Consider the following 111,818-nt stretch of genomic DNA (forward strand, 5'->3'; position numbering starts at 1 on the left):
GTTGGGATGGAAGTTCGTCGAGAACACCACCAGGGTATCGAAGGGGACCTCGAACTTCTCGCCCGATTGCAGCGCCAGGATGTCGTATCCCATCTCCATCGGGACGATCCAGCGGTTGATGATCTTCTGCGGTGGCTCCGCCTGGCGACCGAGGTCGTCAACGATGAACACGCCGCCCGACGACTTCAGCTGCAGCGATGCCTGATAGGTCCGCGCGACGGAATTGTAGTTGAGGTCGAGCATGTCCAGCGACAGCTCGCCCCCCGTCATCACCGTCGGCCGCTGGCAGAGCAGATACCGCTGATCGACGCGGTGGTTGACCTTGCGAAGCCCCGTCATGTCCTGCGGCAGCTCGATCCTCGTGTGGACGATGGGATCGTAGAGCGTGATGACCTGCCCCGCGTATTCGATGGCATGGGGGATCCAGATGTTGTCGCCGAGCGCCGCGCGGATGCCTTCGGCAATCGACGACTTTCCGTTCCCCGGAGGGCCGTAAAGGAGGACCGATCGTCCCGACCCCACGGCGGGCCCCAGTTGATCCAGCAGCCCCTTGGGCAGGATCAGATGCCCCATCGACTGGACGAGCCGTTGCCGCGTGATCGAGATGTTCCTGACCGACTGCGCCTTGACCTGCTGCTTGTAGCGGTCGAGCGGGACGGGCATCGGCCCGTAATACTCCGACTGCGACAGGGCGTCGATGGCGCGCGCCTTGCCCTGTTCGGTCAGTTGAAACCCCATCTCGCCCGACGACCCGGCATGCATGGTGCCCGTCGCCTGCATCAACCCTGCTTCCCGCGCCTGGTCGATCAGTTGCTGGGTCAGGCCGGTGGTCAGGCAGATCGCGGCGGAAATCTCGCGCGTGGTCTCGACCGACTTGCGGAACATGGTCTTGAGCAGGATATCCCGCAGCATGACGTTCGTCAGGCCGGTTTCGGCCAGACTGCGCGGCTGTTCGGGGGCGGGAACCCCCATCTCGGCGGGGTCGGGGCGCATGTTCATCGGGCGGTCCTCTGGATCTGGCCGGGCAGGGTGCGGCGGGCGAGGTCAGCCTGCCATGGCACCGAGGTAGAAATATGTCGAAACGGTCGGTGCCAGCGCCAGGCCGAAGGGGACGTATCCCTTCCTGTCGTCCTCGAACCAGATCCAGCCTGGCGCCGCGGTCCGCAGCGCCGAACTGCGCCGCGCGGTCATCATCCCGACCAGCAGGACGATGGACCAGAAGGCATAGATCACCGCGATGGCCCGCAGGTCGCCCAACGCCACCAGGGGTGCGACAGCGGCGATGAACTTGGAATCGCCCGCCCCCATGCCGATCGTCATCGTCAGTCCGAAGCAGACCGTCAGCGCGACGACGAAATGCACGTACCTCCAGGCATATTCCCCGAGCGGCATCACAAAGGCCCCCGCAACCACGAAGACGGCCAGCAACGTCAGCACCGCCTCGTTGCGGATCTTCATCCGGGCCACGTCCGTATAGACGACCCACAGGCAGATCGGCAGCGTCAGCAGGCCGAAAACGATGGCCTGCGTCTGCGTGATGGCAAGGTCGGTGAACATGGGGCGCGGTCTCCGTCGGGTCAGCCGTTCAGGGCTTCGAGCGCGCGCACGGCGGCCTCGAAGTGGCGGGGGTGGGTGTTGATGGCATCGTCCAGAAGGTTGCGCCCGACGTCGACGTCGCCCTGCTTGACCGCAGCGAGCGCGGCCGTGTGCAGAAGCTGGGCGCGTTCCTCCTGGGACATCTTGATCAGCGGCAGGGCATAGACACGGCGGCCGGCCCGGGCGAGCACCAGGTTGTTCTTGGCGGTGAACATCCCGCTGTCGTAGGTGATGGCCTCGGTGAACAGCCGCTCGGCCGCCTGGTTGTCCCCGCGCGTGAGCTTGGAATAGCCCCAGTTGTTCAGGACGCCTGCCGGCTTGGTCGTCAGGCCGACGGCGGTCTCGTAGAAGCTGTCGGCCTTGGGCCAGTCGCGGTTGCTGTCCGCCACCATCGCCTCCAGGCGATAGCGCTCGAACGTCTCGTGCGTCGGCGGTATGCTGTCGAGGACCACCTTCGCCGCTGCCCAGTCCGACGTGCGGATCAGCGCGTCGGCCAGTTCGACCCGGTCGGCGGGGCCGCTGCCCGGGTGATCGACGGTCTTGCGCCAGGCCAGCACCGCTTCGGACTGTCGTCCACCGCGCACCAGACTGCGGGCCAGACCGCGATGGTTGTCAATATCCTCGGGCTCCATCTCGATCTGGCGCTGGAAATAGGGCACCGCCTCGCGCGGCTCAGCCACCGTCAGCATGATCTGGCGGATGCTGTCGGCCTCCGCCTCGGCCGCGTTGCTGACCGCGCGAGAGACGTCGGTCCGGCCCATCTGCCCGCAGGCGGACAGAGAGATGGTTCCCCCGAGGAGGAGGGCGAGAAAGACAGGGTGGCGCATGTCGCGTCCTTTGCTGCTCGGTGCCTTCGGTTTGTTATGGGTACTGCTCGGGCGAGGTCAGGTCGAAGACACCATTGTCCCGCCGCGTCAGTGTGAAGGCGCTATCCGTGGCATCAATGTACGGAGAATCTGTCATTTTTGCATCTGAAACGCGGAGATTTTCAAGAATCTCGGGCGATGGTTGCAAGGCGAACGCAGTCTTGAACGTCCGGTTCGCCTCGCCCGTCCTGCCCCGCTCCAGAAGGACGACGCCCAGATTGTTCCAGGCCGCGGCGTTCCGCGGCTCGACCTCCACCACCTCACGCAGCAGGTTCTCCGCCTGGTTCAGCCGGCCGAGCGACAGGTTGGCGCTCGCCATCGCGGCCTTGATGTCGGGGGTAAGCCCCTGCGGGCCGGTCGCCGCCCGGACATAGCTGTCGAGGGCCAGTTCCGCCTCGCCCGCCGCCAGCAGCCGGTCGCCGACGATCAGGGGATCGACCGCGTTCGACCCGCGCACGAACCCCGGCGCGGTCAGCGGATCGTCGGCGACAGCACTTCGTCCGGCGACGACCGATCCGCAGGCGGACAGCAGCGTCATCGCCGCCACGCAGAGAACCATGACCCGCATCAGAAGCCTCCCTGGCCGCTCAGCGCCTGCGCGATACCATGCAGGGAAGGGCCGATCAGAATGATGAGAAGGGGCGGCACGCAGAACATCATCGTCCCCACCGTCAGTTTCGTCGGCAGCACGTTCGCTTTTTCCTCGGCCCGCATCACGCGCTTGTCGCGCATTTCGGCGGCATAGACGCGCAGGGCGTCCGCAACCGACGTGCCGAAGGTCGCCGACTGGATGAGGACGGTGACGAAACTGGTGATATCCTTGATATCGCACCGGTCCGCCATGGCGCGCAGCACCTCGGGCTTGTCCTTGCCCGCCTTCATCTCCTGCGCGACCATGATGAACTCACCGGCCAGGGCCGGATAGGACGGCTCGATCTCGGTCGCCATGCGGATGATGGACTGGTCGAGCGATTGCCCTGCCTCGACGCAGACCAGGAGCAGGTCGAGCGCGTCGGGAAAGCCGTCCTGGATCTCGCCCTGGCGCTTCGCCACGCGCTTTCCGATCCAGTACTTCGGCGCATAGTAGCCAAGCGCGCCCGGGATCAGCATGTAGCCGATCTTCTGATAGAACGGCATGTCGCCCGCCAGCGCCAGCGCATAGATCGCGCCCAGCACGAGAAGGCCCGCGCCCAGCAGCATCTGCGCGGCGGCCAGCGTGCGGACCGCGTCCTTGTGGGGATAGCCCGCGCGGATCAGCATGGTGCGGGTCTTGGACATCTCGTCCTCGTCCTGCGGTTCGAGATACTGGGCGTATTTCGCCAGATGCTCGTTTCGGGCGCCATGACGGGACAGCCGCTTGCCGCGGTCGTCATCGTCGAGTACGATGCCCTTCCGCTCCCGCGCGATACGGTCCATCGGATCGACCTTGCGCGTCAGCAGGAACGGCATGGCAATGAGCACCAGCACCAGGCCGGCGGCCCCCGCGATATAGGTCCATCCGTCGGGGCCCAGCGTGTCGGTCACGAGCGTTGTGAGCATATCCAGCATCGTCCAGACCTCAGACCTTGATGTTGACCATCATGCGCATGAAAATCACGTTCACGATCAGGAACACGATCACCACGCATGCGGCAGGGATGAAATAGGCCGTCTCGGAGACTTCCGAGTAGTAGTCGGGCTTCATCACGTTGATTGCGATGGCTGCCAGCACCGGGAAGGCCGACAGGAAGATCCCCGACCAGCGCGCTTCGGCGGTGATGGCCTTGACCTTGCGGAACAGCTTGAACCGTGCGCGGATCACCTTTGACAGACCCTCCAGGATCTCGGCCAGGTTGCCGCCCGACTTCTGCTGGATCGCCACGGCGACCGCCAGGAACCGCAGATCCTGCAGGTCGACCCGCTCGGCGAGCGCGCGCAGTGCCTCGGGCACGTCGCGGCCATAGGCGGCCTCGTCCGCGATAAATCCCATCTCGGAGCCGAGCGGATCCGCGATCTCCTTGGCGACGATGCCGATGGCGGAATTCAGGGGATGGCCCACGCGCAGCGATCGCACGATCAGCTCGACCGCGTCGGGCAACTGCTCCTCCATCAGCGCCAGGCGCTTTTTGGCCTTGTTGTTCACCCAAGTATAGACGCCGCCGATGCCGATGCCGAAGGACAGCAGCAATCGGATGGGAAGTGCGGCCCCGGTCAGCACCGTCATCAGCAGGAACGACATCACCACCATCAGGACCATCACGCCGATCAGCATGCCGGGCGTGAAGGCAAGATTGGCCTTCTGCGCCTTTTCGGCCAGCAGCGAATAGAGCGGGATCTGCTTGGCGCGGTCGTGCTGCGACATCTCCTTGCGAAGCTGGGCCATCACCTCGTCACGGGTCTGACCCTTCTCAAGAAGGGCCAGGCGACGGTTGACGCGGTTGTTGAGCTTGATCGAATTGCCGAAGACGAGGCCGTAGATGGCCCCGATCGACAGGAATACCGCGCCGAATACGGCGATGTAGATGAGCGGCTCGATCGACAGTTCCATTTCAGCGGCTCCCTGCCGGTTCGTAGATGCTCGACGGCAGGTCGTAGCCCCAGGCCTTGAAGCGGTCGGAGTAATGGCTGCGGATGCCGGTGCCGGTAAAGCGACCCAAGATCTTGCCGTCCCCCTCGAGTCCCAACCGTTCGTAGCGGAAGATTTCCTGCATCGTGATGACCTCCCCCTCCATGCCGGTCACCTCGGTGATCGACACCATGCGGCGCGAGCCGTCCTGCAGGCGCGACGCCTGCACGATCAGGTTCACGGCGGAGGAAATCTGCGCCCGCACGGCCTTGAGCGGCATCTCGATGCCCGCCATCGCGATCATGTTCTCCAGCCGGCTGACTGCGTCGCGCGAGTTGTTGGCGTGGATCGTCGTCATCGACCCGTCGTGGCCGGTGTTCATCGCCTGCAGCATGTCGATGACCTCCTCGCCGCGGGTCTCGCCCACGATGATCCGGTCGGGGCGCATCCGCAGCGCGTTGCGCAGGCAGTCGCGCTGCGTCACCGCGCCCTTGCCCTCGACGTTCGGCGGGCGGCTTTCCATCCGGCCCACATGGTCCTGCTGCAACTGCAGTTCGGCCGTGTCCTCGATCGTCAGCACCCGCTCGGTCTGGCCGATGAAGGACGACAGCGCATTCAGCGTCGTTGTCTTGCCCGAGCCTGTCCCGCCGGAGACGATGACGTTCAGACGGCAGGCGACCGCCGCCTGGAGATAGGTCGCCATCTCCTCGGTGAAGGCGCCGAAGGTGATCAGGTCGTCGATCGCCAGCTTTTCCTTCTTGAACTTGCGGATCGACACCAACGACCCGTCGACGGCCACGGGCGGCACCATCGCGTTGAAGCGCGAGCCGTCCTTGAGGCGGGCGTCGACATAGGGGTTCGATTCGTCGACGCGGCGACCCACGGCCGACACGATCTTGTCGATGATCCGCATCAGGTGCTTTTCGTCCTTGAAGCGGATTTCCGACTTCTGAAGCTTGCCTGCGCGTTCGATGTAGATGTTGTGGGGCCCGTTCACGAGGATGTCGTTGACCGACTCGTCCTTCAGCAGCGGCTCCAGCGGGCCGAGGCCCATCACTTCGTCGAACAGCTCGGAATTCAGGATGTCGCGATCGTCGCGGCCCAGCACCACGCCCATTTCGGACAGTTCGTCGGTCGTGATCGACACGATCTCGGATCGCAGCGCGGCGGGGTCGGCCTTCTCGATGGCCGACAGGTTCAGGTTGTCGAGCAACCTGTGATGCATTTCGGTCTTCAGCTCCTCGATCCGTTCGCGCCGCTTGACGTCCTTGTCGACGGGGGCGGGAGCGGCCGGTGCGGGGGGCTTCATCCTGGTCGTGGGAGCCGCCTCGGGCGGCGGGGCGGCGGGTGCGGGGGCGGCTGCGATGGGTTTCGCGCCGTCGATCTGCGGTTTCTTGTAGCGTGAGAACATGGATCGTTTCCCTCCGGGGGGCTCAGCCGAACTTGAGGCCGAAGATCGCCTTCTTGGCGGGTTTCCTGGCGCGGGACATGTCCTGACCCGACTCGATGGCCTCGCGCGCCTCATGCAGCTCGCAGGCCAGTTTCTGGATCTCGCGGGCCAGCGCGTTGCGGGGCGCCAGCGTGCTCAGCGGCGCGGCCTGATCGTTGACCTCCGTCACCTGTTTGCCACCGTCGGGCAGCACCGCGTGGAACTTGATGCCGAGCAACTCGGCCATCTTGTCGATGCGCCCCCGGCCCGACATGTCCATCTTGCCCGGCGCGCGGTTCAGGACGAAGGCGAGCTTCTCGACCGGCAGTCCCTCGGCCTGCAGAAGCCTCTGGAAACGCATCGCGTTCTGCGCCGACCGAACCTCCCGCCCGCAGACGACGAAATACAGGTCGGCCTGCCCGAAGACCGCGTCCGTCCAGCCGGTCACGGCAATCGGCATGTCCACGATGACGACATCGAAACAGGTGCGCGCCAGGCTCAGCAGGCCCACGACATCATCGGGGCCGATCAGGTCCAGCGGCAGGATGTCGGTTGGCGCCGTGAAGACCGACAGGCGGTCCTTGTAGGTGCCGAGCGCCTGACGGAACGCCTGTTCGTCCATGGAGGCGACGTCGGACAGCACCTCGTAGATCATCGGCTTGCGCGGCAGGTCCAGATAGGTTGCGACCGATCCGAACTGCAGCCCGAGGTCGATGACGCAGACCCGCGGCGCGGCATTCTTCGATATCGTGGCCAGTTCCCAGGCCAGGTTGACGGCGAGCGTCGTGGCGCCGTCGCCCCCAGCCGCAGACTGGACGGCGAAGACGGCGCCCTGTCCGCGGGGGCCGCCGCCGGTGGTGGTCGCGGGAACCGCCGCGGCCGGATGCGCCATCTCGGCATCGACGGTCTCCGCGCCGGCCCGGCGCAGCATCTCGATGCTTTCGGCGCCGCCCGTGGTCAGGATGCGGGCGACGGCCTCCGAAAGGGCGTTCTCGGGCAGGGGATAGGGCGCGAAATCGTCCGCGCCCGCGCGCAGCAGATCGTGGAGCGCCATCGGCCCCAATCCGTCCGCCACCAGGATGACCCGCAGACCGGTCTGTTTGGCCTGACGGATGACATCGGCGATCTGTGCCAGACGCCCCTCGTCCTCCTTGTCGACGGCGAGCACTATGAAGTCGAGTTTCCGTGCCTCCTCCTGTCGCAGAAAGGCAATGGCCTCCGAAAAGTTGAGATCGCCCCAGGCTTCGCCGAGTTCGGCTTCCATGTCCTCAATCAGAAGATCGAACTCCTGAACGTCGCGGGACACCGTGACCGCGCGGAGCGGTTCGGGCTCGGGAAGCAGGGCAAGGTTGCTCGCCATCGGAATCACCATCTTCTGTCGGCGCCCCGGGGGGGGCAGGTAGATCACCGGTCCGCGGCCGAAAATCCGGCGATCCGATGCGGGGGATTTTCCCCTTTCGCCAAGTCTTGACCGTGAATTCAGGCAACAATTGGACCCGAAGTGTGAAATTATCGGAAATGCGGGGGGCAAACTGCCACAGACAAGACTGTTGGAAATACGATGGTTTTTAATGAAAAGACCCCGCCTGCGAATTGCGGGCGGGGCCTTCGGCATTGGGACGTGCGGGCGATCAGCCCCCTGGAACGGGGCGACCGGCGCTGCCGCCTTCGCCCGCCGGGGCCGCCGCCGCCGCGGCGACGGCCGCCGCGACGCCTGGGCCGGCCGCGCTGCCGACATAGCGGCGATAGACGATCTGGCCGTACTTGCCGTCGAGCACCATCGGATGGTCCGCGACGAAGCCGGCGACCTCGGTCACGGTCCGGCGGTTCGCCCGTTCGGCCGACTGGGTGGGCACCAGGGGCCGCGTTTCGCCGTAGCTGACGAGCGCCTGCAGGCGGCTTGTCGACACCCCGCGCGACGCCAGATAGGCGACCGCCGCGCGGGCCCGTGCCAGCCCCAGCTGCTTGTTGTAGGCGTTCGACCCGACCTTGTCGGTGTGGCCGTAGACGCTGAACCGCACCTCGGGGAACGACCGGATGAACGCCGCCTGCTGGTCGAGGACCGCCCGCGCCGTCGCGTCGAGCGCGGCCGAGTTGAAGGCGAAGTTGATCGTCGTCGGCACCTGCGCGGCGAAGCGGCTGCCCATGTGGGCCAAGGCCGGGGCCTCGCCGGTCATGACCAGCATGTTCTGCCTGGTCGGGTTGCCGAAGCCGCCCTCGTCGATCGAGGCTCCGGCGACAGTGTTGAACCGGGTGCCGGTGCATCCTGCGAGCGTTGCGAGCGACAGGCCACCAATCAGGAAACGTCGGGTGATGTTGTTCTCTTTCATCGTCTTATTCCATCACATAGCCATAGTTTCCGGAAAAGTCCTGCGCGGCCACGGCGCTGCCGCCGGTGGATGCGCGGGTGTTCGTCGTCGCGCCGGACAGGTGGCCATAGAGAAACAGTTCGTTCTCGGTCGGCGGCCGGATGCGGTCGGTCGGCAGCGCCAGCGCCTCGCCTCTCGTCGGCTGCACCAGATGGGCCGTGACGATGATGACCAGTTCGGTCTGGCGGCGCTGGTAATCGGCCGACCGGAACAGCGCGCCGAGCACCGGCAGATCGCCCAGGAACGGCACCTGACGCGCGTTGTCCTGGAAATCGTCTTGCAGGATGCCCGCGATGGCGAAGCTTTGGCCGTCGCGCAATTCGACCGTGCTGTTGGCCCGGCGTACGTTCAGCGAGGGGATCACCGCGCCGTTGCCGACCGACGTGCCGTCGCCCGGATCGATGGACGACACCTCGCTGTTCAGCACGAGGTTGATGATGTCGCCGTCCACGACCGTCGGCGTGAAGTCCAGCGTGACGCCGAAGGGCTTGAACTCGACGCCCACGTTGCCTTCGGTATCGATCTGGGGGATCGGAAATTCACCGCCGGCGAGGAAACTGGCGGTCTGGCCCGAAAGGGCGGTCAGGTTCGGTTCGGACAGGGTGCGGACGACGCCCTTCTCCTCCAGCGCCTCGAGCAGCAGGTTCAGGTTGAGGGAACTCGTGCCGACGTTGATCTGCAGCGCGCCCGCGGCGCCCGCGACGCCCGTCGTGCCGGTGAATCCGCCGGGGGCGGCGATGCCGGGGGTGTTCAGGTCGGTGCCAGAGATGCCGAGCGACGCACCCAGTTCCTTGCTGACCGTGCGGCGCATCTCGGCGAAACGCACCTTGAGCTGCACCTGCTGCGTGCCACCGACACCCATCAGGTTCAGCACCCGTTCGGGCGCATAGCGTTCCGCGATCTCCAGCGCCTGGTCCAGCTTGGCGACCGACGACACGGTGCCCGACAGGACGATGCCGTCGTTGGCGGTGCGGACCTCGATCCGCTCGGAGGGCAGCAGCTCGCGCAGACGCTCCTTGAACTCGGCGATGTCGGGGGTGACATGCACCTCGACGTTGGTCATCAGCCGCCCGTCCGGTCCCAGCAGGGTCAGCGTCGTGCGGCCGGGCAGCTTGCCCAGCACATAGACGGTGCGATCCGACAGGGTGGCGATATCCGCGATCAGCGGGTTGGCGATCGACGATTCCGCGAAGGCCGCGTCGGATTCCAGGACGATGGCGCGGTTCAGCGGGACGCGCAGTGCGCCCTGCGTGCGGCCTTCGCTTATCCTCAGCGTCTGGGCGTGGGCCTGGGCGAGCGGGGCGCCTGCGACCAGGGCCCCCAGCATCGCTGCCCGAAGGAGTGTGCGAAATTTCATGGTGACCCTTCCTCTATGATCACTGTGCCCGAAAACGGATCTTCTGCCCGCTTTGACTGAAGCATGCCCAATAGGCGGTTTATTGCAACGAAGGTTGCCGAAACGGTTGTCGAACGTCGTCCTTGGGGACACACGTCGCCCCCTTTGGGCCACATTCGGCGCTGAAACGGCTCCGAATTGCGGTCGAGGTCGGTCCGGGGCCATGCCGTTGCGGCGGATGCGCGGCCCCGGATGCGGTCGGCTCAAGCCGACGAATTCAAGCCTCAGCCCTCGGTGGGGCAGGGGATCTCGATCTGGATCATCTCGGCGCCCTTGCGGGTCCGGACGGTGCAGATCTGGCGCCGTTCTATCACTTCCCTCGGCCCGAGGATCTCCTCCAGCGTCGCCTCGACCTGGTCGGATTCGCTGTCGTCGCGCACGCCGACCAGTGCCAGCGTCAGCCGCCCCGTGGCCTGCGCCTGGGCCAGCTTGGCGACCACGCCGGGCGTCACTTCGACCGTGACGTTGCGCGCGATGCTGGGATTGTTGCGCTCCTCGTCGGTCTGCTGGTCCACGGCGATCAGCGGCAGGTTGGCGTGGATCAGGCGGGTGATGCCGCCCTGCTGCCCGCCGCCGCCGGTCCAGTAGACGTCCACCCGGTCACCCGGACGCAGAAAGCCGGAGACGCCCGAATTGACATCGACCTGCAGGGTGAAGGCCCGCATCCCCGGCGTCAGCGCGGCGGCCAGCCCCGCGTCGGCGCCCGGCTGGGTGACCTTGACCATGAGCAGGGGCTCGTCGCGCTCCATCACGCGCAGCACGGTCCGCAGCTTCTTGTCGCCCTCGGGAAAGATCGCCTCCATCGTGTCGAAGGTGCCGGCAGGCAGGGCGTCCTCGGGCCAGGCCACGGCGCGCACGTCCTCGGGGCGCAGCGTATCGCCATAGCGCATCTGCCGCGACACGACATAGACGTCCTTGACCGGGATGATCGCATTCTGACTTTGCGCCAGGGCGTTCTGATACTGGGTGAACCGCCCCTGCGCGGTGTGGATGGCGAAACCGGCGAGCCCCAGGCCCGCCAGCAGCAGTAGTGCGAAGATGAGGCGCATCATCGTGTTTTCCTCGTAGCGTTCGGTGGCCCGGAGCGGATCGCGGGCGATCGTTTCCGTATTGGCGCCGGAATGCGGCAACAGGATGGTGCGGGCGGGGTCATCGCGTGGAGGTCATGGGGCGCACCGCGCGGAACGGAAAAGACGCCCCGGATGGCTCCGGGGCGTCTTTAGAGTTGTGAATTATATTAGGTACGCGCGATTAACCACCCGTACCCGTACCCGTACCCGTACCCGTGCCCGTACCCGTGCCCGTACCGCTGCCCGTTTTCTTACCCGCGTCAAAGGCATCTGCCGAAACCTCGAGCTGGTTTTTCCCAAGTTCAGTCTCGATGCCGCCGGTGACTTTGCCGATCCCCGTCGACACGACGCCCATGACGGCGAGGCCCAGGCCCACGAGGGCGGCGGTCAGGACGACCCAGTCGACGGTGACGGCACCGGCTTCGTCGTTCTTGAAGGTCTTGATGGCGTTCAGCATTGGTTTGTTCCCTTGTGCTTCGGTCTGGTTTCGCATCGTCGGGCTGTGCCGCCCTTTCGATGGGTCCGTTCTGACCCCGGATCGCGGCGGGAATGAGACGCGATGGGGGCCTTGGCGCGAAATGTTAAGGGTCAAACCGGGGCCCCATTTTCCCAACCCATTGATTCCAAACGAACCGGCCGAAAAACCGCTCGGTCTTTCGCCATGGTTGGTTAACGCCTTGGCCACCGATGCCGGGCGCAGGGCGATGAAGCGGGGGTCGTGCCTGCCAGCACGACCCCCTGTCCCTCGGTATCCTTACCGATGGAAGATGTGACGCGTCCCTCTTGCTCCGCTCCGCCTGCCAACGGTTCGGTAGGAACTGCTCGATCGCCACGTTTCCTGCCCGGGTTTTCCGGTGCTTGTTGATCGACGGTCCGGGGCGGTCTGCCATCGCCCGCTTCCGCCGATGACCCCGTTCTGCCGGGCAAATACGGCGAGATCGTGTCGAACTCCGTTCAATTTGCAGACAATCGCCTTTTCAACGGGTTTTATGCACCGATCGGCAACAACGCGCTCCGAATCCGCATCTTTCGCGGCCCCGCCGCCGCTCCCGCGCGGCATTTGTCACAGGTGACGCACGCTCTGGCCCTCCGACGATGACAGGCGCGCCGCCGCCGTGGCATCGTGGCGTCAACGATTACGGACCCGAGCAGTCTGACATGACCAAACTCCTCCATGCCGCCCTCGTGGCCGGCCTGTCGCTTTCCCTGCCCGCAGGGCCCGCGACGGCCGACTTCACGTTCAAGCGGTCCCCCGCGCCGCAGCCCGGCACCACCGCCCGAATCGACATCCAGGTGGATGAGGAGGCATTCCGCGCCCAGACCGCCCCCCGCCCCCTGCGCCCCCGCCTGCCGCAGGTCGCCGCGCTGTCCGCCGACACCCCGGCCGGCCCCGCCAAGGCCGCCACCGGCCAGCAGGACTGGTTCTGGACGACCGTCTCGCCGGGGATCGAGCCCGTGGCGGGCCGCTTCCTCCAGGCCGCCGAACTCGCCGCGCGACCGCCGCAGGGCAGCGGCATCGCCGCGCCCACCCTCAACCAGCTTCAGGGAATCGCCCGCGTCCACGGGCGCGAGATCCTCGCGCGCTCCGTCGGCACGCGCGTCTCGCCCGCGCTGGTGCTGGCGCTCATTTCGGTCGAATCGGGGGGCCGGGTGACGGCGGTGTCCAACAAGGGCGCCACCGGCCTGATGCAGATCATCCCCGCGACGGCGGAACGCTTCGGCATCACCGATTCGAACGATCCCGCGCAGAACATCCGCGCGGGCGTGGCCTATCTCGACTGGCTGATGGGCGAATTCGGCAACGACCCGGTTCTGGCGCTTGCCGGCTACAATGCGGGCGAGGGGGCGGTGCACCGCAACGGCGGCGTCCCCCCCTATGCCGAGACGCGCGCCTATGTCCCGAAGGTCATGGCCGCCTGGAACGTCGCGCGCCTGATGTGCCGCACGCCGCCCCAGCTTCCCGGCGACGGCTGCGTCTTCGACCCCTCGCTGGTGGACAGCTAGGGGCCGAAGCCCGACTCAGACCAGCGTGGCCTCGGTCTTGGACCGCAGTTCCTCCTCGGTCACGCCCTCGGCCAGCTCCACGATCTTCAGCCCGCCTTCGACCACGTCCAGCACGCCCAGGTTGGTGATGATCCGGTCCACCACGCCCTTGCCGGTTAGCGGCAGGGTGCATTCCTTCAACACCTTCGATTCGCCGTGCTTGTTGGCGTGGTCCATCACCACGACCACCCGGCGCACGCCCGCGACCAGATCCATCGCGCCGCCCATTCCCTTGACCAGCTTCTTCGGGATCATCCAGTTCGCCAGGTCGCCGTTCTCGGCCACCTCCATCGCGCCCAGGATCGCCATGGCTATCTTGCCGCCCCGGATCATGCCGAAGGACATGGCGCTGTCGAAATAGGCGGTCTTGGGCAGTTCCGTGATCGTCTGCTTGCCCGCGTTGATAAGGTCCGCATCCTCGCTTCCCTCGACCGGGAAGGGGCCCATGCCCAGCATTCCGTTCTCGGATTGCAGCGTGACCTCGATCCCCTCGGGAATGTAGTTGCTCACCAGCGTCGGGATCCCGATCCCGAGGTTGACGTACCAGCCGTCCTGCAACTCCTGCGCCGCGCGGGCGGCCATCTGGTTGCGGTCCCAGCCCTTGATCGTGTCGGCCATCACATCGCCTCCTTCTTCGCGCGGACGGTCCGCTGTTCGATCCGCTTCTCGTGCTCGCCCTGGATGATGCGGTGGACATAGATGCCCGGCAGGTGGATGCCGTCGGGGTCGAGCGTGCCGGTCTCGACGATCTCCTCCACCTCGGCCACGCAGACGCGGCCGCACATCGCGGCGGGCGGGTTGAAGTTGCGCGCGGTCTTGCGGAACACGAGGTTGCCCGTCGCATCGCCCTTCCACGCCTTCACCACGGCCAGGTCCGCGACGATCCCGCGCTCCATGATATAGGTCTCGGGTTCGCCGTCAGGACCCGTGGGGAAGTCCTTGTGCTCCTTGCCCTCGGCGATCACGGTGCCCACGCCGGTCTTGGTGTAGAACCCCGGAATTCCGCAACCCCCTGCGCGCATCCGCTCCGCCAGCGTGCCCTGCGGATTGAACTCCAGCTCGAGCTCGCCCGAAAGATACTGGCGCATGAACTCGGCGTTCTCGCCCACATAGCTGGAAATCATCTTCTTGACCTGCTTCGTCTGCAGCAGGATCCCGATGCCGAAATCGTCCACGCCCGCGTTGTTGGACGCGAAGGTCAGGTCCTTCGTCCCCGCCTCCTTGATGGCCTCCAGCAGAAGCTCGGGGATGCCGCACAGTCCGAAGCCCCCCGCCGCGATGAACATGCCGTCATGCAGAAGCCCGTCCAGAGCCTCCGCCGCCGAAGAATAGACCTTCTTCATCCCATCCATCCCTCTCGTGGTGTGATCGCGGGCGACCTTCGCGCGCGGGGGGCAGGGTGTCAATTCGCGCGCGGCCCGGGTCAATCGCCCCCTACGGTCCAGGCCACACCCTGTTCGGGGATGCGGTACGTCAGGCCCAACCGGTCGCCCGTCTTCAATTCCTCCAGCATGACGTCCTGCGCCAGCGGCCCCTCGGTCAGCAGGTATTTCGTGTGGCTGACGATCACCTCCAGCCCCCGCAGCGCCTCCGCGCCCGCCAGCCCCGCCAGCACGTCCATCTCCTCATGGATCAGCGCAGGCGTCAGATGCCCGAACAGCGCGTCGTCGGGCCGGTCGCTGGGATAGCTGCTCTCGATGATGACGGCCTTGAGCGCCCCCGATGCGGCCAGCGGCGCCACGGCCTGCCACAACGCGCGCAGCTTTGCCCCGCCCTCCACCCGGTCGGGCCCCGTGTCGCCCAGGCACAGCACCGCATCGCCGCCCGCTTCGAACAGAAAGGCCGTCGATTCGACCGGCCCATGATCCAGCGGATAGGCCGTGGCCGTCATCGCCGTCCCCTCGACCGCGATGGCCTCGCCGGGCACCAGCGGCACATAGGCGTATTTCCCCAGATGCGGCTCCACCCCCGACGGTCCGAAGTTGGGCCAGGCCGTCCAGTTGAAATAGGTGGCCTCGATGGCCTCCAGCACCGAAGGCAGGGCATGGATCGGTTTCGCGCTGTCGTCGGGCGAGGCGATGACCAAGCCCGCCACATGGTCCAGATGCGCGTGGCTGATGAAATAGCCCCGGATCACGTCGGTCAGGACGTGGCCGACGCGGGTCATCCCGCTGTCTTCCGGCACCGCGATGCCGTCGAAGACGCCCGCCTCCCCCGCCGCGCGCAATCCGCTGACCAGCGATCCCGCGTCGCAGGTCACGCCCCTGGGGTCGCCCGCCGGGTGGATCAGGAAGGCGCTCAGGTTGCCGTCCTCGATCCCGCCGCGCGCGCCGAGCGTGACGATGGTGAACCCTTCGGCCCAGGCGCCCAGGGGCAGCGGGGCCAGCGTGGCGGCAATGGCGGTTCTCATGGTCTCTCTCCCGATCGTGTCATTGCAGCGCTTCGGCCATCGCGGCAATGCGCGCCGACGCGAAGCCCTCGAACTCCGCCCCCGGCTGCCGGCGCGCGAAGGTCTCGGCAAAGGGGTCGGGCGCCTGCGTCCGCGATCCCGCCAGCGTGGCGATGACGCCATGACCGCAGAACGGCACATAGACCTCGGAATACCCCCCCTCATGCGCCAGGATCAGCCGTCCGCCGCAGACATCGGCCGCCAGATCCATCACCTGCCGCGTCATGGCGGTGAAGGTTCCGGCCGTGGCCATCATCCGCCCCAGCGGGTCCGGCGTGGCCGCGTCGAACCCGCAGGCGACGATCAGGGCGTCGGGGGCAAAGGCGCGCAGGCGGGGCAGGGCCAGCCGCTCCATCGCCTCAAGATACGTCGCATGGCCGCACCCCGGCGGCAGCGGGACGTTCAGGTTCGTCCCCGCAGGCCCCCGCACCTCGAACCCGCCGGTATCCAACGGATAGTTCCGCTCCTGATGCAGCGACACGGTCAGGACGTCCGGGTCGTCCAGAAAGATCGCCTCCGTCCCGTTGCCGTGGTGCACGTCCCAGTCCAGCACCGCAAAGCGCCGCGCCAGCCCCCGCGCCTGCGCCCGCCGGATCGCCAGCGCGATATTGGCCAGCAGGCAGAACCCGTTGGGCCGGTCGGGCAGCGCGTGATGCCCCGGCGGGCGCGACAGGGCATAGGCGTTGTCCAGATCGCCCCCCAGCACGGCCTCCACCGCATCGGCCACCAGCCCGGCCGACAGCGCGGCGATGTCGTAGCCACCGGGACCGAAAGGCGCGCGCGGCCCCAACTCGCCCCCGCCAGCCTCGGACAGGCGCGCGAACTCGTCCAGATATGCCGCCGGATGCACCCGCAGCAGATCCTCGCGCGTCAGCGGTGCCGCGGACCGGACGTCCAGCTCCCCCATGAGGCCCGTGACCCGCATCAGGTTGACCAGCCGCCGTTTGGTCTCCGGCTCCTCCGGCAGGCCGCCGCCGCCCGCGATGGGCTGCACCAGCCCGCCCACCGGCGCCATCTGGGCATAGTTGCCGCCGCCATGCCAAAGGCACCGCTCGTCGTGAAAGAACCCCGTCGCCATGCCGCTCTCCCCGCTGCCGCGAACCATGGTCGCGCCAGCGCCCGCCGCGGTCAATCGGAAGCGCGGCCCCTACAGACCCGGATAGATCGGGAACCGGTCGCAGAGCGCCTGCACGCGTTCGCGCACCGACGCCTCGATGTCCGCGTTGCCATCCGCGCCGTTCGCGGCCAGCCCGTCCACCACCTCGACGATCAGGTCGCCGATCTGCCGGAACTCCGCCTCCGCAAAGCCGCGCGTGGTGCCCGCTGGCGATCCCAGCCGGATGCCCGAGGTGACGGTCGGCTTCTCGTCGTCGAAGGGGATGCCGTTCTTGTTGCAGGTGATATGCGCGCGGCCCAGCGCCGCCTCGGTCTCGTTGCCCTTGACCCCCTTGGGGCGCAGGTCGACCAGCAGCAGATGCGTGTCCGTCCCGCCCGTGACGATGTCGAGCCCGCCCTCGATCAACCGCTCCGACAGCGCCTGCGCGTTGGCGATCACCTGCCGCTGATAGTCCTCGAACCCCGGCCGCAGCGCCTCGCCGAAGGCCACGGCCTTTGCGGCGATCACATGCATCAGCGGCCCGCCCTGGATGCCGGGGAAGATGGCCGAATTGACCTTCTTCGCGATGGCATCGTCGTCGGTCAGGATCATCCCGCCGCGCGGGCCGCGCAACGTCTTGTGCGTCGTCGTCGTGGCCACATGCGCATGGGGGAAGGGCGACGGATAAAGGCCCGCCGCCACCAGACCCGCGAAATGCGCCATGTCCACCAGAAGGATGGCCCCTACCGTGTCGGCGATCTGCCGCATCCGGGCGAAGTCGATGATGCGCGGAATGGCCGATCCGCCGGCGATGATCATCTTCGGGCGATGTTCCGTCGCCAGCGCCTCGACCTGCTCGTAATCCAGCAGCAGGTCGTCGCGCCGCACGCCGTATTGCACCGCGTCGAACCATTTGCCCGACTGGTTGGGCCGCGTCCCGTGCGTCAGGTGCCCACCCGCGTCGAGCGACATGCCCAGGATCGTGTCGCCCGGCGTCAGCAGCGCGGTGAACACGCCCTGGTTGGCCTGGCTGCCGGAATTGGGCTGCACGTTGGCGAAGGCGCAGCCGAACAATTCCTTCGCGCGGTCGATGGCCAGATTCTCGGCCACGTCCACGAACTGGCAGCCGCCGTAATAGCGCCGGCCCGGATAGCCTTCGGCGTACTTGTTGGTCATCACGCCGCCCTGCGCTTCCATCACGGCGCGGCTGACGATGTTCTCCGACGCGATCAGCTCGATCTCGTCGCGCTGGCGACCCAGCTCGTCGCGCGTGGCACGGGCGATCTCGGAGTCGGTCTCGGCCAGCGAGCGGGTGAAGAAGCCGTCATCTCGGTGCGGGGCATTCATGGCGCGGTCTCCGTGGAAAGGGATGGCGCCTCATACCCGCGACCCGTCTCGGGATAAAGCGCCGCGGGTTGCCTTTCCTTCGCGCGCTGGGCAAGCCTTGGCCGAAACCACGGGACGGGACATGCCGCGCGCCAGGGACATCGCCTTTCTCGCCTCCGACACGCCGGAGGCGCAGGCCGCGCTGGCCCGCCTCACCGGGCGGTACGGCCAGACCCCGCTCGAAGACGCGGCGATCATCGTGGCGCTGGGGGGCGACGGCTTCATGCTGGAAACCCTGCACGGCACCATGCACATCGACGCGCCGGTCTACGGCATGAACCGGGGCACCGTCGGCTTCCTGATGAACGACTACCGCGAGACGGGGCTGACCGGACGCCTCGCCCGTGCCGAGGAAGCCGTCATCAACCCCCTCCGCATGACCGCGACGCGGGCCAACGGCGAGGTCGTGGGCGGTCTCGCCATCAACGAGGTGTCGCTCCTGCGCGCCGGCCCCCAGGCCGCCCGCCTGCGGATCAGCGTGGACGGCCGCGTGCGGATGGAGGAACTGGCCTGCGACGGCGCGCTGGTGGCCACGCCCGCGGGTTCCACCGCCTACAACTACTCGGCGCATGGGCCGATCCTGCCCATCGGGTCGGACGTGCTGGCGGTGACGGCAGTGGCCGCGTTCCGCCCCCGGCGCTGGCGCGGGGCGCTGCTGCCCAAATCGGCGCGGGTGCGCTTCGACGTGCTGACCCCCGAAAAGCGCCCGATGATGGCCGAGGCGGACGGCCATTCCGTCCGCGATGTCGTCTCGGTCGAGGTGGTCAGCGAACCCTCCGTCTGCCACCGCCTGCTGTTCGACCCCGGCCACGGGCTCGAGGAACGGCTCCTGCGCGAGCAGTTCACCTGACGGCACGCCCGCCCCACTGGCATCGCCCCCGCGCATCCGGTAATGCGGCGGCCTGACACTGCCGACAGGACCCCCCCGAATGCCCCGCACGCTCATCACCTCCGCGCTTCCCTACATCAACGGCATCAAGCATCTGGGCAACCTCGTGGGCAGCCAGCTTCCCGCCGATCTTTATGCCCGCTACTGCCGCGCGCGGGGGCACGAGGTGATGTTCGTCTGCGCCACCGACGAACACGGCACGCCCGCCGAACTCGCCGCACGCAAGGCGGGACAGCCGGTGGCCGAATACTGCGCCGAGATGTGGCAGGTGCAGAAGGACCTGGCCGACGGCTTCGGCCTGTCCTTCGACCACTTCGGCCGCTCCTCCTCGCCCCAGAACCACCGCCTGACGCAGCACTTCGCCGCCCGGCTCGACGACGAGGGGCTGATCGAGCAGCGCGCCTCGCGGCAAGTCTATTCCCACGCCGACGGCCGCTTCCTGCCCGACCGCTACGTCGAGGGCACCTGCCCCAACTGCGGCTATGACCGCGCGCGCGGCGACCAGTGCGAGAACTGCACCAAGCAGCTCGACCCCACCGACCTCATCGACCCCCGCTCCGCCATCTCGGGCAGCACCGACCTCGAGGTGCGCGAGACGCGGCACCTCTACCTGCTCCAGTCGAAGCTGCGCGACCGGCTCGACCGCTGGATCGACGAGCAGAAGGACTGGCCGATCCTCACCACCTCCATCGCGAAGAAATGGCTCCACGACGGCGACGGGTTGCAGGACCGGGGCATCACCCGCGATCTCGACTGGGGCATCCCGGTGATGAAGAGCGACGTTCCCTGGCCGGGGATGGAGGGCAAGGTCTTCTACGTCTGGTTCGACGCCCCCATCGAATACATCGCCGGCACCGCCGAATGGGCCGACGCCACGGGCGGCGACTGGGAACGCTGGTGGCGCACCGACAAGGGTGCCGACGACGTCCGCTACGTGCAGTTCATGGGCAAGGACAACGTGCCCTTCCACGCGCTGTCCTTCCCCGCCACGCTGCTTGGGTCGAACGAGCCATGGAAGACGGTCGATTACCTCAAGTCCTTCAACTACCTCAACTACGACGGCGGCCAGTTCTCGACCTCGCAGGGGCGGGGGGTCTTCATGGACCAGGCGCTGTCGATCCTGCCGTCGGACTACTGGCGGTGGTGGCTGCTCAGCCACGTGCCCGAAAGCTCGGACACCGAGTTCACCTGGGACAATTTCGCCTCCTCGGTGAACAAGGACCTGGCCGACGTGCTGGGCAACTTCGTCAGCCGCGTGACCAAGTTCTGCCGCTCCCGCTTCGGCGAGGCGGTGCCCGACGGCGGTACCTGGGGCGCGGCCGAGGAGGCGCTGGTCCAGACCCTCGCCACCCGTCTCGCCGCCTATCAGGCGCATATGGACGCCATCGAGATCCGCAAGGCCGCGGCCGAGCTTCGCGCCATCTGGGTCGCGGGAAACGAATACCTGCAGGACGCCGCCCCCTGGGCCACCTTCAAGGACGACCCCGACCGCGCCGCCGCGCAGATCCGCATGGGGCTGAACCTCATCCGCCTCTATGCCGTGCTGTCGCGCCCCTTCATCCCCGCTGCCTCCGACGCGATGCTGGCCGCGATGGGCACCGGCGACGACGCCTGGCCGGACGACATGCGCGCGGCCCTTATGGCCCTGCCGCCGGGCCACGCCTTCACCGTGCCCGACGTCCTGTTCGCCAAGATCACCGACGATCAGCGCGACGACTGGGCCGCGCGCTTCTCGGGCACGCGCGACTGACGGGCGTCCGGGGAACAGGTCGGCCACCTGGAACGTTGGGGGAACATCAAACAGGAGTTTCCCCATGGCCGACCCCACCCCGACCCCCAAGCAGGACGCCCCCGGCAATGCCGCCAAGAACCCCGACGACTGGACGACGGGCGACGAGGCGATGACCGGCGCGCAGGCGAGCTATCTCAAGACCCTCTGCGAGGAGGCGGGCGAGGACTTCGACCCGAAGCTGTCCAAGGCCGAGGCCAGCAAGCGCATCGACGCGCTTCAGGAAAAGACCGGCCGCGGCGCTTAACGTTTCGTTCATTGCTCGGCCCCAGAACGATCCCCGCTGCAGCATGACGACACCAGAACGACCGATGGCCCCACGCCGTGGCACGTGTGGGGACCGAAGGTCGGGCCCGATCTTCCCAGACCCCCGGTTCACGCCCGGGGGCCCCCTCGCAGGTCGTTCGCCCCTGGCAGGCGCGCGCCTCCGTTCACATCCCCGAGACGTCGCTCAGACCCCGCAAGGCACCCCTTGAACGGGCCGAAACGCGTTCCCAGATTCCCCCTGCCGGATGCCGCCACAGGGTCCGGCGATGGAAGACCCGGCCCCTGTCCGGTCGTGGAAGGGGCCATGTGACGTATCGCTTGAGACAAGGATGCAAACCATGCGAACCTATGATTTCACCCCCCTCTACCGTGCCTCCGTCGGCTTCGACCGGATGGCGAACCTGCTCGACCGGGCGATGACCGCAGACACGGCGACGACCTATCCTCCCTACAACATCGAGAAGACGGGCGAGAACGACTATCGCATCTCGATCGCCGTCGCGGGCTTCACCGCCGACGAGCTGTCGATCGAGGCGCGCGAGAACGCCCTGATCGTGACCGCCCGCAAGGCCGAGTCGGAGGACAAGCGGACCTATCTGCACCGCGGCATCGCCACCCGTGCCTTCGAGAAGTCGTTCCAGCTGGCCGATCACGTTCAGGTGACGGGCGCGTCGCACGCCGACGGGATGCTCCACATCGACCTGGAGCGGCAGGTGCCCGAGGCGCTGAAGCCGCGCCGGATCGAGATCGCTCCCGCCCGCCGGTCGGACGACAAGGCGATCGAAGGAACCTCCGAGACCGTCGAGGCTTAAGCCCCCCAAGACTGTGCCTCCGGCCTGCGGAGTGGCGCGCGTCCCCCGTCGGGGGCGCGCGTTTTCGTGTCATCACGACAGCTTTCATCGCGCGTGAGGTCGTCTGCGCGCAGGATGGTCCGCGAAAGGCGGCCCCCATGTCACAATCCCATCTCTCCCGACGCGACCTTCTCGCCACCGGAACGCTTGCCGCCGCGAGCCTGGCCGCACCCCGGACAGCCCGCGCCGAGGCGCCTGACGGCGCCTTCGCCTTCGAGGTCGCGCGCCCCGACGCCGAATGGCGTGCGATGCTGACGTCCGGGGAATACGACGTCATGCGCCAGGGCGCGACCGAGGCGCCCCGCTCGAGCGGCCTGTGGGACAAGGCGGAGCCCGGAACCTACGCCTGCCGGGGGTGCGACCTCCCGGTCTATGAGGCGCGCTGGAAGGTGCTGCTGGACAAGGGCTGGCTGTTCTTCCGCCACTCCCGGCCCGATACCGTGCTGACCTCCATCGACCGCTCGATCTACGGCCGTTTCTCGCGCGGCGGCGGCAGCCCGACCATGATGGCGGAGCCCATCGACGAGGCGTCGCTGACGCAGGAGGAGCGCGACCTTCTAGACCCGCTTCTGTCGATGGAGGTGCATTGCCGCCGCTGCGGCTCGCACTTCGGGCACATCCTTCACGTGGAGAACAAGCTGCTGCACTGCGTCAACGGCATCGCCCTGACCTTCGCGCCCGAGACGGCCTGACCCCTCAGAACCATTGCCCCGGCTCCATCAGGCCGAGGTCGAGCAACTGCTGCGCCTGCCACTCGAACCGGATCGACCCGTTCCAGCGGAACCCCCGGATGGCCGCGCGCGACCCGGGGTTGGTGGCGAGCGCCTTGGCTACCCGGAAGGACGCGACGCAGGCGGTCATGGAATGGTGCCAGGGGCAGGCATAGGTGTTCATCTCCGGCTCCGACATCGTCAGGTCCGGCAGAAGGCGCAGGCCGGGCCTCGCACGGAACAGCGACACGCGGTCGATGCGGCGGCGGGTCCAGGGGATGTGTTCCTCGAACCGCCAGCGCAGCCCGCCGAAGAAGTCGAGCTGCCGGTCCAGCGGGCCGTCCTCGCCCCATCGGGCCAGCGCGAAATATCCCGCCTCGTCCATCCAGGCGTCGTCGCGGTCCACCCCGTCCGACCCCGGCGCCAGTTCGCCGGCATAGAGGTCGATCACGAAGGTCAGCACCGCGTCGCGCCGCTCCTCCGCGCAGAAGGCCAGCGCCTCGCCGATGCGGCGGGTTTCGGCGAAGGGGTGGAACAGGTATTCGGCGTTGTGGACGTATCCCGTCCAGGCCCCCGCCGGGCGGGCCGCGATGAAGGCGTTGACGCAGGTGGCCGCCATGTCGTCCGGCTGCCTGTCGAGCGTCAGGCGATGCACCCCCTCGGGCAGCACGGGGGGCAGGGCGACCCCCGGCGGGGTGGCGACGACGATGTGGCGGAACCCCGCATCGACGTGGTGGCGCAGGGTGCTTTCCACCTCCCGTCCGTCCTCGGCCAGGATCATCAGCGCGGGCCCCTTGCCGAGGCGGGACGCTCTGGCGCGCAAATCGTCGAGGGATGTGAAATCCATGCCTGCCCGTCCGTCGTTCGCGCGCACCTTCCCCGAAACGCCGGGCTCCCGCAACGCCCCGCGTTGCGGGTGGGACCGCTCTGCGGTATTGCCGCTCCTCGTGATCCCCCCGGAGGGCCCCGCATGACCGCGCCGAAGAAGCTGCACATCAAGACCTACGGCTGTCAGATGAACGTCTACGACAGCGAGCGCATGGCCGAGGCCATGGGCGCGGAGGGCTATGTCGTGACGGAGGTGCCGGAGGATGCGGACCTGATCCTGCTCAACACCTGCCACATCCGGGAAAAGGCCGCCGAGAAGGTCTATTCCGACCTTGGCCGCCTGCGCCCGCTGCGGGACGCGCGCCCCGACCTGAAGATCGGCGTGGCGGGCTGCGTGGCGCAGGCGGAGGGTGCCGAGATCATGGCGCGGCAGCCGCTGGTCGATCTGGTCGTCGGCCCCCAGACCTATCACCGCCTGCCCGAGATGATGCGCCGGGTGGAGGCGGGGGAAAAGGCGCTCGACACCGAGATGCCGCCCGAGGACAAGTTCGACCACCTTCCCCGCCTTCGCACGCCGGTGGCGAAACCGTCGGCGTTCCTGACGGTGCAGGAAGGTTGCGACAAGTTCTGCGCCTTCTGCGTCGTGCCCTATACCCGCGGGGCCGAGGTCAGCCGGCCGCCCGCGCGCCTGCTCGACGAGGCGCGCGCGCTGGTGGACCGGGGCGTGCGCGAGATCACGCTGCTGGGCCAGAACGTCAACGCCTATCACGGCGCGGGGCCGGACGGGCGCACATGGTCCCTGGCCGACCTGATCGGCGCGATGGGCGATCTGGAGGGACTGGCGCGCATCCGCTTCACCACCTCGCACCCCAATGACATGACCGACGACCTGATCGCCGCGCACGGCGAGATGCCCAAGCTGATGCCCTATCTCCACCTGCCGGTGCAGTCGGGCAGCGACCGCATCCTGAAGGCGATGAACCGCAAGCACACCGCCGAGAGCTATGTCGCGCTGATCGACCGGCTGCGCGCGGCCCGGCCCGACCTGGCGCTGTCGGGGGATTTCATCGTGGGATTTCCCGGCGAGACCGAGGCGGATTTCGAGGATACGATGACGCTGGTGCGGCGCGTGGGCTATGCCGCCGCCTACAGCTTCCGATATTCCGCGCGGCCCGGCACCCCCGCGGCCGAGAAACCGGACGTGCCGCAGGACGTGGCGGTCGACCGGCTGCACCGGCTTCAGGCCCTTCTGACCGAGCAGCAGCGCGCGGCGCAGGACGCGATGGTCGGGCACGAGACCTCCGTCCTGTTCGAGAAGGCCGGCCGCCAGCCGGGGCAGCTCATCGGCAAGTCGGAGCATCTGATGGCCGTCCATGCCGAAGCGCCCGACTCGCTTCTCGGACAGGTCGTGCAGGTGCGTGTGACGGAATCCAAGACGAATTCGTTGGCCGCGAAGCTGATCTGACGGCGACAGTCCGCCGAATGCTGCCCCTACGTCAATGTTATTCCGCCGAGCCGGACATTGTCTGGCCCGTCAATCCCTTATGACGCTTTTCCTTCAAGATCGCTGCGTTAGACCGAATAGTTACCAAGTCTTAACGACTCGGTGGCGTCGGCGATTGGCGCCGGAGTCCGATCATGCCCTTGGGGAAGCTTATGACATTCAATATTTCCAGAATCCTGCCCGCGACAGCCTTGGTGCTGTCGGCGTCGGCCATCTCCGTTTCGGCGGCGCAGCCCGGTCAAGGCCAGCAGCGGGTCACGGTCGAATGCGCCCGCTACATCAGCAACGCGGTGATCTGGGACCGGCCGATGCCCGTCTTCATCGATGACCTCGTGGCCTACGGCTATACCCTGGACGAGGCGCAATCCATCGCATCCCGCGTCTGCCTCGACGAGGCGGGCGTCCGCAATCCGACGGCGATGGGCCGGATCGCGGTCACCGTCCTGCAGGCCAACCCGCCCGCCGGCCGCAGCCGCTGAGGCATCGCGCGACGTCACGAAGGGGGCCTTGGCGGTGACGCCGGGGCCCCGTCGCATTTCTGTGCCTTAAGGGCGGCGCGGGGGTGAAATTCGCGGACGCGTTCCTACCTTGACTTGCGGCCGGACGTCCGGCGCGGCACCCTTGCCCGAGACCGTTTCAAGGAATGTTGATTGGCCCTGATTCTCGCACCCGACGAAAAGACCGCGATCCAGCTGGATTTTCCCGACAACCGCCTGATGATCGACCTCGTCGGCCCCCACGGCGCCCATCTGGCGCAGGTGGAGCAGATCATGGGCGTCCAGATCGTGCATCGCGGCAACACCCTGATCGTCAGCGGCGAGACCGCGCAGGAGGCCGAAAGGGTGCTGAATGCGCTCTATGCCCGGCTGGAGGACGGCCGGCAGGTGGACATGGGCGCCATCGACGGCCTGATCCGCCTGCGCGCCGATGAGGATGCGGAGGGCGCGCGCGACGGCGACCAGACCGAGATGTTCGCCGGCCCCGCGCTGGAGATCCGCACCCGCAAGAAGACGATGGAGCCGCGGACCGAGGCGCAGAAGGCTTATACCCGCGCGCTGCTGGAAAACGAGCTGACCTTCGGCATCGGACCGGCGGGCACCGGCAAGACCTATATCGCCGTGGCCGTCGCCGTGTCGAAGTTCATCGCGGGCGAAGTCGACCGCATCATCCTGACGCGCCCCGCGGTCGAGGCGGGCGAGAAGCTGGGCTTCCTGCCCGGCACGCAGGACGACAAGATCGACCCCTACATGCAGCCGCTCTACGATGCGTTGAACGATTTCCTGCCGGGCAAGCAGCTTGCCAAGCTGCGCGAGGAGAAGCGGGTCGAGATCGCGCCTTTGGCCTTCATGCGCGGGCGCACCCTGTCCAATGCTTTCGTCATCCTCGACGAGGCGCAGAACGCCACGACGATGCAGATGAAGATGTTCCTGACCCGCCTGGGGCAGGGGTCGCGCATGGCGATCACCGGCGACCGGACGCAGGTCGACCTGCCGCGCGGGGTGTATTCCGGGCTGCGCGACGCGGAGCGGATCCTGGCCGGGGTGCCGGGGATCAGCTTCAACTACTTCACCGCGTCCGACGTGGTGCGGCATCCGCTGGTGGCGAAGATCATCACCGCCTACGAGGCCGAGGACACCCGCCGCGAGGTGGTCCGTGAACGCGAGACGCAGGCGTGACCTTCGACTACGCCGCGCAGAAGGCCGAGACCGAGCGCCTGTGGGCCGAGATGTCGGCGGCGCACGACCTGCCGGCCGAAGGCAGGCTCGACCTGCATTTCTTCCCCGACGGGGCGGATGCGGATGCCACCGAGTTCATGGGCTGGCTGGAGGACAACGGCTTCGAGGTGGAGCATTACCCCGCCGACGACGACCCCGAGGAGGGTGACGACGGGCGCGAGACGATCGAGGCGCAGACGGGCGTGATGCCCCTGTCGCCCGCCACCATCCATGCGGAGGAGCGGCGGACGACCGAGGCGGCATTGCGCTTCGGCTTTCGCCCCGACGGCTGGGGGTTCATGGGCGCATGAGCGTCGAGATCGTGCTGGAGGACGCCCGCTGGACCGCGCTGGACCGGCTGGCCCAGGTCGCCGTTCCCGCCGCGCTGGCTCATCTGCCGGCAGGGTGGGAAGTGGTGGTGATGGGCTGCGACGACGCGCGCATCGCCGATCTGAACGCAGGGTTCCGCGGCAAGGCGCAGCCCACCAACGTCCTGTCCTGGCCATCGGAGGACCGCGATCCGGATCTGCCGCCGCGGGACATGGAACTGGGCGACATCGCCATCAGTTTCGATACATGCGCCCGCGAGGCCGCCGAACAGGGCAAGGCGTTCGACGCCCATGTGATCCACCTTCTGGTGCACGCGACGCTGCATCTTCTGGGCCACGACCACCTGGACGACGGCGAAGCGGCGCGCATGGAACAGCTGGAGGTGGCGATCCTGGGCCGATTGGGTTTCCCCGATCCCTATGCATCTGCTACATGAATCGCGCCGGACCCAGATCCGGCCATGACAGGAGGGCCACCGGGTCCGATGGACAACGACGGATCGTCTAGCGCCGCGCAGGGCGCGCAGGACGGAAATTCATACGACGGCGGGCCGATCGGCCCGCGCCCCGGCTTCATCGCCCGCGTCTTCGGCGGGCTTCTGACCGACCCCGACAGCGGCGACGGCGCCCCCGCGCAGGCCGGTGCGCGGACGATGCCGGGCTTGCTGAACCTGCGGCTCAAGCGGTTGGACGACGTGCTGATCCCGCGGGCCGAGGTGGTGGCGGTGCCCATCGACATCTCCCTGCCCGATCTGGTCGCCCGCTTCCGCGAAACGGGCATGACCCGCATCCCCGTGTTCGAGGGCACGCTGGACGAGCCCCTGGGCATGATCCACCTGAAAGACCTGGCGCTGAACCACGGGTTCAACGGCGACCGGGACAAACTGTTCGAATTGCGGCCGCTATTGCGGAACCTGATCTATGCGCCGCCGTCCATGCCCATCGGCGTGCTGCTGGCCAAGATGCAGACGCAGCGCACGCATATGGCGCTGGTCATCGACGAATACGGCGGCGTGGACGGGTTGGTCACGCTGGAGGATCTGATCGAACAGGTCATCGGCGAGATCGAGGACGAGCACGATCAGGAGGAAGGCAAGTTCTGGCGGCAGGAGAAATCCGGCTGCTATCTTGCCTTGGCCCGCACCCCCATCGACGACTTCCAGGAGGAGATCGGGTTCCGACTGGTCGACGAGGAGGACGAGGAGGAGATCGACACGCTGGGCGGTCTGGTCTTCATGCTGGCCGGTCGCATTCCGGCGCGGGGCGAGGTGATCCCCCACCCCTCGGGCGCCGAGATCGAGGTGGTCGACGCCGACCCCCGCCGGATTAAGCGCCTGCGCCTGCGGATGCCGCAGCAGGCCGCCTGACTTGCACCGCCTGTCGTTTCTGGTGCCCATCGCGGCGGGGCTGGCCGCGGCCATGGGGCAGGCGCCCTGGGGCTGGTGGTGGCTGGCGTTGCCGGCGTTCGCACTGGGCATCTGGTCGATCGCGGGCGCGCGGCGGCCGTTCGTCGCGGGCTTGCTGTTCGGGACGGCGCATTTCGCGCTGGCGCTGCACTGGATCGTCGAGCCGTTCCTGATCGACCCTGCCGTGACGGGTTGGCTGGCGCCCGTCGCGTTGCTCGGCATGGCGGCCGGGTTCGGGCTGTTCTGGGCGGTCGCGGGGTGGGCCGGGATGCGCCTGTTCCGGGGGCCCTTGGGCGTGGCATTGGCGCTGGCGGGGGTGGAGCTTCTGCGGTCCTACCTGTTCACGGGCTTTCCCTGGGCCTTGCCGGGGCACGTCCTGATCGCATCGCCCGCGCTGCCGGCGGCATCGCTGGCGGGGGCGCACGGGCTGGGGCTGGCGGTGTTGCTGGGGGCGGGGTTGGTCGCGGGGCGGACGGTGCCGCGTGTGGCGGGGGGCGTCCTGCTCTGGCTGCTGCCGCTCGCCCTGGGGGCGGCGCTGCCGCCCGCGCCGCTTGCCCGGGCCGATGCGCCGGTGCTGCGGCTGATCCAGCCCAATGCGCCGCAGCACCTGAAGTGGGACCCGGAGTTCAGCTATGGCTTCTTCCGGCGGGGGCTGGAGGAGACGGCCGCGCCGCCCACGGGTCGCGCCCCCGACGCGGTGATCTGGCCCGAGACGGCCCTGCCGGAGCTTCTGCGGTTCTCGGACGACCTGCGTCCGGTCCTGTCGGCGGCGGCGGGCGGCGTGCCGGTGGTGATCGGGGCGCAACGCTATGGCGACGACGGACGGCCGCGCAATTCGCTGGTGATGCTGACCGGGGACGGCGGGGCCATCGCCACCGTCCACGACAAGTACCGGCTCGTCCCCTTCGGAGAGTTCCTGCCCATGCCCGGCCTGTTCGAGGCCATCGGCATCGGCCCCCTGGCCGCGCAGCTGGCGGGCGGTTACGCAGCAGGCGACGGCCCCGTCCTGATCGACGTGCCGGGGGTGGGCGACGTGTTGCCGCTGATCTGCTATGAGGCGATCTTCCCGCAGGAGGTCCGCCGCACCGGGCGGCCGCGTGCGATCCTTCATCTGACCAACGATGCTTGGTTCGGCACCGATGCCGGGCCGCAGCAGCATCTGGCGCTGGCGCAACTGCGCGCGGCGGAATCCGGCCTGCCGCTGTTTCGCGCGGCGAACACGGGCGTATCGGCGGCCATCGACGCGCGCGGCCGGGTACTGTCGTTCCTGCCCCTGGGAGAGGCGGGACACCTGGATGCGGCGCTGCCACCCGCGCTGCCGGTGACGCCATATGTGATCACAGGCGACTGGGCGGTGCTGGCGCTGCTCCTGGCGCTGGCGGCGGGTCTGTTCATGCGGGGGCGGTCGAATCCGGTTGTGCCCCGTGCCGAACGCCCCTAGCCATTGGCCCGACCGCCCCAACGGCTTCCTGAAGGGGCGGGAAACACGCATCGGAGCATCCCCATGAGCAGTCGCGAGAGTTATTCCTTCACCTCGGAATCGGTGTCCGAGGGGCATCCGGACAAGCTGTGCGACCGCATCTCGGATGCCGTTCTCGACGCGCTGATCGCAGAGGAGCCGGAGGCCCGCGTCGCCTGCGAGACCTTCGCGACCACCAACCGCGTCCTCATCGGCGGCGAGATCAAGCTGTCGTCGGCGGAGCGTCTGGCGGACTGCATGGGCCGCGTCGAGGGGATCGCGCGGGAGTGCATCCGCGACATCGGCTATGAGCAGGAGAAGTTCCACCACGAGACGGTCGAGGTGACGAACCTGCTGCACAGCCAGTCGAACCACATCGGACAGGGCGTGGACGCGAGCGGCGACAAGCCCGAGGGCGCGGGCGACCAGGGCATCATGTTCGGCTATGCCTGCACCGAGACGGAGGCGCTGATGCCGGCCCCGATCCTGTTCGCCCATGCCGTCCTGCGCCGGCTGGCCGAGGCGCGGAAATCCGGGGCGGAGCCGACGCTGTTGCCCGACGCCAAGTCGCAACTGACGGTGCGCTATGAAAAGGGCGTGCCGGTCGCGGTGGATTCCATCGTCCTGTCGCACCAGCACTGCGACGAGACCCAGACGCAGACCGACATCCGCGCCATCGTCGAGCCCTACATCCGCGAGGTGCTGCCCGATGGATGGCTGCACGACGACACGGTCTGGCACGTCAACCCGACCGGCATCTTCGTCATCGGCGGGCCGGACGGCGACGCGGGGCTGACGGGGCGCAAGATCATCGTCGACACCTATGGCGGCGCCGCACCCCATGGCGGCGGGGCATTTTCCGGCAAGGACCCGACCAAGGTGGACCGGTCGGCCGCCTATGCCGCGCGTTACCTGGCGAAAAACGTGGTGGCGGCGGGGCTGGCCACGCGCTGCACGCTGCAACTGTCCTATGCGATCGGGGTGGCGGAGCCGCTGTCGCTCTATGTCAACACGCACGACACCGGGGCGGCGGACGAGGAAGCGATTGAGGTCGCGCTGCGCCGGGTCATGGACCTGACGCCGCGCGGCATCCGCACGCATCTGGGGCTGAACCGGCCGATCTATCAGCGCACGGCGGCCTATGGCCATTTCGGACGCGCGCCCGACGCGGATGGCGGGTTTTCCTGGGAGAAGACCGACCTGGCGGAGGCCATCGCCGCCGCCGTCTGACGATCAGGCGCGCTCCCACCGGTGCAGGACGTCGGGACCGAGACGCAGGACGTCGCGGAGGTGCAGGCGGGGTGCCTCGGCCAACGGGCCGACACCCATGGCGCCCAATGCAGGCGTGCCTTCGGCCCCGATCAGCAGCCCGGCGGTATAGCAGTCGAGCCGGTCCACCAGCCCGGCCGAGAGCAGCGATGCGGCGAGCGTGCCGCCGCCTTCGCAGTAGATACGCGTAAGTCCCCGCTGACCGAGTTGCGCCAGCGCATCGACAAGGTCGATCTGGCCGACCGCATCGATGGCGCAGGGGATCAGGGTGACGCCTTTGGCCATCAGGGCATCGCGCTGAAGCTGCGGCGCGGAGTCGGAGTGAAGCATCCATACGGGCGGGCCACCCGAGGTCAGCGCGGCCTCCACCGGCAGGCGAAGGTGGCGCGAGATCACGATGCGAAGCGGTTGCGGCCCCCGGGCATGGGCCGCCCCCATGCCGCGGACCGTGAGGCGGGGGTCGTCGGCCCGCGCGGTACCGGCACCGATGAGGATGGCGTCGTGGCACGCGCGCTCGGCATGGACATGGGCGCGGGCGGCAGGGCCGGTGATCCACTGGCTTTCGCCGCTGGCCGTGGCGATACGCCCGTCGAGCGTCTGGGCGAGCTTCAGCGTCACCATGGGGCGGCCATGGCGCACAAGGGTCAGGAACCCCTGTTGCAGGCGGGCGGCTGCATCGGCCATCACGCCTTCCACGACCTCGACCCCGGCGGCGCGGAGCCGCGCGATGCCGCCGCCGTCGACGCGGGGGTCGGGGTCGCGCAGGGCCACGACGACACGGGCAAGCCCCGCCGCGATCAGCGCATCGGCGCAGGGCGGGGTGCCGCCGTGGTGGGCGCAGGGTTCCAGCGTGACATGCGCCGTCGCCCCCCGCGCCGCCGCGCCGGCCTGCGCCAGCGCCTGCGGTTCGGCGTGGGGCCTGCCGCCGTCGGCGGTGCGCGCGCGGCCCAGCACGATGCCGTCGCGTTCGATGACGCAGCCCACGGCGGGGTTCGGCCAGGTGCGGCCCAGACCCCGCGCGGCCAGCGCCAGCGCATGGGCAATGAAGCGCGGGTCGGTCACGGGATCAGCCGTCGGCCGGAGGCGGGCGCAACTCGTGGACGAAATCCTCGAAATCGTCGGCGGCCTGGAAGTTCTTGTAGACGCTGGCGAAGCGGACGTAGGCCACGGTGTCGATGCGGGCGAGGCTCTCCATCACGATCTCGCCGATCTGCTTGGACTGGATGTCGGTGTCGCCCATGGATTCGAGCCGCCGCACGATGCCGGAAATCATCTGGTCGATGCGCTCCGGGTCGATGGGACGCTTCTGCATCGAGATGCGGATAGAGCGTTCGAGCTTGTCGCGGTCGAAATCCTCGCGCTTGCCGGAGGACTTGATGACCACCAGATCGCGCAGCTGTACCCGTTCGTAGGTCGTGAACCGGCCCCCGCAGGACGGACAGAAGCGCCGCCGCCGGATCGCCACATGGTCCTCGGCCGGGCGGGAATCCTTGACCTGCGTGTCGACGTTTCCGCAGAAGGGGCAGCGCATGGGCGGTCTCCGGTGTTTGCCCGCCAGATTTCGCCGCCGGGTCCAGTGCTTGACGCGGCGCCACTGTGCCCCCCCATGGATGGGGTGGCAAGACCTCAGCCGAAGTGCGCCGCGACCTGCCGCCGGTGGGGGCCGTCGCGGTGTTCCACGAGGTAGACGCCCTGCCATGTGCCGAGCGCCATGCGCCCGTCCGTCACCGGGATGCCGAGCGAGGTGGGCAGGAGCATCGCCTTGATATGGCCGGGCATGTCGTCGGGCCCCTCGTAGGTGTGGGTGAGGTAAGACATCGACGGATCGGTGGTCGGCGGCACGAGGCGGCGCAGGAAGGCGGCGAGGTCGGTCTGCACGTCCCCGTCGGCGTTCTCCTGGATGAGCAGGCTCGCCGAGGTGTGGCGTACGAAGAGCGTGAGGAGGCCGGAGCGGGGGGGCAGCCAGGCGGCGACGCGGTCGGTGATCTCGGTCAGGCCGGGACCTCTGGTGTCGATGGCGAAGGTCGTCTGCATCGGCCGCATCTAGGCGGGATCGGACCGGCGGCAACGGGGCGGTTGACGCGAGGGCGGTGCGCGCCGCAGGCTGGCGGCGTCTGCAACAGGGAGGGACATGACATGAGCATCGCCCGCGTGACCGAGATTTCCGCCACTTCGTCCAAGAGCTTCGACGACGCCGTCGCTCAGGGCGTCAAGCGCGCCAACGAGACGCTTCGCAACGTCCAGAGTGCCTGGGTCAAGGAGCAGTATGTCCGGGTGTCGGACGGCAACATCGACCATTATCAGGTCAATATGATGGTGACGTTCATCCTCGAGGACTGACACCGGACGGGGCGGGGAACCGCGGCCCCCGGTGGCGGCGTTTCCTCCCTGAACCCCAAAGGAGGATCGACCATGACGACCGAACGCCGCGACCCTGCCCGCGACCCGAAGGCGCCGCAGAAGGTGCCCGCCGACAGCCCGGTGGGCACCACCCACGACCCCAATTCGGTGACCACGGGCACGGATGTCGAACCCGACGACAGGTATCCGCCCAAGACCGACGAGCCGAAGCGCGGCCGCTAGGCCACGCGGCGCAGGGTGGCGGTGACGACGCCCATGGCGACCAGCGCGCCGCCGCCCGCGCGCGACAACCAGGTCAGCACCGCGGGCCGGCCGATGCGGGCGCGCAGCCTGTCGGCCAGAAGCGCGTAGCCCAGCGCATTGAGCGCGGCCAGGGCGACGAAGGTCGGGATCAGGATGGCGAACTGCGGCAGCAGCGGCGCACCGGGCGCCACGAACTGCGGCACGAAGGCGATGAAGAAGGCGATGGATTTCGGGTTGAGTGCGGTGACGGTCGCGGCGTGGCCGAACACGCTTCGCGCGCTGGTCTGCGTGAGGTCCGCCGGATCGGGCGAGGCCGCGGCGGGCCTGCTGCGGATCAACCTGACGCCGAGCCAGACGAGATAGACCGCGCCGACCCATTTCAGCACCGTGAACAGCGTGGCCGACGCGAGGACCAGCGCGCCGAGCCCCATGAGCGACGCCGTCATGGCGATCGCGTCGCCCATGGCGACGCCTACGACGGTGGCGAGCGCCACGCGACGTCCCTGGCTCAGGGCATAGCCGAGGACCATGAGGACCGTGGGGCCGGGGATCAGGAGGAGCGCGGTGGAGGCCGCGACGAAGGCGAGCCAGATGTGGATGTCCATGCGCCGTCCCTCTCCCGGTTCAGGGGAGGGAGCCACGGAATCCGAAGCGCGTAAAGGGGTGTCGGTCGCCGGGGGAGGCCCCCGGCGGCGGCTTACTGGTCGAGGAAGCTGCGGAGCTTGCGCGAGCGGCTGGGATGCTTGAGCTTCCGCAGGGCCTTGGCCTCGATCTGGCGGATGCGTTCGCGGGTGACCGAGAACTGCTGGCCGACTTCCTCCAGCGTGTGATCGGTGTTCATGCCGATGCCGAAGCGCATCCTGAGCACCCGCTCCTCGCGCGGGGTGAGGGAGGCGAGGACGCGGGTCGTCGTCTCCTTGAGGTTCTCCTGAATGGCGGATTCCAGCGGCAGGACGGCGTTCTTGTCCTCGATGAAGTCGCCAAGCTGGCTGTCCTCCTCGTCGCCGATGGGGGTCTCCAGACTGATCGGTTCCTTGGCGATCTTCATCACCTTGCGGACCTTTTCCAGCGGCATCTGCAGCTTGGCGGCCAACTCCTCGGGCGTGGGTTCGCGGCCGATCTCGTGCAGCATCTGGCGGCCGGTGCGGACCAGCTTGTTGATCGTCTCGATCATATGGACCGGGATGCGGATTGTGCGCGCCTGGTCGGCGATGGAGCGGGTGATGGCCTGACGGATCCACCAGGTCGCATAGGTCGAGAACTTGTAGCCGCGGCGGTATTCGAACTTGTCCACGGCCTTCATCAGGCCGATGTTGCCCTCCTGGATCAGGTCGAGGAACTGCAGCCCGCGGTTGGTGTATTTCTTGGCGATGGAGATGACGAGGCGCAGGTTCGCCTCGACCATTTCCTTCTTGGCCTGCCGGGCTTCCTTCTCGCCCTTCTGGACCTGGTTCACGATGCGGCGGAATTCGTTGATGTCGACGCCGACGTATTGGCCGACCTGCGCCATGTCGCCGCGCAGCTCCTCGACCTTGTCGCGATTGCGCTCGAACAGGGCCTGCCAGCCGCGGCCGGCCTTTTCGGACATGCGGTCCACCCAGCCGGGGTCGAGCTCATGGCCGCGATATTCCTCGATGAACTCTCGGCGGTTGATGCGCGCCTGGTCGGCCAGCTTCACCATGCCCGAGTCGATGGACATGATGCGGCGGTTGATACCGTAGAGCTGGTCGATCAGCGCCTCGATGCGGTTGTTGTGCAGGTGAAGCGCATTCACCAGCTCGACGATCTCGGAGCGCAGGTGCTGGTATTCGGCTTCCTCGGCCGCGGAAAAGCTGTCGTCGCGGTTCAGGGTCGCGCTGATCCGCAGGTCCTGCATTTCGGCCAGGCGGGTGTAGTCGTCGGCGATGCGGTCGAGTGATTCCAGAACGCGCGGTTTCAGCGCGGCCTCCATCGCGGCGAGGGACATGTTCGCGCCCTCGTCGTCATCGTCGTCGTCATCGTCGGCGACGATGGGGTTGCCGTCGGCATCCACGTCGGACTTGCCCGCGTCGGCAGAACGGGCGTCGACGGTGGGCGCGGGGGCGCCCACGACGGGGGTGTCGCCCTCATCCTCCATCTGGTCGCCGAAGGTGGTCTCCAGGTCGATGACGTCGCGCAGCAGGATGTCCTCGGACAGAAGCTCATCGCGCCAGATGGTGATGGCCTGGAAAGTCAACGGGCTTTCGCAAAGCCCGAGGATCATGGTGTTGCGGCCCGCCTCGATCCGCTTGGCGATGGCGATCTCACCCTCGCGCGAGAGGAGTTCTACGGAGCCCATCTCCCGCAGGTACATCCGCACGGGGTCGTCGGTGCGGTCGAGCTTTTCGGACGCGCCCTCGGTCGTGGCGACGTCGCCGCCGCGCTTGGAGGCGTCGACCACGGCGGTGGACCCGCCGGGCTTCTCGTCCTCCTCCTCGGCTTCCTCGGCCTCGATGATGTTGATGCCCATTTCGGACAGCATCGACATCACGTCCTCGATCTGTTCGGACGAGACCTGTTCGGGGGGCAGCACCTGGTTGAGCTGGTCATAAGTGATGTAGCCGCGGGTCCGCGCCTCGGCGATCATCCGTTTGACGGCGGCCTGGCTCATGTCGAGCGAATGGTCGCCCTCCGTGTCCCGCTGCTTGTCGTCGTCCGTGTCCTTGGCCATCGCCGCGCTCCGTTCAGGGAGTGATTCTTCGTGTAGGTCAGGGCGAATCACTAGCGCGAATCGCCGGGCTCCGCACCCCGAATCACTTTTTCTTCGTCTTTTCCCAGACCTTCGTGTCGAGAAGGCCCTGCAGGTAATCCGACAGCCCGACGTCGTCGTCGCTGCCCATGTCTTCGTCGCGCCGGGCGCGCTGTGTTTCCTCGCGCCGACGGCTGGCCTGCGCCAGCCGCCAGGTCATCGCTTCGTCCGCGCTCTCGTCGAAATCCTCGATCGCCTCGCGCCGTTCCCGGTCGGCGCCGCGCCGCGCGTCGAGCCGATCGAGCGCGTCGCGGATACAATGCCGCGCGCCGTTCGCATCGGCCCGGGTGACGGGCGAAATGCCCAAATGGCGCTGGGCGAACAGCGTTTCAAGGGGCTGCGGTCCCAGTTCCGCGTCGATGGCCGCCCGCATGTCGCCGCCCGGGTCGAGGGAGAGAAGCGCGGCGGCCAGCCGGCCGTGCCCGCCTGTCCAGGGCACGGTTTCAAGGTCATGCGCGAATTCGGCGATGAGCGAGGGGTGCCGCACGAAGCCGGCCAGCGCCACCTGTTCGAGCAGGAGGTCGGGGTCGGAGGTTCCCGAAGCCAGCGCCGATGCCCGTGCCGTGACCGAGGGCGGGGCGGGGGGCGGCTGCCACCGGCGGCCGGGAACCCAGGGCGTGCGGGGGCGGGGCTGGAAAGGGCGGTCGTCCTGCCGGGCATTGAGGGGCGTGCCGAACAGATCGGCGCGCAGGCGGGCGATCTCCTCGCCGTAATGACGGCGAAGCATGGGGTCCTTGATCCGGTGCAGCAGGGCGCGCAGATCCCGGTCGAGCATGGCGCGGCGTTCGGGGCTGTCGAAGGATTTGCCTTCGACCTCGCGCTGCCAGAGGAGCGAGAGCATCGGTCGCGCCTCGTCCAGAACGGCCTGCATGGCGGCGGCGCCCCGGGCGCGGATCAGGTCGTCGGGGTCCTGGCCTTCGGGCAGGACGGCGAAGCGCAGGGATTGCCCGGCCTCGATCAGCGGCAGCGCCAGATCGGCCACGCGCAGGCCGGCCCGCTGCCCCGCCGCATCGCCGTCGAGCGCGATCAGCGGCTCGGGCGTGACGCGCCAGAGCATCTGCAACTGCCGCTCGGTGACGGCGGTGCCCAGGGGGGCCACGGCCGCGTCGAACCCCGCCTGCGCCAGCGCGATCACGTCCATGTAGCCTTCGGCGACGACCAGCTTCTGCCCCTTGCCCGCCGCCGCGCGCGCGGGCCCCAGGTTGTAAAGGTTCGAGCCCTTGTCGAACAGCGCGGTTTCCGGCGAGTTCAGGTATTTCGCCTTGGCGTTCGGGTTCATCGCCCGCCCGCCGAAGCCGATGCAGCGGCCGCGCGGGTCGCGGATCGGAAAGACGATGCGGTGGATGAAGCGGTCGCGCGCCGGGCGGCCGTCTTCCGGCGGCACCGCGAGCCCCGCGCCTTCCAGCAGGTCGAAGGGCACGCCCCGGTCGGCCATCGCCGAGACGAAGGCGTCGGAGGTGTCGGGCGCGAAGCCGATCTCGAACCGGTCGAGGGTGGCAGGCGTCAGGCCGCGCCGGTCGAGATAGGCGCGCGCCTCGGCCGCGGCACCGGTCTTGAGTTGCAGGCGGAACCAGGCGACGGCCTGTTCGGTCACTTCGGCCAGGCGCGTCCGCAGGTCGGCCTTCTCGGCGGCGCGGGGGTCGCGGGCGGGCATGGGCATCCCGGCCTCGGCGGCGAGGATCTCGACCGCCTCCATGAAGCCCACGTTCTCGGTCTCCTGCACGAAGCCGAAGACGTTGCCCTTGGCCTGGCAGCCGAAGCAGTAGTAGAACCCCTTCCGGTCATCGACGTGGAAGCTGGGAGATTTTTCCTGATGGAAGGGGCAGGGCGCCCACCAGTCGCCTTTGGCCTGGTTGGTCTTCTTCATGTCCCAGGTCACGCGCCGCCCGACCACCTGAGACAGGCTCAGCCGGTTGCGGAGATCGTCGAGAAAGCTGTCGGGCAGGCGCATGGTCTAGATATCGGGTGGCGGGGGGGCAGAGTCCAGTTGCCCCGGCGTCCGGCCAGGTTTCCGACCGCTTCCGTTCATGGAGTGGACCCGATTCATGGTTAGCGCGGAGTCATGGAAAATTATCTGCAAACCGATTTCATCGGCGTCGAGACCGGCGCCATTACGGTCAACTGGGTGGTGATGACCGCCGCCGTCGTGGGGTTGGGGCTGGCCGTGACGGCCGTCGTGGCCGGCGGCGTGGGGTCGTCGTCCGGGGACATCGCGGCGGTGCTGTCGGGCAATGACATCGCCTTTCGTGCAGCGCATTTCCACCGCACGCCGGTCGAGGTCGCGCAGGCCGCCGACCTGACGCACTACAACGCCCGTTGGGCGGGGCGGCGGACGGAGCGCCTGATGACCGGGTTGAGCGACCGCCAGTTGCGAAACCAGCAGCGCACATGGCGCCGGCGGCAGGCCGACCCCGCCTATGCCCAGCCGGACCGCGCGGCCGATCAGCTCGTCATGTTCGACATCGCCATGAAGGCACGGGGCGTCGACCCCCAACCCCTGACGGAGTATCCGGCCAAGGGACCGGCCGCCCGGTGCCGAACGACCAGGTGGCCTTTCCCGATGACGTCCGAACGTCAGCTTTCGGTGCAGTTTCCCGCACCAACGATCAGCTGGCCATCGATGAGGATGGTGTTGTTGGCGCCGCAATCGGTATTGTTGCCGGTGACGCTGCCATTGTTTTCCTGACCGTTGCCGGGGGCGAAGGCCAGGCGGGCGGCGTATCGCTGGCTGATGGGGGTGACCCGATCGACGATCCGATCCTTCAGACCGACTGAAAAGAACGGCGCATCGTAGGTATAGCTTTCCACCAGCGTCACCCGTTCGTTCAGGTCCAGACGGGGGATCTGGTTCAGGTAGCCCTGCAGCCGTTCGGTGGTCATGCCGGGCTGGCCGTCGGTGGCGTAGGACCAGATGACCTCCATCCCGTTGGCGCCGCGCCGCACCTCGGTGAAGCGCATGTAGCTGGCATCGGTCGAGAAGGTCATCGTTTCGTAGACGCGTTGCAGCCCGTCGAGATCGGCGGGCGTGACAAGACTGACCCTGCGCGACAGCATGTCGGCGACCGCGAAGTTCGCCTTGATCATCTGCGTCTCGCGCCGGTAGCCGTCGAAGAACTGATAGCCCGCGACGTAGAGAAGACACAGCACGGGCAGCAGGAACGCCGCCTCGATCGACAGGGCCGCGAATTCGTCTTCGGCAAAGCGGCGCAGCGCGGAAGGCAGGCGGGACGGAGGCGATTGCATCGGGCGGTCCTCAGTTGGGCGCGTTCTGTTCGACGACGAAGGCCGTCGATGTAACCATGCGGAAAGTGCCGTCCTCATCGTTGACGAGATGCGAGCCGAGTGTGCGGTTCGCGGCCAGGATCGTCAGCGGCAGCACAGGCTGCACCGAATAGCAGGCGCGCAGCAGGATCATCTTGCCCGTCCGGTTCGCGGTGAAGCTTGTCGTCGGGACAATGGAGGTGAGCTGGTTGACGCAGGGCGCGTCGACGGCTGGGGTGGAATAGGTCGTCTGGCTGATTTCGGTCAGCTCGATCAGCAGGTTCTCGTTGCAGTCGGGCAGGATCTGGGCGCGCGAGCAGATCTTGCGGCGGATCTGCCCCTGCGTCTGGGTATTGGCGGAGTCGAGACGGACGTCGCGCACGACCACGTCGACCGCGCGTTCCAGCATCACCTGTCGCGTCAACATGATCGAGGCGTCGAATGACGAGATGAAGACCATGAGGAACGCCGGCAGCAGCAGCACGAATTCGACCGTGGCCCCGCCCCGCTGGCCCTGATCGCGGCTGAGGCGCAGGGCGAGGTCGAAAGGGGTCGCGAGCCGCGCGGCGAGGCGCGACCACCCGCGGGCCGGGATGCGCGCCCCCGTCACTGCGTCAGCCTCAGCCGGGTGACGGACGCCAGCACGTCGTCGAAGGCCTGCGCGATGTTGAGGTCGTCGATGTTGTAGTACCGCGCCTCGTTGTTGGGACCGGCGCAGTCGCGCATGGCCTTCTGCCCGTTCAGGGGGGCCTTGAAGGCGATGGTGTAGATCACGACCCCCGCATCGCGCGCCTTCTTGCAGAGCCGGGACAGGTTGTCGTCGGCGCGGGCCTGGTCGTGCGTCTGCTCCCAGGAGTAGAAGTAATGCGAGCGCAGATCCCAATCGACGCCTTTGAGCATGTCGTTGACGACATAGTTGAGCGGCAGCGCGGAATGCACGTCGGTCCAGTCGAGCATCACGGAGTTGCTGCCGCCATAGGGCTGCGACCACCACGTCCTCAGGTGCGGGATGTAGTACTTCTCCTTCTCCGGCGACCAGAAGGAATAGCGGACCCGATAGGTGCCGTCGTCGTCGCCGTCGAACTGTGCCCGGCATTCGGAATAGGACTGGTCGTGCGGCTCGCCCGCGCCGGCATCGCTGCGCGTGAGGCAGTAGCCGTCGTTCTTCCAGAAGCGGTTCGACGTACTGCTTCCGGTCCGCCGCGGAAGCGGGCCCCCCTTGGTGCTGTCGTCGTTGTCGCCCGGCCGCTCCCGAAAGACGCGAATGCCGGACTGCCCGCTGCGGCGCCAGGACTTGAGACCCCATTGGTTCGTGTTGTCACCGTCGGTCATCATCACCAGCACCTTGTGCGTTCCGACCGTGTTGTAGGGGACGGGTCGCCCGACGAAGACGGAGTCCACCCGGTGGTTACCTGGCACATCGGACGAGGTGATCATTTCGGAAAGTTCGTCGTTCGACGAAGGGTCGAGCAGCAGGGTGCCCCATTTGACCCCCTGATCCATCGCCGTCCAGCCGCCAGCGCCAAGGCCACGGATGTGGGACCGGAGTTCGACGATGTCGTTCGACCAGGCCAGGACCGCGCCGTATTCCCCGCGTTCGCAGTTCGGCCGAGGCGTCAGCCCGCGATCGTTGCCTTGCTTGTAGTTCGTGCGGAAGTCGAAGTCGCCCATCCGCTGCAGCCTGCTTCCCCGCGGCAGATCGAGGCGGTTGAAGTCGCTGTTTTCGAAGACGGCGCAATGCGACAGGTCGTGTTCGCGCGTCATGTCGAAGACGTGCCCCACGGTCGAGCCGGCGTTGACGCGGTCGTTATAGGGCACGATCGAGATGGTGCTGAGTTCCTCGCGCCCCTTGAGAAGCTGGCCCACGAAGTCGGAAGCGGCATCGCGCAACGCCGCGATCTTGGAGCCGCCCATGGAGCCCGAGATGTCGAGGACGAGCGAGAGTTCGAGTTCGGTTCGCACCTCACGCGCCTGTGACGACACGGGCTGGACCAGCGTGTCGACGCCCAGCAGGTTCATGAACAGGCTGTTGGTGCGGGCATCGGAGTTGATCGTCACCAGGCGTTCGGAACCGCTGGTCCGGGAGGTCACGAAGACGGATTTGTCGTCGAGACCGGCGGCGCGCACGTAGTCGCGGACGATTTCCTGCGCGTCGCGCGGCGCCGCCATCCCGGCGGCATCGAGCGATTGTCGGTCGCGCAGACGTGCCGCTGACAACGACGCGCGGTCGATGGCGTACTGGAGTTCCGTGCGCGCGACCTCGGAGCGCATGATGTCGAGCGCGACCCCCGCGGCGATCAGCATCATCAGGAAGATGAACAGGCCGAAGATGGTCAGGCTGCCATCCTCACGGCGACCGAAGGCGGTCGCGGCCCCGGCGGCGGCCGGCGGGCGGGAGGGGACGAGAATGCGGTTCACGGCAGACACCACGCGTTTGGAAACGGAACAGGCGATGCGACCGGACTGAGTCGCATCGACTTTTATCCAATCGGATCGCGGTCATCGCCGGGCGCGATCGAGGTCAAATCTTGGCATTGTCCGTGCAATTCGACCTATCCCCTGTCTTTGGGTCTGTCGTTTCGCCATCGGGGCGCTAGTCTTGGCGACGAAGCGGGCCGACCCGCGCCACGGCAAGGAGACCGGGATGAGTGTTCAGAATGGCGGCTTCAGCGCCTCCGTCAACGCGATGTATGATCGCGCGGTGCAGCTGATGGATCTGCGTCCGGGCCTGGTGAAGAAGATCCGGGTCTGCAACGCGACCTATACCGTGCGTTTCGGCGTGCGCCTGCGGGGCGAGATACATACGTTCACCGGCTATCGCTCGGTCCATTCCGAACACATGGAGCCGGTCAAGGGCGGCATCCGCTACTCCCTGGCCGTCAACCAGGACGAGGTGGAGGCGCTGGCGGCGCTGATGACCTACAAGTGCGCGCTGGTCGAGACGCCGTTCGGCGGAGCGAAGGGCGGGCTCTGCATCGACCCCACCGAATGGGAGCCGCACGAGCTGGAGCAGATCACCCGACGGTTCGCCTATGAGCTGATCAAGCGCGACATGATCAACCCCGCCCAGAACGTGCCGGCCCCCGACATGGGCACGGGCGAGCGTGAGATGGCGTGGATCTCCGACCAGTACCAGCGGATGAACACCACCGACATCAACGGCCGCGCCTGCGTCACCGGCAAGCCGCTGAACGCCGGCGGTATCGCCGGGCGGATCGAGGCGACGGGACGGGGCGTGCAATACGCCCTGCGGGAGTTCTTCCGCCATGACGACGACGTGAAATCGGCGGGGCTCGACGGCACGCTGGAGGGCAAGCGGATCATCGTGCAGGGCTTTGGCAACGTGGGCTTCCACGCGGCGAGCTTTCTCTCGCGCGAGGACGGCGCTCTCGTGACCGCCGTGCTGGAGCGGGACGGGGCAGTGCAGTCCGACGCCGGCATCGACATCGATACGCTGCACATGCACATCCGCGAGAACGGCGGGGTCAAGGGCTTCCCCGGCGCGACCTATCACGAGGACGGTGCGAAGCTGCTGGAGGCGGAATGCGACATCCTGATTCCCGCCGCGATGGAGGGGACGATCCACGAGGGCAACGCCCGTGAGATCAAGGCCCCCCTCATCATCGAGGCGGCGAACGGGCCGATCACGGCCGAGGCCAACGACATCCTGCGCGACCGCGGCTGCATCATCATTCCCGACCTCTATGCCAACGCGGGCGGCGTCACGGTCAGCTATTTCGAATGGGTCAAGAACCTGACGCACATCCGGTTCGGCCGGATGGAGCGGCGGGCCGAGGAAGCGCGCCACCAGCTTCTCGTGGACGAGCTGGAGCGTCTGTCGAAGAACCGCGACGTCCCATGGACCCTGTCGAGCGACTTCAAGACCAGCTATCTGCGCGGGGCCGGCGAGCTGGAGCTGGTGCGCTCGGGCCTCGACGATACGATGCGGGCGGCTTACGGCGCCATGCGTGAGGTCTGGCGCGCGCGCGACGACGTGCCCGACCTGCGGACGGCGGCTTTCATCGTGTCGATCGGCCGGATCGCGGCCAGCTATCAGGCCAAGGGGCTCTGACCTTCGGGGGCGTCAGGCGGTCTTTTCGTCCGGCGCCTCCGCCACCACCTCCTCCTCCTCGTCGTCGGAGGTGACGGCGCGGGCGGCCTCGGGGTTCTCGCCGAAGCGCGCCAGCAGGGCGTTTTCCAGCCCCTTGTTGTATTCGCGCGCGCGGGCCGCGTATTCCGGGTTCCGGTCGATGGGGACACCGGGTTTCCAGAGCTTCGCCAGGTCCAGCAGCATCTCGCGGTCGTGGCGGAAATAGGCGTCGCGCGCGGCATGGGCGTCGGTTTCCGACCAGCCCAGTTTTTCGAGCACGTAGCGGCCGGCGCGCAGCGAGCTGTCGAAATTCTCGCGCACGATCTGATCGGCGCCCGCGCGGTAGAGCTCGTAGACATGGACGCGGTCATAGGCGCGGGCGATGACGTGGATATCCGGGTTCGCGGCCTTCGCCATTCGCGCCAGACGCACTGCTCCCGCCCGGTCGTCGAGCGCGATGACGAGAACCTTCGCCGTGCTCAGTCCCGCGGCCTCGAGCATCTCGGGGCGGAGCGGGTCGCCCATGTAGGTCTTGAGGCCGAAGGTCCGCAGAAGCTGAATCGTCTGGATGTCGCGGTCTAGGACCACGGTGGTCAGGCCCAACCCGTGCAGCATCCGCTGGATCACCTGCCCGAAGCGGCCGACGCCGGCGATGATGACCTCGCCCTTCTCGTCGATCTCGTCGTCGGGTGCGGTGTCCGAGTGGTCGCGGGACCGGGCGGCAAGGTGGTCGTTGGCTATGAACAGGAGCGGCGTCAGCAGCATCGACAGGGCGATGGAGAGCAGCAGGATGGCCGAAAGCTCCGCCCCGAAGACGCCGTCGGTGACGGCGACCGACACCAGAACGAAGCCGAACTCACCGGCCTGCGCGAGGCTCAGCGTGAACAGGATGCGGTCGCGCCCCTTGAGCCGCGACAGGAGCGTGAGCCCGAACAGGATCGCCCCCTTGATCGCCATGAGCCCGACAACGGTGGCGGCCACCGTGAACGGCGCGCCGATCAGGGTGCCGAAGTCGATGCCCGCGCCGACCGTGATGAAGAACAGGCCGAGCAGCAGGCCCTTGAACGGCTCGATGTCGGCCTGAAGCTCATGCCGGAACTCGGAGTTGGCGAGGACCACGCCCGCGAGGAACGCGCCGAGTGCCGGCGACAGGCCCACGAGCGTCATCAGGACGGCGACGCCGATCACGAACAGGAGCGAGACGATGGTGTTCATTTCGCGCAGGCGGGCGCGGCCGGCGAAGGTGAAGATCGGACGGGTCAGGAAGCGGCCGCCCAGGATCACCACGGCGACGGCGCCCACCGTCATCCAGGCCACGCCCCAGCCCGGAAGCTGGTCGACCCAGCCCGCGGCGTCGGCCATCATCTGTGCGCTTTCGCCGTCGCCGATGCGGGGCGCCTCCTCGGCCGCGCGGGAACTGGCGATGCCGCCGCTGCCCAGAAGCGGCATCAGCGCGAGCATCGGCAGCACGGCGATGTCCTGGGCCAGAAGGACGGAAAAGGACGACCGGCCGCCGCGCGTGCCGTTCAGCTTGCGCTCGTTCAGGGTCTGCATGACGATGGCGGTCGAGGAGGGCGCGAAGATCATGCCGACCGCGACCGACACCTGCCAGGTGTAACCCAGCATCCAGGCCACCCCGGCGATGGCCGCCCCCGTGATAACGACCTGCCCGAGCCCCAGGCCCAACAGGCGGCCGCGCATGCTCCAGAGCGTTTTCGGATCGAGTTCCAGGCCGATCAGGAACAGCATCATGACGACGCCGAATTCGGCGAAATGCTGCAGCGCCTCGGTCTCGGAGCCGACGAGGCCGGTCAGCGGGCCGATGACGATGCCCGCGATGAGATAGCCGAGCACCGAGCCGAAGCCCATGCGCACGGCGAGCGGAACGCAGAGCGTCGCCACACCCAGGTAGATCACGGCCTGAAAGAGGAAGGAGTCCATCGTCAGCGTGTATGGCAACCCCGCCGGGCGGGCAACGGGCGACGCGCCTGCCCGGGGCAGGCACCTCTGCAAAGGTTCGGGCCGAACGGTCGCTTGACGCTTACCATCGGCCAAACCGTGCCGGCGGATCGCGTTCCGCAAACTGGTGAAATTGCGGGGGAACCTTCCGGGGAACGCGCCGTTGGGTCTCCATACCGCACCCCGGATCGGGGGACATCCCGGTCCGCATCCGTTTCACGTCTCCGGTCGCCTTCCCGGTGGTTGTGCGGTGCGGGAGGTGGCCGTTGGAGCGGCGCCCCGGTTCCGAAAGGGCCGGGGCGTTCGTCATTTTGACAGGGCCGTACCGTCAGTCGATCTTCGGCAAAAGCGTATCCAGCGACGCCTTGGCATCGCCGTAGAACATCCGCGTGTTCTCCTTGAAGAACAGCGGATTCTCGATGCCCGAGTATCCTGTGCCTTGACCTCGCTTGGACACGATCACGTTCTTCGCCTTCCAGACCTCCAGCACCGGCATTCCGGCGATGGGGCTGTTGGGGTCGTCCTGCGCCGCCGGGTTCACGATGTCGTTCGATCCGATGACGATGGCCACGTCGGTGTCGGGGAAGTCGTCGTTGATCTCGTCCATCTCAAGCACGATGTCGTAGGGCACCTTGGCCTCGGCCAGCAGCACGTTCATGTGGCCGGGCAGGCGGCCCGCGACGGGGTGGATGGCGAAGCGGACTTTCTTGCCCTTGGCGCGCAGCTTGCGGACAAGCTCGCTCACCGACTGCTGCGCCTGGGCCACGGCCATGCCGTAGCCCGGCACGATGACGACGCTGTCCGCCTCGTTCAGAAGATTCGCCACGCCGTCGGCGTCGATGGCCACCTGCTCCCCCTCGACCGCCATCTGGGGGCCGGAGGCGCCGCCGAAGCCACCCAGGATCACGTTCACGAACTTGCGGTTCATGGCCTTGCACATGATGTAGCTGAGGATCGCGCCCGATGAGCCGACGAGCGCGCCGGTCACGATCAGCAGGTCGTTGCCCAGCGTGAAGCCGATGGCCGCCGCCGCCCAGCCCGAGTAGCTGTTGAGCATCGAGACGACCACGGGCATGTCCGCGCCGCCGATCCCCATGATGAGGTGCCAGCCGATGAAACCCGCGATGAGCGTGACCAGCACCATCGTCCAGATGCCCGCTCCGTTGAAGTAGAGCAGCCCCAGGATCAGCGCCGCGGCCAGCGCGCCTGCGTTCAGCATGTGCCCGCCGGGCAATTGCGTGGGCTTGCCGTCAAGCCGGCCGGCGAGCTTGCCGAAGGCCACGACGGAGCCGGTGAAGGTCACGGCGCCGATGAAGATGCCGAGGAAGACCTCGACCTTCAGGATCGCGATTTCCACCGCGTCCTTGACCAGAAGCTTCTTGCCGAAGCCCGTGAGCTCGTCGGCGCGTTCCATGAGCGCGAGCGCCTCCGGCGTTGTGAAGACGGCCCCGCCCAAGGGCCCCGGCGGCCAGACGAAGGCCTCGGGCGCCATGTTCGCCATGAGCATGAGCTGTGCCTTGAGGTCGAGGACGTAGCCCAGCATCAGGTCGGCGTTGAGCCCGATGAAGACCGCCGCCAGACCCACGAAGGAGTGGAGCGCGGCCACGAGTTGCGGCATCTCGGTCATCTGCACGCGGCCCGCCACGTAGTAGCCCGCGAAGCCCCCGGCGGCGACGGCCACCAGGATCAGGAGGATGTTGTGCACCCCCGGCCCGAAGACCGTGGCGACGACGGCGAGCGCCATGCCCGCGATGCCGTACCAGATGGCGCGCTTGGCCGATTCCTGGTTCGACAGGCCGCCCAGCGACAGGATGAAGAGGATGGAGGCCGCGATGTAGGCGGCCGAGGTGAGTCCGACGGAAAACATCAGCGGCCCCTCAGGATTTCTGGAACATGGCGAGCATGCGCCGGGTGACGAGGAAACCGCCGACGATGTTGATCGAGGAGATCAGCACGGCGACGAACGACAGGATCACCACGAGCCAGTTGCCCGACCCGATCTGGAGCAGGGCGCCCACGATGATGATGCCCGAGATGGCGTTGGTGACGGCCATGAGCGGCGTGTGAAGCGCGTGGCTGACGCCCCAGATCACCTGGAACCCGACGAAGCAGGCCAGCGCGAAGACGATGAAATGCTGCATGAAGGACGCGGGCGCCCAGATGCCGACGAGCAGCAGAAGCGCCGCGCCCACGGCCAGCATCGTGACCTGCGACCGCGTCTGCGTCTTGAAGGCGGCGATCTCGCTGGCGCGCTTTTCCTCGGCCGTCGGAACTTTCGGCTTCTCGCGCGTCTGAACGGCGATGGCGGCGACCTTGGGCGGTGGCGGGGGCCAGGTGATCTCACCCTCGCGCGTGACGGTGGCGCCGCGGATCACGTCGTCGTCCATGTCGTGAACGATCGTGCCGTCCTTCCCGGGCGTGAGGTCGGCCAGCATGTGGCGGATGTTGTTGCCGTAGAGGGTCGAGGATTGCGCGGCCATGCGGCTCGGGAAATCGGTGTAGCCGATGATGGTGACCCCGTTGTCGGTCACGATTCTTTCGTCCGGAACGGTCAATTCGCAGTTGCCGCCGCGTTCGGCCGCAAGGTCGATTATGACGCTGCCGGGCTTCATCGCCTTCACCATGTCCTCGGTCCAGAGGACGGGGGCGGGGCGGTTGGGGATGAGGGCGGTGCAGATGACGATGTCGATGTCGGGCGCCATCTCGCGGAACTTGGCGAGCTGCTTGGCCTGGAACTCAGGCGAGGAGGGCGGCGCATAGCCGCCGGTGGCCGCGCCGTCGGGCAGTTCGGAGGCGTCGAACTCGAGGAACACGAATTCCGCACCCATCGATTCGATCTGCTCTGCCACCTCGGGGCGCACGTCGAAGGCGTAGGTTATCGCCCCCAGCGAGGTGGAGGTGCCGATGGCGGCGAGCCCCGCCACCCCCGCCCCGATCACCAGAACCTTGGCCGGCGGCACCTTGCCGGCCGCCGTCACCTGACCGGTGAAGAAGCGGCCGAAGTTGTTGCCCGCCTCGATCACGGCGCGGTAGCCCGCGATGTTGGCCATGGACGACAGGGCGTCCATCTTCTGCGCGCGGCTGATGCGGGGCACCATGTCCATGGCGATGGCGGTGGCGCCGCGGGCCTTGACCGTTTCCATCAGCTTTTCGTTGGAGGACGGGTAGAAGAAGGAGATCAGCGTCTGGTCTCGGGTCAGGCGCCGGGCCTCGGTCTCGGTCGGGGGGCGGACCTTGGCGACGACGTCGACCATCTTGAACAGGGCGGGGGCGGTCTTCATCACCTCGACCCCGGCGGCGCGGTAAGCATCGTCCGAGAACCCGGCGGCGGCGCCAGCCCCCGTCTCGACGAAGACCTCGTGACCCAGCTTCTGCAGGTGCCCCGCGCTTTCGGGGGTGATGGCGACGCGGGCTTCGCCCTCGTGTACCTCTTTCGGTGCGCCGATCTTCATTGCATGGTCTCCCCGCGGTCGTGACGATGTCGCTGCCGCCTATCTGTCGCGGTCGGGCCGCCCAATGCAAGGCGGTAGGCGCAAAACGATGGTCGGGAGGAGAAAACTGTGGACGATCTGACAGGACGGCACGCGCTGGTCACAGGGGGCGGCACCGGCATCGGGCGCGCCATCGCAGAGGCATTGCGCGACGCGGGTGCCAAGGTCACGGTGACGGGACGCCGCGCCGATGTGCTGGCCGAGGTCGGCGGATGCCTCGCCGTTCCCATGGACGTGGCGGAGGAGGCGAGCGTGACCGAAGGCGTCGCGCGTGCGCAGGGGCAGAACGGCCCGGTCCACATCTGCGTGGCCAACGCGGGCGTGGCCAGCGGCGCGTCGCTGGCGCGGACGGATGCGGCGATGTGGCGGCAGGTGATGGCGATCAATCTGGACGGCTGCTTCCACATCTTCCGCGCCTGCCTGCCGGACATGCTGTCGGAAGGCTGGGGTAGGGCCATCGCGATATCGTCCATCGCCGGGCTGAAGGGATTGAAGGGCGCGCCGGCCTATACCGCGTCGAAGCACGGGATGATCGGGCTGGTGCGCGGGGTCGCCGCCGACCTTGCGGGCAAGCCGGTGACGGCCAACGCGATCTGCCCGGGCTATGTGGACACCGACATCGTGACCGGCAATACCACCCGCATCATGGAGCGGACAGGCATGTCGCAGGCCGACGCCCGCAACGTGATGGTGGGCGCCAACCCGCACCGCCGCCTGATCGAGGCGGACGAGGTGGCGGCGGCGGCGCTGTGGCTGTGCGGCGACGGCGCGCGCAGCGTCAACGGACAGGCGATCCAGATCGCCGGGGGGGAATTCTGATGGATTGGAATGCGTTCAGGGCACGGTTTCATCTGCCCGATGGGGTGATCTATCTCGACGGGAACTCGCTCGGGCCGATGCCCGTCGCGGCGCCGGAACGGGTCGCGCGGACGATGGACGAATGGCGCGACATGCTGATCGGCGGGTGGAACGACGGGGCCGGCGGCGAGGGCTGGATGAGCTGGCCGGGCCGTCTGGGCGACCGGATCGGCCGCCTGATCGGCGCGCCGGCGGGGTCGGTAACGGTGGGCGACACCTTGTCGATCAAGGTGTTCCAGGCGCTGGACGCCGCGCTCAAGATGCGGCCGGACCGCCGCGTGATCCTGTCGGACGGCGGCAACTTCCCGTCGGATCTCTATATGGCGGAGGGGCTGATCGGCGCGCTGCACCGCGATCTGGACCTGCGCGTCGTCGCGCCCGAGGAGGTGGCGGACACCATCGACGAAGATCTTGCCGTGCTGATGCTGACGCAGGTCGACTATCGCACCGGCCGGATGCACGACATGGCGGATCTGACCGCGCGCGCCCATGCCGCTGGCGCGTTGACGGTCTGGGACCTGGCCCATTCGGCGGGCGCGCATGAGGTCGATCTGACGGGGGCCGGGGCGGATTTCGCCACGGGCTGCACCTACAAGTATCTTAACGCGGGGCCCGGCGCGCCGGCCTTCATCTACGTCCGGCCGAACCTGCAGGACGCAGTGGAGCCCGCGCTGTCGGGGTGGCTGGGCCATGCGGCGCCCTTCGCCTTCGACCCGTCCTACCGCCCCGGCGCGGGGGTGGAGCGGTTGCGCGTCGGGACGCCGGCCGTGCTCCAGATGGCGGCGCTCGACGCCGCGCTCGACATCTGGGACGAGGTTGACATGGCCGCGCTCCGTGCCCGGTCGCTGGAGTTGTCGGAGCGGTTCGCCGCCGGCGTGGCCACGCGGTGCCCGGCATTGACCCCCGCGCTCGCGTCCGGCGTGCCCCGCGGCAGCCAGGTCAGTTTCCGCCACGCGGACGGCTATGCGATCATGCAGGCCCTGATCGCGCGCGGCGTGGTCGGCGACTTCCGCGCGCCCGACATCCTGCGCTTCGGATTCACTCCGCTCTTCGTGTCGGAGGCCGAGGTGGACGGCGCGGTGGGCCATCTGGCGCAGGTCATGGCGACCGCGGAATGGGACCAACCCCGCTTCCGCGCGCGCCGGGCCGTGACCTGAGCCTCAGCCGAGCCGGATCATGCTGCCCGCGCCGTGGCTGGTGAAGAGCTCCAGCAGGACGGCGTTGGGCACCCGACCGTCGAGGATGACGACGGCCCGCACCCCGCCCTCCAGCGCGGCAAGGGCGGTTTCGGTCTTGGGGATCATGCCGCCCGCGACAGTGCCTTCCTCGGTCATCCGGCGCAGAACGGCGGCGGTCAGATCGGTCACGACCTCGCCCGTCGCGTCCTTGACGCCCGCCACATCGGTGAGGAGCAGCAGGCGGTCGGCCTTCAGAGCCGCGGCGATGGCGCCCGCCGCCACATCGCCGTTGATGTTGTAGGTTTCGTCCATCTCGCCCGTGCCGATGGGCGCGATGACGGGGATCATCTCGTCGCGGAACAGGCTGTGCAGAAGGCGGGTGTCGACCTCGGTGGGCGTCCCGACGAAGCCGAGATCCGGGTCGGTCTGGTCGCAGACGAGCATGTCCGCATCCTTGCCCGACAGGCCGACGGCGCGGCCGCCCGCCGAGTTGATCGCCTGCACGATGCGCTTGTTGACCTGCCCGGCCAGCACCATCTCGACGATGCGGACGGTCTCGGCGTCGGTCACGCGCTGGCCGCGCACGAAATCCGACGTGACCCCCAGCCGTGCCAGCAACTCGTTTATCATCGGCCCGCCGCCGTGGACGACGACGGGGTTGATGCCCACCGTCCGCATCAGCACCACATCGCGCGCGAAACTGGCCATCCCCTCCTCGCTTCCCATGGCGTGGCCGCCCAGCTTGATGACCACCACGGCGTCGTCGTAGCGGGTGAGGTAGGGGAGCGCCTCGTTCAGGGTGCGGGCGATGGCGGCGTTGTCGCGGGTCATGGCGTCCTGTTTCTTCACGGTATCATTCCATCGTGGCGATCGTGGCACGAAGGGTGGGGATGCCCCAGCCCTTTTCGCTGCTCGTGACGATCAGCTCGGGATAGGCCGCGGGGTGACGGGCCAGGGCCCGGCGCGTCTGGTCGAGGGCCGCGTCCCGATCGGCGTCCTTGACCTTGTCGGCCTTGGTCAGCACCGTCTGGAACGTTACCGCGGAGGCATCCAGAAGCGACATGATCTGCTCGTCCACCTCCTTCACCCCGTGCCGCGCGTCGATCAGGACGAAGGCCCGGCGCAGGCTGGGCCGCCCGGCCAGATAGGCCTTGAGCAGCGCCTGCCATTTGGCCACCACCGCCACGGGCGCGTTGGCGAAGCCGTAGCCCGGCAGGTCCACGAGATAGTGGCTGCCGGCCAGGGTGAAGAAGTTGATCTCCTGCGTGCGGCCGGGGGTGTTCGATGCCCGCGCCAACGCTTTTCGGCCGGTCAAGGCGTTGATCAGCGTCGATTTTCCGACGTTGGATCGCCCGGCGAAACAGACCTCGATCCGGTCGGCGGGGGGCATCCCGTCCATGGCGACGACGCCCTTCAGGAACTCGCCCCCCGTGGCGAAAAGACGACGTCCGGCTTCCTCGGCCGCGGGGTCCGGTGCGTCGGTGACGGGGAAGGGCAGGGTCATGGGATGTCCTGTCGGAGGGGCGGACGGCCGATCAGGCCGGGATGAGCATGTCGCCCAGGGCCACGCGACCGGGTGCGATGCAGGTGAGATAGACGCCGAAATCGCGGTGGCCCCAGCCGGCCTCCAGCTCGCCCAGGGTATCGGCGTCGACCTTGCCGGTATCGGGGTTGGCCATCGTGGCGCGGCAGCGGGTGATGCGCTGTTCGACGCGGAACCGCGCTGTGCCCAGCGTCAGGTCGCGGCCGACCCAGTCGAACTCCGCCCAGGCAGGCAGGCCATCGACCCAGAGGTTCGCGCGCCAGCGGTGGCGGGACAAGGGGCGGCCGATGCGGGCGGCGACCGCATCGTGCGTGGACATGTTGCCGAGCGAGATCGACGGAAACGCGGTGTCGGTGAAACCCCGCGCCGCGGCACGGACGATTCCCGAAGGTGCAGCCCGCGCCGGGTCGGTCAGAGGCGCGATCCAGTCGAGGAACGGCCGGTTGTCCTCATCGGGGTCGAAGGCGAGGTCGGGGCGGTCCGGGTGCGACAGGGTGACGGCGCCGTCGCCCATCCGCGCCGTGATCGCCATGAGCGCCGGCGTCTTGGCGCCCCGATTGAAGTTGGCGCAGGGCACCCAATGGTCGCCGTCCAGCCGCGCGGCCTCGTGCGCGACGGCCCAGAGGCGGTCGAAGGGGATCGTGCCGCCCGGCGCGATGTCGAAGGCGGCGACGGGTTCGCGCCCGTGCGCCTTGATGGGATGCCGCCAGATTTCGGCGAGCCGCACCTATTTGCCCTTCTTCGTCGGGGCCTTGCCGTCGTTGGCGGCGAGCGCGGGCTTCTTGCGGCGCACGCTGGTCTTGATGTTGCCGAAGAGGTCGGGTCGTGCCCCGTGGCTGCGCATGATGATGTACTGCTGCGTGAAGGTGATCGTGTTGTTGGTGATCCAGTAGACCACCAGACCGCTGGCGAAACCGCCCAGCATGAACATGAACACCCAGGGCATCCAGGCGAAGATCATCGCCTGTGTCGCATCCGTCGGCGCGGGGTTGAGCCGCTGCTGGAGCCACATCGACACGCCCAGTAGGATGGGCAGGATGCCGATGAAGACCAGCGCAAGCACGGTTCCGGGTTCGGGGGCCGCATAGGGCAGCAGGCCGAACAGGTTCATGATGCTGGTCGGGTCGGGGGCGGACAGATCCTGGAACGGGCCGAAGAAGGGCGCATGGCGCAGTTCGATGGTGACGAAGATCACCTTGTAGAGGCTGAAGAAGATCGGGATCTGGAGCAGGATCGGGAGGCAGCCGGCGGCCGGATTCACCTTGTTGGTCTTGTAGAGCTCCATCATCCCGGCCTGAAGCTTCTGGCGGTCGTCGCCGGCCCGCTCCTTCAGCTTCTCCATCTCGGGCTGGAGTTCCTTCATTCGCGCCATCGAGACGTAGGACTTGTAGGCGAGCGGGAACAGGATCGCCTTGATCCCGAAGGTCAGCACGATGATCGCGATGCCCATGTTGCCGATCACGCCGTTGAGGAAATGCAGCGCGGTGAAGATGGGCTTGGTCAGGAAATAGAAGATGCCCCAGTCGATCGCATCGACGAAGCCCGGCACATTGGCCTCGTTCTGATAGTCGCGCAGGACTTCCCACTCCTTCGCGCCTGCGAAGACGCGTTGTTCGGAGGTGACGGTCGCGCCCGGCGCGACATCGATGGGGGCAAGACGGGTTTCCGTCTGGTAGATGTCGGCGCCTTCGACATATTTCACGACCTCGGTGAAGGGCGCGTCCGACGAGGGGATGAGTGTGGCCATCCAGTACTTGTCGGTGAAGCCGATCCAGCCGTCTTCGGCGGCTTCGGTCTTTTCGACGCGACCGGCTTCCAGCGGATCGGCGTCGAATTCCACGATGTCGTCGTAGTCGATTTCCCGCAGGCTGCCGTCGGCGCGGCCCACGACGCCTTCGTGCAGGATGAAGAAATTGGCGGTGTCCGGCTCGCCATGCCGTGCGATCAGTCCGTAGGGCGCCAGGCGAACGGCCGCGTCGGTGGTGTTCTCGACCGATTGCGCGACGGTGAACATGTAGTCGTCATCGACCGCGATCGTGCGCCGGAAGATCAGCCCGGCACCGTTGTCCCATGTCAGCGTCACGGGCGTCTCGGGCGTCAGCGTCGCCCCGTCGGGCGCGGTCCAGGGCGTCGTGGCCTGGGGCACGGCCTCGCTGGGCAGGTCGCCGGTCGGAACCCAGCCGTGCAGGGCGTAGAAGGCCTGCGGACCCCCGGCGGGCGACAGCAGCGTGACGATGGGAGAGTCGTCGTCGAGCGTCTCGCGGTAGTCCTTGAGCGAGATGTCGTCGATCCGCCCTCCGGTCAGCGAGATGGAGCCTGTCAGGCGCGGCGTGTCGACCGGAACGCGGGCGCTGGCAGCCACGGCGGTGGCGCGGCTCTCGGCCGGGGTCGCGGTCACCGCACCGGGCACCGCCGTCGGCGTTCCGCCCGCTACCGGCGGAGTCACCGCGCCGGGCGCCCTGTCGGGAATGCCATCGGAGGTTGCCGTTTCCTCGACCGTCGGGGCCTGCTGCTCGGGCGGGAACAGCACGAACCAGATCAGCAGCACCACGGCGCTGAGCACGGTGGCAAGGATGAGGTTCTTGTTCTGATCGTCCATTGCAGACCTGTCTCGCGCGGGATCGGGGTTGCGCGCCGTTCAACAGACCGGGTGGGGGAAGGTCAAGGCCAAACCCCCTTCCCGCAGGGCTCGGCGGGGAGCCGTGCCGTCGCGGCTGGGCGGCATCGACCCGTCGACACCGCCTCACGTTCGGCCGGTATACCGCCCGGTCGTCGTCAGGCCGACCCTTGGGGACGCATCAGCCGCAGGCTCTCGGCGGGGCCGGAGGGCAGGGCGAGCGCCCAGGGGATCGTCTCGGCGAAGGGCATCGGCCGGGCGATGCCGAAACCCTGAACGTGCGGACAGCCCATCTCGGTGAGGGTGGCCTGCTCCTCCGGCGTCTCGACCCCTTCGGCCAGCGTCTCGATGTCGAGGCTGCGCGCAAGGCCCAGGATTGCGCCGACGACGGTGCGCCGGGCGCTGTCGCCGTCGATCCCCTCGACGAAGCTCCGGTCGATCTTGATGCGGTGCACGCCGAACCGGGCGATGTGCGCGATAGAGGCGGCACCGGTGCCGAAATCGTCGAGGTCCAGCCGGAACCCGGCCTTGCGCAGCGCAGCCAGGTTGCGGGTGATCGTCTCGTCCCCATCGCGCAGGGTCACGGTCTCGAGGATCTCGATTGCCACGCGGGGGGGCTGAACGTCGTAGCGGTCGAGTTGCCAGATGATGCGTTCGGCCAGCCGCGGGTCGGCGAGTTGCTCCAGCGAGACGTTGATGCCCACGCAGGGCACGTCGAGACCGGCCCGGTCCCATTCGATGAGGGCTTCGAGGCTCGCCTTCAGGATCTGCTCCCCCAGGTCGGCGGACCGTCCGGCGGAGGTGATCGTGGGCAGGAACTGGCCGGGCGTCAGGACGCCGAGCTCGGGGTGATGCCAGCGGGCCAGCGCCTCGAACCCGGCGAGCTGGCCGGTGCGGCTGTCGATCTGGGGCTGGAACCATGGCCGGATCTCTCCGCCCGCGAGCGCGTCTTCGATGCAGCCGGCCAGCCGGTGATCGGTTTCGACCTGGCTGCGGATGGTCGGATTGAAGGCGCGCACCGCCCCGTCGCCCTGCCGCCGTGCGATCCGCAGGGCGCAGTCGGCGGCGGCCAGCATCGCGGCGCCGGTGCGTGCGGGGGCCATCGCCTCCGAGCAGATGCCGATGGAGCATTGGACGCGCACCGCACGCCCGTCGAGCGACACAGGCTCCGCCACGGCGGATTGGATGCGGTCGACGATATTCATGACGACGTCGAGATCGGCGCGGCGCGTCGGCGCCAGCACGACCACCATTCCATCGTCGCCGACGCGCGTCACCGCATCCTGACCGCGCATGGCCGATGACACCCGCTGCGTCACCCGATCCATGATCCGCTCGCCCATGTCGGCCGTCCAGTCACCGTCGGCGAAATGCGGATCGTCCACCTGGACGTGCAGGACGGCCGTGGTCCGGTCGCGCCGCGCGCAGTCCTGGAGGGTGTCTTCCACGAGACGCTGCACGGCGGCCCGCGACATCCGGCGGTCCATCATCGCGCCCGGCGGCGATGCGGCCGTCCGTCGGTCGAGCGCCAGGAATACGGGCAGGACGAGCACCAGCGCCATGGCGACCGCATCCTGTCCGAAGGTCCATGCCACGGCGGCGACCGCCGGGAACAGCATCATCCAGTCGGTTCTGCCCCGCACCCGTGCCAGCCACCCACGAGCGGTCGATATAGGTGATGTCCGTTGCGTCATTCGATCCTCCGGTCCCCGGTTCGGGGTCAGACCTAGGCGGCCGGAGGTCAACGGGGCCTTAACGCAGGATCGGAATATCCGGCGAATTCGCGACAATCGGGGCACCACCGGCGGCGAGCCCCGCGAAATCGAACAGCGCGGGGTCGAGCATGTGGGACGGCCGCACCTGCATCATCGCCGAGAACATCTTGGCCCGGCGACCCGGCGCCTTCGCCTCCCACCCGTCCAGCAGCGCCTTGATCGCCTGACGCTGCAACCCGTCCTGCGAGCCGCAGAGGTCGCAGGGGATGATCGGATAGTCCATCGCGCGGGCGAAGCGGTCGCAGTCGGCCTCGGCCACATGCGCGAGCGGGCGGAGTACCAGCAGGTCGCCCTCGTCGTTTAGCAGCTTCGGCGGCATGGTCGCGATCTTGCCGCCGTGGAACAGGTTGAGAAAGAACGTCTCGAGGATGTCGTCGCGGTGGTGGCCCAACACGACGGCGGAGCATCCTTCCTCGCGCGCGACGCGGTAGAGGTTGCCGCGTCGAAGCCGCGAGCAGAGCGCGCAGAAGGTCCGCCCCGCCGGCACCTTGTCGACGACGACGGAATAGGTGTCGCGGTATTCGATCCGGTGCGGCACGCCCATGCGCGCCAGGAACTCCGGCAGGACCGTCGCGGGAAAGTTTGGCTGCCCCTGATCCAGGTTGCAGGCGAGGATGTCGACCGGCAGGAGGCCGCGCCATTGCAGCTCCGTCAGCGCGGCGAGCAGGGTATAGCTGTCCTTGCCCCCCGACAGGCAGACCAGCCATTTTGCGCGAGGGCCGCTACGATCGACCATGCCGTAGCGGTCGATCGCCTCGCGGGTTTCGCGGATGATGCGCTTGCGGAGCTTGCGGAACCCGGTCGTTCCGGGCGCGCCCTTGAACAGCGGATGGATGTCGTCGTGATCGTCGAGCATTGTCTTGCGCTCCTTTGACCTTTCCTTAACCCGCCTGCCGGCCGGCGTCACCGTCGGTCGGGCACGTTGTCGATGCCGGACCCGCCCCAGGGATGGCACCGGGCGATGCGCCGTGCGGCGAGCCAGCCGCCCCTGAGGCCGCCGTGCCGCTCCAGTGCCTCCAGCGCGTAGGCCGAACACGTCGGTTGATAGCGGCAGTTGTGGCCCACGTGGGCCGAGAACACCGCGCGATAGGCGTGGACCGGCCAGGACAGCACACATGCCAGCGGCGTCACCGATGCACCCGGTCGAGCGCGCCGCGCAGATCGTCGAGCAGTGCGTCGAAAGGGCGATCCGCCGTGACCCCCGCGCGACCGATCAGTGCATAGTCCCACCCCGGCCGCCCGCCTTCGGGCAGGATCAACCGCGCCGCTTCGCGCAGGCGGCGCTTGGCCCGGTTGCGGGCGACGGCGTTGCCGACCTTGCGCGAACAGGTGAAACCCACGCCGATTTCCGGGTCGCCATCGCCCCGGTCGCGGGCCTGCAGCAGGAACGACCCGGCCGGCACCCGCAAACCCCGGTTCAGCGCCAGGAACTGCGACCGGCGCGACAGCACCCGCAAAGGCGGGGCGCGCAGCGACCGGGGACGGGCGGACATGACAAAGGGTACCGAAGGCGGCGATCCGCCCGGTGCCCCACCGTTCGACACGTCGTCGCTGTCAGGCAGACAGGACCTTGCGGCCGCGCGCGCGGCGGGCGTTCAGGATCTTGCGGCCGGCCTTCGTGGCCATGCGGGCGCGGAAGCCGTGGCGATGCTTGCGAACGAGGTTCGAGGGCTGGAAGGTGCGCTTCATGGCAATCTCTCCGGGGTGTCTTGCGTCGGAGCCGCGGATGAACCAGCGACCGGGAAAACGTGAAGCCGCCGTCTAGACGCGGCGTGCGGACCTGTCAACAGGCCGGACCCAGTCGCCAGCTTCCGAAAAATGCAAGCGGGATGTTTCGATTTGCAGCGAAACCCGCGGCGCCGACGGCGGGTTGAGGGTCTGGACGCGATGGCGCAACCCCCCTGACGAAAGGCCCTCGGATGGAACGGATCAAGACGGATGTGTTGGTGATCGGCGCGGGGTCGGGCGGCCTCAGTGTGGCGGCGGGGGCAGTGCAGATGGGTGCCGATGTCACGTTGCTGGAAGGCGACCGGATGGGGGGCGACTGCCTCAACTACGGCTGCGTGCCGTCCAAGACGTTGATCGCGGCGGGCAAGCATGCCCATGCGATGACGAGCGGTGCGGACTACGGCATCACGCCGGTCAAGCCGAAGATCGACTATGCCGCTGCCAAGCGCCGCGTCCATGAGGTCATCGAGACCATCGCCCCCATCGATTCGCAGGAGCGGTTCGAAAGGCTGGGCGTGCGCGTCATCCGCGAATACGGCCGCTTCGTCGACCGCGACACCGTCGAGACTGGAGAGCACCGCATCACCGCGCGCCGCATCGTCGTCGCCACCGGATCCTCGCCGCTCGTGCCACCCATCGACGGGCTGGAGGACGTGCCCTACCTGACCAACGAGACGCTGTTCGACCTGATGGAGGCACCGTCCCATCTGGTCATCGTCGGCGGCGGTCCCATCGGGATGGAGATGGCGCAGGCTCACGTCCGCCTCGGCTGCAAGGTCACGGTGATCGAAGGGGCCAGGGCGCTGGGCAAGGACGATCCCGAGATGGCGGAGATCGTCCTGCGCCACCTGCGGGCCGAGGGCGTCGACATCGTCGAGGGCGCGCAGGCCAAGCGCGTCAGCGGCCGCGCCGGGGCCATCGTCGTGCATACCGACAAGGGCGACCATCGGTGCAGCCATCTTCTGATGGCCGTCGGGCGGCGCGCGAACATCGACCGTCTGGATCTCGACCGCGCGGGCATCGAGCACGACCGCGCCATCCGCGTGGGCCCGGACCTGCGGACGACGAACCGACGCGTCTATGCCGTGGGCGACGTGGCCGGCGGCATGCAGTTCACCCACGTCGCGGGCTATCATGGCTCCACCGTGATCCGTCCCATCCTGTTCGGCCTGCCCGCCAGGGTCCGCACCGACCACATCCCCTGGGTGACCTATACCGACCCCGAACTGGCGCAGGTGGGCATGACCGAGGCGCAGGCGCGCGAACGGCACGGAAAGTCCCTGACGGTGTTGCAGGCCGGGTTCGACCACAACGACCGTGCCGTGACCGAAGGCCGCACCGACGGTCGGATCAAGGTGATGGTCGTGCGCGGCCGACCGGTCGGCGTGTCCATCGCGGGCCCCCATGCCGGTGAGCTGATCGGGCTCTGGGCGCTTCTCATCGCCAAGCGCATGAAGATCGGGGCCGTCACCTCGATGGTCGCGCCCTATCCGACGCTGGGGGAAATTTCCAAGCGCGTCGCTGGCCAGTACTACACCCCCCGCCTGTTCGAGAGCGACTGGGTGAAGCGCGCCGTCCGGCTTGTCCAGCGCCGGACGCGCTGACGCGCCCCCTGTCGCGGACGGTCCGCGGCAGGCATAAGGGCCGATGTAACCACGACCGGATGACCCATGTTCCGCACCCTTTCGGGCCGATTCCTGATCCTGACGGTGGCTTTCGTGATGCTGGCTGAAGTGCTGATATTCGTGCCGTCCATCGCGCGGTTCCGGCTGGACTACCTGACCGACCGTATGGAGCGGGCACAGATCGCGTCGCTGGCGCTTCTGGGCGCGAACGATATGATCGACGACGCGGTGGAGGCCGAACTGCTGGAGAACGCGGGCGTCCTCAACGTGGTCCTGCGGCGCGACGCGTTGCGGCAGCTGGTGCTGTCGTCGGACCTGCCGGGGCCGGTCACGCGCACCGTCGACCTGCGCGATCCGCCGGTGTCCGCCCTGATCCGCGACGCCGTCCTGCGCTTTGCCCGCCCCGGCCCCGAGGTGATCCGCGTCATCGCCGAGCCCGCGCAGGGCGGCGGCGTGCAGATCGAGGCGGCGATCGAGACGTCCGACCTGCACCGCGCCATGATCGACTACGGCATGAACATCCTGTGGCTGAGCCTCGTGATCTCGGTCATCACCTCGGTCTTTTTGTTCCTGGCTGTGCGCCGCCTGATGGTCGTGCCGATCAAGTCGCTGGTCGCGCAGATGATCCGCTATGCCGCGGCCCCCGAGGACGCGAACCGCATCATCGAGCCCCGATCCTCGGTGCGCGAGCTGCGCGAGGCCGAGACGACGCTGCGCGACCTCGAAACCCAGCTGTCCCAGTCGCTGCGCCAGAAGGAGCGTTTGGCCCAGCTGGGCGCCGCCGTCGCCAAGATCAGCCATGACTTGCGGAACATCCTGACCACCGCCACTTTGCTGGCCGACCGGATGGAGATGGTGGACGACCCGACGGTGCGCCGCGTGGCCCCCAAGATCGTCGCCTCGCTCACCCGCGCCGTGAACCTGACCGAGGGCACGCTCGCCTTCGGCCGGGCCGAGGAAGCGCCCCCCGCGCTGCAGATGGTGCCGCTGGCCCGCGTCCTTGATGAGGTCTGCGAAAGCGAACAGCTTTCGATCGATGTGGCCTCGGTCGAGATCCGCCACGATGTCCCCCCCGCGATGACGGTACGCCTCGACCCCGAGCAGATGCACCGCATCCTGGGCAACCTGATCCGCAACGCGCGGCAGGCGATCCAGGCGACCGGCAGGCCGGGCGAGGTGCGGATCACGGCGGAGGAGGACGCGGACACCTGGACCGTCCGCGTGTCCGACACCGGACCGGGCCTGCCCGCTCGAGCGCAGGAGAACCTGTTCCAGGCCTTTCAGGGCAACGTCCGCAAGGGCGGCACGGGGCTGGGCCTCGCCATCGCGTCGGAACTGGTGCGTGGCCACGGCGGCACCCTGGCGCTGGAACGGAGCGGGGAGGGCGGCACCGTCTTCCGTATCGACCTTCCCAAGGCCGCGGGCGACGTCTAGGCCGCAGCCCGCCGGGCGTCACCGCCAAGGGACGACCGCCGCCCAAAAAGACCCTTGCACGCACCGCCGCCGGGGTCTATCCCGCCCCCGTAGTGCGCTGGTAGCTCAGTTGGATAGAGTACTTGACTACGAATCAAGGGGTCGGGGGTTCGAATCCTCCCCAGCGCGCCAACATCTCCTTGTCGAGTGACAGACAAAACCGACTTTTGTGACATATAACTGACCCAAAAGACGGATCACTCCGATAGGAGAGTGACGTTGCCCAGTTGGGCTTGCGAGGGCTCTGTTGCACAAATCCTGTGAGGGATTCATCTCGCGAATCCAGCGCGGTAGCTGGGATGGATGAGCAGACACATACCCCCGACTTACAAGACCAGGAACTGGCCCGCCTACAATGAAGCGCTCAAGCGCCGGGGCTCACTGACTATCTGGTTCGATCCCGAGATCAGTTGGGAGGCTGCGCCGACCGGCAAACGTGGTCGACAGCAGATCTACAGCGATACCGCCATCCAGACATGCCTGACGATGAAGGTTCTGTTTGGCATGGCGCTACGGCAGACGACCGGGTTCGTCGAGAGCCTGTTACGTCTGATCGGTTTGAACTGGGCGGTGCCTGACTTCGGCACGCTATCGCGCCGCCAGAAGACACTGGCCGTTGACATCCCATATCGTGGCTCCAACGGCCCACTGCATTTCCTGATCGATAGCACTGGCATCAAGGTTGAGGGTGAAGGCGAGTGGCACGCACGCAAGCATGGTGGGCCCAAGCGGCGGGTCTGGCGCAAGGTCCATCTCGGAATTGATGAGGAAACACTGGAGGTCCGAGCCGTCGCGATCACCTGGAGCCATGTCGGCGACGCGCCGGTGTTGCCCGACCTTCTCGGCCAGATCCCGGCGGACCAGGAGATCGGCAGCGTCACGGCAGACGGCGCCTACGACACACGCAAATGCCATGATGCCATTGCCGAGCGGGGCGCTCACGCTGTCATCCCGCCCCGCAAGAACGCGAAGCCGTGGAAGACCGTCACCGCTGGTGCCGTGGCCAGAAACGAGGCCCTGCGAGCTTCGAAATACCTCGGCCGCGCGATCTGGCGACGATGGAGCGGATACCACCGCAGAAGCCGCGTCGAAACAAAGATGCACTGTATGAAACTGCTGCGGCAGCGCCTCATGGCGCGGGACTTCGACCGACAGGTCGCGGAGGTCCAGATCCGCATCGCAGTCATGAACGGCTACACCGCGCTTGGCATACCTGTCACAGAAACTGTGGGATGAATCCGTCCGGGGAAAGGGGAACCTCGGACATCAAAGGTCTTGTGCAACAGAGCCGTCCGGTTCCAGTCCTTCCAACAATACACTGCCCAACGGATTGCCGCGACTAACGAATGTTTGAAAGTGATCAAACGCCTTATGGACAATCTCCTCGGCGTTCAGCGTCTGCTGCTCTTCCACCATAATCAGATCCCTCTTGCAGCATACACGGTCGGCTATCACTCATCTGACGCTTCATAGAAACCGCTCCATGAACCACAAAATCGTCTGGTTGTGAGTACTGATCAAGTGCATTCTGCTAGCCCGAGCCTTAGCCACTTCACATATTCAGTTTCCTGCGCATTGCTGCCGCTCGTGCACGGCGCACCATCCGTCACTCTGAGCACAAACATCTACCCGATCTCCCACCCTTCACAACCCCACGATCCGCACGTCCCGCCCCTTGCACGCCAGTGCGATCCGCCCCTCGCATAACCGCAACGCATCCTCGCCGAAGACCTCCCGGCGCCAGCCGTGGGACCAGTCGCCGTCGCGTTTGCCGGATGCGATGTCGTCGAGGTCCGAGGCCGAAGCGATCAGCTTGGACGCGACCCCCGCCTGTTCCGCCTTGGCCTTGAGCAACACGCGCAGCAGGTCGGCCAGCGCGCCGTTGATCTGGTCGCGCGCGCGCTGGTCCGGCGGCGCGGGCAGGTCTGCCTTGTCGAGCGACAGGCCCCGGTCGACCGCCGCAAGGATGCCGTCGGCGATGGGGCCCTTGCGCCCTTCCCGCAGCAGAAGCCGCGCCTTCGACAGGTCGTCCGCCGTGCGGGGTTTCATCGCCACAAGCTCCAGCAGGGCATCGTCCTTGAAGACGCGGGTGCGGGGGACGTCGTTCCTCTGGGCGTAGTCCTCGCGGAAGGCGGCCAGTTCGCGCGCGATCCCGATGTATCGCGGCGAGGGGTTCCGCATCTTGAGCCGCCGCCACGCCTCGCGCGGGTGGGTGCGATAGGTGTCGGGATCGCGCAGAACGTCCAGTTCCTCCTCGACCCAGGCGGTGCGGCCGCTGCGGTCCAACTCGGCCGCCAGGTATTCGTAGACGTCGCGCAGGTGGGTCACATCGTCCAGCGCATAGGCCTTCTGCGCGTCCGAGAGCGGGCGGCGCGACCAGTCGGTGAAGCGGCTCGACTTGTCGATCTGCGCCTTGGCGATGCGGCGGGCGAGCGTCTCGTACCCGGCCTGTTCGCCGAAGCCCGCGACCATGGCGGCGACCTGGGTGTCGAACAGGGGGGTGGGGATCGTGTCGCCCTCGATGGCGAAGATCTCCAGATCCTGGCGTGCGGCGTGGAACACCTTGACCGTGTCCGGGTCGCGGAACAGCGCGTAGAGCGGCGCAAGGTCGAGCCCGTCGGCCAGCGGATCGACGAGGACCGCGTCGGTCCGGCCGTCGCCGCGATAGGCGAGCTGCAGAAGGCAGAGTTTGGAGTAATACGTCCGCTCGCGCAGGAATTCCGTGTCGACGGTGACGTAGGCGGTTTTCGCGGCCTCGGCGCAGAAGGCGGCAAGCGCCTCGGTCGTGGTCAGCGTGATGATCTCTGAGGGGGGAATGATGGGAGCCTTTCGCGTATCGTGCGGGCCCCGTCTAGTCGATCCCGGCCTGCGGGGAAAGATCAAGACGCCCCCTCTGGCCCACCGCGAAGCGGCGCAGGACGGCCGGGTAGAGCCTGTGTTCCTGCACCAGCACCCGCGCCGCCAGATCGGCCGCCGTGTCGCCCGCCAGCACCGGCACCCGTGCCTGTCCCAGGATCGGCCCGCCGTCCAGGTCGGCCGTCACCTCGTGCACGGTGCAGCCCGCCTCCGCGTCGCCTGCCGCGATGGCGCGCGCGTGGGTGTCCAGCCCGCGATACTTCGGCAGGAGCGAGGGGTGAATGTTGAGCATCCGCCCCTGCCAGCGCGCGACGAAGGGCGGCGTGAGGATCCGCATGAACCCGGCCAGCGCGATAATGTCGGCGCGGGCGGCCTCCAGCGCGTCGGTCAGCCCGGCCTCGAAGGCGGGTCGGTCGGGGAAGGCGCGGTGGTCGACGACGGCGGTCGGCACGCCCATCTCGGCCGCGCGCGCGAAGCCCCCCGCACCGGGGTCGTTCGACAGCACGAGGCACGGCCGCGCGGGGTGGTCGCCCTTCATGTCCTCGACCAGGCGTCGCATGTTGGACCCGCCGCCCGAGATCAAAATGGCGACGCGCTTCACCAGTTCGGGTCGCCCTGCCAGGTCACGCCCTGCCCTTCGGTCACGGTGCCGATGCGCCAGACCCGTTCGCCCTTCGATTCGAGCAGGGTCATCAGATCGGCCGCCCGGTCGGCGGCGACGACCGCGGCCATGCCGATGCCGCAGTTGAAGGTCTTGAGCATGTCGTCCCGCGCGATGCCCCCCGCCTCGGCCAGCCAGCCGAAGACGGCGGGCGGCTGCCAGGAGCCGAGGTCGATCGTCGCGCCCAGCCCCCCGGGCAAGACACGGGGCAGGTTCTCGGTCAGGCCACCGCCGGTAATGTGAGCCAGCGCATGAACCCCGCCCAACCGGATCGCCGACAGCACCGGCAGGACATAGAGCCGTGTGGGCGTCAGCAGCGCCTCGCCCAGCGTGGTGCCAACGAAGGGCGCGGGGTCGGACCAGGCAAGCCCCGCTCGCTCCGCCACCTGGCGCACCAGCGAGAAGCCGTTGGAATGGACGCCGTCCGACCCGATGCCCAGAAGGACGTCGCCCGCAACGACGTCGCGCGGAAGGTCGCCGCCCCGTTCCATCGCGCCCACGGCAAAGCCGGCGAGGTCGAAGTCGTCGCCCGCATACATACCCGGCATCTCGGCTGTTTCGCCCCCGATCAGAGCGCAGCCCGAAGCGGTGCAGCCCGCGGCGATCCCCTCGACCACCTGGGCGGCCTTCTCCATGTCGAGCTTTCCGGTGGCGAAATAATCAAGGAAGAACAAGGGCTCGGCTCCCTGGCACACCAGGTCGTTGACGCACATCGCCACAAGGTCCACGCCCACGGTGTCGAGCCGCCCGGTGTCGATCGCCAGCCGCAGCTTGGTCCCCACGCCGTCCGTCGCCGCCACCAGGATCGGATCACGGTACCCGGCCGCGCCGAGGTCGAACAGCGCGCCGAACCCGCCCAGCCCCGCCATCGTGCCCGGCCGTTCGGTCGCGCGAGCGGCGGGCTTGATGCGCTCGACCAGGGCATTGCCCGCGTCTATGTCCACGCCGGCGTCGGCATAGGTTAGGCCCGGTTTCGACTCGGTCATGGCATCCCCCGCATGTTGCCGCCCGACTAGCAGCACCCCCCCGGGGCATCAATGGCTCACGCCTTGACGGCCCCGGCGGGTCTGCTACGCAAGGACCACCGTGGGCCTGTAGCTCAATTGGTTAGAGCAGGGCGCTCATAACGCCTTGGTTGCGGGTTCAAGTCCTGCCGGGCCTACCATTCCCACCCTACCTCGGCACCACGATCTCGGCCTTGAGGCCACCCAGGTCGGAGGTGCCCAGTCGCAGAGCGCCGCCATGGGCGCGGGCCACGTCGCGCACGATGCTGAGGCCGAGGCCCACGTTTCCGGCTGTGTTGCTGCGCGCCGCATCCAGACGTGCGAAGGGGCGCATGGCTTCCTCTCGGTCGGCGGGGGCAATACCGGGGCCGTCGTCCTCGACCGCGATGACGATGGCCGCATCGCTGACCTGCACTCCGACCCTCACATCGCCGCCATAGCGCAGCGCGTTCGACACCAGGTTCGCCACCGCCCGCCGCAGCCCGTCGGGCAGCACGTCGGACGTGACCGACGGCCCCGCGACCGCGATGCCCCGACCTGGCGCGGCCATGTCGACACCTTCCTGCACGATGTCGCGGACATCGACTGCGGCCCGTTCGTCGCTCGCGCTTTCGCGCGCAAAATCGAGGAAAGTGTCGATGATGCGCTCCATCGCCTCGACGTCGCCGGTCAGGGCGCCCGCCTCGTCGGAGTCCATCATCGACAGTTCCAGCTTCATGCGCGTCAGCGGCGTCCGCAGGTCGTGGCTCACTCCCGAGAGGAGCAGTGTGCGCTGCTCGATGTGCCGCTCGATCCGTTGGCGCATGTCGAGAAAGGCCATGCCCGCCGCTCGCACCTCGGTCGCGCCCGAAGGGCGATAGTCCGGGTCCTGGCCCCGCCCGAAGGCTTCGGCTGCATGGGCAAGTCGACGGATCGGGCGGATCTGGCCGCGCATGAACAGGAACGACACCGCCGTCATCAGCACGGCCACCGCCACCATCAGCACCAGAAGCTGATGCGGGTTCGCGGCAGAGACGGCATTGCGCGGGAACCGCAGGCCAGTGCCATCGGTGAAGCCCAGCAGCACCGTCTTGCGTTCGGACACGGTATCGACGGTCGACAGGTCGTCGAACGACGTCTCAAGCCGTCGGCGCATGGCCCGCGCCGACAGATCCCACCAGCGGATGCGCGTGGTGACAGGCGGCGGCACGGGGTCGATGCCGAGTTGCGCCGCCAAGTCCGGCATCCTGCGCACCAGTTCGATCTCGCGCGTCATGTTGGACGTCATCTGGATCGTGACGTCTTCGTAATGGCGTTGCAGGAACATGACCGCCACGGCAAGCTGCAGCGTGACGATCGGCACGATCAGGATCAGTGCCGCGCGGGCGTAGAAGCTGCGCGGCAGCCAGCGGCGCGGCAGGGCCCGGCGAGGTGAGGGGGACGGCGCATCCATGACCCACAGCTATCGCCTTGGGCAGGCGGACGAAAGCGGCCTGATCCGGGTCGTCGCGCCCAACCCCTCGCCCATGACCGGGTCGGGCACCAATTCCTGGATCTTGGGACACGACGACGTCGCCGTGATCGACCCCGGCCCTGCCCTTCCCGCTCACCTCGATGCGCTGACGCGGGCCGTGGCGGGGCGGCGGGTCGCGGCCATTCTCGTCACCCATTCGCATCTGGACCATTCGCCCGCCGCGCGCCCCTTGGCGGAACGGCTCGGCGCGCCGGTCGCGGCCTTCGGGCCGTCCGACGCCGGACGCGCGCCAACTCCTCCCGCCCTGCGGAACGTGGGCGGGGGCGAGGGCGTCGACCCAGACTTCGCCCCCGACACGCGGCTGCGCGACGGCGATGCGGTGGCGGGCGACGGCTGGACCCTGCGTGCACATTGGACGCCAGGGCACATGGCCAACCACTTGTCCTTCGAGTGGCCGGAGGCGCGGACCGTCTTCACCGGCGACACCGTGATGGCCTGGGCAAGCACCATGATCTCGCCCCCAGACGGCGACCTGGGGCAGTTCATGTCCTCACTCGACCTGCTGGAGCGGCTGCAAGCCCGTCGCTTCCTGTCCGGCCATGGGGATGCCATCCCGGACCCAGGCGACCGTTGCCGCACCCTGCGCGACCACCGCCTGATGCGCGAGGCGGCGATCCTCGACGCACTGCCCGACGCGCCGACGATCCCGCTGCTGGTCGCCGCGCTCTATATCGATACGCCCCCTACCCTGCACGCCGCCGCGGCGCGCAACGTGCTCGCCCATCTGATCCACCTGGCGCGGAACGGCCGCGTTGCGCCCGACCCCGCAATCGCCCCGGACGCGGTCTGGCACCGCACCTGACCCCGACCCCGGAAAATTCGCCCTACCCCCTTGCGCGACCGCGCCGCCCCGGCTATTCGCCCCTCGGTGTTCCGGCGTAGCTCAGCGGTAGAGCAGTTGACTGTTAATCAATTGGTCGTAGGTTCGATCCCTACCGCCGGAGCCAATAAAATCAAGCACTTAGGCGATGCAGCCGCCCGGTGTGAGCTACTCAAGCACAGCATAGGTACAGTTTTTAGGCTCGGCACTGTGCCTGAGGGGGCCAAGCACCGTCACCCCGTCAAGGCGTTGAAGATGTAGGCTATTCCCAGATGACCTCGAACGCGAGGTACTCGGAGAGTACGCCCCGGATCATGAGGCTTCCCTCGGCCACGGCCAGGAACCTGTAGCGTCCTTTCTGCACCGTGATCCAGCCGCTGGCGTAGGCGTCATCTGCGATCAGCATCCGGTGCATCGCCCTGCTACCGACCTCTGGCCAGATGTTCACTTCCGGCGCAGTCTCGAAGTGGTCGCGCTGGTCGTCCATCATGGAGACCAGCGGCATCACAAGGACGTGCTCGGGCTCGTCAAGGCGGGGTTCATTGAGCTCGTAGGCTGCATGGCACCTCGCCAGCTTCATGACGACGCGCCGCACCCTTTCGTCTTCCGGCTGCCAGACGTGGATCAAGGCGCCCCCGACGGTATCGCTCTGCCGGTGCCCACGCTCGATCCTATCGCGCAGGCTTCGGTTCCGGCGCAGTGCCCGCTTTATCTTGTCCCTTGACAGCTGCTCCGGGTCGCTGGTGCCACAGACGACGCACTCGATGAAACAGGCCAGGTATTCCTCGTCGCCAGAGAAGCCGTTGTTGCAGTCGCCACAACTCGGGAGCGACGGCATGTGCTTAGGGTGCGGTAGGTCCAAGAAGACCTTCGAGGGTGCGTGGTCCTTTGACTCGGTTTGGCCACCGCAGTGGACGCAGAAGCCTTTTTGCCTGTCGTCGCCGTTGTTCGGTAGTCTTTCCATCTTCTCGCCCCAGTCAGTCTTTGTGTTCAACAGCATCTGCGACCCGTGCCGCAACTTGGGCAACGGCGGTCGCCCCCTTCAGCTCGCACTCCCACACGACAATCAGGCGCCAGCCCAAGGCGACCAGCGCCGCGTCCCTCTCACCGTCGCGCCTGACGTTGCCCTCCAGCTTCGGGCGCCAGTATTCGAGGCGCGAGGCCGGAAGGCGCCCAGCGGGGCAACCGGCGTGCTGGTGCCAGAAGCACCCGCGCACCTGTACCGCCAACCGCTGACGCGGGAACACGACGTCGGGCGATCCCGGTAGGTCCCGCCGGCATACCCTGAACCTGAGCCCCATCCCGTGCAGCGCTGACCTCAGCGCCACTTCCGGTTTGGTGTCACGACCGCGAATCCGGGCCATGTTTCTGGAGCGTTGGTCGGGCGTGATCCGATCCATCTTCAGGCGGAACCCGCAGCCACTTGTCTCTCCCCCGGGTCGCCGACAGACGGCAGCCGGTTGCTGGTGAGCAGGTCGCACATCTCCTCCTGCGAGAGACTTGCCACCAATTCGCCCGCTCCTCGGTCGCCGAGAAGGCTCCTAGCCAGCGCCGACTTCCGTTCCAGCGCCGTCACCACGGCCTCTTCGATCGTGTCCGTAGCGAGGAGGCGGACGTATGTGACGGGCTGTGTCTGGCCTATCCGATGGTTCCGGTCCTGGCTTTGCGCGTAGTGGTCGTAGCGCCACGACAGGGATTCATAGATCGTGAAACTGGCGGCTGTCAGCGTGAAGCCTGTACCGGCGGCGGCCGGGTTCGCGATCAGAAGGCGGGTGTCCTGATCCTCTTGGAAACGCTTTGCGATGCCTTGCCGCTCATCGTTGGGTGTGGCCCCATAGATCGCGACCGCCCCGGGGAATCGCTGAAGGAGCTGTTCGATCGTCCGGATGTAGTTCGACCACAGGATGACCTTTCTTCCCGGCACAGAGAGGATGTCGGCGATCAAGCCGTCCAATGCCTCGAACTTCGCCGGCAGTCGGTCTAGTTCCGGGAAGATCAATGCCGGATTACTGGCAATCTGGATGAGCCGGGTCAGCTTGGCCAGTGCGGTGGACGCATAGGCCAGGTACTGCTCGCCCGTCATCTTCCTGATTTCGGCGACCATCTCGTCCCGCATCTGGTCATATACCCGGCGCTGCCAGTCGGGCAGTTCCACCCTCAGATCGGCATAGGTCTTTTCCGGGAGGTCAAGACATTGCTCCTTCGTGCGCCTCAGGATCAGTCTGTCAAAGGTCGCCTGGGCAAACTTGGCGGTGGGGTCATCTTCAAGCATCGCCTTGAAAACTTCGGCCGAACCCAGACTGGCCTTGCCGGGCTCCAGAATCTCGACCTGGGTGTGAAGGTCTTCGGCCGTGTTCGTCACAGGCGTGCCCGACAGCAGCCATCGAAACGCCGCATGCGGCGCAACCGCCCGCATCGCAGTTGAGGTCAAGGATTTCCAGTTCTTCGCGGCGTGGGACTCGTCCAGCACAAGTGCAGTCCGCTGCCGCTGACAGAGCGCGATGAGCGCAGTGGTTTCGGCGCGGGCGGTTTCGTAGCTGGTGACCACCACCCGCGCGCGGGTAGCCCTGAAGGCGGATCGACGGACCTTTGGGGGGCCCTCAACAATCTCCACCGTCACATGGGGCGCAAACTTGCCGAACTCGGCCACCCAGTTGCGCTTTAGGGAGTTGGGGCAGACAACCAGCAGACGGTCGGCCCTGCCCGATTCCAGAAGGCGCCGGAATGCCTCGATTGCAACAAAGGTCTTTCCGAGGCCCTGCTCAAACGCAAGCAGCCCGACGCCCTGACCCGTCAAGAAATCGACGCCTTCCTCTTGGTGAGCAAGAAGGTCGAAGCCCACCTTACTGCCCACCCGGCGTGCCGTGAACTTCGACCAGCCCCATGAAGTAGGCATATGCGTCCTTGAACTCGCTTAGGTCATCCGGCGAAAGGTCCCGCACATCTGCCCGGCTGGCCTTGTTAAGGGTCCGTGCGGCCTTCTTGATCGCTAGCCGATACGGATGAACTCCATCGTGGACCTGATCCTCGATAATGTCGATCGCCTTCTGTAGCTCCGCCACATCATCATCGTCGAAGTCACCTTCCCCACGATCCACGGCCCGCTTCAGAACTTGCGTCAGCCCTGCAATCTTGACTTTTGGGCTGGAGCTCTTGCTTTCGACTTGGCGGGCAAGTTTATTCGCAACGTGCTCCTCCCCCGACTTCAACTGGTCCCATGCGTCCGGATCGTCATGAAACTCCTTCAAGAACCGCGCGTCGCGGTACTCCTTGAAGGCGTGGTTGCGGACCATGCCAAAAACGTCTTCGCGCAGCTGGTCGTAAGAAGAGTTGGAATAGTCCTTGAGTTGCGAGCCAATGACACGAGCCTTGCTGATCTCCTCAAGAACACTGAAGTTCTTTGCGGTGAACCGATCAATCGGTTCCTCACCGATATGATCCTCGTCGATGTGTTCCTTGAACTGCATTGCGAATTCGTAAGCGCTCTTCAAGCGATTCACCCAAGCCAGTGACTTCTCCATGTATTGGGCCATCTGCGCCTGGTTCATAACAGGCGGCTGCCCATTCACCCCCACGACTTTCTCATAGATAAATTTGGCCTGAATGTATCTGTCCCAGGCGCGCACCCCGGAACCGCGAACGTGAATTCGGGCAAGAAGGATCGCTTGCTCAAGTTCGCCGAAGTTCGGAGGGAGAACTTTCGCCTTTACTCGCCTGAAGACGCCCTCCTTGATGCCAGATGTGTATTTCCGGTCCAGCGCCCTAAGGATGCAAACGCGGGTAGCGCCCTCAAGGACTAGGAACTTTGCGGAGTCGTTCGGACGCCAGACGTATATCGGCTCCATTTGACCTAAATCGTTGATTGAAGTGCGAAGAGCATCGTACCCCCCGGTCAACTGAAGCGTTGCCTCCAGTTCGGCTTCGGACGAAATGTTGGAAACCGGCAGATGGGACTGAAGCCTCGGGTTGGCATCCCACAAGCGCACTTCGCCGTGCACGTCGAGCAGAACCTCGGGCAGCTCCCATTCGACTGCGCCGTACTTCTCGTGGTGGATCCGGGCGGGAGCCTTGGTAAGGGTGTCGGTAGTCATGTCCAAACCTTTCATAACTTGCTGCAGCAATTCGTAGCAAGTAATAGCAAGTCGATCAAGGAAGATTTTTTGGGCTGTCAATCTCCGTACTTCCGACATATTGTTACCATGGGTGTTCGCGCCCACAGATGTTGAATCGGAACGGGGTTCGGGATGACGGGCGTGAGTCTGCACGTGAGGAGGTCAGAGCTACCAGCGGGTCCCCGCTGCGTGGACCTCTTCGCCGGTGCAGGCGGCCTTGCGGTCGGTTTCCGAAGCGCCGGGTGGGCCGTGGCGTGTGCCAATGATGACGATGCCGATGCTTCGGCGACCTTCCGGCTGAATTTCCCCGAGACGGCTTTCTTCGAGGGTCCCGTGGCACAGGTCGCGGCGGCCGACCTGCTTCGAGAGGCCGAAGTTTACCCCGGCGAACTCGACTGCCTTATAGGCGGCCCGCCCTGCCAGTCGTTCAGCCACAACAACCACCAGCGGAACGCGACCGATGACCGGGCCAAGCTTTTCAATCACTACCTTGGACTCGTGAACGCCCTGAAGCCAAAGACCCTCGTCATGGAGAACGTGCCAGGCATTCTCTCCATCGATGACGGCGGGGTAGTTCGTGAAATCGTCTCCCGTCTGACCGAGATGGGTTATGACAAGCCCTGCGTTCGCCTTCTGTCCGCAGAAGAATTCGGCACGCCTCAGGTCCGTCGTAGGGCTTTCATCGTTGCTAGCAGGGTCGGACCCTCGGCTGAACTGATGCCATCTCCCACCCACTGGTCGCCTAGGTACTCCCACCGCGGATGGCCGTCCGAGCGACCAGATGGAGCAACCTCGCGGCCGGTAACGGTGTGGCAGGCTATCGGCGACTTGCCCGAACTGGAGAACGGAGGGGGCAAGACGGCGGTCAAAAGGGACTGGCGCTGCGCGACAACCGCATTCCAACGGTCGGCACAGGCCGGGGCGCCGATCATTTTCAACCACGTATGCCATGCGCTGACCGACGTTAACCTGAAAAGGATCGTCCACGTCCCGGAGGGTGGGAATTGGCGCGACGTGCCGCGCGACCTGCTCCCAGCAGGGATGCAGCGGGCCCGGCTCAAGGACCATACCAAGCGATACGGGCGGCTATCGCGTGACGGCTTCGCTTCGACCATCCTTACCAAGTGTGACCCGCATTGGGGCGCGTACGTCCACCCGATGCAGGATCGAACCATCTCGGTTCGTGAGGCAGCGCGTCTGCAAGGGTTTCCGGATGTGTTCCGATTCGCTGGCGACAAGATCGGCCCTCAATACACACAGGTCGGGAATGCCGTGCCTGTGTCTTTGGCGCGCGCGATCGGGCTTTCCGTACTGGCGCACCTGCAACGCCACACCAGCGCACTCGTGCAGGCCGCCTGAGCCCCGGAGGCTGCGGGGCGCGCCCCATCAGACTCCGGGGTCGACGCCTAGTCAGACCTTCGAATTCCTGCGCATGGGGACGTCCACGCCTTTCTTGCGGAGGACCGAGGCCACCGAGGCCACCGACCGGGCGGACGTCTGGGCATTTGGGAACTCGGCCACGACGGCATCGACGATCGTCGCGTAATCCAGCGCCTCGTCCATCAGAAGTTCCTGCACCATAGAGCCTATTGTTGGCTTCGGCTGCTCGGACGGGCTGTCCGATGCTTTCTCGGTGGCCTCCGCCTCGGGCATGTCAGCCGCACGGTCGCCGAGGACGCTGCACTTGACCACGATCGAACCGGGGTGCTCGCTGCGCTTCTTCTCGGCCAGGTCGGGGCGGCCGCAGAAGCCGACCGCCGTCCATTCCTCCTCGCTCTCAAGCAGGACTGCGTGGGTGTAGGTCCGGTCGGTCTTGCGGGTGTGCTGCGAGCCGTCGGGGGCGGTGGCGACGTAGGTGGTCTTGGTCATGGCTGGTATCCTTCTAAGCAGAGGGCGACCTTCGCCCGCTCAATGGGTCCACCTTGTCGTGAAGCGGGAAGCCCGCGAGCGCCCGCTGGGAGCTCCGTAGCAATTCGTCGTTGAGATGGAGCGGGTTGAAGGCCACCAGTCCCGCAGGTGCTCGCCCGGCTTAAGTCCGTGGCTGGTTGGCCTGCTGCCGATCTAATGGCTCGCGCTGACCTAGGCCCTCGTGGTCGGTCTGGCTGACATGCCCCGCCGCCGCACGCGCTGGTCTAAGATTGACCCTGGGCTGGCGGCGAGGCCGAAGGGCGCGAAAGTGCCCCTTGCGACGGGTCAGTGAAGTCTGCTTGGCGAAGATGGTTCGTCTTCCTCGGCATCTTCCTCCGGAACGTAGGGCCGCGAGAACCCCTCCTTTAGCTCGTCCACCTTATCTCCGAGCGCGCCTAGAACGGTCCGGATTTCACCGCAGTCCCCGTCTGCATCCATGCTGTATAGTAGTGCATTGATCAGCCCGGCACCGTAGTGATGACCGTATTCCTCGACCAGGTGCTCGACCAGGCCAATCATCCGCAGTTGTTCCTCGCTGTATCCGCCGCCCTGACGGAGCTGCTCGACGGTACCGTTCTCGAGCGTCGCTCGTGGCATGACGAGGTTCAGCCGCACGACGTCGTGGATCGCGTTCTCGCCGTCGACATCGTACATTGAGGTCTCTTTGGTAAACATGGTTCTCTCCATATTATCACGGGGCCCCCAGCGGGGCGCCTGAGAGGAAAGTCCCAGAACGCGAGCGGCGGGTAACCTATTATTACGGCCCGCTCCTGCAAATAATGGTGTGGCCCGCAAGACACACTGAATGAGAGAGGCCGCGCAGACGGATGGTCTGCACGGCCAATTTCGCAGTTTTTCGTGTTGTCAGCGGATCAGGTAAGGTCAGCGCGAGCCGCCGCCACGTCGGCCTCGGTGGAGCCGCCCGTTGCGAGCGTGTGCGCCTCCTCGCGTGTGCGGATCATGGAGCGACCAATGTCGGTGTCGAGCGCCTTGCAGTAGGCCTGTTCGAACGTCTCGCCGTCAGCCTGCATCGACTTTGCGAGGGCGTCGAGCTGTGCGTCGACGCTCGCCATGTTGCGGATTGCCCGCTTCGTAACCGTGTCGTTCATGTCTTCATCCTTCTTTTCCATCTGAGCGGCGGCGCGAGCGGACTCGACCTCCTGTTCCAGTCGTTGAACGTGCGAGGCCAGTTCCAAGACCTCCTGTGCCTCGGCCTCGTCGCGCGCCAGGCGCCCAAGCGCGTCTTCCAGCTCCATGCGTTTGCCCTCCAGGCGGATCAGTTCCGCCACGTGGCGTTCGCCTTCCTTACTCATTTTAGTGCCTCCAGTTCTTTGGCAGCTTGCGCCGCCAGGTGCTTCTGCGGTGACGCCGCCCTGAGCCGCAGCAGTTCCAAGTTCAGGCTCTCGGCGACACGGCCCTCGGCGTCGGTCAGGCTGATCGAGTGGCGGGCCTTGATCGGGGTGTCGACGCCCAGGGCGCGGGACAGCTCGCTGCCGCCCGCGGCGATCATGGCCTTAATAAGGGCCTCGCTGGCGCGGTTGTTGGTCAGCACGCGGTCGATGGGACCGACGTCGCCGCCCGCCGCAGCGGTCTGGCCTACTCCCTGGCGCACAGCTTCGCGGTAGGCGGACCAGTTCGTCGCGAGGTCGGTCAGTGCCCTGTCCACGGCCGCCGCCAGCTTGCGGCGGTCGCTGGCCGTGTCGATCGCACCCTGCACCTGACGGGTCCGCTTGGCGCGATCCTGGCTCGCCACCGCGTCGGCGGACCGGTCCTGCAGTTCCGCGATCGCGTCGTCCACGATCTGGATATGTTCGGCCAGTGCCGCGGCAGTGCCGCTGGGCTTCTTGCCCGTGATAAGAGCGTTGGTGGCCTCTGCGCGGGCCTTCTCTCGTTCTTCGACCAGGCGGGCACGCTCCGTACGCAGTTCCACCAGTCGTTTGTTCGGGTCGTCTGCCATTCGTTGGCTCCTCTCACTGGCGTCGGAATTGGGTTGGTGGCGCCCGGCAGTTGGAGGACCGAGCGCCACCGGGGGCCGGACCTGAGGGAGGCAGGCCCGTCGCGGTCGTGAGGCCCGCTAACGCCAATCATTGAACCTCACCCGACGAGCATGTCGCGTCTCGGTGCCACGGGGGACCAGCGAGTGTCGGTCGGGCGTCAAGCGCTGGCGGCGTCGTCGCCGAGGAGATCGATTTCCATCTGCATCAGGAACTCGACTGGCGCACCCTCCGTGTTGAGAAACTGGCCCGGGTTGTCTTGGACGTCGCTGCGGTAGGAGTGCCAGCACCGGGCGTTCGAGCAGTCCACGCCCGCGTCGATGAACGCCCGCATCGCGGGACGCACCCAGCCACGAGGGAACTTCACACTCCCGTGGACATAATACATTGCGGCCAGCAACCGCGCGACGTTGGCCCGCATCGTCAGCCCCGGAAGTGGCGGGAGGTCCGCCACAGCCTCTTCGACCAGGGCGTCGGCCAGAAGCTGGGTCCTGGCGTACGTTAGGCGGGGCAGCTCGGGCGTCGGCCGCTCGGGGGCTTCCATGGGCGATCCTCTCGGTGTCGGGGTGCGCGCATCGTGTCACGTGCGCCCGCGCCAGTAAGCCAACGAGGGCGTCCCGCCGACATTCAATCAGCGGGACGATCAGCCGAGAGGGCAATAAAGACAGGGACTTGTGGTCCAAGCCCGGAGCCGGGCACAGCTCCGGGCACAGTGAAGGGGCGGTTCAGCCGATGAAGATGCAGTTGCCGAGGCGCGCGACCTCGACCTTGCCGGGCGTGCCGCCGTTCTCCGCCTTGAGTTCGTTGAAGTGGACCTTCGCCGCCAGCACCTTGAGCGCCTGAGCGGCGGAAACCATCAGGCTCTCGTTGATGTCGTAGCAGCGCGTGGGCTCGCCGTTCTCGGCGAACTCGGTCAGGACGGGCAAGTCGACGCGGAGGAAGAAGCGGACCTTACGGATGCGGGTGACGAGTTTCACGGCGTCGGTTGGGTCCAGGTACACCTTGAGGGTCTCGTCCTGCTCATTCAAGAGGGGCGCGTAGTCGGTCATGGTGATGGTCTCCTTGTCTGATACGCCCTTTATGTCGGGTTGCGGGTTTCCCGCGAGCGGGCCGAACGACCGCGCTGGCTCACGAATTGCTACGTTAGGGATGGGCCAGCACCGCCCTGCCGATCATGGATCAGGGGGTGTCGGCCACGAGGGGTGAATCGGATCAGGGGCTTGGGACCGGGGCGGGACGACGCGCACAGTGCGGAGTACAGGGCGACCGTCCTCAGCCCCTCGTCAGGCCTCAAAGTACGCCGTGCCAGCGATCCAGTGCAGGAGGTCCCTGCGGGTCGCATCGTCCAGGTCGAGACGGGTTTCCACGGACCATTCGGCTTCGCCCCTCGTGGCCTTCGACTGCCAGGGCGTGGCCTCACGACCCTCGCGCATCTCGGCGATCAGGCCGTCGCTGGGATCGTGCAGGTATCCCGTCGCGACCCGCATCGTCTCGTACCCGTCCGCGAACTTGACCGTGGCCGTGCCACCGGCCCTGACTATCGTCACCTGGATCGCATCGTCACTCATCGGACTGTCCCCCGGTCTCCTCTGGCGTCCCCTGGAGCACTTCGGCGTCCTCGATGCCGTGTCGACCGCCCGAGGCCTCATCGATCACCACCGAGCTCCGCTCGGCCCTCTGTGGCTGCACGAGCCTGGGCCTGGAAGGCAGGCCGTTGTTGACGGTCGTGTTGACCTGCAGGTTGGTTTGGGCGGGGCCGTCCACGTTCGGCACCCGCTTGTCGATCAGCTTCGAGAGGATGCGGGCGTCGACGTGCGAGACGTCCAGGACCAGGACGGGCTCGAAGTCGTCGTTCAGCACGGGTTCGCCGTCCTCGTCGGTGGCCTGCTTCCAGCGACCGAGGCCCAACTCGCGGGCGGTGTCCATGACGTCCTGGGTCAACTGGTCCTGGAAGATCGCCATGGCGATGTCCCACCCGCGCCTGAAGTCGTCGTCGCGGTGCTTCCAGTAGTAGACGTTCGGCCTGGGCAGCCCGAGCTGGGCGCACGCCACGGTCACGTTGCCGACCTCGACCAGGCGTTCCAGGAAGGCGCGCTTGAACTCGGGCGACGGCTCGCTGGCGTGCGGGTGCATCATCCCCGTCGATGCCCGAGGGCCCGCCGCTGGTGCGCTGTGGTGTCGAAGCTGGCTCAATTCGTGCCCTCCCGCTGTGTCCGTTGCTGTGCTCGGGACGCCCCTCGAGCGCCAAGCCCCTGATCCCGTTTGCCTTCCCGTCCCGACGCCCCCTGATCCTAAATCAGAGGGGCAGTGTTCAAGCAGGGCGAACAGGGGCGGCTCGCCATGTGCGCGAGGCGTCCTCGCTCTCTCGGGATACGATGTCGCGTTCACCCAGCACGGGAAACCAGCGTTGCATGGCGGGGAATGTGGGCCTCTGCCCTCCATCCAAGCGGGTAGCCTGACCGGCCGAATAAGGGCGGACAAGCGGACAAGGGCGGACAGCCCTTCGAGCTTATAAGGAAAAAGAAATACACACTGACAGAATAATACTGAATTAAATTTCGCGTATAATGCCAAAAGCCCGTCCGCCCTTGTCCGCTTGTCCGCCCTTATTGCATTTTTCCAGTTAGTGGACGCCCCGTCCCCGCCCTTGGAAGACGGGGAGAGGCTGTTATATCACCGAAATCGGCGCATCACCGAAAAAGCGATGCTCGTTCAGCTTGAACTCGACCGTGCCGCCCACTCGGTTCTGGCCGCCTCGATGATCTCCTTCATCACCGCAGGCCTCTCGCGCTTCACCCGCAGCACGTCCCACGCGCCTCTACGGGCTATCACGACGGTGTCCTTCTCGTTGCCGCTCGAACCCCGCTTGTTGAACCGCCGCGAGGTCACGGCGCCACCGGCCTCGTCGATCACAAACTTGAGGTTCGCGGGGAACCCGTCACAGGTCTCCTCAAGATGGGCCCAGACGTCCGACAGGCCGATCAGGTCGGCAGGCCATGCCTCGAACAGGACCTTGAGCTCGCGATGCTCCTCCTTCTCCAGGAACTCGACCACCGACCTCTTGGCGTCGGTCATCGGCGCCGGTAGCCCCGGGTTGAAGGCCGATATGTCACGCTCCCTCAACAGCCGCGCGACGGATGCGATGAACGCGGGGTCGCGCCGCGTCTCGTACAGGTCCCCGTAATAGGAGGGTTCCCGCACCTTCTCGGGGTTGTAGGCCACGCGGATGCGCCGGTCCCGGTCGTCGATCGGCAGGGCGTCCATGAAGTTCGAGAACATCAGGAACCGGCAGCAGTTGTACTGGACCGACTTGAGGCCGAACTTGGGGTTAATCTCGCGGTGCTCCTCGGTGATGACCTTCTGTAGCTTGTTGGCCTTGCGATAGCGGTCGGAGCCGGAGCCCTCCCTAGTCTCGTCCACGACGAGGAGCAGCTTCTCGGACAGCCGTTCGTTGAAGCTGCTGCCCAGGACTTCGCCGAGGTCCACGCCCAGGGCGACGTGGCCAGCCAGGACGCGGGCGAGAACCGAGGCGATCCAGTTCCGACCCACGCCACGCTTCGACGTAATCATCAGCCACGCCGTGTGCGGCAGGACGCCGGGGTTCTGGACGATGTGGGCGATCCAGTCCAGGAAGTCGTCGGCGTCGTCTCCGTCAGGTAGGAGCCACCTGACGTGGTCCTCGAACTTCGCCGCCCTGTCATGCCAGTCCTCCGGGGCCTTCGGGAGGGCGGGCGTCTTCCACACGTTGACGGCGTCGCCCCGGCCCTCGGGTGGTGGGCAGATGGTCTTGCGACCGGGCGCCCAGGTCATCACGTCGACGGTCTTACGGTCGCCCGCCTTGTCACCCACCCAGACGTTCACCACGCGCACCTCCTTCGGCTTCGGGGGACGGCCGCGTCTCTTGGGCGTGTCGACCCCGTTCGGCTTTTCGTCGTTGCGGTCGGCTTCGGGCGTCTCCTGCTCCAGGGTCATACGGCTGCCGGCGAAGTGCACGGCGGCGAGCTCGACCGACTTCCACGCCCGACCACTCTTTAGGTCCACGACGCCACCGGCGGCGCTCACGTAGACGAGGTCTTCCTTGGCCGACGCGAGGTCGATCCGGCGCACGCTGAGCCGTGAACGCCTGTTCGTCTCCCCGATGGCCATGTCCTCCCGCCGCTCCTTCGCGGCGAGTGCGGTCAGCGCGCCGTCGGGCAGGCCCCCAGGGTCCAGGTCCTCGAAGTCGTCGGCGGCGGGTGGCCGGGGTATGTGGTCGCCGTGACCAGCGTCCCGCATGATCTTGTGGAGCGTGCGGTAGGTGACCCTATTGCCGTCGTCATTGTCGGCGTGGAGGCTGTCCCATCTGAGCCCGATCAGGCCGCCGTGGTCCGCATACTCGGGGTCGCGGGTGCACCACTCCACGAACTCCTCGCGGCCGTCGCCCGCAGTCGCATGGTGACATGCCTGCATGAGCGTCAGCCACCGGTCATGGTCGCGGAAGTCCTCGGGGTCCAGATAGTCCAGCATCTCGGCCAGCTCCTCTTGGTCGTGCTCGCCACCGCCGGACGCGGCGCTCCCGGTCGGTCTTCGGATCAGGTCGACCAGGGCCTTGGGCGCCGGATCGGCTCCGAACGCGTCGAGCTCGGGCGCACCCACCTTCCAGAGGTATGGCTTCAGCGTGTCGGGATGGATCGACCCAGGCGCGACCATCTGGCGCCCGAGCGTCTTGAACTCGACGCCAGGGTATTGGTCGTTGAGGCTGTCACGGGTGGACACTTCGTCTGGCTTCGTCATGTAGACGTGCAGCCCACCCGAACCCGTCTCGACCGTCGGATACAGGTCCGGGTTCATGCCGGTCCAGAGGACCAGTTCCACAAACGGGTTGACCGCTGATGCGAGGGTCTGGCCGTCGGGGAAGGCCCTTGGGTCCACGTCCAGGACCAGTTCACCGGCGCGAAGGCGCACGCCGACGTTGTCGCCAGCTTCCATGTGCGTGACCTGGTCTGCGGATTTGTAGGGCTTCTTCGTCCAGTTGCCGTGCACAGGAGACTTGCCGCGCTTGCGGCGTTTGCCCTTGAACTCGTCCTCGTGGGCGTAGTTGTGCAACGGAATGAGCTGGTAGCCCGCAGCGAGCAGCGGCGCCAGTTGTGACGCGTCTGGGTTCTTTGTCATGTTAGCCCCGCCGGTTTGCGACGTAGGCCTCAACAGCCGCCTTCGTGTAGAAGACCTCGCGGCCGATCTTCACGAACTCGGGGCCGAGTGCGTCACGACCCTTGGTCCGACGGCTGCGGTATTGTGCCAGCACGGTGACCGGGTGCCCGGTCATATCGGAGACCTGCTTGGGGTTCAGAAGGTCGGGACTCAGGAACGACGGTACGTTCGGCGCCGCCTCTGCGGCATACTTGTGTTCAGTCACGGGTCTAGTGTCCTCTTGCATGTGGCTTATCAGAGCCGGCCGTCGATTGGTCCCGACGGTCGGCTCACTCTCTATGAAACATTAGCGCGAGACGGTCGTGCCGCATGCCTGCGAGGGTCGACCGGCGCAAAGTGCTGGCTGTTAGTCCCAGCCCCGCTTCCGCGCGGCGTCCCGCATCTTCATCTCGATGTCGCGCCAGAGCTTCGGTTCCCGGCGCTTGGCCTCCTCGACCAAGTCCGGGTTGTCCCAGAAGTCCGCGTTGTCGGGTGCTGACGTCAGGGCGTCCATCGCCGAGCCAAGGTGCACCTTGAACTTATCCGCTGCCTCGGTCCGAATATCGAGCGGGAATACGCCCGCGACCTTCGCCAGCGCGACAAGGCACGCGTCATCGAAGCCGTTGAAGCCGACGCGGTGGCAGGCCTCCACGGCCGCCTCGATCCGGCCCATCGCCCTCAGCTCGGGGACGCATTCCAGCATTTCGAACGCCAGCTCCTGGCGCCGCTCCTCCTCGGAAAAATCGGGGTCCGCGCTGCGACGCTGCTTGAACTTGTACACCCCATTCATGCCGCGCCCTCCAGCATGAAGGCGTCGATGTCGTCCCGGTGGTAGCGAACGATCCGCCCGACGGTGCGGTAGCGGGGACCGGTGCCCATGCTGCGCCAATTGGCGAGAGTCCCAGCGGACACGCTGAGATAGGCGGCGGCCTGCTCGGTGGTCAGCCAAGGGCTGGTGAATATCTGGGGTTCCGCTGCGGCGGCCATGACACATCTCCTCGTTCGGACGCCGTGCGTCCGTTAGGGGGGTTGTGCCGTTTATCTATCTATCACTACCTGGGGCGCCCTCAGCCGGCGGCATCGTTTGAACCGACAGGACCCTACGGCCCAGGATGCGCCCGGGCAGTTTTATGATCTCAGGTTATCGAGTATGGACCAAAATGGTTACCAGCGTCTTACCGATGCGCACCATCGTTCACGCAACGCCCGCTCTACCCAGGACAAGGTCCTCTAGCGCCTGCGCATGCGGGCGAAGGGCCTCCACGAGATGGGTCTGGTGGACGTATCCGCCGCTGGCGCCGGGGAGCCTCTGGCCCAATAGGAGCGCACCCTCGGCGTAGGGGACACCCGCGGCAATCATCATTGTCCGACAGTGGTGGCGGAGCGCGTGCGGGGACGGGACGCCTCCCCGCTTCGGCTCGGCGACGTGGCCAGAGGCAGAACCCGGCGAGGGCCAGAGCCAAGGCGACGCCAGCGGATCGTCCTCTTTCATCCGGGTGGCCAGCGTCGCCGTCAGCCAGCGCCCGGCGGGGAACGACCACGCGCCGCCCGTCTTCATGTGGGTGAAGGCCAGGACGCCCCGCCCTGCGTCGAAGTCGGCCCGCCTCACTCCCAGCAGGGAGGTCCGCCGCGCCCCGGTCAGCAGGAACGCCCGCTGGAGGTCCCGCATGAGAGGCGACATGGCCTCGGTGGTGGACCAGAAGGTTTCGACGTCCAGCTCGCCCACCTCCCGCTTGGGCGTGGCGGGCACGCGCAGGGCGTCCACCGGGTTGGCCCCTATCGTCTCGTCGTGTCTCCTGGCAGTGTTCACGAGCGCTCGGACGGTGCGCATCACAGACGCGCCCGTAGTCCTGCCGTGGCGCCTGGTGAGCTGCTCCATGAGCTCTCGGCAGTCCTGGCGCGTGACATCAGCCACCGCCCGACGCCGGAGGCGCCCGAGGTAGTTATCCATGTGGTAGCGGTAGTTCCTGACCGTGGCCGCGGAGAGGTCCCGCTCCTTCAGGTGCTCTATCAGCGCCTGTTCCAGCGTAATGCCGGTCGCCTCTGGTCCAGCGGTCGGGTCCACGCCCGACTGGATCGTGGCCATGAGCTTGCGGGCCTCGTTCCGGGCCTCGGCCAGTCGAACGTGGTCGACGCGGCCGATCTTCACCCGCACCGACCGGACGAGGCGCTTGTCCCTGCGGACGTCGCCCTGCACGGCGAAGCTCTTTGTTGTCTTGTGGGCGATGCACATGAGGCCCTTGACTTCGGTGTCGCGGTGGATGCCCGAGCCGAGCGCGAGGTCCCTGATGCGGGCTTCGGTGAATTTGAAGATGGCCATGGAAAGTACAGTCCCGAGTACAGTGTTTGCGGTTGATCCTGATGAACCAGGATGGTGCTACCGGGAAAATGTTGCCATGTTTTCAAGGGACCGTACGCCCCGAATGAGCGAAAATGAGCCATGATTTGCTCACAACTTCAGACTGTTAATCAATTGGTCGTAGGTTCGATCCCTACCGCCGGAGCCAATCTCTCCTAAGTCACTGAATAGATTGGCAATACTGTGACGAGAGTCGCAGACTGCCCGACATGGCACGATTCCTGTCCCTTCGCCTGGCACAAACGCTGGCACAGGAGTCGAAGACATGCGGTCACTCGTCTCGGCACAATCGCACCTCGAATACCGTCCCTCGGGCTTCCACTGGCGCCGTCGCTGGCCGCGCCGCGTTCTGAGGATCTGCACCCCATCGAAAAAGATCTCACTCCTCTTTTCGCTTCGCTCCCACGTCCTCCCCGACGCGAAGGCCCTCGCTCATAAGCTTACGCTTCTGAGCGACATCGCCTTCGCCGGAGTGACGGAGAGAACGATGGCGATCGCGCCCGACATCATGGAAAAACTCCTCGTGGAGCTGTGCCGCTTTCTGATCGAAGCAGCCGATGTTGCGCGTGAGGACGCACCGATGCGCACGCCTGAGGTCGCGGCCTACGATCTGACCTGCGCCAACGCCGCCGTCGAAACGCTGCGGCACGCGATCGCGACCCGGGACCGCGAGAAGGCGCGCAACCCACTCCAAGAGGTCGCCGCGCGTCTCGGCATCACCCTGGACGAGACCGACCCGGACTGGCGTCGGCTCGCGTTTCGAGCCCTTCGGATCATGCTCGACGCAGAGCAGGAGAACCTTCGGCGGGATCAGGGTGTGTTTGACGAGCCGTCCCCAGCATTGAAAGCCGCGCGGAGTCTCGTCGACGCGGCACCAACTGTCTCCGCGCTGCCTTTCATGCCTCGGACATCACTGACGCCGCCCGCGCCGTGCCTTGCCCAGGAAGTTGCGCCCATCACGGATCGGGATCTGGCGCCTTCGGCGGCCTCTACAAGGCCTTTCGCACCTACGCCGGAAGACGTGCAACAGCCGCAGGTCACCACGAAAACCGAGACGGCGGCCGCGCTCTCGTCCGAGCCGCCCCGGGCCCAGTCGTCCTGCCCGACCATCGAGAAGGGATCGGATGACTACATCGAGGTCCGCAGCCAAGGCTACAAGACCTTCAAACCCACCGAACAGGCCAACGAGAAGGCTGGGAATAGCTGGGCGCGGAACACGGCCCCCAATGTTCGGTCTACCGCGCGACTCCTCTCGCGGATTCTCGGGAACAAGCCCTTCGACCAGATCACCGATGAGGAACTGAAGGCGGCCTGGGAGATCGTCGCGCGCGTGCCGCATACATACCAGGCCAAGACCAGCAAGATGTCGCCGCAGGAGGCCGCTGATGACGCCGACGCCACGGAGGCGCACAACGCGGAAATTACGCGCGCCAGGCTGAAGAAACAGGGGGCCAGTCCGGGCAAGATCGAGTCCGAGATCCTGAAAGGCCGCATCAAGCGGCTGCGGACCGCGACGATCTATCGCCACATGCAGGACTTCCAGCGCATCTGCGTCTTTCACAAGAAGCGCGGTCACCTGGCGGAGAACATCATGGAAGACCACATCTGGGAGACCGCGGAGTATGAGCGCCGGGAGATCCTCGAGGAAGACAACGAGCGCCAGACCTGGTGCGGCAAGCTCGACGGGCTGTTCCGCTCGCCGATCTTTCAGGACAAGCTCGCCGATGTGGGTGATCCGATGTTCTGGGCGCCGCTCATCGCGGTCCACATGGGCCTTCGGAGCGAGGAAGTGCTCCAGCTGTATCTCGATGACATCCAGATCATCGATGACATCCCGTGCATCGTTCTGAAGCAGGGGCCGGGCCAGAGCCTCAAGAGCAAGGCATCGCGCCGGACCATCCCGATCCATGACAACCTACTGAAACTCGGCTTCATGCAGCTCGTCGCCGGCCTTGCACGCGCCGGCGAGCCGCGCCTCTTCCCGTGGCTCGAGCGGAGCGAAAGCAAGAAGACCTACACCGAGACGTTCTCGAAGCGATTCACCCGGTATCGCCAGGACCACAAGATCTACGACGCGCAGCGCGATTTCCACAGCTTCCGCACGACGTTCAACCACCTCCTGATCCAGTCGGAGTGCCCGGACAGCCAGCGGCGCGCTCTGATGGGCCATGTCGAGCGGGATGTCGGCATCACCAATTACAACCCGGGTGGCTTCGCCTTGACGTTGCTCCGCAAGCGCGTGAACGCCGTGGTGGTCGACATTTCCATGATCCGGTCGCCGTTCGCGGAGATCAGCTCGGCCAGCGTGACCGACCTGGTTTCTCGTAGGGCGAAGGCATCCGCCTGATCTGGAGCGCGCGGGATCACATCGTGGCGATCTCTTGCGCGGCAATCACTTGTCGATCGGCAACCCACTGCGAGACCCGCGCAACGATGCTTTCCAATTCACGCCTCCGTGCCTGACCACCGCAGCATCCGACGCTGCGCCGTGCAAGAGATCCTGAAATCGCGTTTGCCGTGACCTTCGAAGTTGCAGCGCAAATGAGGACTGACGTCGTCATCGATACAGGGAAACGCCGCAACGGAGAGTGCAATTGCGGTCACGTTGTTCGAACGGGCCTTGTCGCCGGTCGATGCGTTCTCCCTGGTCCGGCTGCTGATCGGGGTCCCGTATTAGCTGCCGAGTGACTTGGCCTGAATGAATGACCAAGCGCCCGGTCAGCAAGATCGAAGAACGCGGTGTCAATCGCGCGCCGGCTGAAGCAGCAGACGGATGTGGCCCGGCGCGCGCGCTTCCGGTGATCCGATCCGGCAGCGGGGAGCATTGCTCCGTCAAGACGGCGCATCCAAGGATGCGCCGCGCCCTTCACGTCTCGAAAAGGGCATTCGCGATGGTGAAGGCTTCGGCAGCGTCGAGCGCTGCCTCGACCATCGTTGCAAGGTCGACCATCTCATCGACCAGAATGCGGAACGCAGTGGCGCGATCGCTGCGGATCGCAAATTCGTATCCACAATCGGGATCGTGCTCGTGACCGCGCCAGGCGATCGTGGTCCCTGCCTCGACTTCTTTGCTCACCAGAACGATGAAGGCCTCGAGGTCGTGCAAGAAGGCTTCGTTCACGATTTTCCGGCTGGCGATCCGCCGACTGATGTCTCCTGCGAATGTGCGGTGACGGGGATCGAGGAGAGGGATGGCCTTGGCGTCCAGGCACTTGCGGACAAGGCGGGCTTGCCGCAGGGCATCGGCGACGAGTTCGGAAATCATGTCCATCACGCGACCTCCTGAACAGCCATGGCGGCCAGTTCGCGCAGTGCGTCGAGGCCGCGCTCCAGAGCTTCCGCGCACAGCCGCGCGTCGTCGGCACGCGGATCGTCGGGATGGACCGCAAGGAACCGCACCGCCTCCGCGCTTTCGATGTCGTTCATGCACTCGAGAGTCAGCAGACGGTGTAGCGCGACGAGATCGGCCTCGACGTCCTCGGGTTCAGCACCGTCGGCCATCGCCGCGGCGACTTCGGCCGCGCGACCTTCCCAGCCATCCCCGCCGAGAAGCTCCGCCGCCGAGATCAGCCGATCGGAATCGGCACGGAGCCAGTCGGCGAAAGCCCGGCGGGTTGCCGCGGCCCGAAGCGTGGCGCGCATTTCTGTGGTATCGTAGTTCATGTCGGTCTCCTTCGAGATCCCGGGGCTTCAGTGCCCCGGTCAAGACCGGCCCGCGCTTCCGGACCGGCAGGCGCCTCCTTGGCGCGCCTTCTCCTTCTTCTTCCTGATCACCCTCGCGGGCGCCTGAGCCGCGCCCTCACCAAAGGGGCGCGGTTCCGGGCCGGCTGACGAGGTTTTCTCCAAAGTTCCGCTGAATGAGGTTCTGACGAGGGGCGCCCCCACATCAGTCAGACGTCATGTCCTGCGCGACAGCCGCGCAGCAAAGGCTGCGTTGTCGTTACTGGCTGCTCAAGGCATCAATCAATCTCGCGGTGAGTGCCCCCTCGACATCCGTCGCCTTGGCACCGCGCGGACCGTCTCTCTTTCGTTCCTTTCGCTCTGCCGATGCCATGGCAGCCAGGATTTTGGTCCGTCTCTCACCTGGAGGAGACGGACCAAAATCCCGGCCCAGGGTCCGAGGCACTCTGATCGATGACGAGGCAAAAAAATTTACCCCGCCCTGATTTTTTCGGTTGCCGTCGTTTCTCGACGAAAAGCGATCGACCGATCTACCGGGAACACAGAGCAGACAGGAGAAACGCCCGTGTTCAAGAAGATCATCAACAATTCAGTGCAGCGCTTTCGGGGAGGGTCAGCGCAGCGGTCCAAGACCAACCGGAGGGCGAAGGCCAAGACCCACATCGTGCTACCCAAGGGCGAAAGCGCCTTGGAGTGGGGTCAGCCCTCACCCCTGCCTCATGCTGAGCCGCCGCGGACGCCCTATCCGCTGAACTGCCTGAGCCCGGGGCTCCGCGAGGTGGTCGCGGCGATCGCAAAGAAGACCCAGGCGCCGGAGGCGATCGCGGCGCAATCCGTGCTCGCGGTCATTTCGTTGACTTTCGCCAGCCGTGTCAAAGTGCAGACACTTAGCTCGACCGCGAATGCCGCGTGCTTCTTCGTCCTTGTGGCGCTGTCCGGGGAGAGAAAGAGCGCCACGGACGGCTGGGCGATGGGCGGTGTCAATCGGACCGTCCTGGAGCTACGGCAGGAGTATGCCCAGCTCATCAAAGAGCATGAGCAGACTGTCAGGACACTGGAGCGCGATGAGGCAAAACCGCCTCGCCCGGTGTGCCCGAATTTCCTCGTGACCGAACCGACCATCGAAGGTGCCTTCAAGGCTATCTCTTCCGGAGCCGGATTCTTGGGGTGGTTTTCGGACGAAGCTGCCACGTTCTTTGGCGGTCATTCGATGTCACCGGACAAACTGGCTTTGACCTGCGGGATCATTTCCAAGTTCTGGGACGGCGCCTTTTTCATCCGGCCGCGCGCGACGCAGGAGGGCGACGGCTACGTCCCGCCCACACCAACGACGCTGAACCTGATGTTCCAGCCCAACCTGATCGGCCAGAGTTTCGGAAACGAGTTCATGCTCGGGCAAGGCATCCTCGCCCGCATGCTGCCGGCCTGGCCGGAGAGCAACATGGGAAAACGGCGCTACCGGCGCAGCGAGCCCTCGGAGGACGCCATTGTTGACAAGTTCCAGGAGGTGACTGCCAAAGCCCTGCGCAATACGCTGGAAGACCCGACAGAGAAGACGCTCAAGCTCTCTGCCGGCGCGTTCACGCAATGCGTGGCGTTCCACGATGCTGTCGAATCCGAACTGGGGCGCGGAGGATGGGCGGCCGATATCAGCAGCTTTGCGGCCAAGGCGCCCGAACATGCCTGTCGTCTTGCCGCCCTGATGACCCTCTTTGAGGACGGTGAAACCACCGAAATTTCCGAGGCCACAATGGCAAACGCCTGTGACCTCGTGAAATACCATCTCCAGCAGTTCAAGTATCTCTGCATCGCCGGGACGAATGAGGATGCGGTCAGCCATGCTCAGAAGCTTCTGGACTGGCTCAAGAGCAATCTCACCGCTGGAGAGGGTTTTGCGACCGAGCGGGTTTTGCAATCCGGCCCCGTCCCGACTCGCAGAAGGCAGACGATGGACAAGGCTCTGGCCATCCTCGTCCAGCACGACTGGATCGCGAAACTCCCGGACGGGACGGTCGTCGACGAAAGGCCGCGCCGCAGGGCCTACATGCTCAACCCGAACGCGTGAGCGCCGCGCGCATGCCGCCATGCGCTGCAAGGCGGCATGCGATCATTGTTGATCGCGAAGACCCTTTTCACGCGGCGGGCTGCGGCGGTTGAAGTAATACCGGGAAATTGTTGAAAACGGGCTGGTCCCACCCCGTGCGGGTGGAATTAACCCGTCTTCAACACACCAAGAAAATAAAACCGTTTTCAGTGAGTTGCGGCGGTGAGCGGAGACGGAATCCAAATCCTGCTCATAGGCGCAGGATCGCCGAATACGATCGCCGAGACGCGACGAACTCCGCATGGTCCCGGGCGGCCCGGACGCCCTGCGCATGATCATAGCTCGCCATTGTGGTGGCCGGGTTGCGATTGTCGAGCAGAACCGGCGCGATGTAGCCACCTCCCGCAAGCTCTTCAGATGCCTCCGTGGCAACGTTGTCCCGGACGCGGTGCACGCTGATCCTGACCCCGAAATGCTTCTGGGTAAGGTTGCCCGTGAGATGGCCAAGTTGTGCGGCCGAGACCTTCTCGCCAACTTCCAGAAGGCTCGGAAACATCGCGCTGCCGTCGTCGAACAGCGGCCGGAATACTCGCCTGTATTCGTCGACGGCGTCCCAGAGGACCGGGTTCTCCAGCACCCGGTCGTATCCGGCGTGCTCTTTTTCGTATTCCCGGAGTTTCAGCGCGGTTCCCGGCAATCTGACATGGACATACGGCCGATCCAGGAGAATGACGGTCCGGCCGATTTCGAAGTGCGAGAGCGCCCTCGCTCGCTGTGGCACCGCCGCGGCCGTCATGAGGAGCAGACCATTCCGAAAATCGCGTGCCGCGAACAGATCTCTCGGACCCGAGGCCCGGGCGTTATCGATGATCTCCCGTCCAAGGTCGAAGATCGTCGATGCGCCCACCAGCTGTTCGCCGGTCTTGGTCGCACTTCCCTCAACCTTTGCCCGGGCGTTCAGTCTGGAAATGACATGGTCGCAGGCCACACTCGCGAACCCGGGATCGCACGCGGAGACATAGCCCGACAATATACGCCCGAGGTAGTCGCTCGCGCTGCGCGTCGAGACCCCCTCCTGGGCCAGATCTCCAGCGTATACGTGGAAGGTGGTCCCTGCGGGCCTGACATCGTGGCCCGAGCTATCGCACCACCCGAGCCAGCGCAGCAGGGCGTGCGCGACGGAGGTGAGATGGTCATCGCTCCACTTCTGCTTCCGGTTGCCCGGCTCGGAACTCATTCTGGCCACCAGCCCAGGCTGCCACTCCTCCGGAAGGCGCGCGATCAGGGCTCGGATGGAATCCGTCTTCGACTTCCGATTGGTCTTGGGGGCGCGCTGGCGCTGGCGGCGGATGACCGCGATCATGGACGCATAGGGCATGCCCCAGACGACAGGAGCCGCCGCCTGAACGCGATACAACCTGAAAGCACCGAGACGGCCTCCGTGCTGCGCCGAGCACTCCGCGAGGTAGCGCTCGACTTCGTGGCGTGAGGGCGGAGCCGCAAGCGGCAAGTCCGGGTCCCTCCATGCCGCGAAAGCCCGAAGTTCATGCAGGATCGGGGCAGGATCGAGATCCGGTCGATCCACCTCCAAGGAAGCGCGAACACGTTGAAGTAGGGCGGCGATATCCATAGTCGGCTCTGTTTCCAGTTCTCTCTTCATCGAAATCCCTTTCATTTGTTGGCACTGGGCTGGCGCGACGACTTCTTGTCCGTCAGGTATGCCCGCCAACGGTCGATCGCGCGGCCTTCATTGACCACCGCATAGAACGCCAGCGTCGTCTCAGGCCCCTTTTGTCGGAGAAGGCGCAGCTCATGCGCGAGGCCGTCCGCGTCGGAGTGCGGTCGATCCGGAATTCCTTGACGAAGAGACGCGGGTGGAGAGGACAGAGCAATTGTGTGATGCCGTTTCATAGGGTTCCTTTCTCCTTGAAGCCTTTGGGCTGACGCGATTTTTTCCCGACGAGGTATGCTTGCCAGCGATCGAGCGCGAGGTGCTCATCGATCTCTGCGTAAAACGCGAGAGTTGTCTCGAGGCTCTTGTGTCCCAGCAGCCGCTGCACGTCCGGAAGCCTGTCCGGATCTTCCTTGAGCCAGAGCCACCCGAGGAAATGACGGTAGAGGTGGGGGTTCATCCGGATGCCTGTGATCCGGTGCGTGTGCCGCATCAACCGTTCCAGCAGGCCCACGAAGGGCTGATCCCGTTCGACGCTTGAACCCTGGGCTGGGAACAGGAAAGGATTGAGCTCGTCGCCCTTGCGGAGGGCTTTGGGGCGGATCTTGTCGAGATACATCCGAAGCCTGCGCGATTCATTTTCTCCCAGAGGGATGGGCAGATCCGGATCGTCGCTGGTGCGCATCTTGACCTCCACGTTCGGGACCGTGATCGTGGCCAGCTCGCCGCGCCAGGAGATCCACGAGAGCTTTGCTCGAGTCACGTTCGCCTTTCGCGGAGCTCGGGCAATCAGGATATCGCTGGCCAGCACGCACATGACATCGCGGACCATTTCGATATCGAGATATTCGAGACGACTTGCTCCGCGCTTCTTGCGGGCCTGTCGGTCCAATTCGGCATTGACCTCGTCGATCAGGATCTCACCGAGATCCAGCAGGCGCTGCTGTCTGTCCCCGATGATCTGGCGTAGCTTGTCCTTGTTGCGCTTTGTGATCCCCTTCCCGCCGGCGGCATAATCCTTGATCGTGGACGCGATACTCTCTACCTCCTCCAGATCCCGGCCGACGTAGTCGCGCGCGAGCTTCTTTATCGCCTTGCCGAGCGTCGATGCGTAGCTGCTCGGGAATTCGCCCCCGCTATTGCTCACCTGGACGGCTTCGAGAACTCCCTCGACCACGACTGGAATGGTGTATTCCTCCACGCTCTCGATCAGGTATCCGGTCGCGGTATAGAGCGCCTTCGCTCCGGCGATCATGATGCCCCGGCGGTTCGCAAGCGTTTCTTGTGACCATGTCTCGTCCTCGACGAGGAAACCGGCTGAGCGACGCTCCTCCTCGGTCTTCTTTCGCCCGTTCGGCTTTGGTTTCAGAAGGGCCAGCTTGCCGGTCATTGGGAGCTGCGGTTGGGTCCGATCCAGCTGTTTCAGAAAAGCCTCGTAGGAGAGCCCATCACGCGACTCATCGCCCATGGCCCATCGCGTGACAGGCCCGTCAAATTGCTGGAGAAACGCTCGCAGAACCGACGTCGAGACCCCATACTTGTCCCTTCCGTCGTCGAAAGGGTGATCCACCGCAGGAAACTGAAACTCTGCGAATGCGGGCTCGGATGAAAGGCGGGTGCAAAGAGCGGCGACGCGCTTGACGTGCTTGCGGCAGACGGCCTCAGTCTTCGGTGCTTCTGCGCAGCGGCGATGGAAGTAGACCTCCAGAACAGACTGTGTGATCTCGCGTGGCAACAGGCCTGACTGGTCCAGGAAATGAAGGAATGAGCCAGAGATCAGTTTCATGTCTTGGGGCAAATCCGAGTTCTGGATGGCTTCATGAACTTCCCGGTAGAGCCCGGTGACGTCGCGGATGCCAGGCTTTCGGTTGCTGCCGCAGACCTCATCGATCGCAGCCAGTGCATCGGACTTGTAGTTGCGGAAACTTCCCTGCGAGAGTCCGAGGGTCGCGGGCGACCAACCAGAAAAGCGCTCGATGACACGGTCTCGGTCAACATATTCGATCTCGGGCATCCATTCCGCGGCTTGGAGCACCTTCTTGAGGCGAGAAACGAGCGTCGCGTTCCGGCGATCCAAGGCGGCGTCACCGGTCTTCTTGGACAGCCGAGCGATCAACTGGGCATAGGTCATGCGCGGCTCGAGACCGGGCAGCAGGACACCCATCGCAGTGCCGAGGGCCTCGACCGTGCTCCGCATCGGACGATGCCCGGGGCGGTTCAGAATATCCGATACGGCTTTCGGATTGAGGCCAGCCCTCATGGACAGCGACCGCATGGATTCGCCCGAGGTATCGAGGTATTGGCTTACCTGGTCTTGCAGCAACATGATTTCGCTTCCTTTCCCGTTGGCGGGCGCTCACTCGAGATCGAGATCCGCCCTCCGCACGGGGCGGATTCGATGTTCGAAGAGCTCCAGCCATTCGGGATGGATCAGCCAGGATTTCCCGACCTTCGTTCCGTCCAGGTAGATGCGACCTCGCGGAGTGAGACATCCGTCCGCGATGTAGTCGCGGATCGTTCGAGGGCTCCGCTTGAGTTTCCTCGCCACTTCATTGGTCGTCAGATATTCGTCGATCATGAGGTGTTCGTTGTCTTCCATTGGTTCGCTCTCCTTGTTGCAGGGGATTTACGCCCCACAATCGGCGACCAAAGCGAGAAGGAACCGAATTCTGAATTTTCTTGATGAATTGCGCCGGATGCGGCGCGGAACGGTTGCTAATCCTGCAAATCCACGGCTGAATTCTCAGGATTTGCAGGCCTCACCCCATTACGGCCCGTCTCCGGCTGAGTTGTTGCTCGCGTATTCGGTCGCTCGAAACCATTGCGGCACCAAACGGCGCCGTCGGGTCGAAAATTTGGAGAGATTGCCGATATCGCCCAAGGGCGGTCGGAAAATACTGGCGAAATCAGAAGTTTCCATGGAATCGCCTGCACTGAGCTTGTTGCCTCTCCCATGGTCAGGCTGCTACTGAAGGCGAAAACGATAGGCAGAGACAGACATGGCCGACTCCGACATCAAGAGCCTCGGCTCGTTTGTATGGTCGATCGCGGAACTCCTCCGCGGCGACCTGAAGCAGTCGGAGTATGGCAAGGTCGTTCTGCCTTTCGTCGTCCTCCGCCGGCTCGACTGCATCCTTGCGCCAACGAAGGATGCGGTGGTCAGCCTTGCAGAAGACCTCCCCGACGATCTCGACGATTACACACGGGACCTCATGCTGTCTGAGGCGGCCGGCGACGGTATCCGGACCTACAACACGAGCTCGCTGACGTTCCGCGCGATGCGTCAGCAGCAGGCCGGCGACATCCACAAGAACCTCGTCGCCTACATCACGTCCTTCTCACCAGGTGTCCGCGACATCTTCCTGGATAAGTTCCTGTTCACCGATCAGCTCAAGAGGCTGAACGACGCAGGCATCCTCTGGCAGGTCTTCGAAAGGTTCGCACAGATCGACCTGCACCCCAAGTCGGTCTCCAGCACCGAGATGGGCTACCTCTTCGAGGATCTGATCCGCCGGTTCTCTGAGATCTCGAACGAGACCGCGGGTGAACATTTCACGCCTCGAGAGGTCATCCGCCTGATCGTGAAGCTCGTCACCGATCGCGATGCCGACGCGCTGACCGGCTCAGGCATCATCCGCCAGGTCTACGACCCGGCATGCGGAACGGGCGGAATGCTTGCTCTCACCGAGGAGCATCTGCGCCAGTTGAACGACCGGGTGCGGGTCGAACTCTATGGTCAGGAACTGAACCCGGAATCCTACGCGATCTGCAAGTCGGACATGCTGGTGACCGGCCATGATCCCGAGAACATCGCGTTCGGCAACACGCTGACGCAGGATGCGCACAAGGAGCGCAGCTACCACTATATGCTCAGCAATCCGCCCTATGGCGTGGACTGGAAGAAGTATCAGGACCCGATCAGGGAAGAAGCAGAGGCCCTCGGCCATGACGGTCGGTTCGGCGCTGGCCTGCCGCGGATCTCGGACGGACAGCTCCTCTTCCTCCAGCACATGATCTCGAAGATGCGCGACGACGACGCAGGCTCGCGCATCGGCATCGTCATGAACGGCTCTCCCCTCTTCACCGGCGGCGCCGGCTCGGGCGAGAGCGAGATCCGGCGGTGGATGCTCGAGAACGATCTCGTCGAGGCGATCATCTCGCTGCCCACCGACCTCTTCTACAACACCGGCATCCAGACCTACGTCTGGCTCCTTTCGAACCGGAAGGAGCAGAAGCGCCGCGGCAAGGTGCAGCTGATCGACGCCAGCGGAGAGCGTTTCTGGCGCGCGATGCGCAAGTCCCTCGGCTCGAAGAGGCGGGAGATCTCCGAGGAAGCCATCGACGAGGTCGCGCGTATCTACGGCGACATGTTGAACGGCGACGGCGACTGGGCCGAGGTCTCGAAGATCTTCCAGACGACCGACTTCGGCTACCGCGAGATCCGGGTGGAGCGGCCGCTGCGGCTGCGGTTCGAGATCACGAAGGAAGCGATCGAACGGTTGCGGGATCAGAAGCCGATCCAGAAGCTCAATGCGGCGACGGCAGAGGCACTCTGGGCGGCGATCCTGAGCAACATGAACGGTCAGGTCTGGACGGACCGCGTGCCGTTCCTGAAGGCCCTGGACAAGGCGTTGAAGGCCGCCGACCTCAAGGTTGGGGCGCCGGTCAAGAAGGCGATCGTGGCGGCCCTCGGGGAGCGCGACGAAGAAGCAGAGATCTGCCGCGACAAGGACGGTAATCCCGAGTCGGACACCGGTCTTCGCGATCATGAGCTGGTGCCGTTGGACCAGGACTGGAGGGATTATGTCGCGCGCGAGGTCACGCCCTTCGTGCCCGACGCCTGGGTGGACGAGAGCCACCGCGATGCCGCCGACCGCGGCGTCGGCCGCGTTGGCTACGAGATCAATTTTAACCGCTATTTCTACCAGTATGTGCCGCCCCGGCCGCTGGAGGAAATCGACACCGAACTGAGGGCGCTGGAAGTGGAGATCGCAGGTCTCCTGAAGGAGGTCGTCGAGTGATTTCCCGCCTGAGCCGTTCGTTTCCTTATTGCTTCCTTAGGAATCCAGCCCTATATATCGTGTCAACAAGACCCGCCACGCCTCGGACAGAGCTTCGGCTCTGCACTGCGCACCCCGGCGGGTTACTTGTTTCTGAGGGTCTGGTTTCGCGGCGAGGTGCCGCATGAAGTTCGAGAAACCCTCCACATCCATTCCCGATCAGATCGAGCTTCTCCGCCGACGCGGCATGCTGATTGAGGATCAGGGGCGTGCCGAGCACTATCTCCAGTTCATCTCCTACTACCGGCTTCGAGCCTACTGGCTGGCCTTCGAAGTGCCTGCGGCAGAGGATGGGGACCACGCTTTCCGAGAAGGCACGACCTTCGAAAACGTCCTGGGGCTCTATGTCTTTGATCGCCAACTGCGACTCTTGATGCTGGACGCGATCGAGCGGGTCGAGGTGGCAATCCGCGCTCAATGGGCGCACCACATGGCGATGACTCATGGGCCGCACGGCTATCTGGATCAACATCTATACAAGCGTCGCGACCGTCACGGCCAGGCGGTATCACGATTGACGGATGAGTTCACCTATTCTCGCGACACGTTCGCCGAGCACTATCGCGAAAAATACAGCAGTCCGACCCTGCCGCCGATATGGATGACGGCCGAGATCATCTCGTTCGGGCAGCTTTCGAAGTGGCTCTACAACTTGAAGAGGCGCGCTGACCGGAACGCCATCGCACGGCCATTCGGTCTTGACGAACGCATCCTGTGTTCGGTCGCGCACCACGTCAGCTATGTCCGCAACATCTGCGCTCACCATGGAAGGCTCTGGAACAAGCGTTTCACGGTGACGATGCAAGTTCCGGTGAAACCGGCAGCCCTCGGAAAGGCCCTGGAAGAAGCTGACGAGCGGCGGCTGCACAACACGATCGTCATGCTGGATCACATGTTGTCACTGACCGCCCCTGAGTCGGGATGGCTCGGACGGGTGCGCGCGCTCATCGAAGCGACGCCCTTGGCATGGCCGTCAGCAATGGGTTTCCCAGATGGATGGCAGGAGCGAGACGTGTGGAGGGTTGCGGTATGAGCGTTCGCCTGCGGCATCTCGTGGATCTGGCGCCGCGGCCACACCGCCGGCTGCCCGAAGATCTCCCAGTATCGTTTGCCCCTATGGATGCGTTGAAAAACGGGCTGGGGGGTCTCGGCGAAATGGACGTGCGGCCGTGCGGCGATCTTGCCAAGGGCAGCTACAATTTCTTCGCGAACGGCGATATCCTTCTGGCGAAGGTCACACCATGCTTCGAGAACGGGAAAAAGGCCCTGACCGCGGACCTGGAGAACGGCATGGGCTTCGCGACGTCCGAAGTGCATGTCGTCCGACCCAGGCGCGGCAAGATCGACTCCCGCTTTCTCCTGTATCTTTTTTCCTCGGAAGAATTTCGGGCCGAGTGCATGGCGACAATGACCGGCTCCGGGGGGCTACGGCGTGTGAGCGAGTCCGCGATCCTCAACCATAGACCTACGGTAACAGACCCAAAAGCTCAGAAGGCGATCGCAAATTTCCTCGACCGCGAGACCGCCCGCATCCACCAACTCATCGAGAAGAAAGAACGCCTGAGCGTCATCATAGATCTGCGGCGCATCGCTGTGATCACCGCAGCAGTAGGGGGAGATATTGGCCCTGCGGCCAAAGCCATCGATCATAGCACATCAGATCACCAAGCTCGTCTACGTTTCATGCTCGAGGTTGCTCCATCTGCTCAAGAGATCGAGAACCTGACGGCGGAAGATGACGTGACCTTTGCTCCCATGGATTCGCTTTTCGATGGCCTCGGTGGCTTGGACGCCACGAGGTCTCGTCCCTTGGGAGAAGTCTCTTCGGGAAGCTATAACTATTTCCGAAATGGTGACATTCTATTGGCCAAAGTTACGCCTTGTTTTGAGAATGGTAAGAAGGCGTTGGCAGGCAATCTAATCAATGGCGTGGGCTACGCAACATCTGAAGTTCACGTCTTTCGAGCGTCCCCAAACAAACTGGATGCCAGGTTCTTGATCTACCTCCTTTCGTCTGAGGATTTTAGAGCAGAGGGAATGAAGAGCATGACTGGCTCCGGCGGATTAAAACGTGTGGGTGATGCCGCAGTGCTGAACTACCGCCCCAAAATTGGCAATGTAGATTTACAAAGGAAAGTCGCTGACTTCTTAGATGGTGAAATGAGTGCTTTTGAAGCGATAAAAGGGCGAACAAAGGTATCGATAGATAAACTTCAAGAATACCGTGCCGCCCTCATCACCGCAGCAGTTACCGGACAGATCAACATCGCGACCTACGGCCGCCGTGGCACAACCGACCGCGCCCTGGACCGGATCGAAGCGGAGATGGACGCATGAGCGATACGAACCTCCAGAAGTCCGAACTCGTCATCTCGAAAATACTGCAAGTGCTGCTGGAGATGGGACTTCAGCAAGGCAACGTTCTTCAGTTTGACGATGTCGCCCTACCAGACGAATACGAGCCTTTTTTCGATGGCTGTTGTCTCTGGCTGCTCGAGGAAGAAATTGTTCGATGCACGAACATGCACCAGCTTTTGAGTGGATCGGTCGGAATGGTGAACCCGATGATCACGTCGAAAGGATTTGCGCTGCTGGATCAGCCCTTCGCCGGCACCGAAAGCAAGACAAGGGTTGGGCAGGCCGTGAAGGAAGTCGCGGGGGGACAACGCAACTATGCAGGGATAGGAGACCTCGTGGGCGGCATTCTCGGTGGGTTCACGAAGTCTTTGGGGAATGGTTGATCATGGCAGATGCTGACAATGCGAGAGGCATTGAAGAGCTGAAAAGCTTCGTCGAGCATTGGCTCCGGACGCATCCCGGCGTAGAGCCTGTGCCGCCGAAGAAGGCGACGAGCCGTCAGGTTCACCTGACGGTCTGGCGGACACGATCGAAGGGACGACCAATCGGCCTTGAATCTGGTCATGCCGGCATCTTGAATCTGTGGCTGACGAGCATGTCTGTCCCGGCAGATCTGCCGGAGGGTGTCGAGATCACCAAGAAGGTCTGGAAGTCTGATGGTTGGGTGGATGCTGTGCCCGATCCTGCTCGCAAAGGACGCAACGGTGCCAACAGCAACCTGAAACCGTTCGAGGTTTTTAACAGGCGGCCAATCACCAGGTTGGGCCTTCGACGTATCGAGGATGCCAAGATGATCCTCGAGCAGGTGGTCACATGACCCGACTCTGGCTTGTCCGCCTTGGGAAGAACGGCGAGGCCGAACGTCCGGCGCAGGATGACAACATCCTTTCGATCGACTTCGGCATCCGTGAGGACATCACGGACCGGAGGGACCGGGATGCGATCCTCGAAGTTCTGGAACGGGTTCATCCAGGCGCGAAGCTCAACGCCATCAAGAATTACGCCGCCCAGATCAATCAATTCATCAATGTCGCCGAGACTGGGGACTTGGTCGTCACGCCGATGAAGACGACGTCGACGATCTGGATCGGTCGGCTTTCAGGTCCCTACACGGCCGACCCGGAAGGTCGCGTCAATCGGCCGGTCGATTGGCTGAAACAGGACCTTCCGCGTGACAGTTTCAAGCAGGATCTCCTCTATAGCCTCGGCGCCTTCATGACGGTCTGCGAGATCAGCCGGAACAATGCGCTTTCGCGTGTGGAGGAGGTGATCCGGACGGGCTGTGACCCCGGCGACGGTTCGAAGGTGGACCTGAATGCCGGTGGACGTGGAGCCGACAAGCCACCGAACGGCCTCGGCGAGGCCCAGGAAGCGTCCGACCAGCCCGTGAACCTTGACCTGGCGGCACGCGACCAGATCGAACGGCGCATCGCATCGAATTTCACCGGACATGACTTCACGCGCCTCGTTGCTGCGGTCTTGGACGCCCAAGGGTATCGAACCCGTGTGACGCCGCCGGGCCCTGACCAGGGCATCGACATTGTCGCAGGCAGTGGACCTCTCGGCCTTGAGAGCCCGCGTATCGCAGTCCAGGTGAAGTCAGGCAGTTACGTGGTCGAACAACCTGACTTGCAGGGGTTGATCGGCAGTGTCCAGGATACCCAGGCCGACCATGGACTCATCGTCAGCTGGGGAGGCTTCACAGCCCCCGTGCGACGCCGCCTGAACGAGCTCTATTTCCGGGTGCGTCTCTGGAGCCGGGACGAGTTCCTCGACAACCTCCTGAGCGTCTACGAAGCGCTGCCAGAAGGCATCAGGGCGGAATTGCCCCTCAGGCGGGTCTGGACCCTCGTGCTCGACGAGGAGGACAGCTGAGATGACCGGAGCCTACTCCACCCACTCGATTCATCAGGAAGCGGTCGTCGAGGATCATATCGTTGCCCGTCTGGTTGCCGCGCAAGGATACGACGAGCGGTCGCACGACGCTTACGACAAATCGCTCGCAATGGACCGAGAACTGGTGCTGCGCTTCATTCAAACGACGCAGCCCGAGGCATGGGAGCGTCTCGATGAGCACTATGCCGCAAGTGCGGAAGCGGAGTTCTTCAAACGCCTCGAGCAGGCACTGGCTGCCCGTGGCACGCTCCAGGTTCTACGCGACGGGATCAAGCTCGTCCCGAACATCACCTTCAACCTCTGCTTCTTGCGGCCTGCTTCAGGCCTCAACCCCGAACTCGTCGAGCTCTATGAGCGGAATACCCTCTCGGCCATGCGCCAGGTGCGCTACTCGGCGAAGAATGAGAACGCGATTGACATCGTGCTCTTCCTGAACGGCCTGCCGGTCGTGACGATGGAGGTGAAGAACACACCGACCGGTCAGACGGTGCGCCATGCCGAGCGTCAGTATCAGAAGGATCGCTCCCCGGCCGGCGAGCCTCTGCTCACCTTTAAGCGGGGAGCGCTGGTGCACTTCGCGCTCGACCAGACACGCGTTTCGATGACGACCCGGCTCATGAACGGCAAGACGTATTTCCTGCCTTTCAACCGCGGCGACGCCGAAGGCGGCGCCAGCAACGCCGAAATCCCGGGCGAATTCCCGATCGCCTATCTCTATGAGGATCTGCCCGAAGCTTGCGCCGTCCTTTCTCGCGATGTCTTCCTCGACCTTGTCGGCCGGTTCATCCACCTTGAAAAGGGGGAAGGCCGCGAGGTGATGATCTTCCCGAGGTTCCATCAGCTCGACGCCGTCCGCAGCATCCTCGCTGACGCACGGACACATGGGGCTGGGCAGAATTACCTGATCCAGCACTCGGCGGGTTCGGGGAAATCAAACACGATCGCCTGGACGGCTCACCAGATCATCAACCTGCACGATGATATGGATCAGCCGGTCTTCGACACGGCAATCATCGTGACCGATCGGGTGGTGCTCGACCGTCAACTTCAGAACACGGTCGCGAGTTTCGAGAAGACGAAGGGCGTCGTGAAGAAGATCGATGGCACGTCGCGCGATCTGAAGGCTGCGATCCGGAGCGGGGCAAGGATCATCATCACGACAATTCAGAAATTCGGGACCGACCACCTCCAGGAACTTTCCGGGCAATCCGGCCGCCGCTTTGCGGTGATCGTTGACGAGGCACATTCCTCGCAATCCGGCAAGTCGGCGCAAGCCATGACCGACGCGCTGACGCGCGAGGCAAGCGACAGCGACGATGTTGAGGATCTGATCCTTGAATATCAGCGTGCCCGGGGTCCACAAGCGAACATCAGCTTCCTCGCATTCACCGCCACGCCACGAAACGTGACCCTCGAACGGTTCGGGATACCGGGGGCCGACGGGAAGCCGCATCCCTTCCACCTCTACTCCATGCGCCAAGCCATCGAGGAGGGTTTCATCCTCGACGTTCTTCAGAACTACATGACGTATCGCGCCTACTACGAGCTGGAGAAGGCCGTGGAGGATGATCCGGAGTTCGAGAGTCGTCGCGCGCAGCGCAAGGTGGCACGGTTCGCGTCACTCCACCCCACCGCCATCGATCAGAAGGTCGAGGTCATCGTCGAGCACTTTCGCGCACATGTTCAGGGTGAGCTCGACGGGCACGCCAAGGCCATGGTGGTGACGCAGAGCCGCGAGCACGCTTTGCGTTACTGGCGGGGTCTTGGGCGCTATATCGAGAAGCAAGGATACAGTGGCTTGAAGGCACTGGTCGCCTTCTCAGATAGCTTGGAGATCGACGGGGTTCAGTGGACAGAGGCGGAAGCAAACGGTTTTCCGGAGACCGAGCTTCCGCGCCGGTTCGACGGCGACGAATTTCAGATCCTTGTGGTCGCCGAGAAGTATCAGACCGGCTTCGATCAGCCGAAGCTCTGCGCGATGTATGTCGATCGACCGCTCAACGGCCTTCAGTCCGTCCAGACATTGTCGCGGCTCAACCGAACCGCGCCTGGAAAAGATCGCACCTACGTTCTCGACTTCCGCAACACGCAGGAAGAGATCCAGACTGCGTTCAAGCCATTTTTCGAGGTGACACAGCTCGAGGATCGGTCGGACCCGAACCAAATCTACGATCTCTCGCAGCGGATCATGTCGGCGCCCTACATTGATCCCGAGGAGGTGGATAAGTTCTCGCAGCGGTTCTTCTCGGGTCCTTTGGTGGCAGCGGATCGGATCGCACTCGAAGGGTATGTTCGGTTGGCAGTCGAGCGATTTGTGCTGGACGAGGACGAGGCGGCTGAGGAGGAGTTCCGGCAACTCCTGAAGAGCTTCATGCGGTTCTACGTCTTCGTCGCACAGATAATCCGCCTGGAGGACACCGACCTCGAGAAGCTCTACGCCTACGTGTCGTGGCTGGCTCGGCTGCTACCAGCTCGTGACCATCCAGCCGACATCGAGATCACCGAGGACATGCTCAATCTCAAGGCTTTCCGGGTCGATCAAACCGCCGACGGCTCAGTATCTCTGGCTCCAGGTGAGACGGCGACACTCCAGCCGATCACCGAGTTCGGTGCAAACCCATACACTGAGGAGGAAGAACGGTCGCTCTCGGAGATCATCGAGAGCTTCAACGAGCGCCATGGAACGACCTTCTCATCTGAGGACTTTCTGTTTGGCGAGCAGGCCAACCGCGAGCTCCTGGACGGCGACATGATGGAAATGTTGCAGAACAATCCCGCGAACGTCGTCTACGGGGCGTTCTCGCAGGAATTCATGCGCCAGATGATCCGGCAGTTCCAGAAGAGTAGTCAGATGCGCAGCATCGTCATGAGCGATACGAAGGCGCGCGAGCAGCTGACAAAGCATTTCTTCCAGCGTGCACAACGAGTGGCAAGGGAAGCCAGAAACTGATCTTCGGCACACTGGACGAAATGAACATGTCGTCTCGTTCACACGAAAACCCGGAGGGACCGTGCTGACCAATACTCCCCAAGTCATCCCTCGGGGCACCTCGGCTATGGGAGCGGCCGCGTGCCCGTCTCCCGGATGGACGCATCGGTGTGCTGAGAGGGTCGGGCGATCTGGCGTCGAGGCGCGGCTATGACCCCGGCTGCGACTGTGCACGCAAGTGACGACCTCGAATGCCTCGACGAGGCTCTGACGGCAATCGTAGGCGCTATCCTTCAACAGTCGAACCGCGCAGCCGGCACGATCATCGGTGTGGCGGCTTCCAAGCTCGTGGCTGCCGGTGTCATGGCGGGGACATTTGCAGCCATCAGCGCGTTCGGCGTCGCAGGCACTGGCACCGCGATTGCGACGCTGTCGGGCGCCGCAGCCGCGTCTGCGACACTCTACTGGATCGGCTCGAGTATAGGCTTGGGCGTCGCGGCGGGAAGCCTCATGCTAACAGGCGGAGCAATCGCCATCGGCATTCCCGCTGCCATGGCAGCGCGCAAACACATCCTTGGTCGGCGCCGAACCGAGGAAGATCTCGACCCCCACGAGCAGGCCGCACTCTATGCCGCCTTGCGCCTGGCCGCACCCATTCGCGTAGCAAGGTTCAGTGAGACACCAATCACGCCGGTCGAGATGCGACTCTTCGTGCGCGAGGGTCTCGCCCCTTTGGCGACAACCCTGAATCGTATCTATACGGCCAAACCCGAACAACTTGGAGAGACGACATGCCAGGCCCAATCAAGATCCCTGGCCTTCTGGCAGCAGCGACGCTTGCGAGGCGCGCTCCGGCAAATCGAGAACATATCCGCGAGTTGGATGAACGCATAGGACGGCGCAATGCCGCAGTGGTTCTCGCGGTCACGTTCCAGCGCCTGATCGACAATCCTGATCGCGCATGGAGCCCGGAGGAAGCTCTGGTTCTGAATGCCCTCCGTCGGTCTCGGAGCGATCTTGCCGAGGCCAGTGACGCGGATCTTGCGACCTATCTCGGTGGCCTTCAGCCGGACCAGTTGCGCGGCGTTGTTTCGAACGTGAAGGGTATCTACCACGAACTGCTCTTCGAAGCCGCCGAAGACATGGACGGCGATGCCGTGATGGCGGAACTCCCCCAAGCCACGAAGCATCCCGGATCGGACGTGGAATTCACGATGGACGGAGACGTCATTGGTGCCGTGCAACTCAAGGCCGTGGCCTCGCCCCAGCACATCTACGATCATCTGGCTCGTTACCCCGGAATCGACATCCTGGCGACCGAAGAGGTCGCCGACATGATTCCCGGCGTCTCCAGCAGCGGATACAGCAATGTTGCGCTCGAGGCAGAGGTGCGTGAGGTCTTCGGTCTTCTCCCGGGCGACAAGGTGCCGGAAGAACTGCTGGAGGCCGCCTGCGCCTCCACTCTTGTCAGTGCGGCTCTTGCAGCAGGGCAAGCCCTCCGCGCCGGCCATGTCGATCCTCGTGCCCTCAGGGCCGCGATGGGCGACCTCGGCGTCGGTCTGACGACGGCGCTCGCACTCGAAACAATCCTCGGTGGAGCGTAGCGCCGGGATCATCTGCGCCCGACATCGGTGCCCTCACCGCACTTGCCAGCTGGCACAGGTTACGGCACAAAAGCTGTCTCACTGCGGAGTCGGACAGGAATCGCTCCAGGAAAGTATCGCGATTTCAGTGCGTTGAGCTGAAGGCTCCGGCCCCTACCGCCGGAGCCAAAGAATTCCGATCGACGCGCGACTTGTGGACCGGCCCTGCCGTGGCAGGTTGTCCGGTCGGGGCAACGCTCCGCACATCAGTAGTCGAGGCGGTCGAGTTGAATGTCGAGGGCGTCCATCGTTGCCTCCACATCGTCGAAATCGTTGTCGATGAGGGCCTTTTCCACGCGCGCGAAGACGTCGCGATAGGCGCGCAGGTGGTCTGTCATCCGTTGCAGGCGCGCGGCCTGTTCGGGCCGGGCCTTGGCGTCGAGGGCCACGAACCGCTCGCAGAGTTCGACGATCAGGCGGGCGTGGTGGTGGATGAACCGGCGCGCACGGGCCATGTCACGGCCGTCGGACATGACCTCCCGCCGTATGCGTTCCAGGTGGCCGGCCATGTCCCAGAAAATGTCCGCTTCTGGCTGGCCCACTAATTCGGCGCATCGACGCAGGCGCTCGGCGTGACGGCCGAGCAGAAGGCCCGTCTTCACCGCAGGTCCCTGCCCTGTCTGCCGCCGGGCGCTCAGATGCCAGACGATCACCAGCACGATCGACGCGGCCAAGGCGAATATCAGATACCTCATCCGCGCGCCTTCGTCCCAGCCGCACCGTCACCGGGGATCATTCCGGAAAAACGGGGGTAGCGGACCACCGCCCGCCCCTATTCGGCCGCGACCTTGCGGGCCTGCAGCAGCGGCTTGAGATACTGGCCGGTGTGGCTTTCGGGAACTTCGGCAATCTGCTCGGGCGTGCCGGTCGCCACCAGCGTGCCGCCGCCGTCGCCGCCTTCAGGACCGATGTCGATGACGTGATCGGCGGTCTTCACCACGTCGAGGTTGTGTTCGATGACCACCACCGAATTGCCCTGATCCACAAGTTCGTGCAGCACTTCGAGCAGCTTCTTCACGTCGTCGAAATGCAGGCCCGTCGTCGGCTCGTCCAGGATATAGAGCGTGCGTCCCGTGGACCGCTTCGACAGCTCCTTGGACAGTTTCACGCGCTGTGCCTCGCCCCCGGACAGGGTCGTCGCCTGCTGGCCCACGCGGATGTAGCCCAGCCCCACGCGCATCAGCGCATCCATCTTCTCGCGGATCGACGGGACGGCGCGGAAGAAGTCCTGCGCCTCCTCGACGTTCATGTCGAGAACGTCGGCGATGGACTTGCCCTTGAACTTGATCTCCAGCGTCTCGCGGTTGTAGCGCTTGCCCTTGCAGGTCTCGCATTCGACGTAGACGTCGGGCAGGAAGTGCATCTCGATCTTGATGACGCCGTCGCCTTGGCACGCCTCGCACCGCCCGCCCTTGACGTTGAAGCTGAAGCGGCCGGGCTTGTAGCCGCGCGCCTTGGATTCGGGCAGGCCCGCGAACCAGTCGCGGATCGGGGTGAAGGCGCCGACATAGGTCGCGGGGTTCGACCGCGGGGTGCGTCCGATGGGGCGCTGGTCGATGTCGATGACCTTGTCCAGATGCTCCAACCCCTTGATCGTCTCGCAAGGCGCGGGCGTCTGGCGGGCACCGTTCAGCTTCATCGAGGCCGTCTTGAACAGCGTCTCTATGGTGAGCGTCGACTTGCCGCCGCCCGACACGCCGGTGACGGCGACGAACTTGCCAAGCGGATAGTCCACCGTCAGGCCTTTGAGGTTGTTGCCCGTCGCCTTGACCACCGTCACCTTCTTGCCAGTGCCCTTGCGGCGCTTGTTGGGCACCGCGATCTCGCGCCGTCCGGCGAGGTAGTCGCCGGTGATCGAGGCGGGGTTCGCCTCCAGCTCAGCAGGGGTGCCATGGGCCACGACCGTGCCGCCGTGGACGCCGGCGCCGGGTCCGATGTCATAGACATAGTCGGCCTCGCGGATGGCCTCCTCGTCGTGTTCCACCACGATCACGGTATTGCCCTGGTCGCGCAGGTTCTTGAGCGTGGTCAGCAAGCGGTCGTTGTCGCGCTGGTGCAGGCCGATGCTCGGCTCGTCCAGCACATAGAGCACACCCGTCAGGCCGCTGCCGATCTGGCTGGCCAGCCGGATGCGCTGGCTTTCGCCGCCCGACAGCGTGCCCGCGTTTCGGCTGAGCGTGAGGTACTGCAGGCCGACGTTGTTCAGAAACCCCAGACGCTCGCGGATCTCCTTGAGGATGGCGCGCGCGATCTCGTTGTTCTGGCGCGACAGTTGGCCGGGCACGGCCTCGCACCAGTCCAGCGCCTCGCGGATCGACATCTGTACCACCTGGCCCACGTGCAGCCGGTCCTTGGCCGGTCCCGTCACGGGGCCGATCTTCACGGCCAGCGCCTCGGGGCGCAGGCGGTATCCCTCGCAGGCGCCGCAGGGGCGATTGTTCTGGAACCGCTCGAACTCCTCACGGACCCAGGCGCTGTCGGTCTCGCGGTAGCGGCGTTCCATGTTGGGGATGACACCTTCGAAGACGCGCGACACCTCATAGATGCGTCCACCCTCGTCATAGCGGAACTTGATCTTCTCGGTGCCGGAGCCGCGCAGGAACACCTGCTGGATCTTCTCGGGCAGGTCCTTCCACGGCAGCTTCTTGTCGAAACCGTAATGCGCGGCGATGCTGTCGATGGTCTGGGTGAAATAGGGAGATTTCCCCTTGTTCCACGGCGCGATGGCGCCCTTGGCCAACGGCAGCGTCACGTCGGGCACGATCAGCCGCTCGTCGAAGAACAGCTCCATCCCCAACCCGTCGCAGACCGGACACGCACCGAAAGGCGCGTTGAAGGAAAACAGCCGTGGCTCGATCTCAGGGATGGTGAAGCCCGAGACGGGGCAGGCGAACTTCTCGGAGAAGGTGATGCGCTCGGGCTCGCCCTCCTTCGGCGCGGTCTCCAGGATGGCGATGCCGTCGGCCAGGTCGAGCGCGGTGCGGAAGCTGTCGGCCAGCCGCGTTTCCAGCCCCTCGCGTACGACCATGCGATCGACGACGACGTCGATGTCGTGGCGGAACTTCTTGTCAAGCTCGGGCGGCGCATCGAGGTCGTGGAACTCCCCGTTCACCTTGACGCGCTGGAAGCCCTGCTTGCGAAGCTCCAGCATCTCCTTGCGGTATTCGCCCTTGCGGTCGCGCACGATGGGCGCCAGCAGATAGCCGCGCGTCCCCTCCTCCATCGCCATGACGCGGTCGACCATGTCCTGAACCTGTTGCGCGGTGATGGGCAGGCCGGTCGCGGGGGAATAGGGCGTGCCGGCACGTGCGAACAGCAGGCGCATGTAGTCGTAGATCTCGGTCACGGTGCCGACGGTGGACCGGGGGTTCTTGGACGTCGTCTTCTGCTCGATGGAAATGGCGGGGCTGAGGCCGGAGATGTGATCGACGTCGGGCTTCTGCATCATGTCGAGGAACTGGCGCGCATAGGCCGACAGGCTCTCGACATAGCGGCGCTGCCCTTCGGCATAGATCGTATCGAAGGCGAGCGACGACTTGCCCGAGCCGGACAGGCCTGTGATCACGACCAGTTGGTCGCGCGGAATATCGACGTCGATGCCCTTGAGGTTGTGTTCGCGCGCGCCGCGCACCTCGATGAATTTCTGATCGGCCATTCTGCCCCCGGGAAGCGGTCCGCGTCACCATCTAGGAACGGCGGCCGGACTTGCAACGAATCCGAAAGGATTCGATGCGAACATTTACGGAACTTTTACCATTCACCGGGGCCGGGTGCCAGCGTCGATGCGCCCCCCGGCCAGCCGCCGCCCGGTCCAGAGCGCGATGGCCAGCCCCGCGCAGGCCGACGCCGCGGCCGAGCAGATGAGCGTCGTCGTGCCCCATTGCACCCAGACCAGCGCCAGGACCGGCGTGCCCGACACGGTCCCGAGGTTGCCCAATTGCGCAATCGCGCCGGTGGCGAGCGCCCTGTCCTGCGGCGTATCGTTGAGCGCGGGGATCGCGGCGAAGGACGCGCCGGGGATCAGTCCCATGAAGGCCAGTGCCGCCTCGACCGCGCCGGGCAGTCCGAGCGCCGCACCCCCGAGGCCGAGGGCGGTGCCTGCGAAGCCTGCGGCCACGACCGCGTCGGGCCGGAACCGGCGACAAAGCGCGCCCCCGGCGAGCGTCGTCGTCAGCGTGATGAGCGGCAGGACGAAGGCCAGCGATGGGCGGGACAGCGCCTCGGGCAGGATGGCCACGGAGGCCACGAACAGGAAAGTGTAGCAGACGAAACCGAGCGCAGGCGCCACCCGCCGCAGGTGCGAATAGATCGCCGCATGGGTCGCAACGGGGTCGAGCGACACGGCCTGCCGCGGGATGCGCGGGACCCTCCGCCACAGCACGGCGGCCAGAACCAGCATCGCGGCTCCGTGCAACCCGAACAGCAGCGCCAGACCTCCGGTGCCCAGAATGGCAGGAAAGACCTGCGCCGAGATTGCCAGCGACCCGCCGAAGAACAACGCCCAGAGCCCCATGACCAGCGGCCTGTCGCGGTCGGAAGCCGCTGCCGCCATCAGGGGCGGGCCGCCCACGACGAGGGCCAGATGCGACATCCCCTCGACCACGCGGGTCGCCGCGAAAGCCCAGAACGGCATCGGCATCACCTGCACCAGCGATAGCACGCCGCCGAGAACCAGACCCCCGAGGAACGTGCGGCCCGGACCGAAGCCCGCCGCCACCCCGCCCGCCATCGCCCCGAACGCCAGCCCCACGAGGCCCACCAGGGACACCAGCACCGACACCCCCGTCAGCGGACGCGCGAAGGTGCGGGCGACTTCAGGCAGGGTCAGGGCGATCTTGCCGAACTGCGCGGCCGCCAGCAGCCCCGCCAGAAAGACGAGTGCCACGAGAAGCCATTGCGTGCGGTCGGAGGACATGCCCCGCGCTTGCCAGATCGCGCGTGCCCCCGCGACAGGAATCGGCGAGCGTTGCAGGAACGTCACCGAACCAGGGCGCGGGGAGCGCCTCGATTCGCGGTTACTTCCCAGCGATTCGAGCGTGCTGTAAGGCTTGGGTCAGGCAAAACCAAAAAAACGGATTACAGGCATGAAGACCCTTCTCTGCGGCACCGCCGCGCTTCTCATCTGCGCCCTGCCCGCCGTGGCCCAACCCTATGGCGGCGGCTATGGCGACTGGTCAGGCCCTTATGTCGCGGGCACGCTGGCTTATGGGCGCAGTGGCGTATCCACCGACAGCTTCGGACCTGACGTGACGATCACCGACGGGGACCTCGCCTTTTCGCTGGCGGTCGGCCATCAGATCCAGTCAGGCACCTTCGTCTATGGCGGCGAGGCGGCGTACTTCGATTACAAGGCCGATCTGGGTGACTTTGTCGGCGGAGCCACGATCGAGCACGGCCTGCGCCTTTCGGGAAAGTTCGGCTATGACATGGGCCAGGCGCTGGCCTATGGCACCGTGGGTCTGGCGCGCGCCAAGTTCAGCGGGGCGGGCGTGGATTACTACGACAGCGGCGTCGCCCTGGGCGCGGGCATGGACTTCCGGGTGACCGACCGTGTCAACATGGGTGCGGAAGTCGTGCATCACCGCTTCGGCGATATCGCCGACGGCGCGGACATCGACGCCACCGCGACGTCGGTCGGCCTGAAGATGTCCTACGGGTTCTGACGTATCGGGGCCCGCGGTGCGGGCCCCCTTCTCGGCCGTCAGAAGTGGATCGCGCGGCCGTCGGCGTCGAGCACGCTCTCGTGCATCATCTCGGACAGGGTCGGATGCGGGAAGACGGTGTGGGCCAGGTCTTCCTCGGTCGTCTCAAGCTGACGGCCGATGACGTAGCCCTGGATCAGCTCGGTCACCTCGGCGCCGATCATGTGCGCGCCCAGCAATTCGCCCGTCTTCTTGTCGAAGATCGTC

General features: G+C 65.9%; 108 protein-coding genes, 3 tRNA genes and 1 riboswitch (2 of these 112 cut by a window edge). Of the genes, 40 read left to right on the plus strand and 71 right to left on the minus strand.

Going from position 1 to position 111,818, the window contains the following annotated elements:
- From JAN5088_RS12915 to JAN5088_RS12970, 12 genes are all read right to left on the minus strand, one after another.
- Window positions 1–999: the 5' portion of a DUF8689 domain-containing protein gene (locus JAN5088_RS12915; RefSeq protein WP_055683200.1), read on the minus strand. Its footprint begins 321 nt before the window's first position; the window shows 999 of its 1,320 coding nt (coding positions 1–999); the start codon lies at window positions 997–999; the stop codon falls past the left edge of the window.
- A 45-nt stretch (window positions 1,000–1,044) separates the two neighbouring features.
- A complete protein-coding gene (locus JAN5088_RS12920; protein WP_055683201.1) occupies window positions 1,045–1,557 on the minus strand; it encodes a prepilin peptidase in 513 nt (170 codons plus the stop codon).
- A gap of 20 nt (window positions 1,558–1,577) precedes the next feature.
- A complete protein-coding gene (locus JAN5088_RS12925) occupies window positions 1,578–2,423 on the minus strand; it encodes a tetratricopeptide repeat protein (protein ID WP_055683202.1) in 846 nt (281 codons plus the stop codon).
- A 34-nt stretch (window positions 2,424–2,457) separates the two neighbouring features.
- Window positions 2,458–3,000 (minus strand): tetratricopeptide repeat protein, encoded by a 543-nt coding sequence (locus JAN5088_RS12930; protein WP_233489790.1) that lies wholly within the window; start codon window positions 2,998–3,000, stop codon window positions 2,458–2,460.
- 29 nt (window positions 3,001–3,029) lie between these two features.
- Complete coding sequence (locus JAN5088_RS12935; protein ID WP_055683203.1) at window positions 3,030–4,010, minus strand: type II secretion system F family protein; 981 nt, start codon at window positions 4,008–4,010, stop codon at window positions 3,030–3,032.
- 10 nt (window positions 4,011–4,020) lie between these two features.
- A complete protein-coding gene (locus tag JAN5088_RS12940) occupies window positions 4,021–4,989 on the minus strand; it encodes a type II secretion system F family protein (protein ID WP_055683204.1) in 969 nt (322 codons plus the stop codon).
- A gap of 1 nt (window position 4,990) precedes the next feature.
- Entirely contained in the window at window positions 4,991–6,418 is a 1,428-nt protein-coding gene (locus JAN5088_RS12945) for a TadA family conjugal transfer-associated ATPase (RefSeq protein WP_055683205.1), read from the minus strand.
- 22 nt (window positions 6,419–6,440) lie between these two features.
- Window positions 6,441–7,796: a CpaE/TadZ family protein gene (locus JAN5088_RS12950; protein ID WP_055683363.1), complete on the minus strand. Its 1,356-nt coding sequence runs from the start codon at window positions 7,794–7,796 to the stop codon at window positions 6,441–6,443.
- 271 nt (window positions 7,797–8,067) lie between these two features.
- Window positions 8,068–8,766, minus strand: coding sequence for an OmpA family protein (locus JAN5088_RS12955; RefSeq protein WP_074962478.1), 699 nt, complete (start codon window positions 8,764–8,766; stop codon window positions 8,068–8,070).
- Window positions 8,767–8,770: 4 nt separating this feature from the next.
- On the minus strand, window positions 8,771–10,162 hold the full coding sequence (locus JAN5088_RS12960) for a type II and III secretion system protein family protein (protein WP_055683206.1): 1,392 nt from the start codon (window positions 10,160–10,162) through the stop codon (window positions 8,771–8,773).
- A gap of 263 nt (window positions 10,163–10,425) precedes the next feature.
- Window positions 10,426–11,253 (minus strand): Flp pilus assembly protein CpaB, encoded by an 828-nt coding sequence (cpaB, locus tag JAN5088_RS12965; protein WP_306455482.1) that lies wholly within the window; start codon window positions 11,251–11,253, stop codon window positions 10,426–10,428.
- Between the two features lie 199 nt (window positions 11,254–11,452).
- Window positions 11,453–11,728 (minus strand): hypothetical protein, encoded by a 276-nt coding sequence (locus JAN5088_RS12970; RefSeq protein ID WP_055683207.1) that lies wholly within the window; start codon window positions 11,726–11,728, stop codon window positions 11,453–11,455.
- A gap of 701 nt (window positions 11,729–12,429) precedes the next feature.
- On the opposite strand from JAN5088_RS12970, the gene JAN5088_RS12975 reads away from it, so the two are divergent.
- Entirely contained in the window at window positions 12,430–13,275 is an 846-nt protein-coding gene (locus JAN5088_RS12975; protein ID WP_055683208.1) for a lytic transglycosylase domain-containing protein, read from the plus strand.
- A 15-nt stretch (window positions 13,276–13,290) separates the two neighbouring features.
- On the opposite strand, the gene JAN5088_RS12980 is transcribed toward JAN5088_RS12975, so the two are convergent.
- The 5 genes from JAN5088_RS12980 to glyA all read right to left on the minus strand — a co-directional run bounded on the left by JAN5088_RS12980 (window position 13,291) and on the right by glyA (window position 18,206).
- A complete protein-coding gene (locus JAN5088_RS12980) occupies window positions 13,291–13,932 on the minus strand; it encodes a CoA transferase subunit B (protein WP_055683209.1) in 642 nt (213 codons plus the stop codon).
- On the minus strand, window positions 13,932–14,657 hold the full coding sequence (locus JAN5088_RS12985) for a CoA transferase subunit A (protein ID WP_055683210.1): 726 nt from the start codon (window positions 14,655–14,657) through the stop codon (window positions 13,932–13,934). Before JAN5088_RS12985 ends, JAN5088_RS12980 begins: the two co-directional genes overlap by 1 nt.
- Before the next feature lie 80 nt (window positions 14,658–14,737).
- A complete protein-coding gene (locus tag JAN5088_RS12990) occupies window positions 14,738–15,724 on the minus strand; it encodes an MBL fold metallo-hydrolase (RefSeq protein WP_074962482.1) in 987 nt (328 codons plus the stop codon).
- Window positions 15,725–15,743: 19 nt separating this feature from the next.
- Window positions 15,744–16,841 carry a histone deacetylase-like amidohydrolase gene (locus JAN5088_RS12995; RefSeq protein WP_055683211.1) on the minus strand — a complete coding sequence of 366 codons (1,098 nt, stop codon included), beginning with the start codon at window positions 16,839–16,841 and terminating at the stop codon, window positions 15,744–15,746.
- Between the two features lie 69 nt (window positions 16,842–16,910).
- The gene (glyA, locus tag JAN5088_RS13000; protein ID WP_055683212.1) at window positions 16,911–18,206 is read right to left on the minus strand and encodes a serine hydroxymethyltransferase; all 1,296 of its coding nucleotides are present in this window, start codon (window positions 18,204–18,206) and stop codon (window positions 16,911–16,913) included.
- Window positions 18,207–18,327: 121 nt separating this feature from the next.
- On the opposite strand from glyA, the gene JAN5088_RS13005 reads away from it, so the two are divergent.
- The 5 genes from JAN5088_RS13005 (at window position 18,328) to JAN5088_RS13025 (ending at window position 22,733) form a co-directional block, all read left to right on the plus strand.
- On the plus strand, window positions 18,328–19,095 hold the full coding sequence (locus JAN5088_RS13005; RefSeq protein ID WP_055683213.1) for an NAD kinase: 768 nt from the start codon (window positions 18,328–18,330) through the stop codon (window positions 19,093–19,095).
- A 79-nt stretch (window positions 19,096–19,174) separates the two neighbouring features.
- A complete protein-coding gene (gene metG, locus JAN5088_RS13010; protein WP_055683214.1) occupies window positions 19,175–20,884 on the plus strand; it encodes a methionine--tRNA ligase in 1,710 nt (569 codons plus the stop codon).
- Between the two features lie 64 nt (window positions 20,885–20,948).
- Complete coding sequence (locus JAN5088_RS13015; RefSeq protein ID WP_055683215.1) at window positions 20,949–21,170, plus strand: DUF3072 domain-containing protein; 222 nt, start codon at window positions 20,949–20,951, stop codon at window positions 21,168–21,170.
- A 358-nt stretch (window positions 21,171–21,528) separates the two neighbouring features.
- Entirely contained in the window at window positions 21,529–22,002 is a 474-nt protein-coding gene (locus JAN5088_RS13020) for an Hsp20 family protein (RefSeq protein WP_055683216.1), read from the plus strand.
- 137 nt (window positions 22,003–22,139) lie between these two features.
- Window positions 22,140–22,733 carry a peptide-methionine (R)-S-oxide reductase gene (locus JAN5088_RS13025; RefSeq protein ID WP_055683217.1) on the plus strand — a complete coding sequence of 198 codons (594 nt, stop codon included), beginning with the start codon at window positions 22,140–22,142 and terminating at the stop codon, window positions 22,731–22,733.
- A gap of 4 nt (window positions 22,734–22,737) precedes the next feature.
- Here the strand turns inward: JAN5088_RS13025 and JAN5088_RS13030 are convergent, their stop codons facing one another.
- A complete protein-coding gene (locus JAN5088_RS13030; protein ID WP_055683218.1) occupies window positions 22,738–23,598 on the minus strand; it encodes a hypothetical protein in 861 nt (286 codons plus the stop codon).
- A gap of 123 nt (window positions 23,599–23,721) precedes the next feature.
- On the opposite strand from JAN5088_RS13030, the gene miaB reads away from it, so the two are divergent.
- The 8 genes from miaB (at window position 23,722) to metK (ending at window position 31,222) form a co-directional block, all read left to right on the plus strand.
- Window positions 23,722–25,044 (plus strand): tRNA (N6-isopentenyl adenosine(37)-C2)-methylthiotransferase MiaB, encoded by a 1,323-nt coding sequence (gene miaB, locus JAN5088_RS13035; protein ID WP_055683219.1) that lies wholly within the window; start codon window positions 23,722–23,724, stop codon window positions 25,042–25,044.
- A 191-nt stretch (window positions 25,045–25,235) separates the two neighbouring features.
- A complete protein-coding gene (locus tag JAN5088_RS13040; protein ID WP_055683220.1) occupies window positions 25,236–25,562 on the plus strand; it encodes a hypothetical protein in 327 nt (108 codons plus the stop codon).
- A gap of 237 nt (window positions 25,563–25,799) precedes the next feature.
- Window positions 25,800–26,759: a PhoH family protein gene (locus JAN5088_RS13045; protein WP_082430015.1), complete on the plus strand. Its 960-nt coding sequence runs from the start codon at window positions 25,800–25,802 to the stop codon at window positions 26,757–26,759.
- Window positions 26,756–27,109: a ribonuclease E inhibitor RraB gene (locus JAN5088_RS13050; protein ID WP_055683222.1), complete on the plus strand. Its 354-nt coding sequence runs from the start codon at window positions 26,756–26,758 to the stop codon at window positions 27,107–27,109. The genes JAN5088_RS13045 and JAN5088_RS13050 overlap by 4 nt, the downstream gene beginning before the upstream one ends.
- The gene (ybeY, locus tag JAN5088_RS13055; protein WP_055683223.1) at window positions 27,106–27,564 is read left to right on the plus strand and encodes an rRNA maturation RNase YbeY; all 459 of its coding nucleotides are present in this window, start codon (window positions 27,106–27,108) and stop codon (window positions 27,562–27,564) included. The genes JAN5088_RS13050 and ybeY overlap by 4 nt, the downstream gene beginning before the upstream one ends.
- A 48-nt stretch (window positions 27,565–27,612) precedes the next feature.
- On the plus strand, window positions 27,613–28,494 hold the full coding sequence (locus JAN5088_RS13060; protein WP_055683224.1) for a hemolysin family protein: 882 nt from the start codon (window positions 27,613–27,615) through the stop codon (window positions 28,492–28,494).
- A 1-nt stretch (window position 28,495) separates the two neighbouring features.
- On the plus strand, window positions 28,496–29,974 hold the full coding sequence (gene lnt / locus JAN5088_RS13065) for an apolipoprotein N-acyltransferase (protein ID WP_055683225.1): 1,479 nt from the start codon (window positions 28,496–28,498) through the stop codon (window positions 29,972–29,974).
- A gap of 9 nt (window positions 29,975–29,983) precedes the next feature.
- A riboswitch (SAM-SAH riboswitch) is annotated at window positions 29,984–30,032 on the plus strand.
- Window positions 30,033–30,037: 5 nt separating this feature from the next.
- Window positions 30,038–31,222, plus strand: coding sequence for a methionine adenosyltransferase (gene metK, locus JAN5088_RS13070; protein WP_055683226.1), 1,185 nt, complete (start codon window positions 30,038–30,040; stop codon window positions 31,220–31,222).
- A gap of 3 nt (window positions 31,223–31,225) precedes the next feature.
- Here metK and ribD read toward each other — a convergent pair whose 3' ends face one another.
- From ribD to JAN5088_RS13085, 3 genes are all read right to left on the minus strand, one after another.
- On the minus strand, window positions 31,226–32,323 hold the full coding sequence (gene ribD, locus JAN5088_RS13075) for a bifunctional diaminohydroxyphosphoribosylaminopyrimidine deaminase/5-amino-6-(5-phosphoribosylamino)uracil reductase RibD (RefSeq protein ID WP_055683227.1): 1,098 nt from the start codon (window positions 32,321–32,323) through the stop codon (window positions 31,226–31,228).
- 4 nt (window positions 32,324–32,327) lie between these two features.
- The gene (gene nrdR, locus JAN5088_RS13080; protein ID WP_055683228.1) at window positions 32,328–32,792 is read right to left on the minus strand and encodes a transcriptional regulator NrdR; all 465 of its coding nucleotides are present in this window, start codon (window positions 32,790–32,792) and stop codon (window positions 32,328–32,330) included.
- A 95-nt stretch (window positions 32,793–32,887) separates the two neighbouring features.
- Window positions 32,888–33,295 carry a secondary thiamine-phosphate synthase enzyme YjbQ gene (locus tag JAN5088_RS13085; RefSeq protein WP_055683366.1) on the minus strand — a complete coding sequence of 136 codons (408 nt, stop codon included), beginning with the start codon at window positions 33,293–33,295 and terminating at the stop codon, window positions 32,888–32,890.
- A gap of 102 nt (window positions 33,296–33,397) precedes the next feature.
- Between JAN5088_RS13085 and JAN5088_RS13090 the strand changes: the two genes are divergently transcribed.
- Complete coding sequence (locus JAN5088_RS13090) at window positions 33,398–33,601, plus strand: dodecin family protein (RefSeq protein ID WP_055683229.1); 204 nt, start codon at window positions 33,398–33,400, stop codon at window positions 33,599–33,601.
- Between the two features lie 72 nt (window positions 33,602–33,673).
- Complete coding sequence (locus JAN5088_RS18930; RefSeq protein WP_158448487.1) at window positions 33,674–33,844, plus strand: hypothetical protein; 171 nt, start codon at window positions 33,674–33,676, stop codon at window positions 33,842–33,844.
- Here the strand turns inward: JAN5088_RS18930 and JAN5088_RS13095 are convergent.
- The 3 genes from JAN5088_RS13095 to dnaG all read right to left on the minus strand — a co-directional run bounded on the left by JAN5088_RS13095 (window position 33,841) and on the right by dnaG (window position 38,583).
- Window positions 33,841–34,470 (minus strand): LysE family translocator, encoded by a 630-nt coding sequence (locus JAN5088_RS13095; protein WP_055683230.1) that lies wholly within the window; start codon window positions 34,468–34,470, stop codon window positions 33,841–33,843. The two genes, JAN5088_RS18930 and JAN5088_RS13095, sit on opposite strands and share 4 nt — an antisense overlap.
- Before the next feature lie 92 nt (window positions 34,471–34,562).
- Window positions 34,563–36,554: an RNA polymerase sigma factor RpoD gene (rpoD, locus tag JAN5088_RS13100; RefSeq protein ID WP_055683231.1), complete on the minus strand. Its 1,992-nt coding sequence runs from the start codon at window positions 36,552–36,554 to the stop codon at window positions 34,563–34,565.
- Window positions 36,555–36,636: 82 nt separating this feature from the next.
- Window positions 36,637–38,583, minus strand: coding sequence for a DNA primase (gene dnaG / locus JAN5088_RS13105; RefSeq protein WP_055683232.1), 1,947 nt, complete (start codon window positions 38,581–38,583; stop codon window positions 36,637–36,639).
- 111 nt (window positions 38,584–38,694) lie between these two features.
- Here dnaG and JAN5088_RS19320 point away from each other — a divergent pair, with 111 nt between their 5' ends.
- A complete protein-coding gene (locus tag JAN5088_RS19320) occupies window positions 38,695–39,318 on the plus strand; it encodes a hypothetical protein (protein WP_233489777.1) in 624 nt (207 codons plus the stop codon).
- Here the strand turns inward: JAN5088_RS19320 and JAN5088_RS13110 are convergent.
- The 3 genes from JAN5088_RS13110 to JAN5088_RS13120 are packed head-to-tail and all read right to left on the minus strand — an operon-like array spanning window position 39,207 to window position 42,311.
- Entirely contained in the window at window positions 39,207–39,875 is a 669-nt protein-coding gene (locus tag JAN5088_RS13110) for a TadE/TadG family type IV pilus assembly protein (RefSeq protein ID WP_055683233.1), read from the minus strand. The two genes, JAN5088_RS19320 and JAN5088_RS13110, sit on opposite strands and share 112 nt — an antisense overlap.
- A gap of 10 nt (window positions 39,876–39,885) precedes the next feature.
- Complete coding sequence (locus tag JAN5088_RS18935; protein ID WP_055683234.1) at window positions 39,886–40,503, minus strand: TadE/TadG family type IV pilus assembly protein; 618 nt, start codon at window positions 40,501–40,503, stop codon at window positions 39,886–39,888.
- Window positions 40,500–42,311 carry a VWA domain-containing protein gene (locus tag JAN5088_RS13120; protein ID WP_074962483.1) on the minus strand — a complete coding sequence of 604 codons (1,812 nt, stop codon included), beginning with the start codon at window positions 42,309–42,311 and terminating at the stop codon, window positions 40,500–40,502. Before JAN5088_RS13120 ends, JAN5088_RS18935 begins: the two co-directional genes overlap by 4 nt.
- A gap of 226 nt (window positions 42,312–42,537) precedes the next feature.
- On the opposite strand from JAN5088_RS13120, the gene JAN5088_RS13125 reads away from it, so the two are divergent.
- Window positions 42,538–43,965: a Glu/Leu/Phe/Val family dehydrogenase gene (locus JAN5088_RS13125; RefSeq protein ID WP_055683236.1), complete on the plus strand. Its 1,428-nt coding sequence runs from the start codon at window positions 42,538–42,540 to the stop codon at window positions 43,963–43,965.
- A 12-nt stretch (window positions 43,966–43,977) separates the two neighbouring features.
- Here the strand turns inward: JAN5088_RS13125 and JAN5088_RS13130 are convergent, their stop codons facing one another.
- From JAN5088_RS13130 to JAN5088_RS13140, 3 genes are all read right to left on the minus strand, one after another.
- Entirely contained in the window at window positions 43,978–45,924 is a 1,947-nt protein-coding gene (locus JAN5088_RS13130) for a monovalent cation:proton antiporter-2 (CPA2) family protein (RefSeq protein ID WP_055683237.1), read from the minus strand.
- Window positions 45,925–46,270: 346 nt separating this feature from the next.
- Entirely contained in the window at window positions 46,271–47,809 is a 1,539-nt protein-coding gene (locus tag JAN5088_RS13135) for an NAD(P)(+) transhydrogenase (Re/Si-specific) subunit beta (protein ID WP_055683238.1), read from the minus strand.
- Window positions 47,810–47,819: 10 nt separating this feature from the next.
- Window positions 47,820–49,394, minus strand: a complete 1,575-nt coding sequence (locus JAN5088_RS13140) for a Re/Si-specific NAD(P)(+) transhydrogenase subunit alpha (protein ID WP_055683239.1) — start codon at window positions 49,392–49,394, stop codon at window positions 47,820–47,822.
- A 108-nt stretch (window positions 49,395–49,502) separates the two neighbouring features.
- On the opposite strand from JAN5088_RS13140, the gene JAN5088_RS13145 reads away from it, so the two are divergent.
- Both JAN5088_RS13145 and kynU read left to right on the plus strand, forming a co-directional pair.
- Window positions 49,503–50,252, plus strand: coding sequence for an SDR family NAD(P)-dependent oxidoreductase (locus JAN5088_RS13145; protein ID WP_055683240.1), 750 nt, complete (start codon window positions 49,503–49,505; stop codon window positions 50,250–50,252).
- Window positions 50,249–51,448 carry a kynureninase gene (kynU, locus tag JAN5088_RS13150; protein WP_055683367.1) on the plus strand — a complete coding sequence of 400 codons (1,200 nt, stop codon included), beginning with the start codon at window positions 50,249–50,251 and terminating at the stop codon, window positions 51,446–51,448. The genes JAN5088_RS13145 and kynU overlap by 4 nt, the downstream gene beginning before the upstream one ends.
- 3 nt (window positions 51,449–51,451) lie before the next feature.
- On the opposite strand, the gene argB is transcribed toward kynU, so the two are convergent.
- The 9 genes from argB to rpmH form a co-directional block, all read right to left on the minus strand.
- On the minus strand, window positions 51,452–52,300 hold the full coding sequence (argB, locus tag JAN5088_RS13155) for an acetylglutamate kinase (RefSeq protein WP_082429997.1): 849 nt from the start codon (window positions 52,298–52,300) through the stop codon (window positions 51,452–51,454).
- Between the two features lie 22 nt (window positions 52,301–52,322).
- On the minus strand, window positions 52,323–52,973 hold the full coding sequence (yihA, locus tag JAN5088_RS13160) for a ribosome biogenesis GTP-binding protein YihA/YsxC (RefSeq protein WP_055683242.1): 651 nt from the start codon (window positions 52,971–52,973) through the stop codon (window positions 52,323–52,325).
- Between the two features lie 31 nt (window positions 52,974–53,004).
- Window positions 53,005–53,739 (minus strand): MOSC domain-containing protein, encoded by a 735-nt coding sequence (locus JAN5088_RS13165; protein WP_055683243.1) that lies wholly within the window; start codon window positions 53,737–53,739, stop codon window positions 53,005–53,007.
- On the minus strand, window positions 53,740–55,611 hold the full coding sequence (gene yidC / locus JAN5088_RS13170) for a membrane protein insertase YidC (RefSeq protein ID WP_055683244.1): 1,872 nt from the start codon (window positions 55,609–55,611) through the stop codon (window positions 53,740–53,742). It abuts the gene before it with no gap.
- Window positions 55,612–55,787: 176 nt separating this feature from the next.
- Entirely contained in the window at window positions 55,788–57,251 is a 1,464-nt protein-coding gene (locus JAN5088_RS13175) for a putative bifunctional diguanylate cyclase/phosphodiesterase (RefSeq protein ID WP_158448488.1), read from the minus strand.
- Between the two features lie 130 nt (window positions 57,252–57,381).
- Window positions 57,382–58,260, minus strand: a complete 879-nt coding sequence (ttcA, locus tag JAN5088_RS13180; RefSeq protein ID WP_055683246.1) for a tRNA 2-thiocytidine(32) synthetase TtcA — start codon at window positions 58,258–58,260, stop codon at window positions 57,382–57,384.
- A 47-nt stretch (window positions 58,261–58,307) separates the two neighbouring features.
- On the minus strand, window positions 58,308–58,535 hold the full coding sequence (yidD, locus tag JAN5088_RS13185; protein WP_055683247.1) for a membrane protein insertion efficiency factor YidD: 228 nt from the start codon (window positions 58,533–58,535) through the stop codon (window positions 58,308–58,310).
- Complete coding sequence (locus JAN5088_RS13190; RefSeq protein ID WP_055683248.1) at window positions 58,532–58,897, minus strand: ribonuclease P protein component; 366 nt, start codon at window positions 58,895–58,897, stop codon at window positions 58,532–58,534. The genes yidD and JAN5088_RS13190 overlap by 4 nt, the downstream gene beginning before the upstream one ends.
- 61 nt (window positions 58,898–58,958) lie before the next feature.
- Window positions 58,959–59,093, minus strand: coding sequence for a 50S ribosomal protein L34 (gene rpmH, locus JAN5088_RS13195; RefSeq protein WP_055683249.1), 135 nt, complete (start codon window positions 59,091–59,093; stop codon window positions 58,959–58,961).
- A gap of 230 nt (window positions 59,094–59,323) precedes the next feature.
- Between rpmH and JAN5088_RS13200 the strand changes: the two genes are divergently transcribed.
- The 4 genes from JAN5088_RS13200 (at window position 59,324) to JAN5088_RS13215 (ending at window position 63,466) form a co-directional block, all read left to right on the plus strand.
- On the plus strand, window positions 59,324–60,736 hold the full coding sequence (locus JAN5088_RS13200) for a dihydrolipoyl dehydrogenase family protein (protein WP_055683250.1): 1,413 nt from the start codon (window positions 59,324–59,326) through the stop codon (window positions 60,734–60,736).
- Between the two features lie 66 nt (window positions 60,737–60,802).
- On the plus strand, window positions 60,803–62,191 hold the full coding sequence (locus JAN5088_RS13205; RefSeq protein ID WP_055683251.1) for a sensor histidine kinase: 1,389 nt from the start codon (window positions 60,803–60,805) through the stop codon (window positions 62,189–62,191).
- Between the two features lie 94 nt (window positions 62,192–62,285).
- Window positions 62,286–62,362: transfer RNA gene (locus tag JAN5088_RS13210), tRNA-Arg, on the plus strand.
- 171 nt (window positions 62,363–62,533) lie between these two features.
- A complete protein-coding gene (locus JAN5088_RS13215; RefSeq protein WP_055683252.1) occupies window positions 62,534–63,466 on the plus strand; it encodes an IS5 family transposase in 933 nt (310 codons plus the stop codon).
- A 30-nt stretch (window positions 63,467–63,496) separates the two neighbouring features.
- Here the strand turns inward: JAN5088_RS13215 and JAN5088_RS18940 are convergent, their stop codons facing one another.
- The 4 genes from JAN5088_RS18940 to purM all read right to left on the minus strand — a co-directional run bounded on the left by JAN5088_RS18940 (window position 63,497) and on the right by purM (window position 66,733).
- Complete coding sequence (locus JAN5088_RS18940) at window positions 63,497–63,646, minus strand: hypothetical protein (protein ID WP_158448489.1); 150 nt, start codon at window positions 63,644–63,646, stop codon at window positions 63,497–63,499.
- 228 nt (window positions 63,647–63,874) lie between these two features.
- Entirely contained in the window at window positions 63,875–65,032 is a 1,158-nt protein-coding gene (gene rnd / locus JAN5088_RS13220; RefSeq protein ID WP_055683368.1) for a ribonuclease D, read from the minus strand.
- 49 nt (window positions 65,033–65,081) lie between these two features.
- Window positions 65,082–65,687 (minus strand): phosphoribosylglycinamide formyltransferase, encoded by a 606-nt coding sequence (gene purN, locus JAN5088_RS13225; RefSeq protein WP_055683253.1) that lies wholly within the window; start codon window positions 65,685–65,687, stop codon window positions 65,082–65,084.
- Window positions 65,684–66,733, minus strand: coding sequence for a phosphoribosylformylglycinamidine cyclo-ligase (gene purM / locus JAN5088_RS13230; RefSeq protein ID WP_055683254.1), 1,050 nt, complete (start codon window positions 66,731–66,733; stop codon window positions 65,684–65,686). Before purM ends, purN begins: the two co-directional genes overlap by 4 nt.
- Window positions 66,734–66,835: 102 nt before the next feature.
- Here purM and JAN5088_RS13235 point away from each other — a divergent pair.
- Window positions 66,836–66,912 (plus strand) — tRNA-Ile (locus tag JAN5088_RS13235).
- Window positions 66,913–66,920: 8 nt separating this feature from the next.
- Here JAN5088_RS13235 and JAN5088_RS13240 read toward each other — a convergent pair.
- Window positions 66,921–68,183, minus strand: coding sequence for an ATP-binding protein (locus JAN5088_RS13240; protein ID WP_055683255.1), 1,263 nt, complete (start codon window positions 68,181–68,183; stop codon window positions 66,921–66,923).
- Between JAN5088_RS13240 and JAN5088_RS13245 the strand changes: the two genes are divergently transcribed.
- Together JAN5088_RS13245 and JAN5088_RS13250 are read left to right on the plus strand one after the other, a co-directional pair.
- Window positions 68,182–69,066 (plus strand): MBL fold metallo-hydrolase, encoded by an 885-nt coding sequence (locus JAN5088_RS13245; protein WP_055683256.1) that lies wholly within the window; start codon window positions 68,182–68,184, stop codon window positions 69,064–69,066. The genes JAN5088_RS13240 and JAN5088_RS13245 overlap by 2 nt on opposite strands.
- A gap of 70 nt (window positions 69,067–69,136) precedes the next feature.
- Window positions 69,137–69,211 (plus strand) — tRNA-Asn (locus JAN5088_RS13250).
- 135 nt (window positions 69,212–69,346) lie between these two features.
- Here the strand turns inward: JAN5088_RS13250 and JAN5088_RS13255 are convergent.
- From JAN5088_RS13255 to JAN5088_RS13270, 4 genes are read right to left on the minus strand one after another with little or no spacing between them, the layout of a single operon-like run.
- Window positions 69,347–70,084, minus strand: coding sequence for a hypothetical protein (locus tag JAN5088_RS13255; RefSeq protein ID WP_143114967.1), 738 nt, complete (start codon window positions 70,082–70,084; stop codon window positions 69,347–69,349).
- Window positions 70,062–70,484 (minus strand): very short patch repair endonuclease, encoded by a 423-nt coding sequence (locus JAN5088_RS13260; protein WP_055683258.1) that lies wholly within the window; start codon window positions 70,482–70,484, stop codon window positions 70,062–70,064. Before JAN5088_RS13260 ends, JAN5088_RS13255 begins: the two co-directional genes overlap by 23 nt.
- A 2-nt stretch (window positions 70,485–70,486) precedes the next feature.
- On the minus strand, window positions 70,487–71,926 hold the full coding sequence (locus JAN5088_RS13265; RefSeq protein ID WP_055683259.1) for a DEAD/DEAH box helicase: 1,440 nt from the start codon (window positions 71,924–71,926) through the stop codon (window positions 70,487–70,489).
- 1 nt (window position 71,927) lies between these two features.
- A complete protein-coding gene (locus tag JAN5088_RS13270; protein WP_055683260.1) occupies window positions 71,928–73,175 on the minus strand; it encodes a hypothetical protein in 1,248 nt (415 codons plus the stop codon).
- Between the two features lie 210 nt (window positions 73,176–73,385).
- Here JAN5088_RS13270 and JAN5088_RS13275 point away from each other — a divergent pair, with 210 nt between their 5' ends.
- A complete protein-coding gene (locus JAN5088_RS13275) occupies window positions 73,386–74,555 on the plus strand; it encodes a DNA cytosine methyltransferase (RefSeq protein ID WP_233489778.1) in 1,170 nt (389 codons plus the stop codon).
- 51 nt (window positions 74,556–74,606) lie between these two features.
- Here the strand turns inward: JAN5088_RS13275 and JAN5088_RS13280 are convergent, their stop codons facing one another.
- The 13 genes from JAN5088_RS13280 to JAN5088_RS13340 all read right to left on the minus strand — a co-directional run bounded on the left by JAN5088_RS13280 (window position 74,607) and on the right by JAN5088_RS13340 (window position 84,587).
- The gene (locus JAN5088_RS13280) at window positions 74,607–75,065 is read right to left on the minus strand and encodes a hypothetical protein (protein WP_055683262.1); all 459 of its coding nucleotides are present in this window, start codon (window positions 75,063–75,065) and stop codon (window positions 74,607–74,609) included.
- Between the two features lie 324 nt (window positions 75,066–75,389).
- On the minus strand, window positions 75,390–75,779 hold the full coding sequence (locus JAN5088_RS13285) for a hypothetical protein (RefSeq protein WP_143114970.1): 390 nt from the start codon (window positions 75,777–75,779) through the stop codon (window positions 75,390–75,392).
- Window positions 75,780–75,976: 197 nt separating this feature from the next.
- Window positions 75,977–76,393, minus strand: coding sequence for a hypothetical protein (locus JAN5088_RS13290; RefSeq protein ID WP_144431857.1), 417 nt, complete (start codon window positions 76,391–76,393; stop codon window positions 75,977–75,979).
- A 20-nt stretch (window positions 76,394–76,413) separates the two neighbouring features.
- The gene (locus JAN5088_RS13295) at window positions 76,414–77,061 is read right to left on the minus strand and encodes a hypothetical protein (RefSeq protein ID WP_055683265.1); all 648 of its coding nucleotides are present in this window, start codon (window positions 77,059–77,061) and stop codon (window positions 76,414–76,416) included.
- A gap of 197 nt (window positions 77,062–77,258) precedes the next feature.
- Window positions 77,259–77,642 carry a hypothetical protein gene (locus tag JAN5088_RS13300; protein WP_055683266.1) on the minus strand — a complete coding sequence of 128 codons (384 nt, stop codon included), beginning with the start codon at window positions 77,640–77,642 and terminating at the stop codon, window positions 77,259–77,261.
- 181 nt (window positions 77,643–77,823) lie between these two features.
- Window positions 77,824–78,147 (minus strand): hypothetical protein, encoded by a 324-nt coding sequence (locus JAN5088_RS13305; protein ID WP_055683267.1) that lies wholly within the window; start codon window positions 78,145–78,147, stop codon window positions 77,824–77,826.
- 234 nt (window positions 78,148–78,381) lie between these two features.
- A complete protein-coding gene (locus JAN5088_RS13310; protein WP_055683268.1) occupies window positions 78,382–78,666 on the minus strand; it encodes a hypothetical protein in 285 nt (94 codons plus the stop codon).
- Window positions 78,659–79,234, minus strand: coding sequence for a hypothetical protein (locus JAN5088_RS13315; RefSeq protein ID WP_055683269.1), 576 nt, complete (start codon window positions 79,232–79,234; stop codon window positions 78,659–78,661). The genes JAN5088_RS13310 and JAN5088_RS13315 overlap by 8 nt, the downstream gene beginning before the upstream one ends.
- A 576-nt stretch (window positions 79,235–79,810) precedes the next feature.
- Window positions 79,811–82,282 (minus strand): bifunctional DNA primase/polymerase, encoded by a 2,472-nt coding sequence (locus tag JAN5088_RS18355; protein ID WP_199502155.1) that lies wholly within the window; start codon window positions 82,280–82,282, stop codon window positions 79,811–79,813.
- Window positions 82,251–82,493, minus strand: a complete 243-nt coding sequence (locus JAN5088_RS13325; protein ID WP_055683270.1) for a hypothetical protein — start codon at window positions 82,491–82,493, stop codon at window positions 82,251–82,253. Before JAN5088_RS13325 ends, JAN5088_RS18355 begins: the two co-directional genes overlap by 32 nt.
- Window positions 82,494–82,634: 141 nt before the next feature.
- A complete protein-coding gene (locus JAN5088_RS13330) occupies window positions 82,635–83,048 on the minus strand; it encodes a hypothetical protein (RefSeq protein ID WP_074962770.1) in 414 nt (137 codons plus the stop codon).
- A 5-nt stretch (window positions 83,049–83,053) separates the two neighbouring features.
- Window positions 83,054–83,254, minus strand: coding sequence for a helix-turn-helix domain-containing protein (locus JAN5088_RS13335; protein ID WP_055683272.1), 201 nt, complete (start codon window positions 83,252–83,254; stop codon window positions 83,054–83,056).
- A gap of 208 nt (window positions 83,255–83,462) precedes the next feature.
- Complete coding sequence (locus tag JAN5088_RS13340; RefSeq protein WP_055683273.1) at window positions 83,463–84,587, minus strand: site-specific integrase; 1,125 nt, start codon at window positions 84,585–84,587, stop codon at window positions 83,463–83,465.
- A 526-nt stretch (window positions 84,588–85,113) separates the two neighbouring features.
- Here JAN5088_RS13340 and JAN5088_RS13345 point away from each other — a divergent pair.
- Window positions 85,114–86,973, plus strand: a complete 1,860-nt coding sequence (locus JAN5088_RS13345; RefSeq protein WP_055683274.1) for a tyrosine-type recombinase/integrase — start codon at window positions 85,114–85,116, stop codon at window positions 86,971–86,973.
- A gap of 519 nt (window positions 86,974–87,492) precedes the next feature.
- Here JAN5088_RS13345 and JAN5088_RS13350 read toward each other — a convergent pair.
- Entirely contained in the window at window positions 87,493–87,897 is a 405-nt protein-coding gene (locus JAN5088_RS13350; RefSeq protein WP_055683275.1) for a hypothetical protein, read from the minus strand.
- Window positions 87,897–88,289 (minus strand): hypothetical protein, encoded by a 393-nt coding sequence (locus JAN5088_RS13355; RefSeq protein ID WP_055683276.1) that lies wholly within the window; start codon window positions 88,287–88,289, stop codon window positions 87,897–87,899. The genes JAN5088_RS13350 and JAN5088_RS13355 overlap by 1 nt, the downstream gene beginning before the upstream one ends.
- A gap of 583 nt (window positions 88,290–88,872) precedes the next feature.
- Between JAN5088_RS13355 and JAN5088_RS13360 the strand changes: the two genes are divergently transcribed.
- Window positions 88,873–90,372 (plus strand): DUF3987 domain-containing protein, encoded by a 1,500-nt coding sequence (locus JAN5088_RS13360; RefSeq protein ID WP_055683277.1) that lies wholly within the window; start codon window positions 88,873–88,875, stop codon window positions 90,370–90,372.
- A gap of 229 nt (window positions 90,373–90,601) precedes the next feature.
- On the opposite strand, the gene JAN5088_RS13365 is transcribed toward JAN5088_RS13360, so the two are convergent.
- Genes JAN5088_RS13365 through JAN5088_RS13375 form a run of 4 tightly spaced genes read right to left on the minus strand, consistent with a single transcriptional unit; the run spans window position 90,602 to window position 94,622 of the window.
- Window positions 90,602–92,011, minus strand: a complete 1,410-nt coding sequence (locus tag JAN5088_RS13365; RefSeq protein WP_055683278.1) for a hypothetical protein — start codon at window positions 92,009–92,011, stop codon at window positions 90,602–90,604.
- An 11-nt stretch (window positions 92,012–92,022) separates the two neighbouring features.
- On the minus strand, window positions 92,023–92,262 hold the full coding sequence (locus JAN5088_RS18690) for a hypothetical protein (RefSeq protein ID WP_143114973.1): 240 nt from the start codon (window positions 92,260–92,262) through the stop codon (window positions 92,023–92,025).
- Window positions 92,259–94,349 (minus strand): site-specific integrase, encoded by a 2,091-nt coding sequence (locus JAN5088_RS13370; RefSeq protein ID WP_055683279.1) that lies wholly within the window; start codon window positions 94,347–94,349, stop codon window positions 92,259–92,261. The genes JAN5088_RS18690 and JAN5088_RS13370 overlap by 4 nt, the downstream gene beginning before the upstream one ends.
- Before the next feature lie 30 nt (window positions 94,350–94,379).
- On the minus strand, window positions 94,380–94,622 hold the full coding sequence (locus tag JAN5088_RS13375; RefSeq protein ID WP_233489779.1) for a helix-turn-helix domain-containing protein: 243 nt from the start codon (window positions 94,620–94,622) through the stop codon (window positions 94,380–94,382).
- 400 nt (window positions 94,623–95,022) lie between these two features.
- On the opposite strand from JAN5088_RS13375, the gene JAN5088_RS13380 reads away from it, so the two are divergent.
- The 9 genes from JAN5088_RS13380 to JAN5088_RS13415 all read left to right on the plus strand — a co-directional run bounded on the left by JAN5088_RS13380 (window position 95,023) and on the right by JAN5088_RS13415 (window position 105,870).
- The gene (locus tag JAN5088_RS13380) at window positions 95,023–97,044 is read left to right on the plus strand and encodes a type I restriction-modification system subunit M (RefSeq protein ID WP_055683280.1); all 2,022 of its coding nucleotides are present in this window, start codon (window positions 95,023–95,025) and stop codon (window positions 97,042–97,044) included.
- Between the two features lie 163 nt (window positions 97,045–97,207).
- Window positions 97,208–98,116, plus strand: a complete 909-nt coding sequence (locus JAN5088_RS13385; RefSeq protein WP_055683281.1) for an Abi family protein — start codon at window positions 97,208–97,210, stop codon at window positions 98,114–98,116.
- Window positions 98,113–99,420, plus strand: coding sequence for a restriction endonuclease subunit S (locus tag JAN5088_RS13390; protein WP_143114976.1), 1,308 nt, complete (start codon window positions 98,113–98,115; stop codon window positions 99,418–99,420). The genes JAN5088_RS13385 and JAN5088_RS13390 overlap by 4 nt, the downstream gene beginning before the upstream one ends.
- Window positions 99,417–99,824, plus strand: coding sequence for a hypothetical protein (locus tag JAN5088_RS13395; protein WP_055683283.1), 408 nt, complete (start codon window positions 99,417–99,419; stop codon window positions 99,822–99,824). Before JAN5088_RS13390 ends, JAN5088_RS13395 begins: the two co-directional genes overlap by 4 nt.
- 2 nt (window positions 99,825–99,826) lie before the next feature.
- The gene (locus JAN5088_RS18695) at window positions 99,827–100,258 is read left to right on the plus strand and encodes a hypothetical protein (protein WP_143114979.1); all 432 of its coding nucleotides are present in this window, start codon (window positions 99,827–99,829) and stop codon (window positions 100,256–100,258) included.
- Window positions 100,255–101,316: a restriction endonuclease gene (locus tag JAN5088_RS13400; protein ID WP_055683284.1), complete on the plus strand. Its 1,062-nt coding sequence runs from the start codon at window positions 100,255–100,257 to the stop codon at window positions 101,314–101,316. The genes JAN5088_RS18695 and JAN5088_RS13400 overlap by 4 nt, the downstream gene beginning before the upstream one ends.
- A 1-nt stretch (window position 101,317) precedes the next feature.
- Window positions 101,318–104,287, plus strand: coding sequence for a type I restriction endonuclease subunit R (locus tag JAN5088_RS13405; RefSeq protein WP_055683285.1), 2,970 nt, complete (start codon window positions 101,318–101,320; stop codon window positions 104,285–104,287).
- 189 nt (window positions 104,288–104,476) lie between these two features.
- Window positions 104,477–105,160 (plus strand): hypothetical protein, encoded by a 684-nt coding sequence (locus JAN5088_RS13410; protein WP_055683286.1) that lies wholly within the window; start codon window positions 104,477–104,479, stop codon window positions 105,158–105,160.
- Window positions 105,145–105,870 (plus strand): hypothetical protein, encoded by a 726-nt coding sequence (locus tag JAN5088_RS13415; RefSeq protein WP_143114982.1) that lies wholly within the window; start codon window positions 105,145–105,147, stop codon window positions 105,868–105,870. The genes JAN5088_RS13410 and JAN5088_RS13415 overlap by 16 nt, the downstream gene beginning before the upstream one ends.
- A gap of 245 nt (window positions 105,871–106,115) precedes the next feature.
- Here the strand turns inward: JAN5088_RS13415 and JAN5088_RS13420 are convergent, their stop codons facing one another.
- From JAN5088_RS13420 to JAN5088_RS13430, 3 genes are all read right to left on the minus strand, one after another.
- A complete protein-coding gene (locus JAN5088_RS13420; RefSeq protein WP_055683288.1) occupies window positions 106,116–106,604 on the minus strand; it encodes a hypothetical protein in 489 nt (162 codons plus the stop codon).
- A 77-nt stretch (window positions 106,605–106,681) separates the two neighbouring features.
- Window positions 106,682–109,564: an excinuclease ABC subunit UvrA gene (uvrA, locus tag JAN5088_RS13425; RefSeq protein WP_055683289.1), complete on the minus strand. Its 2,883-nt coding sequence runs from the start codon at window positions 109,562–109,564 to the stop codon at window positions 106,682–106,684.
- A 102-nt stretch (window positions 109,565–109,666) separates the two neighbouring features.
- Window positions 109,667–110,824: an MFS transporter gene (locus JAN5088_RS13430; protein ID WP_055683290.1), complete on the minus strand. Its 1,158-nt coding sequence runs from the start codon at window positions 110,822–110,824 to the stop codon at window positions 109,667–109,669.
- A 169-nt stretch (window positions 110,825–110,993) separates the two neighbouring features.
- Between JAN5088_RS13430 and JAN5088_RS13435 the strand changes: the two genes are divergently transcribed.
- On the plus strand, window positions 110,994–111,572 hold the full coding sequence (locus JAN5088_RS13435) for an outer membrane protein (protein ID WP_055683291.1): 579 nt from the start codon (window positions 110,994–110,996) through the stop codon (window positions 111,570–111,572).
- A 38-nt stretch (window positions 111,573–111,610) separates the two neighbouring features.
- Here JAN5088_RS13435 and lpdA read toward each other — a convergent pair whose 3' ends face one another.
- Window positions 111,611–111,818, minus strand: the final stretch of a protein-coding gene (lpdA, locus tag JAN5088_RS13440; RefSeq protein ID WP_055683292.1) for a dihydrolipoyl dehydrogenase. The gene runs 1,187 nt beyond the window's last position; 208 of the gene's 1,395 nt are visible here — the last part of the coding sequence; the start codon falls outside the window, past its right edge — the gene reads right to left on this strand; its stop codon occupies window positions 111,611–111,613.

The organism is Jannaschia rubra, assembly GCF_001403735.1.
Classification (GTDB): domain Bacteria; phylum Pseudomonadota; class Alphaproteobacteria; order Rhodobacterales; family Rhodobacteraceae; genus Jannaschia; species Jannaschia rubra.

What these genes read in the sequence shown, in the direction of transcription:
- JAN5088_RS12920 (WP_055683201.1), bottom strand. Translation starts at nt 1,557, where the DNA reads ATGTTCACCGACCTTGCCATCACGCAGACGCAGGCCATCGTTTTCGGC.
- JAN5088_RS12925 (WP_055683202.1), bottom strand. Translation starts at nt 2,423, where the DNA reads ATGCGCCACCCTGTCTTTCTCGCCCTCCTCCTCGGGGGAACCATCTCT.
- JAN5088_RS12930 (WP_233489790.1), bottom strand. Translation starts at nt 3,000, where the DNA reads ATGACGCTGCTGTCCGCCTGCGGATCGGTCGTCGCCGGACGAAGTGCT.
- JAN5088_RS12935 (WP_055683203.1), bottom strand. Translation starts at nt 4,010, where the DNA reads ATGCTGGATATGCTCACAACGCTCGTGACCGACACGCTGGGCCCCGAC.
- JAN5088_RS12940 (WP_055683204.1), bottom strand. Translation starts at nt 4,989, where the DNA reads ATGGAACTGTCGATCGAGCCGCTCATCTACATCGCCGTATTCGGCGCG.
- JAN5088_RS12945 (WP_055683205.1), bottom strand. Translation starts at nt 6,418, where the DNA reads ATGTTCTCACGCTACAAGAAACCGCAGATCGACGGCGCGAAACCCATC.
- JAN5088_RS12950 (WP_055683363.1), bottom strand. Translation starts at nt 7,796, where the DNA reads ATGGCGAGCAACCTTGCCCTGCTTCCCGAGCCCGAACCGCTCCGCGCG.
- JAN5088_RS12955 (WP_074962478.1), bottom strand. Translation starts at nt 8,766, where the DNA reads ATGAAAGAGAACAACATCACCCGACGTTTCCTGATTGGTGGCCTGTCG.
- JAN5088_RS12960 (WP_055683206.1), bottom strand. Translation starts at nt 10,162, where the DNA reads ATGAAATTTCGCACACTCCTTCGGGCAGCGATGCTGGGGGCCCTGGTC.
- cpaB (WP_306455482.1), bottom strand. Translation starts at nt 11,253, where the DNA reads ATGATGCGCCTCATCTTCGCACTACTGCTGCTGGCGGGCCTGGGGCTC.
- JAN5088_RS12970 (WP_055683207.1), bottom strand. Translation starts at nt 11,728, where the DNA reads ATGCTGAACGCCATCAAGACCTTCAAGAACGACGAAGCCGGTGCCGTC.
- JAN5088_RS12975 (WP_055683208.1), top strand. Translation starts at nt 12,430, where the DNA reads ATGACCAAACTCCTCCATGCCGCCCTCGTGGCCGGCCTGTCGCTTTCC.
- JAN5088_RS12980 (WP_055683209.1), bottom strand. Translation starts at nt 13,932, where the DNA reads ATGGCCGACACGATCAAGGGCTGGGACCGCAACCAGATGGCCGCCCGC.
- JAN5088_RS12985 (WP_055683210.1), bottom strand. Translation starts at nt 14,657, where the DNA reads ATGAAGAAGGTCTATTCTTCGGCGGCGGAGGCTCTGGACGGGCTTCTG.
- JAN5088_RS12990 (WP_074962482.1), bottom strand. Translation starts at nt 15,724, where the DNA reads ATGAGAACCGCCATTGCCGCCACGCTGGCCCCGCTGCCCCTGGGCGCC.
- JAN5088_RS12995 (WP_055683211.1), bottom strand. Translation starts at nt 16,841, where the DNA reads ATGGCGACGGGGTTCTTTCACGACGAGCGGTGCCTTTGGCATGGCGGC.
- glyA (WP_055683212.1), bottom strand. Translation starts at nt 18,206, where the DNA reads ATGAATGCCCCGCACCGAGATGACGGCTTCTTCACCCGCTCGCTGGCC.
- JAN5088_RS13005 (WP_055683213.1), top strand. Translation starts at nt 18,328, where the DNA reads ATGCCGCGCGCCAGGGACATCGCCTTTCTCGCCTCCGACACGCCGGAG.
- metG (WP_055683214.1), top strand. Translation starts at nt 19,175, where the DNA reads ATGCCCCGCACGCTCATCACCTCCGCGCTTCCCTACATCAACGGCATC.
- JAN5088_RS13015 (WP_055683215.1), top strand. Translation starts at nt 20,949, where the DNA reads ATGGCCGACCCCACCCCGACCCCCAAGCAGGACGCCCCCGGCAATGCC.
- JAN5088_RS13020 (WP_055683216.1), top strand. Translation starts at nt 21,529, where the DNA reads ATGCGAACCTATGATTTCACCCCCCTCTACCGTGCCTCCGTCGGCTTC.
- JAN5088_RS13025 (WP_055683217.1), top strand. Translation starts at nt 22,140, where the DNA reads ATGTCACAATCCCATCTCTCCCGACGCGACCTTCTCGCCACCGGAACG.
- JAN5088_RS13030 (WP_055683218.1), bottom strand. Translation starts at nt 23,598, where the DNA reads ATGGATTTCACATCCCTCGACGATTTGCGCGCCAGAGCGTCCCGCCTC.
- miaB (WP_055683219.1), top strand. Translation starts at nt 23,722, where the DNA reads ATGACCGCGCCGAAGAAGCTGCACATCAAGACCTACGGCTGTCAGATG.
- JAN5088_RS13040 (WP_055683220.1), top strand. Translation starts at nt 25,236, where the DNA reads ATGACATTCAATATTTCCAGAATCCTGCCCGCGACAGCCTTGGTGCTG.
- JAN5088_RS13045 (WP_082430015.1), top strand. Translation starts at nt 25,800, where the DNA reads ATGATCGACCTCGTCGGCCCCCACGGCGCCCATCTGGCGCAGGTGGAG.
- ybeY (WP_055683223.1), top strand. Translation starts at nt 27,106, where the DNA reads ATGAGCGTCGAGATCGTGCTGGAGGACGCCCGCTGGACCGCGCTGGAC.
- JAN5088_RS13060 (WP_055683224.1), top strand. Translation starts at nt 27,613, where the DNA reads ATGGACAACGACGGATCGTCTAGCGCCGCGCAGGGCGCGCAGGACGGA.
- metK (WP_055683226.1), top strand. Translation starts at nt 30,038, where the DNA reads ATGAGCAGTCGCGAGAGTTATTCCTTCACCTCGGAATCGGTGTCCGAG.
- nrdR (WP_055683228.1), bottom strand. Translation starts at nt 32,792, where the DNA reads ATGCGCTGCCCCTTCTGCGGAAACGTCGACACGCAGGTCAAGGATTCC.
- JAN5088_RS13085 (WP_055683366.1), bottom strand. Translation starts at nt 33,295, where the DNA reads ATGCAGACGACCTTCGCCATCGACACCAGAGGTCCCGGCCTGACCGAG.
- JAN5088_RS13090 (WP_055683229.1), top strand. Translation starts at nt 33,398, where the DNA reads ATGAGCATCGCCCGCGTGACCGAGATTTCCGCCACTTCGTCCAAGAGC.
- JAN5088_RS18930 (WP_158448487.1), top strand. Translation starts at nt 33,674, where the DNA reads ATGACGACCGAACGCCGCGACCCTGCCCGCGACCCGAAGGCGCCGCAG.
- JAN5088_RS13095 (WP_055683230.1), bottom strand. Translation starts at nt 34,470, where the DNA reads ATGGACATCCACATCTGGCTCGCCTTCGTCGCGGCCTCCACCGCGCTC.
- rpoD (WP_055683231.1), bottom strand. Translation starts at nt 36,554, where the DNA reads ATGGCCAAGGACACGGACGACGACAAGCAGCGGGACACGGAGGGCGAC.
- dnaG (WP_055683232.1), bottom strand. Translation starts at nt 38,583, where the DNA reads ATGCGCCTGCCCGACAGCTTTCTCGACGATCTCCGCAACCGGCTGAGC.
- JAN5088_RS19320 (WP_233489777.1), top strand. Translation starts at nt 38,695, where the DNA reads ATGGAAAATTATCTGCAAACCGATTTCATCGGCGTCGAGACCGGCGCC.
- JAN5088_RS13110 (WP_055683233.1), bottom strand. Translation starts at nt 39,875, where the DNA reads ATGCAATCGCCTCCGTCCCGCCTGCCTTCCGCGCTGCGCCGCTTTGCC.
- JAN5088_RS13125 (WP_055683236.1), top strand. Translation starts at nt 42,538, where the DNA reads ATGAGTGTTCAGAATGGCGGCTTCAGCGCCTCCGTCAACGCGATGTAT.
- JAN5088_RS13130 (WP_055683237.1), bottom strand. Translation starts at nt 45,924, where the DNA reads ATGGACTCCTTCCTCTTTCAGGCCGTGATCTACCTGGGTGTGGCGACG.
- JAN5088_RS13135 (WP_055683238.1), bottom strand. Translation starts at nt 47,809, where the DNA reads ATGTTTTCCGTCGGACTCACCTCGGCCGCCTACATCGCGGCCTCCATC.
- JAN5088_RS13140 (WP_055683239.1), bottom strand. Translation starts at nt 49,394, where the DNA reads ATGAAGATCGGCGCACCGAAAGAGGTACACGAGGGCGAAGCCCGCGTC.
- argB (WP_082429997.1), bottom strand. Translation starts at nt 52,300, where the DNA reads ATGACCCGCGACAACGCCGCCATCGCCCGCACCCTGAACGAGGCGCTC.
- yihA (WP_055683242.1), bottom strand. Translation starts at nt 52,973, where the DNA reads ATGACCCTGCCCTTCCCCGTCACCGACGCACCGGACCCCGCGGCCGAG.
- yidC (WP_055683244.1), bottom strand. Translation starts at nt 55,611, where the DNA reads ATGGACGATCAGAACAAGAACCTCATCCTTGCCACCGTGCTCAGCGCC.
- JAN5088_RS13175 (WP_158448488.1), bottom strand. Translation starts at nt 57,251, where the DNA reads ATGATGCTGTTCCCGGCGGTCGCCGCCGTGGCATGGACCTTCGGACAG.
- ttcA (WP_055683246.1), bottom strand. Translation starts at nt 58,260, where the DNA reads ATGCTCGACGATCACGACGACATCCATCCGCTGTTCAAGGGCGCGCCC.
- JAN5088_RS13190 (WP_055683248.1), bottom strand. Translation starts at nt 58,897, where the DNA reads ATGTCCGCCCGTCCCCGGTCGCTGCGCGCCCCGCCTTTGCGGGTGCTG.
- rpmH (WP_055683249.1), bottom strand. Translation starts at nt 59,093, where the DNA reads ATGAAGCGCACCTTCCAGCCCTCGAACCTCGTTCGCAAGCATCGCCAC.
- JAN5088_RS13200 (WP_055683250.1), top strand. Translation starts at nt 59,324, where the DNA reads ATGGAACGGATCAAGACGGATGTGTTGGTGATCGGCGCGGGGTCGGGC.
- JAN5088_RS13205 (WP_055683251.1), top strand. Translation starts at nt 60,803, where the DNA reads ATGTTCCGCACCCTTTCGGGCCGATTCCTGATCCTGACGGTGGCTTTC.
- JAN5088_RS13215 (WP_055683252.1), top strand. Translation starts at nt 62,534, where the DNA reads ATGAGCAGACACATACCCCCGACTTACAAGACCAGGAACTGGCCCGCC.
- JAN5088_RS18940 (WP_158448489.1), bottom strand. Translation starts at nt 63,646, where the DNA reads ATGGTGGAAGAGCAGCAGACGCTGAACGCCGAGGAGATTGTCCATAAG.
- purM (WP_055683254.1), bottom strand. Translation starts at nt 66,733, where the DNA reads ATGACCGAGTCGAAACCGGGCCTAACCTATGCCGACGCCGGCGTGGAC.
- JAN5088_RS13245 (WP_055683256.1), top strand. Translation starts at nt 68,182, where the DNA reads ATGACCCACAGCTATCGCCTTGGGCAGGCGGACGAAAGCGGCCTGATC.
- JAN5088_RS13240 (WP_055683255.1), bottom strand. Translation starts at nt 68,183, where the DNA reads ATGGATGCGCCGTCCCCCTCACCTCGCCGGGCCCTGCCGCGCCGCTGG.
- JAN5088_RS13255 (WP_143114967.1), bottom strand. Translation starts at nt 70,084, where the DNA reads ATGCTGTTGAACACAAAGACTGACTGGGGCGAGAAGATGGAAAGACTA.
- JAN5088_RS13260 (WP_055683258.1), bottom strand. Translation starts at nt 70,484, where the DNA reads ATGGATCGGATCACGCCCGACCAACGCTCCAGAAACATGGCCCGGATT.
- JAN5088_RS13270 (WP_055683260.1), bottom strand. Translation starts at nt 73,175, where the DNA reads ATGACTACCGACACCCTTACCAAGGCTCCCGCCCGGATCCACCACGAG.
- JAN5088_RS13280 (WP_055683262.1), bottom strand. Translation starts at nt 75,065, where the DNA reads ATGACCAAGACCACCTACGTCGCCACCGCCCCCGACGGCTCGCAGCAC.
- JAN5088_RS13285 (WP_143114970.1), bottom strand. Translation starts at nt 75,779, where the DNA reads ATGTTTACCAAAGAGACCTCAATGTACGATGTCGACGGCGAGAACGCG.
- JAN5088_RS13295 (WP_055683265.1), bottom strand. Translation starts at nt 77,061, where the DNA reads ATGGCAGACGACCCGAACAAACGACTGGTGGAACTGCGTACGGAGCGT.
- JAN5088_RS13300 (WP_055683266.1), bottom strand. Translation starts at nt 77,642, where the DNA reads ATGGAAGCCCCCGAGCGGCCGACGCCCGAGCTGCCCCGCCTAACGTAC.
- JAN5088_RS13305 (WP_055683267.1), bottom strand. Translation starts at nt 78,147, where the DNA reads ATGACCGACTACGCGCCCCTCTTGAATGAGCAGGACGAGACCCTCAAG.
- JAN5088_RS13310 (WP_055683268.1), bottom strand. Translation starts at nt 78,666, where the DNA reads ATGAGTGACGATGCGATCCAGGTGACGATAGTCAGGGCCGGTGGCACG.
- JAN5088_RS13315 (WP_055683269.1), bottom strand. Translation starts at nt 79,234, where the DNA reads ATGATGCACCCGCACGCCAGCGAGCCGTCGCCCGAGTTCAAGCGCGCC.
- JAN5088_RS13335 (WP_055683272.1), bottom strand. Translation starts at nt 83,254, where the DNA reads ATGGCCGCCGCAGCGGAACCCCAGATATTCACCAGCCCTTGGCTGACC.
- JAN5088_RS13340 (WP_055683273.1), bottom strand. Translation starts at nt 84,587, where the DNA reads ATGGCCATCTTCAAATTCACCGAAGCCCGCATCAGGGACCTCGCGCTC.
- JAN5088_RS13345 (WP_055683274.1), top strand. Translation starts at nt 85,114, where the DNA reads ATGGCGATCGCGCCCGACATCATGGAAAAACTCCTCGTGGAGCTGTGC.
- JAN5088_RS13350 (WP_055683275.1), bottom strand. Translation starts at nt 87,897, where the DNA reads ATGGACATGATTTCCGAACTCGTCGCCGATGCCCTGCGGCAAGCCCGC.
- JAN5088_RS13355 (WP_055683276.1), bottom strand. Translation starts at nt 88,289, where the DNA reads ATGAACTACGATACCACAGAAATGCGCGCCACGCTTCGGGCCGCGGCA.
- JAN5088_RS13365 (WP_055683278.1), bottom strand. Translation starts at nt 92,011, where the DNA reads ATGAAGAGAGAACTGGAAACAGAGCCGACTATGGATATCGCCGCCCTA.
- JAN5088_RS18690 (WP_143114973.1), bottom strand. Translation starts at nt 92,262, where the DNA reads ATGAAACGGCATCACACAATTGCTCTGTCCTCTCCACCCGCGTCTCTT.
- JAN5088_RS13370 (WP_055683279.1), bottom strand. Translation starts at nt 94,349, where the DNA reads ATGTTGCTGCAAGACCAGGTAAGCCAATACCTCGATACCTCGGGCGAA.
- JAN5088_RS13375 (WP_233489779.1), bottom strand. Translation starts at nt 94,622, where the DNA reads ATGGAAGACAACGAACACCTCATGATCGACGAATATCTGACGACCAAT.
- JAN5088_RS13380 (WP_055683280.1), top strand. Translation starts at nt 95,023, where the DNA reads ATGGCCGACTCCGACATCAAGAGCCTCGGCTCGTTTGTATGGTCGATC.
- JAN5088_RS13385 (WP_055683281.1), top strand. Translation starts at nt 97,208, where the DNA reads ATGAAGTTCGAGAAACCCTCCACATCCATTCCCGATCAGATCGAGCTT.
- JAN5088_RS13390 (WP_143114976.1), top strand. Translation starts at nt 98,113, where the DNA reads ATGAGCGTTCGCCTGCGGCATCTCGTGGATCTGGCGCCGCGGCCACAC.
- JAN5088_RS13395 (WP_055683283.1), top strand. Translation starts at nt 99,417, where the DNA reads ATGAGCGATACGAACCTCCAGAAGTCCGAACTCGTCATCTCGAAAATA.
- JAN5088_RS18695 (WP_143114979.1), top strand. Translation starts at nt 99,827, where the DNA reads ATGGCAGATGCTGACAATGCGAGAGGCATTGAAGAGCTGAAAAGCTTC.
- JAN5088_RS13400 (WP_055683284.1), top strand. Translation starts at nt 100,255, where the DNA reads ATGACCCGACTCTGGCTTGTCCGCCTTGGGAAGAACGGCGAGGCCGAA.
- JAN5088_RS13405 (WP_055683285.1), top strand. Translation starts at nt 101,318, where the DNA reads ATGACCGGAGCCTACTCCACCCACTCGATTCATCAGGAAGCGGTCGTC.
- JAN5088_RS13410 (WP_055683286.1), top strand. Translation starts at nt 104,477, where the DNA reads ATGACCCCGGCTGCGACTGTGCACGCAAGTGACGACCTCGAATGCCTC.
- JAN5088_RS13420 (WP_055683288.1), bottom strand. Translation starts at nt 106,604, where the DNA reads ATGAGGTATCTGATATTCGCCTTGGCCGCGTCGATCGTGCTGGTGATC.
- uvrA (WP_055683289.1), bottom strand. Translation starts at nt 109,564, where the DNA reads ATGGCCGATCAGAAATTCATCGAGGTGCGCGGCGCGCGCGAACACAAC.
- JAN5088_RS13430 (WP_055683290.1), bottom strand. Translation starts at nt 110,824, where the DNA reads ATGTCCTCCGACCGCACGCAATGGCTTCTCGTGGCACTCGTCTTTCTG.
- JAN5088_RS13435 (WP_055683291.1), top strand. Translation starts at nt 110,994, where the DNA reads ATGAAGACCCTTCTCTGCGGCACCGCCGCGCTTCTCATCTGCGCCCTG.